We start from the raw sequence: 115,343 nt of genomic DNA on the forward strand, positions 1-115,343 counted from the left end.
ATGCGGCTCGCCCCAACCTCGGTCACCGGATGCTGGCGCAACTCGAACGGGCCGGTGTCGTGTCGGGCCTGATCACCCAGAATGTGGATCTGTTGCACACCAAGGCCGGGCATCGCGGTGTGATCGACCTGCACGGAACCTATGCCCGGGTGCGCTGTCTGTCCTGCCACGGGCTGATCTCGCGGATGACCCTCGCCGACCGGTTGGAGCAGGCGAACCCGGGATTCACCCAGTCGGCGACGGCGACCGGCATCGAGGTGGCGCCCGACGCCGATGCGGTGGTGCTCGACACCGACAGTTTCCGGATGGTCGACTGCGCACGCTGTGGCGGCATGCTCAAGCCGGATATCGTCTACTTCGGCGAGAATGTGCCGAAAGGCCGTGTGGACGAGTCCTTTTCGATGATCGACGCGGCCGACGCGGTGTTGGTGGCGGGGTCGTCACTGACGGTCATGTCGGGCCTGCGCTTCGTGCGCCGGGCCGCCAAATCGGGGAAGCCGGTGGTGATCGTCAATCGTGGTGCGACGCGCGCCGATGCACTGGCCTCGGTCCGCATCGATGCCGGATGCTCCCCCACCCTTGCCGCACTGGCGCCGGCCCTGGAGTCCTGACCTCCCGACAGCGAAACAGCCGGCGGAACCGTACCGCCGGCTGCTTCGCAACACCTGTTCAGTTCCAGCCGGGCTGGGCTTGGCGTTTGATCGGTGGAGAGGAGTTGGCGAGAATCTCGAGGTCCTCGAGGAACCGTTCGACACTCTCCGATTGCGCCGCAGGTGTGCTGACCTGATCGCGCACCTTCTCCTCGGTGATCGACAGCATGGCCGCCGCCAGATCCAGTTCCAGATCTCGTACCATCTGCCGCCGCAGTTGGGCGATCTGATCGCGCCCCTGCCGCCGCACCCGTTCCACCTCGGCCGCGGCCGCCTCGCGCATTTGCGCGACAATGTGCTCGGCATCGGCACGGGCATCGGCACGGATCTGGTCGAGTTCGGTCTGCGCCTCGGTCACCGCGGTCGTGTAGGAGCGTTTTGCTTCGTCCAGCCGCTGCGCGGCGTGGTCGCTCTCGTCGAGTTGCTTGGCGATCGCGTTCTGACTCTTCGCCATCAGTCTTTTGACCGGTGGCACAATCCATTTCACGAAAATGAAGACGATAACCACGAACCCGAACAGCTGGCTGAAGAACACCGGCCAGTCGAAGGTGATCTGGTAAGGGCCATCGGCGAAAACGCTGCCGCTGGTGTGAATCATTACGACTCCCGTCCCCTCCTGCGACCGGCAGTACCGGCGTGCCGATTGTCGCCGACCACTTGGTCGGCGAGCGACTGTGCCATCGGCTCGACTTCGAGCCGCAATTCGGCCTTGACGCGGTCGGCCTCGGCGCGCAGGTGGTCACCGGACTCGGCGAGAATGCCGTCGACCTCCTGCTGTGCCTCGGTGCGCAGGTCTTCCATGATGGACCGACCCTCCGCACGTGCCTCGTTGCGAATATCGGCCGCTTCGGTGCGCGCCTGTTCCAGCGCGCTCTGATACTTCGCCTCGGCTTCGGCGAACAGTTCCTTCGCCTCTTTGGTATTCGTGGCGGTGGCCTCGACCCGCTCCTCGCGTTCGGTCAGCACCTTGCGGATCGGCGGAACGACGAAGAACCAGATGACTCCGAGCACGATCAGGAAGATGATCAGCTCGACGAAGAAGGTGCCGTTGGGGATGAGGAAGTTCCCCTCGGCCACCACATCGGTTCGCGCGGACATCTCGCCGATTACTTACCGGGAGTCGCGAAGACGAACAATGCCATGAACGCCAGGTTGATGAAGTACGCGGCCTCGACCAAACCGACGGTCAGGAAGAAGTTACCGCGCAGGCGGCCCTCGGCTTCCGGCTGGCGGGTGACGCCGTTGATCAACGCCGAACCGGCGAGACCGTCACCGATACCCGCACCGATGGCGCCACCGGCCATGATGAGGCCACCGCCGATGAGGGCACCCTGGACGATTGCTGGATCTGCTGCCATTATCTCTTCCTGTTCTCCAACGTGGACCGGTCGGCGACCGGGACTGCCGTTCAGTGGTTTTCGTCCTCCAGCGCCATGGACTGGCTGAAGTAGAGGACGGTCAAGAGCGCGAAGATGAATGCCTGGATGGCGCCGACGAACATGTCGAACAGCTTCCAAATGGCATTGGGACCCCACGAGATCCAATACGGGAACAGTGCGATCACCGCTACCATGACGCCGCCGGCGAACATATTTCCGAACAACCGCAGCGACAGCGACAGCGGCTTGGCGACCTCTTCGATGACGTTGATCAACACCATCGGTCCCCAGCCGGTATGCCCCTTGAGGAGCAGTTTCGCATGCTTGCCCGCACCGCGACGCTTGACACCCGCCGCGTGATAGAAGACGAAGACGAACAGCGCCAGCGCGTAGACGAAATTGACGTCCGAGGCCGGTGGGAAGATGAATTCGCCCCGGCCGTACTGCATCGGTAGCACCGACAGCCAGTTCGACAGCAGGATGAAGGTGAAAAGCGTGACGGCCAGGGGCAATACGAACGGCGCGATGCGCATTCCGATCGCGGATTCGACCTGGCCACGCATTTGCGTGGTCACGGTCTCGAAGAACAACTGCACCCCGTTGGGCACCCCGGAGGTGACCTTCATCCGGAGGAATATCGCCAGGCCGATGACGATGACAGCGGCGACCACTGTCGAAAGGATGGTGTCGACATTGAACGTCAGACCCCACAGCTCGGTGGTCGCGTGGTGACCTACCTCGATCTTCGGCTCTTCCTCGGCCAGGATCATCGTCGCGAAACTACTGCTCATGATTGCTGACGAAGCCCTTTCCATTCGGGCACCACGGTGTGCAGTACGAGGACGACCTGGAACAAGGCGAGCCCGAAGAAGATACCGATCCCGTCGGGCCGGGTCAGGAACGCCACCACGACGGCCAGCACCGTGAGAACAACCAACCGGCCGGCGGTCGACAAAGCCAGCATTTGCCTACTCGGCGATTCCGAGCGGGCAACCCTGGTCACCGACCGCCAGGTGAGCTGGGCATTGGCCCACCCCAAACCCAGTCCTATACAAATGAACACGCCCAGCAGCAACCGATCCAAAGGCCCCGTCACCACCAAAGCCAGTACACCGAATGCGGTTGCTATATAACCCGCACGGCGCATTCGAAGCTTATCGATATTCACCGCGACACCACCATCGCCGCCATCCCACCTCGTAGTAGGTCGTGATCGAGGTCAGCTTACACATACCAACCTTCTTGCGTAACAACATTTTTGATCTTCATATACTTGATCTTGAATTTTGCGGAGGACACACCGGGCAAGTTGTCACAGCCATCATCGGGCAATCCGTACGCACTGCGCCCGACCTGCCGATAAGTCTGTCTTACCGCATTTTTCGGACATAAGGAACAACTGGGCAGCGGAGCAGCAAAAGTAAATACTCGGTCAAATATAACGCTAATATGAGTAAACTCGAGGCTCGACTCGGACATTTAGTCCGAAATGCCCGAAATGCCCGAATAATCCAGCGCCGGGATAATCCGATCCCGTTCCCGGGCGATACTCCCGCCCACTATCGCGGCGATGCTTCATATCCGAAGGCCTTATATATAGGCATGCATCGGGTGCCCGTACCGAACCGCCTGCACGGCATCCGGTCCCAGGCCCCACCATCCTGCCGTACTGGACGGTAATCCAGCACACCACCCCCGGGTAGTTGCACAAATTCCGTGTCCCACCAGGCATTCCCGGACATTTTCCGGTCGAGGGGTTACCGTGTCAGCTGCTGGGTACATCACCCACCGGGCCGATCCGGCCCGCCGATGAGGGGAACCGCGTTTCTGTCCCCATGCTTGGTTGCAGCTTCACACGTTGAGGAGGCAGTACCATGAGCAGTAAACCGTCAGGCTCGGATTCCTCGGGTGCTTTCGGGGGTTCTACCCGGCGTTCTTCCAGTTCCGACCCCAGCGAACACGACGACTCCTGCCCGGAGTCCGACTATCCGGCTCCGCTGGATGCGGAACTGAACGCCTCGGTGTTGAACTCGGAATCCCTGATCTACCAGCTCCACGAACCTGGTGTGCCGTTACACATCGTGATGGTCGCACCGCCGTACTTCGAAGTTCCGCCGGCTGGTTACGGCGGGGTCGAAGCCGTGGTAGCTCAACTGGCGGACGCCCTGGTCGCGCGCGGACACCGAGTCACCCTGCTGGGTGCCGGCCGCCCGGGAACCACGGCACGGTTCATCCCGGTCTGGGACGACATCCTCGCCGACCGGCTCGGCGACCCTTTCCCGGAGGTTCTCAACGCGCTCAAGGTCCGGCGCATCATCACCGAACTGGCGCAGACCGAACGGATCGATGTCGTCCACGATCACACCTTCGCGGGCCCGCTGAACGCCCCGATGTACTCCGCGCTGGGCATCCCGACGGTTGTCACGGTGCACGGCCCGGTGGACGGTGAGGCACAGGAGTACTACAGCTCCCTGACCGATACCGCACAGTTCGTCGCCATCAGTGACCGGCAGCGCTCGCTGGCCGAGAACCTGAACTGGGTGGGCCGGGTGTACAACACCGTGCGACCGGCCGAATGGCCGTTCCAGACCCGCAAGCAGGATTTCGGCCTCTTCCTGGGACGCTACGCCCCGTACAAGGGGCCGGACCTGGCCCTGCATGCCGCGCACGAGGTCGGTATGCCACTGGTCCTGGCGGCGAAGATGAACGAACCGCCGGAAAAGGCGTACTTCGAGTCCGCGGTCCGACCGCTGTTGCGCGACACCGACTTCGTCTTCGGCGAGGCCGACCAGATCGCGAAGCGGCTATTGCTCTCCTCGGCACGCTGCCTGCTGTTCCCGATCCGCTGGGAGGAGCCGTTCGGCATAGTCATGATCGAGGCCATGGCCTGTGGCACCCCGGTGGTAGCACTGCGCGGTGGCGCGGTCGACGAGGTGGTGGACCACGGTGTCACCGGCATCATCTGCGACGATCCCGCCGAATTGCCCGCGGCCATCGCCGCCGCCGACGAACTCGATCCGGTCGCCTGCCGGCGCCGGGTGGTGGAACGGTTCTCGGTGGATCAGCTGGGTGCCGGGTACGAAGCGGCCTACTACGCCGCCATCGAGAAGACGCCGGCCATGCCGATCGTGGTCGGGGCCGGCGATGCCGGCCTGGTCCGACCGCTGTCAGCCGTGGGCAACGCCTGATCCCGCGCTCGAAGCATCTGCCCCACACCCAGATACGCCCGCATCCGGTCTCCGCCGTGGCAACGACCGGATGCGGGCGTCATCGCGGAAGGCCGCCGAAGCGTCCCTCCCACCGCACCAGGACGTCGGCGAGGATCCGGGACAACTCCCGCTGATCCCGAACCGGGAGTCCGGACAGCAACCCGGCTTCGTAGTCGAGCTGCCGGGGCATCACCCGGTCGATCAGCGCACGGCCGGCGGTGCTGAGCGAAATATGTGACACCCTGCGGTCGCGGGTATCGGCCCGCCGTTCGATGAGCCCGCGCTGTTCCAGTCCCCGCAAGCGCTTGGTCACCGCGGCCGGGGACGCGAAGGTTTCGCGCGCCAACCGGCTCGGCGTCAATTCCCCGCCCACCCGACGCAGCGCCAGCAGCACATCGAATTCCGGGCGGGTCAATTCCTCGTCGCCCAGGGGTGCGTCGGTCACCTGCTGCAGCAGTGCCGCACACCGATTGATCCGGCCGATCACCGCGATCGGGCTCAGATCCAGATCCGGTGCGGTGCGCGCCCACTGACGCATCACCTCCGCGACCGCGTCGTCGGCCACGGCAGCGGTACCGGCGTCTACCGCGCCTGCGCTGGTGGCCGTCGCGGCCTCGTCGGCCGCCGCGCCCGGATCGCCGCCGCTCATGACACCGCCACCAGCGTCCGCCCGACCGGTAACCGGTCGAGCAGTTGATGTCCGGTCCGTTCCGCGGCCACGATGCGTTCGTCCGGCAGCGGTGCGCTCCACCATTCGCCCGCGGCGGTATCGGCACAGGTTCGGACGTCGATGAGCGCGGCCGCCAGCCGGGCCCGATCCGCACGGGCGGCGGTACCGGCCCGGATCACGGCGCGGGCGTGGTCGATCTCGGTCTCCAGTTCGGCCAGTGCCTCCCCTACGCGATCGGTGACCCGACGGTTGGGGATCACGAAGCAGATCACGACGGCGATCACGGCGCCCACACAGGTATCGAGCCAGCGGTCCAGCGCGAGTTCGGGCGCCGGGCTCGGATGCGCGAACTCGACCATCGCCAGCGCCATCGGCGTGATGAACACGGTCGCGACCCAATAGTTCCGGGAGATCGTGGCCTCCACGATCACCTGACAGGCCAGCGCGATGATCACCAGCGCGACCGGCCCGTGCGCCCAGAGCGCGACCGCGGTGAACAGCCCGACCCCCACCAGATTGCCCAGCACCCGCTGCACCGTACGCTGCCACGACAGTGCGGTATTGGCGACGATGAGCACGGCGGCGGTCATGACCGCCCAGTACGGACGATTCACCCCCAGCGCCATCGAGATGCCCCCCGCCAGCGCGGACCCGACCGCGACCCGGGCGGCCAGCGGCAGACCGAGGGCTCCCGGCCGGAAGGCTTGCGCCACCCGGCGCAGGCCTGCGCCGGGCACGGCACCGACGCGCCCGAGTTCGACGCCGCGCACTTCGGACCGTTCCTCGGCACCGGTGTGAATCAGCGGAACCCGGCCCCGGCGCAGCGCAACGGCGTACTCGTCGAGCGTCGCCGCGCCGTCTTCGTCGAAGGCTCCCGCACCGCTGCGGTCCGGCATTGCGGCGGCCCGGCCGATGGTGACCTGTGCCTCGGGTCTGGTTGTCGCGGCCAAGGTTTCGGCGCGAGCAAGCAGATTCGACAGCGCGTCCCGGCGCGGCGCGGCGGGGACACGGGCCAGCGCACCCCAGGCAGCTTGGACCGCGACCGCCGCATTGTGGCGGGCCCGAGTCAGGCCGGGGTCCGCGGCGGGAACTCGTAGCAGCCGGGCCGTCGACTCCAGGGCGCGAGCCACCGCCAGTCGCTGCGGGCCGTGCGGACGGATCAGGAACGGCGACATGCACACGCACCAGGCCAGTACGCCACCGGCCAGGATCAGGCCCATATGGAGGGGAAGTTGCTCCGGACGCTGCGGCACGAAGGCGGCGCTGGTCATGACGAAGGTGAAGATGATATTGCCGGGCGGGCCCATCCGCGAGGCATCACAGACCAGCTTGTACAGCCCGGCCAGCACCGCGATCACCAGCACCCGGATCGCTGTGGAATCGACGAAGGCCGAGGTGGCGAGCCCCGCCGAGGTCCCGGCGAACATGCCGAAGACCACCCACCCCAGCGTCCGGGCCCGGGCGGGATAGGGCAACCCGTGCCCGTAGAGGGCGCACAGACCTCCGGCGCTCGTGTAGAACGCCAGGTCCACCCGGCCCATGGTGAGCAACACGATCTCCGGGACACCGATGGCGACCACCGCGCACAACGCGGTGTGCCACCAGGTGTCGGCGACCGGGCGCATCTGGAATACACCGCGCAGCGACAGCATCCGCAGGGCGTTGCGGATGCTGGAGGACTCGACGGGAGAAGCAGGCGGCACCAGGAAAGGTTAGCAAGTATTTTACTAGAAAAATACCAAGGTGTTCGGATTCACGTGCCGATCACCACCCGCCCGGACCACAACCGCCCGAGCCGACAGGGGCCCACGGCACCACCCGCGCCGGACACGCGAGCACCGGCGACCGCGGAGATCACCCCGAAGGGCCGAGGCGTGGTGATTCCTCGCGATCGAGACCGGCAATGCGAGGAATGTACGAGTCTCCGCAATTCGCCGGCACGCTTTCGCCATATTGCGAATGTAAAAAGTGCAACCACGGCACAGCCATCTGAAACGCGTCGATTCATATTCCTGACGGCTCCGGAAAAGCCGAAACTTCACCGCGGTAATGTGCCGGGGCTAACGGTCGCGGGTCAGCGACTGTCGATAAGCACGCGGCGACATCCCCATCCACCGAGTGAAAGCATGGGTGAAATTCGCGGTCTCTGCATAGCCCAGCCGGCGGGCCACATCCTCCACCGTCGCCCCCGCGCGCAACAGTTCCGAGGCCGCGCCCTCGCGGGCAGTGTTGAGCAGCCCACGGAAGCTGGCCCCTTCGGCGGAGAGCTGACGACGCAGGGTACGGACATTGATGTGCAGCTCAGCGGCCACTTCGGCCATCGAAGGCACCGTGCCCGGTTCACGCAGCAGCCGCTCCCGCACCACCGTCGACAACTTCCAACCGCTCTCGAGCAGGACCTGCAACGCTTCCCGGCACTGTCGCTCGATCAGGCTCGCGGTATGCGCGTCGGCATGCGGCATGCGCAGTTCCAGGAACGATCGTGGCAGTACCAGCGCCGTGCGGTCACATCCACTGAGCACCGGTGTGCCCTGTGCGACCTCCCGCAACGCGGCCGCACGCTCGGCATCCAGATCGAGTTCCAGGCGCACCGCCGGAATCTCGACGTCCAGGGCGCGACCCGCGACGAAGATCAGCGCCACCTCCCGTTCGACGAAGTATCCACGCAGGTCGGAAGGGATCGCAGAACCGTCCGCGACCAGCGCGACCTCATCGTCACCGGATTCGTCGAGCGAGTAGTGCGCCGCCACCGAAACCAGTGCCTGATATCGGACGGCAATGTTGAGCACATCGCGCATGGTGGCGCTGGCCAGGGCTGCCAACCCGACGAGCCCGGCCTTGCCGAGGGAGGCCTCCGCCGCGGTTTCCACCCCGAGGCCTGGACGGTCACCGACCGCGCGGATCAGATTGCGCGCTACCGCAAATTCCTGCTCCGGCCAAATGCGAAGTTCTTCATCGGCCAGATCTGCGGGCTCGATTCCGGTCCCCGACAAAAGCAGGGTGTCGTCCAATCCGCGCGCCTGTCCGGCACCGACCATCATGCGCACACTGACACTGCCGCGAGGCAACACTCCGGAAGACGTACCGAATCCGATCACCGTCCGAAATTACCAATATTCGGTCCGTTCGGCACATTCCGGACTATGAATGCATCGGCATAACCTCGTTGCAAAGCCTTCGGTCCGCCGACGGCAGGGGCAGGCAGGGTTCGAGGAGGGCGCGGAGCACGTGGATATGTTCAGTACCTGTTGGATGGAACCGCTCGACCTCACTCCCGGGAAGGCTCACGAGATCATGCAGATGCATCGCGCCTGCCGTACCGACGAATGCCCGCGGCGGCGCGCGGCGTTACGCATCCTGGTCGAGGCCGGGCGGCTGATCCCGGACTCCTCCCGAGTGCACTGACACCGACGGAGTCAGTGCGGTCGGCGGCTGTCCGGATGTGTCCACCCAACGTTCGGTCCACTGCCGCGCGATCCGCAGGGCCCGGCCGGGCGGCATCCGTTCGGGTTCGGTCAGCACCGCGAGCGTGAGGCCGTCGGCCAACGCCAGCAATTCGGCTGCCGCATCGCCCGATTCGCCGGAACGAGCCGGATTTGCCGAGACCAGTGCGCGCGCGATCAGATTCTCGGTGCGCTGCCACTGCCCGCGGTGCAACGCCGCGATGTCGTCATCGTGTGCCGCGCGAGCAACCAGCGCCAGCCACACCCGCGCCAGCCGGTCGTCGCTCGTGGGAGCGACGAGCAGTTCGACCAGGCGGGCGAGCCGTTCGCGCGGTGGAAGCGTCGCGACGGCCCCGGCATCGAAGCGCTGCGTCGCCTCGTCCCGGACGTACTCCCACACCCGGTGCAGCAGTTCGTCTTTGGTGGAGAAGTAGTACTGCACGGTCCCGATCGAGACCTCGGCGCGGGTAGCGAGGGTGCGGATACTCACGCCCTCGATCCCACTCTCGGCGATGACATCGGCAAGCCGGTCGAGCAGCTGGTGCCGTCGATCCGCCGCGGCGGCCGCGGCCGTCTGCTCAGCGCCCACCGCGTCGACTCCTCTCCCACTCCTGGCGAACCCGATAGTAGTGCCAAGCCCGCTCCCCCAGGTGCCGTGCCACCGCCGTCGGCTCTCGCCGGCCGTCGCCCGCCGAGGAACGTTGCACCACCACGGCGAAGAACAACAGCACCACCGCGATGCCACCGACCCCGAAGTAGACCGCATCGCCCAGCAGGCCGACCAGCATGCGGGCCGATTCGTGCTCGGCTCCGGACAGCGCGGGCAGGATCGCTTCGAGCTGAAGCAGCCGCAGGACCTCGGCACACAGCCACAGCAATGCCGCGCCGATCAACGACCAGCCCACGATGCGGTACTCGCGGGCCAGCCGCAGGCCCGCGAGTACCGAGATCGCAGCCAGCACGAGTACCCCTGTCTCACCGGCAGCGAAGACCGCTCCCGCGCTCATCGGGCGAGGTCCCGGCGTGCGGGGCGACGCAACGCAGCGATCAGCAACAGCGCCCAGGCGGCGACCAGCAACAGATTGCGCACTCCCGCACCGAATTCCATGCGATGGGTGACGGCTTCCATCCCGCCCGGCCCGAACCACATCGCCTTGCCGGTGATCAGCCCGGTCAGCGAGCCCAGCACCGCCAGGACCGACGCGAAGGCGGCGGGCCCGAAGGCCCTACCCAGCCGGCGCCGGTAGTAGAGCACCATGGCCGCTCCCAGTAGTGGTGCGGCCAAGCCGAGCACTTCGATCACTCGAAACACGGCAACCCTCCTCATACGTTCGTATGAGATTGACAATACGACCGTATGAGGATGTCGTCAATACGACTGTATGAACGGGTTCAGCCCGTGAAACTCCATTCGTCACCGTCGGCGAAGATCACCTGGGAACCATCGCTCCGGCGCATGGTGCCGGTGGCATCGACCGTCCACTCCTCCGGTACGAGGGCGTGGTCGCCGCCCCCGGGATGCACCAGTGCGGTCCCGTCCGCACGCACGTAGGCGCCGTCCGCGCGCGGCGACCAGGCAGCCGGGTCGAACCGCCGCAGCGTCCCGTCGGCATCGATCACTCCCATCGCGCCGTAACGGTGCATCCGGGAACCGTCCGGGCGGGTCGTCCATCCGTCGTCGGTCACCGCTTCCGTCACGCCGGTTGCGGCCCAGACGATTTCCGATGCGTCCGACGCGATCAGGTCACCGTCCGGGCCGTGCCGCCAATAGCCGAGTTCGTGACGCAGGTGTGGTAAATCCTCCAGCAGGCCCGCGACGGCCTCGAGGTCCGCGGGCTCGCCGAACCGGGCGGTGTGGATGCCCCGGTGCGCCCGGCGCAGCATCGAGGTGAGGCGCGCACCGGGCCCCACTTCGATCACATACCGCACACCATGCGCAGCCAGCCCGTCCATCACCGCATCCCAGCGCACCGGCGCGCACACCTGGGCGGACAGTAGTTCCACCGGATCAGCCGCGCCTCCGTCCCACCGGCCGGACGTACCGTCCACTACCGGAATTCGCGGGGAATCGAAGGTGGTCCGCACGAGCTCGGCACGCAAGGACGCCGCCGCCGGCGCCATCAGGGCACAGTGAAACGGTGCGCTGACATCGAGTTCACGGGTGAGGGCTCCGGCCTCGGTGGCCAGCTGACGGGCCCGCGCGACGGCGCCGCCCTGGCCGGATACGACCAGCTGACCGGCACCGTTGTAGTTGGCAACCGCGACGATCTCGGATTGCGCTGCAGCGACGCAGATCTCGTCCACCTCGGCTGCCGACAGGCCCATCACGGCCACCATCGCGCCCTCGCCCGGCGCCACCGCCGCCTGCATCAGTTCGCCGCGCCGCCGCACCAGTCGCAGTGCGGCACCGAAATCCAGACTTCCGGCACATACGTGCGCGGTGATCTCACCGAGACTGTGGCCGGCGACCACCAGGGGTGCACACCCGGTCTGCTGCACCAGCACGCGGTAGGCCGCGACACTGGTAGCGAGTATGGCCGGTTGTGCGTTCTCGGTGCGGGACAGCTCCGTGGCGGCGCCGTCGAAACACAGTGCGCTCAGCCCGAAATCCAGTGCCGCATCGGCCGTGTCGAAGGTTTCGCGAGCGATCGCGTAGTCGCCTGCGAGCGCTGCGCCCATACCGGGGAACTGGGACCCCTGACCGGGGAATACGTATGCGAGCATGTCAGCCGATCCTCAACAGTGCGACACCCCAGGTTCCGAACCCGTGGCTGATGGTCATGACGATCTCCCCCGGCGCGACGCCGTCCTCCAGGTAGGTTTGCAGATTGATCAGGTTGTCGGCGGAATGCACGTGCGCATAATCGGCCAGGTTGTCCAGGTAGCACAGGTCGTGGTCGAGCCCCGCGCATTCGGCCATGAACCGCACCGCCTCGCCGTTGACGTTGTTGGCGATGATGCGCCGCACGTCCTCGCGCTGGACCCCGGCGCGATCGAGCATGTCGGCCACCGCACGCGACAACCCACGTTTGGTCAGCCCGGCCAGCCCGGGCCCCTTGGCGATGCGGATCAGCTGGTTGGTGCCCTGATTCGAACCCAGCACCTCGATTCGGGACGGTGCGGTGGAGGTGACCAGGCAGGCGGCGGCCCCGTCGCTCAGCACCGACAACGCATCGCGCAGAATGCGGGCGTAGGGATCGGGACAGGCGTCCGCGGTCACCACCAGCACGTTGCGGGCCGAACCGGCCGCTACCAGACTGTGCGCGATCCGCAACGCGCTACCGAAATTCGCGCACTCCGCGAGAGTCACTCCGATCGGTGTGGCTCCGGTGAGGCCGAATCGCTCGCAGAAGCGCAGGAATTCGCCGCCGGCGAGTGCTCCCGTCTCCGGACTCGAGGAGGCATACACCAGCAGATCGATCTCGGCCGCGCCGACCGGCACCTGCGCAAGGGTTTCGGCGACGACCTCGGCGGCCAGCTGCAGCGGCGTCCGCTCGGACCGGCAGTAGTGGTGCAGCCCGAGGCCGTACATGTCCCGGAGCACATCGGGTTCCTCGCGCAGCGGCGCCAGGGTATCGATCGGCTCACGCGCGCCGACGGCATAGGAGATGCCGTGCAGGTAGACCTTCATCGAGCCGAGTCGTCCTCTCGCAGACGGCCGGACAGATAGCGGTGCATCGCCCGCACCGTGGGATGTTCCCAGTGCACCGCGCCGGGCAGCTCGATTCCCAGGGCCGCCGCCAGTCCGTTCTTGAACTCCAGCAGCGCCAGCGAGCTCATCCCGAGTTCCAGAAACGGTGTGGCCGCGTCGATCTCCTCCGGATCGATCCGCAACACCGCCGCGGTCCGGGTCGTCAGCAACTCCAGCAGTGCGATGTCGCGTTGTTCGACTGGCATGAGACGCAGCTGGTCGGCGTAGGCCGCGGTCCCGCCGGAACCACCGGCACGCAGCGATTCGTAGAGCGGCACCGCCCTGGTGAACGGGTGCGCGGCCAGCCACGCGTCCGCGTCGAGGCCGATCACAGCAGCCCGGGGACGGCCGTCGTCGAGGATGTGCTCCAACGCCGAGAATCCGGCCGCCGGTGTCAGCGTATGGATTCCACGTCCCGCCAGATAGTCGTCGGTGGCAGCGCTGCGGGCGGCGAGGCCGGTGTCACGGAACGGACCCCAGGCCACCGCGGTCGCGGCCATCCCCTGGCTGCGCCGGTAGTGGGCGAGGCCGTCGAGGAACGCGTTGGCCGCGGCATAGTTCAGCTGACCGCCCGAGGGCAGGACCGTCGCGGTGGAGGAGTACAGCACGAAGAAGTCGACCGGATCAGAGGCCACCGCGCGATGAATGTTCCAGGCGCCCAGTGCTTTCGGCCGCAGGACAGTTTCGAACTTGGCCCAGTCCTGGTTCGTCAGCACCGCATCTCGCAGCACAGCGGCCAGATGGAAGACGCCCCGCACCGGCCCGACGCGGGACCGGGCCCGGCCCACCGCCTCCCGGACCTGTTCGGCGTCTGCGACATCGGCCCGCTCGACCGAGACCCGCGGCCCCGCATCGTTCAACTCGTCGATGACGGCCTGCTCGCCGGCATCGGGGTCGCGCCGAGCCAGCAATACGATATGCGTGCTCCCCCGGTCGATCAGGGTGCGCGCGAGCTCCAGGCCGAGTCCGCCCAGACCACCGCTGATCAGGTGACATCCGGGTTCACCCAGATCCTGTGCCGCGCCACGCACGATCTCGGTGGTCGCGGCGCCGTCGGTGACCAGCACCAGCTTGCCGATGTGCGCACCGGTGCTCATGGTGCGGAAGACCTCGGCGGCCGCGGCGATCGGGTAGGACCGGACCGGCAGCACCGGCAGCTCGCCCGAGACGACCCGACCCATGGTGTGGTGCAGCAGTTCCGCGAAAACCTCCGGTCGCTCGCGGTGGATGCCCGCCATATCGACCGCCGCATAGGTGATGCGGCGTTTGAAGTACTCCAGCGGCAGCCGTCCCGCCCCGTAGATGTCGCGTTTACCGAGTTCGAGGAAGACCCCGTCGGCGGCCACGGTGCGCAGACCGGCTTCCGCGGCGGCGCCGGTCAGCGAGTTGAGTACCACCTCGACCCCGTGACCGCCGGTGAGTTCCAGCACCTGCCGTTCGAAATCGGTACTGCGCGAATCGAAGACGTTGTCGATACCGAGCGTGCGCAGATATTCGCGTTTGTCCTCGGTGCCGGCGGTGGCGATGACCTCGAGTCCGTGCCGCCGGGCCACCGCGATCGCCGCCAGACCCGTACCGCCGGAAGCGGAATGGATCAGGATGCGCTGACCCGCACGGATTCGGGCGAGCTGTTCCAGCGCGTACACCGCGGTGGTGTAGGCAGTCGGCAAGGCAGCGGCGGTGACCGGCGCCATGGTGGCCGGCAACGGGAAGACCAGTGCGGCCTCGGCGAGCGCATGTGTGGCCAGACAGTTCAACGCCACCGCGAACACGGTGTCGCCGACTCGTACCGACTCCACCTCGGCCCCGACCGCGACGACCGTACCCGCGCACTCCGACCCCAGCGGCACGTCGGCCCGATCGGGATCGGTGAAAAAGCCCATGGCCCACATGACGTCGGCGAAGTTGAGGCCCGCCGCCGCCACCTCGAGCACGACCTGGCCCGGGCCCGGCTGCGGCCGGGGACGTCCACGCAAGGTGAGTGTCTGCAGCCGTCCGGGCTCCTCGATCTCCACCCCGAAGGCGCGATCCCCCGCGGTGACCACCGACGCGTGCGGGTCCAGGGACACCCGGTCGAGGCGGGGCACGAAACGACCGGTGGGACGCAGCGCCGTATGGCGTTCGGCACCGTCGGCCAGCTCGGCGATCAGATCGGCCGCGTCGTCGGCATCGGCACCGGCGTCGGCGGCCAGATCGATCAGCGTGGTGCGCAATTCCGGATGTTCGGCCGCCAGTGCGGTGCCGAAACCCCACAGGGCCGCATGCCAGGGATCCACGCATTCGTCCGCCACGGCCTGTCCACCTCGTGTGACGACCCACAGGCGCGGAGCGGGATCCGCGTCCACCAGGGCACGAGTCAGCTCGAGCAGGCCGGCGAGATCGGTGAATCCGGCCGGATCGGGTTCCGCACCGGCGAGGTAGACGACATGATCGGCGGGCTCACCGTGCACCGCGGCCGCGGTCCCGGACCAGCCGTCACCCGACGCGGCAGCGGCTCCCGCCGCCACGAGGTGTGCCGCCAGCTGTGTCGCCGAGTATGCGGACCCGTCACCGGGTTCGGACGCACCCACCACCAGCCAACGCCCCGCCAAGCGGGCCGTTTCGGAGCGCGATTGCCGCTGCCAGTCGATGGCGAGCACCGCGGCCGCGGAGCCGGGGTCCGCGTGGTCGACTCGGGTTGCGGTGAGGTCGCGGACCGTCGCTACGAGAGAACCGTCGTCGGCGTAGATGTCGAGGTCGGCGGTCTGCAACCGGCCGTCGCGGGCGTAGTTGTGCACATGCGCGTACACCTGAGCGGGTATCCGGTCGGTGATATCGAGCCGGCCGACGGCCGACGGCAGGAACAGTTCCTCACCGGCGAGAGCGCCGACGACCTGGAAGCAACCGTCCAGCACCGCCGCGATCACGACACCCTGTTCGTCGTCACGAGCACCGGGCGCGGCGCTCACCCGGCCCAGCGCCTGACCGGCGCCGCACCACAACTGCGTCACCGTGCGGAACGCCGGCCCGTACCGGGTGCCGTTGCGGGTATAGGCCGCATACAGCTCGCCGGGGTCACTCGGGTCGGCGCAGAGCCGCTGTGCCGTCGCGAGCCCCCCGTCGTCCGTGGCCCGCTCGGCCGGCGCCGACGCTGCGATCCGGCCCCGCACGTGTTCGGTCCACACGGTCGCCGCGCCGCCGGTCTCGCCGCTCGGCGCGCAGATCCGGAATTCGTCCTCGCGCAGCACAACTTGCACCGAGCGCACCCTGTCCGCGGACAGGGTCAGGACCCGCTCGAAGTGAATGTCGGTGAAGTGGCAGCCCGGACCGAAACCGTGCTGCCCGCGCGCGGCGGCGGCGAGATTCACCAACCAGGCACCGGCCGCGACCGGTGTATCGCCGACCGCGTGGTCGAGCAACCACGGCGAGCGGATCGGGTCCACCGTGCGTTGCAGGATGCGTTCACCACTGCTCGACGATTCCACGACCGCCTGGATACCGGTACCAGCCGCGCCCGTATCCCAGTCCGACCGGGCCCAGAAACGCTTGTGCTGCCACGGATACGACGGCAGGTCGGCGATGCGGCCCCGCACCCCCGCGGCCGCCCAGTCGACCGGCACCCCGTGCACATACAGCCGGGCGAGCAGTTCGAGGAGGTCCCGGCGGGCATAACCGTTGCGCTGCAGCGATCCGACGACCAGCCCGGGCGTATTCGAGGTCTCGATCCGGGCGCGAATCGCGTCGACCAACACCGGGTTGGGGCCGATTTCGACGAAGGTGGCCGGACCGTCCGCCAGCACCTGCGCCACCGTGGCGTCGAGCCGGACGGTACTGCGCAGATTGCGGACCCAGTACCCGGCGTCCAAGGCGCCGGTGGGCAGATACCCGGCCTCGACCGTGGACAGGAATGCCGCGCGGCCGTCCGGCAGTGCGCGCACTGCCTCGATACGCTCGGCGAAACCGGCCAGGTGCGGTTCGAGCTGCCGGCTGTGTGCCGCCGACTCGATCTTCACTCGTCGCGGGTCGTGTCCGGCCGTGGTGAGTGCCTTCTCCAGCCGATCCAGGTCGGTCACCGCGCCCGACACCACCACCTGCGCCGGCCCGTTCACCGCGGCCACATCGAAGTCACCCTCGACCCGGTCGAGCCACTCGTCCAGTTCGGTCACACCGATCGGCACCGAGAGCATGCCGCCGGTGCCTTCGATCGCGCGCAATGCGATGTTGCGGTGATAGATGATCGCGGCGGCATCGTCCGGGCTCAACGCGCCGGCCACCTGCGCGGCCGCGATCTCACCGACACTGTGTCCGATCACGGCATCCGGGCGCAGCCCTCGAGCGGCAAGCAGTTCCGTCAGGGCGACCTGCACGGCGAACGACATCGGCTGGGCGAGATCGATTCTGCCGCCGTCGGACTCACCGTCCGCGAGCAACTGCGCCGGATCGACGTCGAGATATGGCTCGAATGCCGCGGCAGACCGCCGCACCGCCGCAGCGAAGACCGGATGGTCGGCCATCAGTTGCGCGCCCATTCCGGCCCAGTGCCCGCCGAACCCGGCGAAGACGAAGACCAGCGGGCCCGTCTCGGCGCGGCGCCCGCGAATCACCCCGGACCGGTCGCGGCCCTCGGCGATCGCGGTGAGACCGCGTCGCAGCGCGGCCGGGGTTTCGCCGATCACCACGGCGCGGTGCTCGAGTGCGGCGCGACGCGACGCGGTGAAGCACAGGTCACGGCACTGCTGGGTGCTGGTGTCGGTCAGGTGCTGCCCCCAGCTGCGTGCGACGTCGCGCAGGGCCGGCTCCGTCGCGGCCGACAGCGGCAGCACCAGCAGCTCCCGGGCCGGCTCCGGTTCGGGTACCGGTTCCGCATCGGTGGCGGGGTCGGCGACCTGCGGCCCGGTGACGATGGCGTGTGCATTGGTGCCGCTGAACCCGAACGCGCTCACCCCGGCGTACACCGGTTCGGTCCCGGCCACGGTCTGCGTGTCGACCGGCACCACCACCGGCATCCGGTCCCAGTCCACCAGTGGATTCGGTGCGTCGAAATGCAGAGTGGGCGGGATGATCCGATCCCGGACCACGGTGATCGCCTTGAGCAGTCCCGCGATCCCCGAGGCGGGCTCGAGATGTCCCAGATTGCTCTTCGCGGAGCCGACCGGCAGGGGGCGGTCCCGGCCGGCACCGAACACCGCGGCCAGAGCGCGCAATTCGATCGGGTCACCGAGTGGTGTGCCGGTGCCGTGGGCTTCGATGTAGTCGATCCGGCCGGCGTCGAGTTTCGCGGCGCGCAGCGCATCCCGTAGCACCTGCTCCTGGGCGGCGCCGTTGGGCGCGGTCAGGCCGTTGCTGCGGCCGTCCTGGTCGACGGCTGTGCCCACGACGGTCGCCAGGATCCGGTCGCCGTCCGACCGGGCCACCGATTCGCGTTTCAGCACGACGACGCCGCACCCCTCACCGCGCACCAGCCCGTCCGCGGCGGCGGCGAACGGCGCGCACCGATTGCTCGGCGAGGGGGCACGCAGTTTGGACATCGAGATCATCGAGTGCGGTGACACGATGAGATTCACCCCCGCGACCAGCGCCAGATCGCACTCGCCCGCCCGCAGGCTCTGTACCGCCAGATGCAACGCGACCAGCGCGGACGAACAGGCGGTGTCGACCACCAGGGCCGGACCGCTCAGTCCCAGATGGTAGGAGATCCGCCCGGCTGCCACCGACGGTGCCAGTCCGGTCGCGGAGTAGATGTCGAGCACCCCCGGGTCGGTCGCCGCCGCGCCGTAATCGTTGGGGCACATGCCGACGAATACGCCGGTACGGCTGCCCCGCAGGCTTTCCGGAGGTATCGCCGCGTGTTCGAGCGCCTCCCAGGCGATCTCCAGCAGCAGGCGTTGCTGCGGGTCCATCGCCTCGGCCTCGCGCGGGGAGATCCCGAAGAATGCCGCGTCGAAATTGCCGATATCGCTGAGCGCACCCAGCTTCGCGATGTAGGAGCGCCCCGGCGTATCGGGCTCGGGGTCGAAGTACTGTTCGTGATCCCAGCGGTCGGAGGGGACGTCGACGACACCGTCACCGCCCGCGCGCAAGAATTCCGCGAAGCCGTCCAGGGAGTCGACGCCGCCGGGCAACCGGCATCCCGCGCCGATGACGGCCACCGGTTCGCTGCGCCGCTCGAGCGCACCACGGGCTGTGCGCAGGGCGGCGATGGCACTACGCAGGGCATCGCTACCGTCGCCGGCCGAATCGGCGGGGTGGGTTGTGGGCGGGGTCAACGCAGTACCTCTTCCAGGGCAGCCACTTCCGCGCGGGCAACAGCGATCAAATCCGCATCGCTCACACCGTCCAATCGGGTGCGCGTCATGGTGATGGTGGGGTCCGGGGCGGCTACCGCGGACGGAGCCACCGGCACGGGTTCCGGTGGTGCGGTCGCAGCAAACTCACCGGAAATGGTGGGGTCCGATTCACCCGGTGCGGCGGCCAGCCGTGCGGTCAGCTCGGCTGTCTGCGCGGTGGCGGTAGGGAATTCGAATGCGAATGCGGCCTCCACCGGGACTTGCAGAGCCCGGCCCAGGACGCTGCGCAGTTCGATCGCCATCAGCGAGTCGAATCCGAGTTCCTGCAGCGGTATGTGCGGGTCCAGCGGGTCCGTATCCGACATCTCGAAGACCTGACGAATACTCGCCGTCACCACGCTGCCGACCCGGCGGCGCAGCAGGAACAGCTCGGCGTCCGAGAGCTCACGGTCCACCGGCACCGTGGACGGCGCGCCCCCGTCCCCGTCGTCGGCGCCGTGAGCGGGTTCCGGGCCGGCGACCGCGGCACCGCCGGGAACTCCGACGGGCACGGCACCCTCACCGCCGGCGGCAAGATCCTCGGACACAACCTGTTTCGGCGCTGCGGTCGCGGCGATATCGTGCACAGCCGTCGGTGCGGCGAGCACATCCACCAGGCCGGCCGCAGCACCACCGATACTGGCCGCGGCATCGATCCAGAACCGTCGTCGCTGGAAGGGGTAGGTGGGCAGGGTGATTCGCCGGTAGTCGGCACCGTGCAGATCTCGCAGGTCGTCGACAGCGCCGACGGCGAACAGGCCCGCGACGGCCCGGACCAGTTCGGTACGGGTGGTGCCGGTGGTGACCCGGGAGAGGTTGCCGCCGAGCCTCGCCGCGGCGAGGTCGCTCAGTTCGGCACCGGCCACGTCGACCAGCGTGGTGCACCCCAGCTCGCCCAGACTGTCGAGGGCCTGCTCCAGTGCGGCCGGCCACAGCGGGCGCGCGGACCAGTACTCGGCGGTGGCAGCCTCCGTGCCGAGCCTCAGGCCGGTGTGCGGGGAGAGCACGGTGCATTCCGGCGCTGCGGAAACATCCAGGTCCGACAGTCCGGCACCCAGTCGATCCCGCAGGTCGGCATGGGTGGTGACCGGCACGCCGGCGGCGCGCAACCGCTCGAGCAGCGCCTCCCGACCGGCGACCGCGGTGCGCAGCAGATACCGGTCGCCGATCTGCCCGCAGACCTGCGCTCCGGTTTCGGTCAGCACCGCGTCGAGCACCTCGCGATCGGTGGTGCGAGCCACCGCGCCCTCGGGCACCAGCACCGCGGGCGACACCGATGCCCGCAGCGCCGCACCGGGTTCCAGCACCCCCGACACCGCGGCCGCGACATATTCGCCGACCCCGACGCCGAGGATCGCGGTCGGGCGCAGCCCGAGCGCCTCCAATTGTCGAACCGCCGCGTAACGATGCACGAACGACAGCGCATCGGCCAGGCCCGGAACACGCTGCGCCTGGTTGGGGGCGAGCCCGGTGAACAGCGCCGTCCGGAAGCCCTCCCGGGATACGGTGGCGGCCAGGCATTCGTCGACCGCCGCACGGAAGGCCGGGGATCCGGCATAGCTCGCCTGCTCGAGCGGTTCCACGCCGGGGCCGCGATGTCCGATCAACAGCGCGGGACGAACCACACCTCCGCGTGGCACATGCCCCGTCGTCACCGCCGGATGCGCTTGCCCGGCGGTATAGCAGTCCAAACCGTTCGCCAGCACGGCACCGCTTCCGGCAACCACGGTCACCCGGTACTCGAAGCCGTCGCGGCCGAGATTCGCGGTGGCGCACACCGATTCGAGGTCCTCTGGCTCCGTGGCTCGCGCGACGACCGAGAATCGGGCCGCATGCTCGCGCAGTGCCGCCTCGCTGCGTGCGGACAGTGTGAGCAGCCCCGACGGCTCCGCGACAACGGTGACAGGGGTAGAGGCCGGTGGCTGTTCCAGCACCACGTGGGCGTTGGTGCCGCTGAAGCCGAATGAGCTCACCCCCGCGATCCGGGTGTCGGCCGGCCACGGTGTGGTTTCGGTCGCCACCCGAGCGGCACCGGCGGCCCAATCGATCCGCGGATTCGGCTCCCGGACATGCAGAGTCGCGGGGATCGCGCCCCGCTGAACCGCCAGGGCGGCCTTGATCAGGCCGGCCACACCGGCCGCTGTCTCCGCATGCCCGAAGTTCGATTTGATCGATCCGACCCACAGCGGTGGGCGGTCGGCGCCGAATACCGTGTTGAGGGACCCGATTTCGATGGGATCACCGAGCGCGGTCCCGGTACCGTGCGCCTCGATGTAACCGACCTGCGCGGGTTCGACCTTCGCCGCACTCAACGCGGCCCGGACCACCGCCTGCTGGGCGCTCGCGTTGGGGACCGTCAGCCCACCGGTCCGGCCGTCGTGATTGACCGCGGAGCCGCGGATCACCGCGTAGATCCGGTCGCCGTCCCGCCGGGCCTGTGACAGTCGTTTGAGTACCACCAGCCCCGATCCCTCGGCGCGGCCGTAGCCGTCGGCAGTGGCATCGAAGGTCTTGCAGCGTCCGTCCGGCGACAGGGCGCGGATCCGGCAGCAGAACATGGTGGACAGCGGTGAGAGGATCAGGTTCACACCCCCGGCCAGGGCGGTGGTGCAATCACCGTTGCGCAGGCTCTGCACCGCCTGATGCACGGCCACCAGCGAGGACGAGCACGCGGTGTCGACCAGCGAGACGGGTCCGTGCAGATCCAGTGCGTACGCCACCCGGCCCACCGCGATACTCGGGGTATTCCCCAGGCCCGCATAGGCACTCATCGCTTCCGGAATGTTCGCGACGGCCACCCGGTCGTAGTCCCGCCAGCTGAATCCGACGAACAGTCCGGTATCGGATCCGCGCAGCCGCCGCGGCGCGATGCCGGCGTTCTCCAGGGCTTCCCAGGCGATCTCGAGCAGCAACCGCTGCTGGGGATCCATGGCATGCGCTTCCCGCGGCGAGATACCGAAGAACTCGGCGTCGAACGTGTCGACGGAGTCGAGGAATCCGCCGCGAGTCGTGTAGATCGTGCCGGGCTTATCCGGGTCCGGGTCGTAGTAACGGCGCACGTCCCAGCGATCCGCGGGCTGTTCGCCGGTGGCATCGACGCCCCCGGCGACCACATCCCACAGGCTCTCCGGCCCGGTGATGCCGCCCGGAAAACGGCACCCGATTCCGACGATGGCGATCGGTTCCGCGGGGCGCGGTTCGCTCAGCCGCTCGCGGGCGGCTCGCAGTGCCGCCGCAATGCGTTGCTCTTGTGATTCGGAACGTGCTGCGGTCATCTCGCTCACCACTGTGCGTCGTCGTGTAATGCCGCCTCGAGCAGAGCCAGTTCGGCGGCGATCGGATCCTCGGCAGTGATCGGATCCTCGGCCTCGGGCGGGCCGAACTCGGGTGGTCGGGCCGGCGCCTGGGGCACGGATCCGTTCGAGCCGGTTTCCGGGGCATTCTCGGATTCGAGAAGCGCCAGCAGATGCTCGGCCGCCTTGTCGATACTCGGGTAGTCGAAGCCGAAGGTCGCCGGTAGTGCGACACCGAAGCCGTCCTGCAGGCGCGACCGCAACTCGACCACCGCCAGCGAATCCATGCCGAGTTGGGTGAAACCCGCTTCGGGATCGACCAGATGCGCGGCATCGAGCCCCAGCACCGCTTTGACTTCGGCAGCCGCCAGTTCGCGCACGAGTTCGCCGCGCCCGGTGCGCGCACCGGCGAGCACTCGCTCCCGTAGCGCGGCCTTCGGTCCGGCGTCCACCGGTGCCGCCGCGGCCGACGTGCCGTACCACGGGTCCGCACCCGCTGCCGCGGCCAGTTTGGGCCAGTCCAGGTCGGCGGCGACCACCGTGGCACCGCCGGCGTGCAGATTTCCGAGCAGCAGCCGAAGCCCCTGGTCGGGTGACAGCGGGCGGTAGCCGCGCAACCGGGCGCGTTCGCGTTCGCCGGCATCGAGCCGGGCCGCCATTCCGATCTCCCCCCACGGCCCCCAGGCGATCGCGGTCGCAGTGACTCCGCGGGCGCGCAGCACGGAGGCGTATCCGTCGAGATAGGCGTTGGCGGCGGCATAGTTGGCCTGTCCACCGGCGCCGATGGTCGCGGTCAAGGAGGAGAAGCACACCACGAAATCGGTGTCGGGACCGATGATTTCGCTCAGCGCGCGCAGACCACCCACCTTGGGCGCCAGCACCCGCGCGAAACGACGCGCGTCCAGGCCACCGATGGTGGCGTCGTCCAGGACGCCGGCCGCATGCACGATGCCACCCAGCGGATGGGGTGCGGTGCCGACGACGTCGTGCAACGGCTGTGCACAGATATCGGCGGTGTGGACCGTCACCGAGGCGCCGAGGGCCCGGATATCCTCCAGCAGACGTTCGGTCTCGGGATCGGGGGCAGTGCGGCCGAGCAGAATCAGGTGCCGGGCCCCCTGTTCCGCCAGTGCCTGCGCCACTCGCGGGCCGATCCCCCGCAGTCCGCCGGTGACGAGATAACTGCGGTCGGCGCGAATGGTGACCTCGGGCCCCGGCTGCGCGCGCCGCAGCCGTGCCACATAGCGCTGTCCGCCCCGGTAGGCGACCCGCAGCTCCGGCGACCAGCACCGGAGCTCGGTGACGAACCGATCCAAGGCGTCGCCGTCGTCGTCCAGATCGACCATGCTGCAGAGTAGTTCCGGGAATTCGCGGCGCACCACAGTGGCGATGCCCCACCGCATCGTCGCTGCCGGATCGACGACATCGGCGTCGCCTAGCACCGCCTGGGCCCCGCGGGTCGGCCACCAGACCCGGACTCCCGCGGCAGCCAGTTCTGTCAGTGGCGCGACCGCGGCGGCACAGTATTCGGCAGCGGCATCCACATACGCCCCGGTTCCGGTCTCGGACACGAGCGGCGAGAGTCCGCGCAGATCGACGAACCCACGGTGACCGCGGGTGCCGAGATCTCGCAGCCACGCGGAGTAGGCCGGTGACGAGGAGACCGCATAGGTGATACCGGAACTCACCGGGGCGCTGTCGGTGCCGAGCAGCACGGTGACCGCCGGAATACGGTGGGCGCGCAGGCGGGCGGCGAAGCGGCTCAACCGGGCCGCGTCGTCGTCGACGACCAGTAGCGACAGGTCCGCCGCACCCTCCGGTGCATCGCCGGTGCGCTGCCAGTGCTGTTCATGAGTGACGTCGGCAGCCTTGTGCGCCAGCGCACGTTCGACCCGGGCCCGGCTGATCCGCCGCGATTCGAACCCGTCGACGGCCACCACCAATTCTCCGGTGGCGCTGTACATCCGGATCTGCGCCGTGAAGGCCTCGTCGCCCGCACCGTGCCCGCCGATCAGCCGCGCGTGAATCCACAGCGGCCCTTCGGTGCGGCGGCCGGCGAAATAGTAGCGGTCGATACTGAAGGGCACATAGATGTTCTGCTGTGCCCGCAGCGCGGCGTTGTCGTACTTCCAGCAGCTGTTGAGTACCTGGAAGGCGGCCTCCACCAACCCGGCATGCATCGGTTCCGGGCCGGGATCCACTCCGTCGGGCAGCACTGTCCGGCACAGGGCCTCGTTGTCACCGCGCCAGATGGTGTCGATCCAGTGGAAGGAGTTGCCGGTATCGAGCCCGGGGACCCACACGTCGCGGTAGAACTCGTCGCCGGACAACTCCTCGGCGCACCGGGTGCGAATCGCATCGATATTCGGTTCCGTGAGTGGCGAGTCCGGCTCGGGCGGTGTGCTTTCCAGCACGGTGCGGAACAGGGCGGGCCACGCGGAACCGGTGGCCGACGCCGCGGATTCCTCCGCTGCGACCAGGGTCACGTCCCAGTTCCCACCGGCGGGCCGCAGTATCAGCTGTGCGCGGCGGCGGCCGTGATCGGAGACGGCGAACGGATTCAGGAACAACGTGTCGCGCAACGCGTACGGGCCGTCGATATGGTTGGCACCCGCCGCCAGCACCATCGCGATATGTGACGCGCCGGGCACCACGGCGGTGCCGAACAGCCGGTGATCAGTCACATAACCGGGCGCATCGCAGGCGAAGTCGCGTTCGTATCGGATCTCGTCGGACAGCGGCAGTTCCACCGGCCGCCCGGGCAGTCCGACATCGTCGCCGCTCTGGCCTCGCGGGCGCGTCGCGCGTTCGGTGTCGACCCAGTACCGCGAGCGTTGGAAGGCGTAGGTGGGCAGCGGAATTCGTGCTCCGATGGCGAAGGGCCCGCACGGGTGCACGCAGATGTCGTGCCCCTGTACATAGAGTGTCGCCGCCGCGAGTGCCAGTGTGCGCCCGAAGTCCTGCGGGCCGTCGGCGGCGAGCACGGTGTGCGCGCCGTGACGATCGGCAGCCAGCCGCAGCCGGGCCCGGTCGTCACTCCTGCCGCCCAGCACCAGCAACCCGGCGCTACCCGCGGCCACCACGGCGGCAACGCAGGCCTCCGGCCCGCCGAGCATCGAGCCGAGACGAATCTCGTCGCGCGTCTCCGCACCGGTCAGGGCAGGAGCCCCGGACACTGCCCGCTGCAGCGCGGTGGCCAGGTCGATCGCACCCGACAGCGCCGCGGCGACGTATTCTCCCGTGCCGTAGCCGATGATCGACTCCCACCGCAATCCACCGGCCGACCACAACCGAGCCAGTACATACTGGTGCAACAGGGCCTCGGGTACCTCGGCGATGTCGGCAGCGGATGCCGCGGCCTGTGCCTGCTGCCAGGCCTCGGCGACAACGGGGTCGGAGGCGAAGGCGCCGAGGAACTCCGCGATGCCGTCGGTCGGCGCATCACCCAGTACCAGGCAGCAGCTGCCCGGGCCGATGTCGGGCCCGCCGGCGAGCAGCGTCGCGGCCGGCTCTGCCAGCAGATAGGCCGCCAGCGCCGCACGCAGTTCCGGTACCGAGGAGGCGACCACCGCCAGCCGCCGAACATGCTGGGCACGTCCGAATCCGGTGGTGTAGCAGATATCTTCGAGGGCGATATCCGGGTGACCGTCGAGATGGTCGAGATATCGCCGGGCCAGCTCCCGCAGTGCCTCATCGGTCCGTGCGGATAAGCGGAACAGTCCGGACCATTCCGCGGGCCGCTGCCCGGTGCTGCGGGCCGGAGGCGCTTCCAGGACCGCGTGCGCGTTGGTACCGCCGATGCCGAAGGCCGACACCGTAGCGATGCGTGCGCGTCCCTCCGGCCAGGGGCGCGTCTGCGCGGACACCCGGAAGGGGGTGTGCTCCCAGGGGATCCGGGTGCTGGGCTGCCGTAGATCGGCCAGCCCCGGCAGTGTCGCATTGTCGAGCGCCAGCACGGTTTTGATGAATCCGGCGATGCCCGCCGCGGTGTCGAGATGGCCGATGTTGGCCTTCACCGAGCCGACCTCGCAGCGGTCCGCCCGCGGACCACCGAAAGCCTCGGTCAGTGCGGCGATCTCCATCGGGTCACCGAGTGCGGTGGCGGTGCCGTGTGCCTCGACATAACCGATGTCCGCGGCGCGGATGCCCGCAGCCCGGTGCGCTCGGCGCACGACCTCGACCTGACCGTCGATGCTCGGTGCGGTGAAGCCGACCTTCGCCGCACCGTCGTTGTTGATGGCGCTGCCCCGGATCACCGCGAAGATCCGGTCGCGGTCACGCATCGCGTCGTCGAGCCGTTTCACCACGACCACCCCGGCGCCGTTGCCGAATACGGTGCCCGCCGCGTCGTCGTCGAATGCGCGGCAGTGCCCGTCCGGGGACGCGACCATCCCGTCCTGATGCAGATATCCGACCTGGTCGGGCACCCGGATCGCTACACCGCCGGCCAGCGCGATCTCACATTCGCCGCGCGCGATGGCCTGACAAGCCAGATGTACCGCGACCAGCGAGGTGGAGCACGCGCTCTGCACTGTGACCGCCGGTCCGTGCAGATCCAGACGGTAGGCGAGGGAGGTCGGCAGGAAGTCGGGTTCGTTGCCGACCTTGACCTGATAGTGCTGAGCGGACGGTAGCCGGGTGAAATCGTCGGCGAAGTACCGATGGAAATAGCTGCTGGGCAGGCCGCCGACGAACACACCGGTGCGGGGGCGTTGCGGAGCGCCGCCGTACCCGGCATGTTCGAGAGCCTGCACCGCGCATTCCAGCAGCAGGCGGTGCTGCGGATCGGTGACCTGGGCTTCACGGGCGGTGAAGCCGAAGTAGTCGGCGTCGAATCCGGCGATATCGTCCACTGTCGCGGCGATGCGCACATAGTTGGGTGCCGCGATCCGGTCGGCGGATTCACCGGCGGCGAGCAGTCGCTCCTCGTCCAGCTCGGTCATCGTGGTGCGCGCACCGGCGATGACCTCCCAGAACTCGTCCAGGTCGGCGGCGCCCGGTACCCGAGCGGCCATGCCGATCACCGCGAAGGGCCCACCGTGATACTCGTCGCCGCTGTCCGGCGGCTCGACCGCCTCCACCGCACCGGCCAGTGCCGCCGCCAGAGTGGCCACGGTCGGATATCGGAACAGATCGGTCCGCGCGATCGGAATCGCCAGTTCCTGTTCCAGGGCGAGATGGACCCTTGCGACCAGCAGCGAATTGCCGCCCAGATCGAAGAAATTCGCGTCGGCGGGCACCGTGTCGCAGTCGAGCACCTGCGCCCAGATGTCGGCGATGGTGACCGACAGCGCGTTCGCCTCCGCGGCGACCGTGGGAACGGTCCGGACCGCATCCACCGGCTCCGGCAGCCGTCCGCGATCGATCTTGCCCGCGGCGGTGCGCGGAAACTCCGACAGCACCACATATCTCGCCGGAACCATATAGGCCGGGAGCAGGTCACGCAGGTGATCGCGCACCTGCCCGGGATCGACCACGGCATCCGGCTCGGTACCGACATATCCGATCAGTTCGCGGCGCTCCGGATCGTCGCCGAACACTGTCACCACGGCCTCGCGCACCCCGGCGGCGGTCCGCAGCGCCGCCTCCACTTCCCCTGCCTCGATCCGCAGTCCACGCAGTGTGAGCTGGTGGTCGGTGCGGCCGAGGTATTCCAGCCGGCCGTCGGGCAGTCGGCGTACCCGGTCGCCGGTCGCGTACAGCCGTTCCCCGGTCCGTCGATCGGCCACGAACCGATCGGCCTCGGCCGCCGGGTCGACATATCCCCGAGCCAGGCAGACACCGGCGAGATGCAGCTGGCCGGCCACCCCCACCGGAACGATCTGTCGCGCGCTGTCGAGCACCACGGTGCGCACATTCTCGATCGGGCGGCCGAGGGTGACCGTGGCACCGGGCAGTACTTGTTCACAGCTGACATCGACGGCTGCTTCGGTAGGCCCGTAGTAGTTGTACAGCGCCGTATTCGGCAGCAGCCGATGGAATTCGGCGGCCACATCGTCGGGCAGCGCCTCACCGCTGGTGGTCACGTACCGCAGCGAATCGCACCGGGCGACGCCCGGCTCCGCGAGCCAGGTTCGCAGCATCGACGGTACGAAATGAACGACCGTGATCTGCTGTGCACGAATGGTTTCCACCAGATACCGGGAATCGCGATGTCCCTGCGGCGCAGCCGACACCGACCGGGCTCCGTGCACCAGCGGGTAGAACAGATCCCAGATCGACACATCGAAGGTGAGCGGCGTCTTCTGCAGCACCCGATCCTCGGGCCCGATCCGAATCGCGTCGTGTAGCAGTCGATTACAGATCGCCGCGTGTTCGACGAGCACGCCCTTCGGCGTGCCGGTGGATCCGGAGGTGTAGATGACGTAGGCCAGGTCGGTCGGCGCACCGGCACGGACGGGAGCGGGATCGGCCTGTTCGACCGCTGCCCATTCGGCGTCCAGGTCGATCGCGGTCACGCCGGGCTGCGATCCCAGTCGTTCGGCGATCTCGGCGTCGTCACACAGCACCACCGCGGCACCGGAGTCGGCGAGGATCGCCGCCAGCCGCGCCTCCGGGTCGGCCGGGTCGAGCGGCAGATAGGCCGCGCCCGCCTTCATGATCCCCAGTGCCAGCACCGGAATCCGGGCCGACCGTCGAGCACAGACGGCGACCGTCCCCCGGGGCCGCACCCCGAGGCCCGCCAGATAGCCGGCTGCGCGGGTGGCGCGGTCATCCAGCTCCGCGTAGCTCAGCACAACCGAATCCGTTTGTACGGCAAGATTATCCGGGTGCCGTGCCGCTTGTTCGGCGATCAGCGCGGGCAAGGTGGTGGCGGTGCGGGCTACCACCGGGCCGGCGGCCCAGTCGTCGAGTGTGTCGCGCTCGGATTCGGGCACCATGCTCAGCGCGCCGACGGCGGCCTGGGGTGTGCTGGTGAGCGAACCGATCAGCTCTGCCCACTGTGCCAGCAGCCGGATGACGGTCTCGGCCTCGAACAGTTCGGTGTCGTATTCACACCGCAGTTCGCCGGTGGCCCGGTCGGCGACGAACACCAGATCGCAGGACACCACCGACTCCAGGGCGTCCTCCGCACTGTCCGGGTCGATATCGGCGTCGAGCTCGACGTAGGCGATCTGGAACAGCGGATTCCGGTCGAATATCGGTGCCGCGCCGGCTTTCTCGACCAGCTCGTCCGGGTCGAATCCGGCGCTGCCGGCGGCCGCATCCGCGCGTGCCCGCTCGAGGCGGTCGATCAGTCCCGCCGCGGTGGTCTCGGGCTCGACCGGTACCCGCACGGGCACGGCCACCGGCGCATCACCCGGTGCGAGAACCATCCCGAACGTGATGTCGTGATGTTCGCAGTAGCGATGAATCAGGGCGGCCAGCGCCGCCGCGGTAGTCGAGGCACCGCCGTGCACCGCGGTGCGATGTTCCTCCCGGGCCCGCAGGAAGCGCTGCACCGGCCCCCGCGGGAAATCGGAAGCGATGGCGATGACGCCGGGAAGGTATTGCACTGTCACTCGATCCCACTTATCCGGCGTGAACCGGTTCGACCAGGTAATTGCCGATGGCCATGACATCGAGTCCGGCCGTCGCGAAGGTGTCGAAGGCCTCGGCCGGTGTACACACGATCGGCTGACCCTTCACGTTGAAGGAGGTATTGAGCAGGATCGGTGTCCCGGTCTGCTGCCGGAACGCCTCGATGACGGTCCAGAATCGTTCATTGCGCTGCCGCGACACGGTTTGCACCCGCGCCGACCCGTCCACATGGGTCACCGCCGGCAGGCCCTCCCGGTATTCGGGACGCACGGCGGTGATGAACAACATCCACGCGTAGGTATCGACCTGAGCGTCCTTGATGTCGAAATAGGTCGTCGCGTACTCGTCGAGTACCGCGGGAGCAAAGGGCCGAAAACCCTCGCGCTTCTTCACCTTCGCGTTGATGATGTCGCGCATCCGGGGGTGGCGGGGATCGCCGAGAATACTGCGATTGCCCAGGGCTCGGGGACCGTACTCCATGCGCCCCTGGAACAGGGCACCGATCTGCCCGGCCGCCAGCCGCCGCGACAGTTCCGCGGCCAGCGCCTCGAAATCGTCGTACCGGGTGGCGGTGCACTCGGTTCGGGTGGCGAGGGTGGCCGCGATCTGCTCGTCGTCGAACTCCGGGCCGTTCAACGGTGTCGACAGGCCCGCGATCGGGGCTGCGCCGTCGCGCCGATGATGCACGTACAAGGCGGAACCCAGCGCCGTGCCGTCGTCACCGGCAGCCGACTGGACGAACATGCGCTTGAACTGCCGGCTGCGCAGAATAACCCCGTTCGCCGTGCAGTTGAGCGCAACGCCACCGGCCAGGCACAGGTTGGTCTCCCCGCTCAGACGGCGAAAGTATCGCAGCGTGTGCAGCAGGGTCGCCTCCAGCACCGCCTGCAGCGCGGCCGCGATATCGCGGTGGTGATCGGTGACCTCGTCCTCGGGAGAGCGAGCCGGTCCGAAGATCTCTTCGATCGCTTTCAGTGTCCCGCGATAGGTTTCGCGATCGAGTTCGGTTTCGTTGCGGTAGAGGATGGGAATGGTAAAAGTACCGTCGTCGCGCAGGTGGATCAGATCCATCACTGCCGCAAAGTGTTTGCGGTAGTCACCGTACGGTGCCAGCCCCATGATCTTGTACTCGTCGAGACCGAAAGCGAAGCCGAGATAGTAGGTGAAGACACCGTAGAGAATGCCGAGCGAATTCAGCTCCGACACCGTCGCGATCGGTTCGATTCCCGCATCCGAGCCTACGGCCACGGTGGCACTGTGCTGTTCACCCATCCCGTCCGCGACCAGAATCAGTGCGGAGTCGAATCCGCTGGGGTAGAACGTGCTGGCCGCGTGCGCGAGATGATGCGGGACCTGCACCAGCCGGTCGTCCCAGTCTCCGCCGAAGGTCTCCGACAGTTTGTCCAGCAGGACCTGCCGGGCGAAAACCGTGCGGAAGCGATCACGTCCCAGTCGGCTGTGCTCGAATTCCGCGCGCAACGGCTCATAGGAGAATCCGTGGGTGAGGATGTCGAGGTCGTCCACGGAGATCCCGGCGCGCCCACAGCCGAAGCGGATCGCCTGTTCGGGAAACGCTCCGGTCGCCTTCTCCCCCGTGAATCGTTCCTCGGCGACCGCGCTCACCAGTTCGCCCCCGTGCAGCAGCGCCGCGGCCGAGTCGAATCCCTGCGTGATCCGGTAGTCCCGCCAGTCCAGTCCGGGGAACCGGGCCTGCTTGAAGGGCACACTGTTGTGCAGGCCGCTGATCCCCATGATCGTCGGTTGCACCGCTGGCGTTTTCACCATCGAGAAAGCTCACAATCTTCGAGCCCGCGGACGTTTGCGGGCGAAATACTGTCTGGTCGCATACAGCTCGACCGCGACATCGGTGTCCGGCACAACCCGTTCCAGATAGGCCCGGTGGGCGTCGATGTCGGCCTGAGCGGCACCGGCATGTTCGAGATAGGCCGGCACGCACTGCTCGAAACCCAAGGCGTGCAGCATCTTCGCTTCCGGCATCGCCGATACCGGCTGGAAGCTGTCGCTGCGGGCGACGATGAATCCGGCCTCGGCGATCAGGTCCGGCGTGCGGGCATAGATATCGTGCGCGGCGCCGCGTGCGCGCCCCAGAGCGAACCACCAGTCGCGCCACAGATTCGCGGCCGGATCATCCTCGGGGACGAAACGCAGCGCACCCACATCCGACATCTCCAACAGCAGCGCACCGTCCTCGGACAGCATGCGTTCCATCGCCGCGAGTGCCACCACCGCGTCCGCCACGTGCATCAGCAGGAAGCGGCTGTACACCCAGTCCACCGTGCCGGCGGCCAGTGGAGCGTCTTCGATTGCGGCGTGCACGTAGCGCACCTGCGGCAGCTCGCCCACTCGGCGGCGGGCGATCTCGAGTTGCTCGGCGGAGGAATCCACCGCGTACACCAGGCCGTCCGGCCCTACCCGTTCGGCCAGCCATGCCGTCATGGAGCCGTGACCGCAGCCGATGTCGGCCACTGTCGCACCCACCGGCAGCCCGACCGACTCGAGGAATGCGCGGGAACTGGGGTTGTAGTGCTGATCGAGCAGGGCCAGGCGCGCCGCATCGCGGTCACCGACGGCCATGCTGTAGGTCATCCCTGCAGCCATAACCACACTCTCCCTACGACAGCCGCGCCGGTTCGTGATCGAGTGTGGAGGTCCACTGCAGGCTGTTCGGCTGCTCCGGATCGGGAAGCAGATAGGCTCCGTCCTGACGCGGCCGGCGCCCCGGAGTCACCAGCGCTACCGGCGGTCCCGCACCGAAATCCAGCCAGGAAGCGGGGATTCGCGACACATTGCTCACCAGGAAACCCGAACGCGGTGGATATCCCCACACTCGGCGCAACCCGGCAACACCGTGCACCTGCAGGAATACTTCGAGTTCGGCAACGGACTCGTCGATACGGTCAGCGGCCGTGGCGATCTCGTCGTGAATCCATCCGGCGATCTCGGGTACCGTCGCCTGACGCACCCGTTCGGTCTCGACATCGAGTAGTACCTGGATGAAGCCGTTGCCGAAGTAGGTCGGCCCCAATTCCGGGACATAGCGGCGGATATCGACCGGGCAGGCGAGCGTTACCTGTTCGGTTTCCGCGCTGCGCGTCATCGCGTAGTCCCGAAACAGACCGGCAGCCACCAGATCAGCGGTGGCGACGTCCGAATCGGCTGCCTGCGCGTCGAACTCGGTCAGGTCGAGTCGGCCGCTGCGCACCTCGAGTTCGGGCAGTTCGTCTTCGGGTGCCACGGTCACGAAGCCCGCCCGGCGCAGGGCGAGCGGATCTACCCGGTCCCGCCCACGTGCCTCGGGCCGGGTGAGCACCGTACGGTCACAGCGCGGCGACAGAAACCGGGACCCGCGCGACCGAGCCGCCCACGCGGCCAGGAAGAAGAACATGCCGTAGCCGTCGGCCAGTCCGTGCGACATGGACAGCCCGATCGCGGTGCCCTCGCCCCGGGTCACCACGCGGCCACGAGCCATTACCTGCCCCGGCCCGATCTCCACCGGGTCCAGGCATTCGCTCAGCGGAGTGCCCGCATCCGCGACCGTGGCGCGTACCTCGGGTCGCGGGTTGTCCACATCCATTGCCAGCGTCTGGTCGTCGAGTGACACCAGAGCCGCGTCCGCACCGACGAATTCACGCGCGGTCTCGGCATAGGCGGCGGCAATTCGCTCGGAGTCGAGCACCTCGTCGAATTCCACCACGAACTGCAGCGGACCGGCCATATTGGCGGTCCACATGTGATCGACGGTCGACAGTGGTACCGGCGCCATCGTCAGCTCCTTTCCAGCGTGTCGAATTCACCCTCCAGCAACCGGTTCCACATCACCCGGCGGCGCGGCTTACCACTGGTGGTGCGCGCGATGAGGCCACGGTCGCCGATGAACAACCGCAGCGAGGTCTCGGTGCCGAGCTGCCCGGCGAGAACTTGCCGCAGCCGGACCGCCTCCACCGGCTTGTCCTCCACCAGGACGGCTACCCGTGCGGCACCGAAGGCGTTGCCCGCCAGGGCGACCACCCGGTTGGCCGAGACACCGAACGCCTCGACGACCGCGGCCTCGATGTCCTCGGCGTACACGGTGCGGCCACGGACCTTCACCGCGTCCCCGACCCGGCCGATCGGATACAGCTGCCCCTCGACCAACAGCCCGGCGTCACCGGTCGCCAGGTCGCCGTTCCCGGCCCGGGCGAGGTCGCGGGTGCCCGCTGCGGTTTGGTACTCCTGCGCGACGCTCGGGCCGCCCACGATCAATTCCGCCGGTGCGCCGGGGAATTCGTCGTTGTCCGCGAGCCGAGCGGTCACGCCGTCGAGTGGTGCGCCGCAGCCGACCAGCCAGCGCCGGCCGTCCTCGAGCGGTGCCGACAGCAGATCCGACGGACCCTGCACCGCACCCGATTCGGGTGTCACCGCGATCGTCCGCACGGTCTCGGCCGGACGTAACCCGGACACCGCCAGCGTGCCCTCGGCCAGTCCGTACGCCGGGCACGGTGTCCGCGGATCGAAGCCGTAGGGCGCCAGCCGTTTCGCGAAATCGCGCAGCACCAACGGGTCGATGCGTTCCGCACCGACGATCATTACTCGCCAGGTATCGAAATCCATTTCGGCCAGTGCCTCGTCGGTCATCTTGCGCAGCAGATATCCGAGCGCGAAGTTCGGGGTCGCGGTAATCGTCGCACCGTCGCGACCGAAACACGACAGCCACGACAGCGGATCGCGAATGAAATCGATCGGTGTCATCGCCTGAATGTCGAGGTTCAGGATGGTCGGAGTGATGATGCAGCCGATCAGGCCCATATCGTGATAGGGGGGCAACCAGGTGGCGATGCGATCGGTCGGCCGAAACTCCAGCCATCGATCGATGGCGGCGCAATTGGCCTCCAGATTGGCCACCGACACTCGCACCGCTTTCGGCGATCCGCTGCTGCCGGAGGTGAATTGGAGGAGCCCGACCCGATCCGGCGCACATCCGGGTAGTTCGGACACTGCCGGTGCCACGGTCGACTCACCGACAATCGTGATCCCACCCGAGGATTCGACCACCGGATGCACCACGGCGGCCAACTCGTCGGCGACGATGATCGCCGACGGCGAGGCCGCGGCGAGCAACGCCGACAGTTGCTGCCGGTATGCCCCCTCGGGCTGCAGCGGAAGCGGCGGAGCCAGCGGATTCGGGGTCGCACCGGCGGCCAGCACACCGAAGAAGTTCGCCATGAACCGTTCCGGTGCCGACTCCACGATGGATACGACCGCGCCCGGCCGGACCCCGGATTCGAGGCAGGCCGCGGCGACCCGCCGGACCTGCCGGGCGAGACTCGGATAGGGCACGTGGCGCCATGCACCGTTGTCGGCGATGGTCCAGCCACGCTCCGAACCGTCGTAGGCGAGCCAATCCAGCAGGCCGGTCACGGCTTGTTCGTCCGCAGCGCGTCGCACACCATCTGCTCGATATCACCGACGGTCACCACATTCGTGGCACCGGAGTCACCGCCCGCGTCGATGCCGAAACGCACCTGAATACCCAGCGCCAGTTCGATCAGGGCCAGCGAGTCGTACCCCAGCTTCTCAGCCAGCACGTCGTCGGCGGTGAGGTCCGCCTCCGGTTGCGGTGCATGCCTGCGAACCAGTTCACGCACCTGGTCGCGCACTTCATTTTCGTCCACGAAAGGCTCCCGATATCCTTTGCTCTATCGATCGATATATTCGACCGGATGCGATTCACCGTGTAGTCGTTCGTATTCCGAAGCGGCATCCGAACAAGATTTCCGCCACGTTTCCACAAGTTCCGCGCCGATGTCGTCCGGAATTCCGATCGAGTTCATTCTCCGACCCAGGGAACTCGCCGCGAATTCCCATTGTTCATGAAGCACTTCGGCCCGTTTGCGCAATACCGGGACCAGTCGCGGGAACGGATCTCGCGTCTCCGGATCCACCAATGTCCGGGCGGCCGCGGGCACATGCTTACGAATCATTTCGACGATGTGATCCCGATATTCGTCACGCACCCCGTTCCGCAACGCCAGGACACCGAACGAGATATGCCGTGATTCATCGCGAGCCACGTGGGTGATGCCGGTGCGCAGCGTGTCGAACTGCGGCAGTGCGCGCACGGTGCCGAGCACGGTGTGCAGCCCCGTCATCGCGACCGCCCCTTCGACCAGCAGGTGGTAGACCACCACCCCCTCGAACCAGGCATGGACGTCGGCCGGGTTCTCACGTACCCGCTCCACCGCGTCCCGCAGCGCCTTCTCGAACAGATCACCCACCCGATCGACGCCGCTGACCTGCGACAGTTCCTCGTTGCCGAGGGTTTCGGAGAGGAACGCCAGGTAGCGCCGGAAGAAGACGGTATGCCGCGCCTCATCGGCCAGCTGGGTCGCCAGGTACAGCGTGTAGTCGCGCTCGGGAGCGGCGTAGGCCAGCGGCGCCAGCGTCTCGGTGACGGTCGTCTCACCGACCAGGAAGCGGGCCAGCGTGGCCAGCAGGGGCAGGCGTGCGAAGGCCGGCAACTGCCGCCACCCCTCGCCGTCCCGGTCGTACTCCAGTTTCTCGGCCTGCCACTGCTGCGACTCCCAGCGCCGATACAGATCGAGTGCGCCGACCCGCCGGGTGAGATCCAGTTCGATCTCGTCGATGACTGTTGAATTATTCATCGCGAATTCTCGATCTGCTATGAATCTCGGCCCGTAGAAATCGATAGCAGAAAGCTTTCATTCACGTAGATCAACCCTTCCAACGCCCAGCTACCCACGCACAGCGTCCCACCTGCTGCAACGCGTCAAGACCCGTAACCACGCATCCGTACCGGAAGGGTTAAATCCTTCGATCTTGTGGACAGCGATTCCGCACGGTCACCGACCCTACTCCGTAAAAAGCTCGCGTTCCACTCCTAACAGAAAGATCACAAGGGCAGAATGTTGCCTATGAATTTGCCACCCACATGACCGTCTCACCGAGTGGACGGGCTCATTTCACATTTGTACCGGCGCCCCACGGCGACCACCACTCGATATCGGATGCCGGATGTTAACCAGCTATCGCCTTACGGCCGCGACTACCCGCTGTGTTCCCACCGGAGACGACATGGCCGCCGGGGTAGCGGTGCGCTCCCTACCGGCGGCCATCGTCCGAGTGCGGTTCTATTCTCCTGCAGCGCGACGGATTTCACCGCCGGCCGCCCGGTTCCTGGTCGTCCGGGCTGCCGCGGCGTCGAAGGGGTCCAGGTGGTCGAACAGCGGTTCCTCGTCGTCGACATCGAGAACCACCGCGCGGCGCCGGAGCGCGCGAGCGGCATCGCGATCCATGCCCTGCCGCCGACCGGCCCGCACCTCCTCTCGGACAACAGCTTCCGGACTGTCCTCTCCGGGTTTGCGCACGCCCTGGAGCCGGGAGGTACGGCGACGGCGGATGTCTTCCTCGTACCGGACCTGGCGTCGCAGATAGGCCAGATAGGCACCCAGGCCCACCACCGACAGTGCGCACGCCCACCACAGCATCGGGCTCATGACTATTGCGAATGCGGCGAAAAGTAGTGTGCTCAACACCAATCCGAGCGCGGTGCGCTGCCGGAACCGGTATCTGGTCGCCCGCGCGATGGCGTCGGCCTCCGGATCGTAACCACCACGGCCCCGGCGCGACGGCACGAAATCGCCGGTGCCGGACTCGTCTCCGGCCAGATCGGCGTCCGGACGGTCGTCGGCCGTGTCGTCGTCGAACCGGGGCTCACCAGCGGCATCGTCTTGCCGGGCCGGAACCCCGGCGGTGGGTGCAGGCGGGATACGGGCCATGGCGACGCGGGAGTGTTCCTCGGACTCGGGCTGTGCTGCGGACTCGGGGTGTGCTGCGGATTCGGGGTGTGCTGCGGATTCGGTGGCGGCGGTGGATTCCGAGGAGTCCGGATCGACGTCGCCGGCCTCGTCGACGAGATCATCGGCGTCTGCTTCGTCCTCCGGCCGGTCCGGGCCGTCGACGAGAGAGTCCGCAGTGTCCTCGTCCGATTCGGTCGCATCGGCTGCGGCAGGGCCGGATACGTCGTCCGGCAGGGCACGGCGCGAGGCGGCCGTGTCGGTGGCGTCGGAGTCGGCGGACCGGTCCGGGCCGTCGCCGGCGTCGTCGTCCGACCGGCGCCGAGTCTTCACTACCGCCGAGTCGGCGCGGTCGGGTGCGTTCGGGTCGTCCTCGGTGACGGGCTCATCGGCCTGGTTCGTCATCCGGTCCTCCGCATCATCGCCGTGGAAAAACCTTCTCTGCCGAGGGGTGGGCACCCAGTCCGGATCGGTCTCGTGTCCGGCGCCCGGCCCCTTCTTGGCGCGTCGTCTGGTACCACCTCGATGGAGCACCCGGGTTGCCAGCGCGGCATCCGTCGTGCGGCGAATGCGGGGATGTCGATCGGCGAGCATCGGAAACAGCACAAAGATCCAGAGTACGACGATTGCGATCCACAAGATCGAATTCGGCATCGCGCTCTCACCTCCGTCCCCGCCTTACGACCGCTCGGCACCCGTTTTCGCCTTGGCACCGGACGCACCACCGACGTCCGTAGGTTAATGCGGTGCCTCATGAATAGCCCGCAGGCGCGCCGTCCACACCTGTCCCACGCGTCACAACCCGGTCATCCCGCCCCAGCGCTCACGATCGGGTCGCGCGACCCGATCTGACCAACCGATCGACCACGGTGCCCGAGACCTCCTCGACGGTCATCGCCACCAGCAGGTGGTCCCGCCAGGCGCCGTCCACATCCAGGTAGCGACGCAGCACACCCTCGTCGCGAAAACCCGCCTTGCGCAGTACCGCCCGGCTGGCCAGGTTCTCCGGCCGCACGGTGGCCTCCACTCGATGCAGCCCCACGGTCTCGAAACAATGATCGAGCCCCAGCGCCAGTGCGGCGGTCGCCACACCCCGGCCCCCCAGATCCTCTGCGACCCAGTAGCCGATCCACGCCGACCGCAGCGCACCGCGCACGATATTGCCGATGGTGAGCTGACCGCCGAACGACCCGTCCACCTCGATCACCATCGGCACCATCGCGCCCCGCCGAGCCTCCGCCCGCAGGCTCGACCACAGCGACGGCCAGTTCGACGCGTGGTTACGCGCCTCCCAGCTGCCGCGGCCGGTCGGCTCCCAGGGCTCCAGATGCTTACGGTCACGCAACCGGGTACGCGACCAGGCGGGCGCATCCCGCAACCGGATGGGCCGCAGCGTGACTCGGCCACCTGCGGTATGCACCGGCCCGAGGTGGGCGGGCCAGCCGGGATGCTGGGTGGCCCGGAAGACGTTCATATCCACATTTCACCCGCGCTGCGCGAGGAATGCGACCTGAACCTCGTCGCCGGTCCGGATCTCGGTCACATCCGGGTCGATGACGATCAGACTGTTGGCCTCGGCCAAGGTCGACAGCAGATGCGACGACCCGTTCACCCCCAGCGGCTGCACCAGATATTCACCGGTCTGTTCGTCGCGCATCAGCTGCGCGCGCAGATAACCGCGCCGGCCCTCCATCGAGGTGATCGGCATGATGGTGCGGGCCCGGACGACGCGACGCATCGGATGCCTGCGTCCCAGCGCGATACGGATCAGCGGCCGGACCATGATCTCGAAAACCACCAGCGCGCCCACGGGATTGGAGGGCAGCAGGAAGGTCGGCACCTCGTCGCGACCCAACCGCCCGAATCCCTGCACCGAACCCGGATGCATCGCCACCCGATCGATACTCAGCTCCCCCATCCCGTCCAGCGCCTCGCGGATCTGCTCGGAGGCCCAGCCGCCCACCGCACCCGCGATCACCACCACTTCCGAGCGCACCAGCTGGCCCTCGACCACATCGCGCAACCGATTCGGGTCGGCGCTGACGATGCCGACCCGGTTCACATCCGCGCCGGCATCGCGGGCCGCGGCGGCCAGCGCATAGGAATTGACGTCGTAGACCTGGCCGGGTCCGGGGGTGCGGTCGATGTCGACCAGCTCGCCACCGATCGAGATCACCGACAATCGTGGCCGCGGATGCACGAGTACCTTGTCCCGACCGACCGCCGCGAGCAGGCCGACCTGCGCCGCGCCGATGATGGTGCCGGCCCGGACCGCGATATCACCGGGCTGGACGTCGTCACCGACCCGGCGCACGTAGTCACCCGAACGAATCGGCTCGTAGATCTTGATCCGCGCCCGGCCACCGTCGGTGAAATCCAGCGGCAACACCGCATCGGCGAGAGTCGGTAGCGGGGCACCGGTATCGATGCGCACCGACTGACGCGGCTGCAGCCGGATCGGCTGACGCGACCCGGCGGCGACCTCACCGACCACCGGAAGAGTCAGATCGATGGGATCGCCGTCCTCGGTGCGGATATCGGCGCCGGCACCTTGCACGTCGACGCTGCGCACCGCGTAACCGTCGATGGCCGCCTGATCGAATCCGGGCAGCGGACGTTCGGTGACGACGTCCTCGGCGCACAGCAGACCTTGGGCCTCGGAAATCGCGACCCGGACGGGCCGCGGGGCCACGGCCGCCGCGGTCACCTTGATCTGCTGGTCCTCAACCGAGCGCATGCCGCCCTTCCCCTTTACTTCGACCGACCACCCGAACCCCGCGCCGAACGAGGCCCGGCCGACCTCGTCACTGCGACGACGTCAGCTGCGGGTTCCAATCCGGAGCGAGCCGACGCTGCAGCCATTCGCGTAGCGCGGGGCCGTACTCGTCTCGCTCCAGAGCGAAATCGACCGCAGCACGAAGATAACCGCCAGGGTTGCCCAGGTCGTGGCGCGACCCACGGTGAACCACCACATGAACCGGATGTCCCTCCGCGATCAGCAGCGATATGGCATCGGTGAGTTGTAATTCACCGCCCGCGCCGGGCTCGATCCGCCGCAATGCGTCGAAGATCGCCCGATCGAGCAGATAGCGGCCGGCGGCGGCGAAGGTGGAGGGTGCCTCGGCCAGCGCGGGCTTCTCCACCATGCCGACCACGCGCAGCACGTCCGGATTCGTGGTGTCCGGGACGGTTTCCACGTCGAAGACGCCGTAGGCGCTGACTGCTTCCTTCGGCACGTCGATCGCGCACAACACCGAACCGCCGCGTTTGCGGCGCACCCGGCTCATCACATCGAGGACACCGCACGGCAGGACGAGATCGTCGGGCAGCAGCACCGCGAGGGCGTCCTCGTCGTCGTCTAGGACCTGTTCGCTCTGGGCCACCGCATGTCCGAGCCCGAGTGGCTCCTCCTGCACCACCGAGGTGACATCGAGCAGGCCGGGGGCCTTGCGTACCTTCTCGAGCAGCTGGAACTTGCCGCGTTCGGCCAGGGTGCCCTCGAGAACCAGGTCCTGCACGAAATGCGCGACCACCCCGTCCTTACCGGGTGAGGTGACGATGACCAGCCGCTGCGCGCCGGAACCGGCCGCCTCGTCGGCCACCAATTCGATGCCGGGTGTGTCCACCACGGGTAGCAGCTCTTTCGGCACCGTCTTGGTCACGGGCAGAAACCGCGTCCCGAGTCCCGCCGCGGGGACCACCGCGGTACGGAAACAGGACGTCGCGGAGCTCACGGCCTGCGTCGCGTCCGATCCGGCGTCAGCTGTCATAAGTCCACACCTTATCCATCGATCTCGTCACCGGACCCGCTCGACACCGGCCCGGTATTCACGAAGCCTAGGCTGCCCGGAAACACCACGCGCGAACCAGCCGGTGTGCCTCCCTAGGCTGAAGGCCGTGGAGGCGACCGGGGAACGGGACAAACAGTGGTGGCGTTCGCGCTTGCTGGCACGCCGGGCCGAGGTCGGCCCGCGGGTGCGAGGCAGCGAGGCGGCCGCACTGGCACGTGCGGTGGTCGACGTACTACCTGTGGCCACGGTTCCGGACGAATCGGAGTGCTGGATCGCTGCCTATATCCCGGTGGGCGACGAGCCCGGCTCGACGGCGATGCTGGATGCGCTGCGATCCGGTGGGGCACGTGTGCTGGTACCGGTCACGGGACCGCCCGGTCCGCTGAACTGGGCCGAATACACCGGGGAACAGGACTTGCGCCCGGGACGGTACGGACTGCGCGAACCCGGCGCACCGGCCCTCGGGGCCGCGGCCATAGGCCGGCCGCGGGTGCTGCTGGTACCGGCTCTCGCCGTGGACCGGCGCGGCGTGCGACTGGGGCGCGGCGCGGGCTACTACGACCGGAGCCTGCCGGCCGCACGCCCGGATGCCCGGCTGGTGGCGGTGGTGCGGGACGAGGAGTTGGTGGACGTACTACCGGAACAGCCGCACGATCGCCGGATGGGCTGGGCCCTGCTCCCCGAGGGCGGGCTGCGCGAGCTCGGCGGAATCTTCTAGGCGCGTCCTGGCGTTGCAGAGGACGGGCAGGTAAGAGTGGGAATGTGGGGCGGATTGGCACTGTTGGCACTGTCAGCTGTAGAGTGCTAAAAGACGAAAACCGTGGAGGTTCGCAGGTGCCAACTTACTCGTATCAATGCACGCAGTGTGGTGACAAGTTCGACATCGTGCAGTCGTTCTCCGACGACACCCTCACCACCTGCGAGAAGTGCAACGGCAAGCTGCGCAAGCTGTTCAACTCCGTCGGCATCGTCTTCAAGGGCAGCGGCTTCTACCGCACCGACAGCCGCAACGGTTCGTCGTCGGCCAGCGAGCCGGCCGCGAAGTCCGGCGATTCTAAATCCGGAGACTCCGCCGGCTCGTCGAGCAGCTCGAACTCCTCCTCGAATTCGTCGTCGAGCAGTTCCTCCACCGGCTCCTCGTCGACCGGCACTGCCGTCGCCTGAGGACTTCCTCGGCTATGGCGCCGGCGCGCCGCGGTAGCGATGTCGGCGCAATTCTCCACATCCCGGCGGTTGTCCACAGCTGAGTTCTGACCAGCAGTTTCACGACCCCGCCTGCTGAACTGCCGCATACGGTTCCGGTATGCGGCACTGGCGATTCGATCATCCGGACTCCGGCGGCGACAGCAACCTCGGCCGGGGACGAGGCGCGGAAATCCTGGCCGGGCTGCGTCCGGCCTGGTTCGACCTGACACTGCTACGTAGGCTGGCCGCGGTCACCCTCGCGGCGGTGGCCGCATTGATCGCACTGCGCGCCGACCCGGGCGGCGCGCAGACGAGCGTCGTGGTCGCCGCCCACACTCTCCGGCCGGGACAGGTGCTGGGCGCCGCAGATCTGCGCCGTGCAATGCTCCCGTCCGCGGCACTGCCCGAGGGCGTGGTCACCGACGCCGCACAACTCGTGGGCGCCATCTCCACCGGCGCGGTGCACACCGGTGAAATACTCACGGACCTGCGAACCGTCAGCCCCAGGCTGGCCGCCGCCGCGACGGGTGCACCCGATGCCCGGATCGTGCCGATGCGCCTGGCGGACAATGCGATCGCCGAAATTCTGCGGGCCGGGGATCGAGTGGATGTGGTCGCCGCCGACGAGGGACACGAGCGCTCCCCGACCGCGCGCACCCTGGCCACCGACGCGGCGGTGGTGCTGGTATCCGCCCCGGAGGACAGCAGTGCGCGGTCCCGCGAATCCACCGACCGCGTCGTGTTGTTGGCGCTGGATCCGGACCATGCCACTGCCGTCGCCGCAGCTTCGCTGCACACCGCCATGACGGTGGTGTTCCATTGACCCCAGCCGTATTCGCCAACTATTTGCCATGACTGATCTGCTGACCGAGGGAAGTAAGAGTGCCGGCGGGCGCCACGAATTCTGAGCCCTGGACGGTGCGAGGGCGGACCGGAACACCGGCCCGCCCTCGCACACAGCGATATCAGCCGAGGCTGAACGGCTTGCCCCACAACGTCACCCAGGTGACGACATGGTCGGTCTCGACCTCCACGTTCACGAAGGCGCGGGCCTGCGCGTACCCGCCACAACCGCTCAGCCCGATGGTTTCGTCGGACCAGGTCACCGAACCACTGGCCCCGTCGAAGCCATTGCTTGTCTTGTGCACGTTCTGGCCGAAGTCGTCGGCGTCCTCGATATCGAGAACATAGAACGATTTCGCCTCGCCGGGTCCGAGGGTCAGATTGCCGCCGACGTTGCCGCCCGCATTCGGAGTGACACTCTCCCCGTCGCTCCAGTCGGCCTCCGCGCTCGGACCGCCCTCGACGCCCCCGCCGGAGATATCTACCTGACATCCGACGGTGTAGCCGGGATAGATGCTGCCGCCCTCGGCGGTGGTGTCGCCGGACAGTTCGACGTGCGCACTGCCCGATACCCAGGCGTTGCGGTGCACCGGCGTGGCACCCATGGACGGATTGATATTCGCCGACTCACCGTCGAGCCGGACGTGTACCACGGTGCCGTCGGACAGGGTCTTGGTCAGCTCGCCGCCGGGCAGCGGGACGAAGGTGTCGGCATTGGCGGCGCCGGTGGAGAACAGGCCGAGCGCAGCGGTCGCCACCGCCGCGGCACCGGCCACGCGGACCACTGATTCGCGGAACTTCATATCAGGACTTCCTCTGGATGAATCGCATTACGCGAGAAAAGGTTCGACGGAAAGGTCGGCTCAGCCGATGGAGAACGGCTGTCCGTAGAGCGTGGTCTTGGAGTAGTCGTTGCCGACGACCTCGACCACCGTGTACGCCCGGGCCTGCGCATAGCCCGCGCAGCCCTGGATCTCGATTTCCGCGTCCTGATATTCCACGCTGTAGTGGCCCGGCTCGGTGATGTCCTTGTAGGCGATCTGCACGAATTTCACCTGGCCCGGGCCGACATTCAGCCCGATCGACCCACTCGCGTCCGCGCCGCTGAGGCTCAGCCCGCCCGACAGTCCTGCCGAGACGGCGTCACTGGCGATATCCACCTGGCAGCCGACGATGTAGCCGGTGTTGAGTTGCGAGGTGCCGTGGGTGGAAGAATTGTTGGTCCCGGGCCCTTCCGCGGGCCCGTTGCTGGGCCCCGGTTCGGCCTCGGGCGCATTCGGCACGTCGGCGGCGGCATTGCCCGACACCCAGACCACTCGACCGGCACCGTTGGCCGCCATGGACGGCGAGATCACCGCGTGCTCGCCGGTGTGTGCGAGCACCACTCCGCCCGGGCCGTGACGATGGCCGTCCGGCAACGGCACGAAGGTGTCGGCGTTCGCGGCACCGGTGGACAGTAAGCCGACGGCCACGGCCGCGGCGGCACCGAGGCCCGCGACGCGCGCGCCCCACCGTTTACCGTTCGCACGGTTCGTATTCATATGTCCCCTCATCAGGTTCTCGTTGCCGGACTCGACCTCCGAGTCCGGCACGCGGCTCTCCCGGCACTGTTACGTCATCGGCCAGCACACAACCGGCAGACTGTGTGCTGGTTCCGGCAATTTCGATGACACAACCGTCGGAACGGGGCCCTGCTCCGCGGGGACAACGCGCGTGCGCGTCGACCCGAAATCCGGAGAACCGCAGGTGAAACAGGCCCGAGGGGAGGATAAACGCCCGGCGACACGGGTGCCAACATCGAGCGATGAAATGCGTGATGATCTCGAACACAGATCACTTCCGCATATATCAGAATGAATGCATCAATAACGACGAGAAAGAGCCGCCGACATTTTCGGCGATACTCGGAGCAGCTAATTCTCGGCGCCGAAAGGAATGCGCGCTGCCGCTCGATCAGCCGTGATGTGGGGGAATCTGCGCCCGCAGCCACTCGTCGGACGAGCGGGGCAGTTCGCCGTCGGGAGTGCGCTCGTCACTGCTCGCCTGCGGCAGCGTCTCCCCGAAGACTCGTGCCAGCCGTGCGGCCTCGGCAGCCGAGCGGGTGCGGCGCCGGGCCGGACGATCCGCGGCATGCGTATCGTCCGGCTGCTGCTCTCCCGCCGGCCGTTCGGTCATCTATCTATTATTCCGCCAGACCGGACAGTTCGTCGACCACGCGACTCACCAAGGGGCCCAGCGTTGCCATTCCGTCCCGCACGGCGTCTCGGGTGCCGGGCAGGTTCACCACCAGGGTGCTACCGGACACGCCGGCCAGGCCGCGGGACAGACCTGCGTCGAGCGAACCGGCCGCGAGTCCGGAGGCACGCAGCGCCTCGCTGATCCCCGGGAGCTCGCGGTCGAGTACCTCGAGTGTCGCCTCCGGCGTCACATCGCGCGGCGACATCCCGGTACCACCGACCGAGATCACCAGATCGACACCACCGATGACCGCGGTGTTGAGCGCATTGCGAATCTCGATCTCGTCACCTGCCACCGAGACCGTGGCGTCCACCAGGAAGCCGAACTCGGTGAGCAACTCCGTCACCAGCGGTCCCAGCGAATCCACCCCGCCATGCGCGGTTCGATCGTCCACGACCACAACAAGCGCACGGCCCGACACGGGGGCATCGATTTCCATATCGCTCACCGTAGCGTCTACCGGTGACGCCCAATCCGGTCCCCCGGACTCGTCGTCACCGTTCGTGCGAAGCACTGTCACTGGACGTGGTTCACGGATCATCGGCCACCCTCCGCTGGTGCGGCGCCGAGAGTCACCTCGACGGTTTTCGGATTCTGTCCCTGTGGATCGGTATAGGTGACCTTGATCTTGTCACCCGGTTGGTGCGATCGCACCGCGGCGATCAGTGAATTCCCGGAGTCGATGATCTGATCGCCGACCTTGGTCACGATCGCACCGGGCGGGATACCCGCCGCTGCGGCCGGACCATCGCGGGTGACATCCAGTACCCGCGCACCATTGACATCGTCCACGGCGCGGACGGTGATACCGATCTGCGCGTAGGTGGCGTGCCCGGTCTTGATCAGCTCGTCGGCGACCCGGCGGGCCTGATCCACCGGAATCGCGAAGCCCAGCCCGATAGAACCGCTCTGACCGCCACCCATCTCGCCCGCGCCCATGGTGGCGATGGCCGTGTTGATGCCGACCAGTTTGCCGTTGGTATCCACCAGCGCGCCGCCGGAATTGCCCGGGTTGATGGCCGCGTCGGTCTGGATCGCCGAGATCACGGTGCCCTGCGATCCGGTCTCACCACTGGTGGATACGGGCCGGTCCAGCGCCGAGACGATGCCCGTGGTCACGGTCCCGGCCAGGCCTAGCGGGGAACCGATCGCCACCACCGACTGTCCGACCTTCAAGTGGTCCGAGGTGCCGAGTTCGACCGGGGTCAGTCCGTTCTTCCCTTCGGCCTTGATCACCGCCAGATCGGAGATCGGGTCGATACCCACGATCGAGGCGTCCGCGGTGCTGCCGTCCTGGAAGGCGACCTGCATCTTGGAGTTCGGCCCACCGCCGCTGGCGACGTGATTGTTGGTCAGGATGAGCCCGTCCGAGGACAGCACCACGCCCGAGCCGCTCTCACCGCCGCGCGCGCTCGCCACCCGGATCATCACCACACTGGGCAGCACCTTCTGCGCCACCGACGGCACCGACCCCGGCGGTGCGGTCGCCGAGGCCGGATCGGCCGGCGCCGGCGCGTTCAGGGCATTGGTGACCGGCGCGGTGTTGTCGTTGCGGGTAGCCAGAGTGCCGACCGCCCCGCCGATACCGCCGGCGACGAGCGCCAGCACCACAGCGCCGACGAGCAGTCCCGTCCGGCCGGAACGACGCCGGGTGGGAGCCCCCGGGTCACCGTGCGGTTGGCCCGGATCCGCGCCTGCTACCCCGTAGTGACCGCCCGGGTACTGCGCTGCGGGCCCGTATCCGCCCGGCTGCTGCCCGGCATACCCCGGTTGCTGCCCGTGCGACGCGTACGGGTTGTACGGCGGCATCGGTGCGGTGCCCCCCTGCCCGGGCACGGTGCCTCCCGACTCGGGCACAGGGTGACCGCCCGACTGCCCCGGAGGGGCCTGCTCGGGCCCGCTCGCGTACCCGGGATAGGCCTGCCCCGGAGGACGCTGCTGACCCGGATACCCCGGGGTCGCCCCGCTGTCCGAGGAGGACTGCCGGCTCCACTGCGTGTCCGAGCCGAAACCCGACCCCGGCTCCGATGCGGGCTGAGCCGACGACCCCGGGGTCGGCTGGGCCGATGTGCCCGGAGCGGGCCGGCCACCCGTACCCGGGGCGGGCTGAGGCGACGAACCGGGCGCGGGCTGCCCGGGCACGTCCGGCTCCGGCGAATGCGGAGTCGAACCGGCGGGCTCGTCGCCCCTGTCCTTCGAATCCTCGGTCATATCTCTCGTTTCTCCTCGAGTCTGTCGTCCAGCCTGATGACTACGACTGAGAGCGGACTGAGACGGTCCTTTCAGTTCTTCGTGGTTTCGGTACCCATCATCGCGTGCGTCACGACGCGATCGGCGGCTCACCCGGCAACACGATGCGTACCAGTGTGCCGCCCCGTGCGGAGGTGTCCACCGTGATGGTGCCCCCGTGCTTGGAGACGACCTGTTTCACGATGGCCAGCCCCAGTCCGGATCCCGGCATCGACCGGGAGGCCGTGGTGCGGTAGAAGCGTTCGAATACCAACTCCCGTTCCTCGGGTTCGATCCCCGGTCCCGCATCGTCGATGTCGATTTCCATCAGCCCCGGACCCACTTCGCGCATCGCGAGCACCACCTGCGCATCGGGAGGACTCCACTTCGCCGCGTTGTCCAGCACATTCAGGATCGCGCGTTCGAGTCCGGCGTCATGGCCGTAGACGAACCACGACCGCGTCTGCGCCGCGAATTCCACATCGCCGCGCCGGCGCCGGACGCGTTCCAGCGCCCGCTCGGCGACCTCGCCGAGATCGACACGCTCGTAGACCGTTTCGGGTGCATCCTCGCGGGCCAGGTCGACCAGATCGCCCACCAGCGTCGACAGCTCCTCGATCTGGGCGATCACATCGGAGCGCAGTCCAGCCATGTCCTCCTCCGGGATCGGGGGCGCGTCCGGTCGGGACGAGGCGATCAGCAGTTCCATATTGGTGCGCAGCGAGGTGAGCGGGGTGCGCAATTCGTGGCCGGCGTCGGCCACCAGCCGCCGCTGCCGGTCGCGGGATTCCGCCAGCGCCCGCAGCATCAGATTGAAACTTTCGGTCAGCCGGGCCAATTCGTCGTCGCCGGTCACCGGTATGGGCGCCAGATCGTCGGTCCGGGCCACGCGCTCGGTGGCCGCCGTCAACCGCGCGATGGGGCGCAGGCCGGTACGGCCGACGGTTGCGCCGGCGGCACCGGCCACCAGCACACCGCAACCACCGATCGTGAACAGCAGCCAGGCGAGCCGGTCGAGCACTTCGCGGGTCGGTTCCAGGGAACGTGAGATCACCAGGGTTGCGCCCGATTTGGTGCGGCGGGCCAGCACGCGCTGGTTGTTGGCGGTGCGCAGTGAGGCCTCGGCATGTCCGTGGGCCACCGCCATCTCGGCCGGCCCCACCGGCGGGTCCATCGGTTGCGGTGGCGCATAGGGGACATCGGTGTCGGGGTAGATCAACGCGATACCGATGTCGTTGGAGTACAGGCTGCCGAACATGACGATCGCCTGGAACCCCTGCAGATCGATGTTGTTCTCGACCATGACGTCCGAGCGGCTGCGCAACTGGCTGTCCACCTCGGCATAGAGGGCACGCGCCACCAGCGCGTACGCGGCGATCGAGGTGACCGCGACGGCGATGGCCACGACCGAGGCGGCCAGCAGCGTCACCCGCCAGCGCAAGGAGACCGAGCTGGTCAGCGGCATGGGCGGGCGCATCTCGTGTGGATCGGGGCGGGCCCGCAACCGGGCCACCCGATCGGGACGCCCACCGTGTCCCTGATGAGTTCGTGCCACGACGACCGGCCTACGGAGGGGTCTCGCGCAGCACGTAACCCACCCCGCGCACGGTGTGGATCAACCTGGGCTCCCCCTCGGCCTCGGTTTTGCGCCGCAGATAGCCGATATATACCTCCAGCGCATTGCCGGAGGTCGGGAAGTCGTATCCCCAGACTTCTTCCAGAATGCGCCCGCGGGTCAGCACTCGGCGTGGGTTGGCCATCAACATTTCCAGCAGCGAGAATTCGGTACGGGTCAGGCTGATGGCCCGCTCACCGCGGGACACCTCACGGGTCACCGGATCCAATGACAGGTCCGCGAAACGCATCGTCTCGGAGAAATCCCCCGCCGGGTCGCCGGCCGTCCGGCGCAGCAGTGCGCGCAAACGCGCCAGCAATTCCTCGAGAGCGAACGGCTTCGGCAGATAGTCGTCGGCACCGGCGTCGAGCCCGGCCACTCGCTCGGAGACCGAATCACGGGCGGTGAGTACGAGAATCGGCAGGTCGTCACCGGTGCTACGCAACTGGCGGCATACTTCCAGACCGTCCAGCCGGGGCATCATCACATCGAGCACCAGAGCATCGGGCCGCGCCGCTCGCACCTTCTCCAGGGCATCGACCCCGTCGACTGCCAGTTCGACGGAATATCCGTTGAAGGTGAGCGACCGGCGCAGCGACTCGCGCACCGCGCGATCGTCGTCGACTACCAGAATCCGCATGGCCTCCAGTTTGACCGGATCGACTGAGAGGCGACTGAGAACGGGGCAATCGACACGCCGCACATCTACAACTGGTGACCTGCGTATTCATCGAAAATACTTCCGGAAAGTATGGATAGCTTCCGAAAGTTGTTGCGCCGAGCGGAATTAGCCACCGTGTGTGGAAGCCCTCCAAATTGCCGCGAACGTGTTCTCACGGTATGTTGCCAGCGGTAAAAGTAGACCTCTAGTTGGTTCTCAAACCCGTTTGACCCCACGGCCAGATGCGGGCGGCGGCCGGAACCCGGGGCACGTGCGCGAGCGGAGGCGACGGAAGCGGGATGGGCAGTGCACCGCGGCCATGGCAGAAGAGTTTGTCCAACCTGTCCGTAACCAGCAAAGTCGGCATCGTCCTGCTGTTGCCGGTCGTGCTGGCGTCGGCATTCGCCGTGCTGCGGATCAAGGACGAACTCGGCACCATCTCACAGCTGGACACAGCCGGTGAGCAGGCCCAGATCATTCGACCGACCCTCGATTTCGGTTCGGCGGCCAACAATCTCGCCGTCACGATGGGCAACGGCGACGGAATTGTGCAATCGGCGGTCGATCAAGCCGCCGGACGCTTCGATCAGGCCGCGGCCGACCTCCAGACGGCGTTGCAGAATTCCCCGACCGACAAACGGGTGGAGACCGAACTCACTCAGTCCCTGGCTGCCGGACGCACGCTACGCAACAGCCTGCAGGGCGGCGCGCCGCAGGAGGTCGTGAAACAGGCGAGTGAGGTCAACAGCCACATCAGCAATGCCGTGTCCTCGCTGGCGACCCCCAAGGAAACCAGCATCGAGCGGCTCTACGTCCAGATGGGCGTCGTCGCCATCGCCCGCCAGATGTTCACCCAGCAGCAGCTGGCGTTGGAGAGCGGAGCGATCAGCGACAACCCGGCCGTGCTGGCCCAGGTGCTGATCGCTACCGGCGCCGAACTCACCATGATCAATCAGTATGCGGTGGTGCAGCCGGATTCGGCGCTGAAGCCGGACGTACTGCTGGGCGCGGCCCAGGCACGGATCGCGGCGCTGAGCCAGAATTCGGTCGAGCCGATCGATGTCCCCGGCGTGGTGCAATCCCTGCAGACCAGTACCGCCACCTACGACGAGGCGACCAATCACCTCGTCGATCTCATCGACACCGGACTGAAAGACCGCTCGATCGATGCCCGCAGCACGGTGCTGCGCGATGTGGCGTTGGTGGTCGTGACCCTGCTGGCCGGCCTGGCCCTGGCGCTGGGCGTGGCCCGGTCGCTGGTCGTCCCGATCCGCCGGCTGCGCCGCGATTCCCTGCAGGTGGCCCACACCGACCTGCCCGCCGAACTCGCGGTCGTGCGCGGCGGCGGCGCGACTCCGGAGATCGTCCCGGTCGGCGTGCAGACCACCGAGGAGATCGGCCAGCTCGCGCGCGCCGTCGACGATATGCACCATCAGGCGCTCTACCTCGCCGCCGAACAGGCGCGCCTACGGTTGCAGATCAGCAATATGTTCGAAACGCTCTCGCGCCGAAGCCAGTCGCTGGTCGAGCAGCAGCTGGCACTGATCGAGGACCTCGAACGTGACGAGGACGACTCGGGCCGCCTGCAGAGCCTGTTCCGCCTGGACCATCTCGCGACCCGCATGCGCCGCAACGGCGACAACCTGCTGGTGCTCGCCGGCACCGCACTGCGCCGCGGCCATCTGCCGCCGGTGCCGCTGTCGGACATGCTGTGGAGTGCGGTGTCGCAGGTCGAGGACTATCAGCGCGTGGAAATCGGTTCGGTGCCCGACGGCATCGTCGCCGGTGAGCCGGCCGTCGACATCGAACACCTGCTGGCCGAGCTGATCGACAACTCACTGCGTTATTCACCGCCGAACACGCCGGTGGCGGTGTCGGTGTCGCGTGCGGTCGACGGCGGGTACCTGATCGAGATCACCGACCGCGGGCTCGGAATGTCCGCGGACGATATGGATGCGACGAACGAGCGACTGGCCTCCGGCGGTGAGGTCACCATCGAGACCGCACGGCGGATGGGCCTTTTCGTCGTCGGCAGACTGGCCAGCCGGCACACCATCACGGTGGGCCTGCGCCGGACCTCGTCGATGGCACAGCAGCCCGGGATCACCGCGAGCGTGCATCTGCCGGGCGCGCTGGTATCGCCCGCCGAAGCGGCCGCACCGCCGCCGATCACCTCGTTCACGACTCCCGTCCCGGAATTCCCGGCGCCGGTCGCAGACTTTCCGGGGCTGCCCCAGCGCCCCCTGGCCGCCGTGCCGAACCCACCGAGCATGTTCGGCGAAACCGCGGAGCCGCCGGCCGAATTCGTGCCCTCCTCGGGGCTGCCCCAGCGCCGCTCTGCCGGAGCGCCGGACGCCGAGGCGACCCCGGTCACCCGGCTCACTCCGATTCCCGATATCTCCGAAAGTCAGCGCCACGCTCCGGCCGGCGACGGTGTCCTGCGCGGCGCCGACGAACAGCACCCGGCGTACCGGGACGACACGGCCACCGGACAGCAGCAACGGGTCGACACCACCACCGGACAGCAGCGCCGGGTCGACACCCCCGTCGACGACACCGAGGCCGCGCGAACCCGCACGCCGGCCGCCGACCGGGACAGCGAATTCGCTCCGCTGCCGTCACGGCGGCCGGCCCCGGCGGACCCGCGGCCCCGGCCGCAGTCGGAGTCGATCGACATCTGGGCCGAAACGGCGGTGATGCCGCCGGCGCAGCGGGCTCCCGATCACGAACACGCCACCCTGTCGAGCCACGGTGCGACCCTCGCGCCGCCGCGGCCGGATGCGGACGCACCGGCCAAGCCCGGCGGCCCCACCCCGATATATCAGCGCATGGTGTCGGAATGGCTGGTCGAGCCGTCCTCGGAGGCCCCTGCCGCACCGAGCGGCGCCTGGTCCTCCCCCGCCGACGCGGGCTGGGCGGCAGCCGCCGATGCCAGCGCACCGACCGCGAACTCCCGCACCACGGGGGGCCTGCCCATCCGGCGGCCCGGTGCGCAGCTGGTGCCCGGCGGCCTGACTCAGGACGATCCCGCCGAGGCTCGCGATCCGGAGGAGATTCGCAACAACTTGTCCAGGCATCTGAGCGGCGTCCGCAGTGGACGTGTCAGTGCGCAGAACGACCCGGTGCAGCACGACGCTGCCCAGCGAAACGACGCTCAGCAGAACGACGGAGGCTTTGCATGACCGACACTGCGCAGAACAGCACCGACGAGAACCTGAACTGGCTCGTCACCCGCTTCACCAGAGAGGTGCCTGGAGTTTCGCACGCGGTTCTCGTTTCGGCCGACGGCCTGCTCCAGGCGACCAGCCCGCACCTGCCCGGCGATCGTGCCGAACAGCTCTCCGCGGTGACCGCCGGACTGGCGAGTCTGTCCATGGGCGCTGCGCAACTGTTCAACGGCGGCAAGGTGATGCAGTCGATTGTCGACATGCAGCGCGGTTATCTCCTGGTGATGAGCGTCGGCAACGGCTCGCATCTGGCGGTTCTGGCCAACAAGCAGCACGATATCGGCCGCATCGGCTACGAGATGGCGCTGCTTGTCGATCGAGTCGGATCGGTCGTGCAAGCCACGGCCCGTTCGGCGGTCTGACGATCACGATGACCAGCTCCTTCGGAGCCGGGTCCGGCCGGCCAACCACACGCGTCCGTCCCTACGCCTTGACCGCGGGGCGCACCGAGCCCGCGGTCGAACTGCCCCTCGAGGCAGTCGTGGAGACCCTGCCCTACGCCAATCAATTCGATTGGCCCGCGGGCGATATTCGAACCGACATTCTGCGCTTGGGCGCCGGACGACTGTCCGTCGCCGAAATCGCAGCCCATCTGCAACGGCCGCTGGGCATGATCCGGGTCGTCATCGGCGACCTGGTGGTCGCCGGCACCCTGCGCGTACACACCACGCTCACCGAGGACGCAAGTTTCGACGAGCGGCGATCTTTGATGGAGAGGACTCTGCGTGGACTTCGTGCCCTCTGACGCAGGCACACCCGACAACCGCACCGCGTCGACCAAGATCGTGGTGGCCGGAGGCTTCGGCGCCGGCAAAACCACCTTCGTCGGCGCTGTGTCGGAGATCGTGCCGCTGCGGACCGAGGCCATGGTCACCGGCATGTCCGACGGAGTCGACGACCTGTCGGCCACGCCGGGCAAGCAAACCACCACCGTGGCGATGGACTTCGGTCGCATCATCCTGCCCGGCAATCTGACCCTGTATCTGTTCGGCACCCCCGGGCAACGCCGGTTCTGGTTCATGTGGGACGACCTGATCCGCGGCGCGATCGGCGCCGTCGTGCTGGTCGACACCCGTCGCATCGAGGACAGTTTCGCCGCGGTGGACTTCTTCGAGGCGCGCGGGCTGCCGTTCCTGGTGGCGGTCAACAAGTTTCCGAACGCACCGCGCTTCCCCGTTTCCGAGTTGCGCGAAGCACTCTCGATCCGGGACGGCGTTCCGGTCGTCGAGCTCGATGCCCGCGACGCCAACGAAGTGCGCGGAACGCTCGCGGCGGTCACGGAGTACGCGATCCAGCGCCTGACCGCCACCCACGCGACGGTGTGACGACTCCGCCCGGCCCGAACTAAGGGATTGCGATGAACTACTTCACCATGGGCTACTGGGTGCTGATCCTGGCGCTCGGCGTGTCCGCGGCCGGCGCTGTCGTCGGCCTGGCCTGTATCCGGCAGTCGACACTGTCGGTCACCGCACGGTTCCGGATGGTGTGGCTCACCGCGGCGGCGGTGTCCATCGGCGGGGTCGGTACCTGGCTCGCCGTCTATGTCTCGATGCTCGGTCTCGGGGTGTCCAGCGGCGAAATTCGCTACGGCGTGACGGCCATGGTCGCGGCGGTGATCCTGTCGGCGTTGTCGGTGCTGGCGGGCCTGGTGATCGCCGGTCGGGACGCCGTGCTCTCGCGGATCGCCGGTGGCGGCGCGGTCATGGGGATCGGCCTCGGTATCGCCCATCGGCTCGCCATGGGTGCCGTGGGGGTGCAGGGCTCGGTGTCGGTGAACATCTGGCTGTCGGTGGCTGCGGCCGCCGTGGCGATCGTCGCGTCGATCGGATTGCTCTGGGCCACTACGCGTTACCGCTCGATGATCGCGCTGGCCGGAGTCGCGGTCGTCTACGCGGTGGCGGTCACCGCGCTGCACTACATCGGCCAGGCCGGCGTGGACGTGCAGCTCGATCCCACGGACGGACCGCCCGCGGGCGACGATCTGTTCACCCTGTTCGTGCCGGTATTCGTCATGGGCACACTGTCGCTGGCGATTCCGATCACCGCGGTCCTGGTGGCCCCCGACCGTTCCGGGACCGCACAGTCGCGCCGGGGCGCCGGGGCGTCCCGCGCGGATCAGGGCGGCACCGGTCGGCGCGGCACGGCACGTCCCGCCGACCGCACCCCACAGCCGGCGAGCTGAATCGCACGCACCGACGGGACCGGACGAGGTAGCCGGACAGCAACGACATCGGGTCGGACCGCATCAGCGGCCCGACCCGATGTCGTTGCTACTACCGGAATTACGGAGCGGGCGGAGTGTTCACGCGCTGGAAGTACTCGATCGCGACGAGCACACCGGACACGCCACCGACGGTGACCAGACCGGCCGCGGCCCCCAGCGGAGCGCCGAGCGCCGCTCCGGTCAGGCAACCACCGATCCAGCCGGGCAGCACCAGGAACGGAGTGCCGACGGCAGCACCGAGGACACAACCACCGGCCAGCCCGATCGCGGTGCCGATCAGGGTGCCTACGCTGGTGGCCATCGTCATTTCGTTGATCGCGCTCTGCATGGCCGAGTCCAGGTCGTCGCGGCTGGCCACATCGTGCAGCATCGGGGCGGGATGGGCCGCTGCCCGATCCGTGCTCGGGGTCAGGGTGGCCTGGTTGCCGGCGATCTGTGCGGCAATCGGGAACTCCAGGCCGTCGTGCTGGTAGCTCAGCGGAAAGCCGCCGACAACCTTGCCCGAAACATCACGCACCTGGAATTGGCCCCCTTCGGTGGTCAGGGAGCCCCCGTCGGTTTTCACGACGACAGAGCGGTCCACCACGTTTGCCGTGTAGTGGATATCGGCGCTCGCGGGCGCTGCGGGAGCCGCGGAACCGGTGCCGGTGGAGATACCGAGCGCGGCGATGACCAGTGCCGACGTGGCGGCGAACTTCCTGAGCTTCATACCCTCATACACTTTCTCGAGCAGTTTGTCGGTGCTGGATTCCAGCTCCTGAGCCTCGAAAACGAAACCCTCGATCAGGCTGCGCCGCTGCTATTACGGTCACGTAACAAACGCCGTTAACAAGCCGTATGGAAAATGCCAGGAAAGTTAATAACGTGAAAACTCGGACATCGCGGCGCTCGGCGGCACGCGAGATACCGGGCCCGAGAGCCGAATCAGCAGCGGGCCGGATCCGGTTGCGGCACATCTGCGGCCGCGGGCGAATTACAGTGTGAAGCACGCCCTTCGGCCGGTCCGACCCACCGGCCGCGCGGGGCACTCACCGCACCGAACGGTCGCGAGCGGACGGATGAAAGAAGGCGATGTGACTCCGGAGCAGGAAGCGGTACTGCGCGATATGCAGATTCAGTTGCGCGAGCTGCGCACGGAAATCGGAGATCTGGAGACCACGGTGGCGGAGTTGGCCGCTCGACAGCCCTCCCCGGCCGGTCTGCCGTGGCCGCTGTCGGCCCTGGCCGCACTCCTGCACGATCCCGCAGCGGTGATCGGCGACCAGATCGGACGCTGGGAGGCCCTGCTGGAGGAATTCCGAAACAAGCCCGGCGAGATGCCACAATTTACTGCACGAGCCCTGGAAGCGAAATCATCTGATGCAGAGAGTAAGTGAGCGGGCCGAAAAATGGCGATGAGCGGGTTCTCCTGGTTACCAGGAGAACCCGCCCTCGCGACCCAGAATACCGATACCGCCTCGGAACGACAGCGAAACGACCGGATTTCTATACTCAAAAATCCGACGTCCGTGCATATTTCACCATTCAGCTAATTTGTCGCTAGCTTAGTTTCGGCGATAAACCTGGTCATTGCCCCTCATGCGATAACCAGGCAATCGCCAGATGATGTCGTGCCGTGCCGTCGTTCCGTGTCGTGCCCTGCCGTGCCGTGTCGTTCAAAGTGGCACTAGAGCCGGGCCGGGTCGATCAGGCCCCGCTGCACCGCGGTGACCAGGCGCCGCGGAACCTTGTGCACCACGCCGCCGACACGGACCGGCACCAGGTCGGGAGGGGTCGCCTTCCAGTTCGCCCGCCGACTGTGGGTGTTGGCACGCGACATTCGGCGCTTCGGCACTGCCATCTCAGCTCTCCTCTCGTCCGGAGCCGGTGCGCGGCGTGCGCTTGCCGTATTTGCGTTCGAATTTCTCCACCCGCCCCTGGGTGTCCAGCACGCGATGGGCACCGGTCCAGAACGGATGGGAGTCCGCGGTGACATCGACGGTGATCAGCGGATAGGTGTTGCCGTCGGCCCATTCGACGGTGCGCGTGGCGGTTGCCGTCGAACGGGTGAGAATGCGCTTTCCGGTACTCACATCCTCGAAGACCACCGGATGGTAGTCCGGATGAATTCCTGATTTCATTGTCTGCCTTTACCTTTCGCTAGTACGAGAGTCGATGCCGTGACCGGTGTCTTCGGATTCGACACTCGCGCACGGGTCCTCGTGGAACTCACCGAACGGGTCCTCCCATTGCGCAACGAGGTCCGGCGCACTGCGGAGCAGCACCATCTCCGCCTCGTCGAGCAATGCCCCGTGCAACGCCGCGCGGATCTCGTCCGGATCGGCTCCGCAGGTGAGAATCACCATCGAGATGTGGCGATCACCGAATTCGTCGTCCCAGCGCAACGCGGCGAGTGCCCGCCGTTCCGGATCGGCCGCCTCGCGCCCGGCGGGACTCGTCGCCGCCAGCCAGGTTCCGGCGTCACCGACCCGCAGTCCACCGCCTGCCGACTCCAGCCACACCACGCGATCGGGCTGGGTGGCCAGCCAGATCCGACCCCGTGCGGTAACCACACCGTCGAACAGCACATCGAGTGCGTCGTGCAGCCGAGCAGGATGGAACGGCCGATCCGTGGCGAACTCGATCAGGCTCACACCGTGCTCGTCGACCAGCGGAGGCTCGCCACGCAGCAGCGGCGCATGCGCGTCGAAGATCCGACCCCGCCGCGAATCGGCTGGAATACGGTCGAGCAGCATATCGATGCGCACACCGTCGATCTCGTTCGCCGCCTCGACCCACATCGACGGCACCCGCGGCACCAGCCGGTCCAGCACGGCCCGCAACACGTCGCATCCGCCGCCCGAGCGGTCGGCACCGAACGCGACGATCGCGTCCGCGAATTCGACCTGGCCGAGCGCCATCTGGGCGACGGTGCGGTCGTCATCCCCGGCACTGCCGGCACCACCGGATCGCTCACCGACGGTCTCGTCGCTCAGCACATCGGCCGGCCAGGTATGCACGTCCAGTCCGGTGACCACCGCAGCGATCCGCACATCGCGCCCGGCGGGGCCGTCCACCCGGCCGACGACGCCGGCCACCGGCACGTGATCGACGGCATGACAGACGGCCTCGGCCTCGAATTCCGGATCGAGCGCGACCACGATGCGATGCACCGAATCCCGTGCGGCCAGCCGGCACAGCAGCGGCAGCAGATCCGCACGCAGCGTGCAGGAGACACAGCCGTGCGCCAGTTCGTGCACACTGACCGTTTCGCTCCCGTCGACGCGCACTCCGCGCCGCAGGACGCCTTCATGCAGTGAGCTCAGGTCGTGACGCACGATCACGGTTCCGGGTACCTCACCCAGCACCCGTGCGATGTGCTCCATACCGTCCGCGACCGGACCCGCGAAGCCCGCCAGCAACACGACGGGCGTGCGGCGGTCGGGAAGTGACACCACCGAAACCCCTTTCGACAACGATTTTCATTTCCTGTTGGCTCACGGTACAGTCTGCGACGCCCGTTGTCGAAAATCATTTTCAAGAAAGGAGCCCCATGTCGGCCCACTGCCAGGTCACCGGCCGTACGCCGGGCTTCGGTAAGTCCGTCTCGCACTCACACGTCCGGACCAACCGGCGCTGGGACCCCAACATCCAGCGCAAGACCTACTACCTGCCCAGCGAAGGACGTCGCATCACGCTGCGCGTCTCGGCCAAGGGCATCAAAATCATCGACCGCGACGGTATCGAGGCCGTGGTGGCGCGGATCCGCGCCCGCGACGGCAGCGGCGGGCCCGGCGGCGGCAGCGCGCGTCACCACCGCAGGGCCCGCGGACGTCGCAACACACACCGCGGACGGGTCTGATGGCACGCAGCAACGAACTCCGACCCATCGTGAAACTACGGTCGACCGCTGGTACCGGGTACACCTACGTCACCCGCAAGAATCGGCGCAACGATCCCGATCGCCTGGTGCTGCGCAAATACGATCCGGTACTGCGCCGGCACGTCGACTTCCGGGAGGACCGCTGATGGCGAAGAAGTCCAAGATCGCCCGCAACGAGCAGCGCCGCGTGATCGTGGCCCGCTACGCCGAACGCCGCGCGGAGCTCAAGGAGCTGATCCGCGATCCCGCGACTCCGGACGAGCAGCGGACCGTGGCCCAACTGGCGCTGCAGCGGCTGCCGCGCGACGCCAGTCCGGTACGATTGCGCAATCGGGACGCCACCGATGGCCGCCCTCGCGGTCATCTCCGAAAGTTCGGACTATCCCGGGTGCGCATGCGCGAGCTGGCCCACCGGGGGGAGCTGCCCGGCATACACAAGTCGAGTTGGTAACCATCGCAGATCTCGTGAGAAGGAATCCCGGCAGGAGCAGTCAGGACCCGGAGGCGGAAGCTCGCGTAGCCACATAGGGACCGGACCTCGTGCCGAGAAAGGACACGAATATGGCAGTGAAGCGAGGCTCGTCGAAACGGATTCGCGCCGAGCAGGCACGACGGCCGAAGAAGAATCCGCTGATCGCCGCCGGCATCGAAATCGTCGACTACAAGGACGTGAACCTGCTGCGCACGTTCATCTCCGACCGCGGCAAGATCCGCAGCCGCCGCGTCACCGGACTCACTCCGCAGCAGCAGCGGCAGGTGGCTGTCGCGGTGAAGAATGCGCGCGAGATGGCGTTATTGCCGTTCACCAGCCGCTGATCGTGCGGTGGTATCGAGGGCCCCGGTAGCCGCCGGGGCCCTCGTCGTATCCGGGGGCGGGCACGAGCGCCGATTCTGCGCCAGCGCACGGCTGCACACTAGGGTGAGGCCCATGGATTGGATCCCGGCACGACGCCGCGTCACCGCGGCGGCCGTCGCGTTTCTGGCACTGCCCGCCCTGCTGGTCACCGCGTGCGGGAACTCCGATGACGACGCCGCGCAGACCACCGCGAGCTCCACACCGTCCGTCAGCCCGCCGACCGAACAGAATCCACCGGAACCGGGGCGGTTGTTCACCGCCGATCCGACGATCACCAACACCCATCCCCTGCATTTCGACAGCTGGAGCCGAGTCGCCGACGACCGCATCGCGGTCAACTTCCAGACCGGCTCACCGGAGTGCTACGGCGTCGACGCCACCGCCACCGAAACCGACACCACCGTCACGGTCGACCTGAAGTCGGGCACGCTGCCGAGCGCGGTCGGGCGGATGTGCACCATGATCGCGGTGTTCGGCACCCTGGAAATTCCGTTGAAGCAACCGCTCGGCGACCGGGAAGTGCTCAGCGCCAACTGATTCCATACGACAACGCCGCTTGCCGAGGCGCACCTCGGCAAGCGGCGTGCACGGCTGCGGAACTGCGCTCAGTGCGCGAAGTGGCGTGCTCCGGTGAGGTACATGGTCACCCCGGCCTCCCGGCAGGCATCGATGGTCAATTGGTCGCGAACCGAACCACCCGGCTGCACAATTGCTTTCACACCCGCGGCGATCAACTGCTGCGGACCGTCGGGGAACGGGAAGTAAGCGTCGGAGGCGGCCACCGAGCCCTCGGCACGGTCGCCGGCGCGCAGCACCGCGAGATGAACGGCATCCACCCGGTTGACCTGTCCCATCCCGACACCCACCGAGGCCCCGTCGTGGGCCAGCAGAATCGCATTCGACTTCACCGCACGGCAAGCACGCCAGGCGAATTCGAGATCGGTCAGGGTCTGCGCGTCGGCCGGCTCACCGGTGGCGAGAGTCCAGTTGGCAGGATCGTCACCGGGCGCGTCGACGATATCGGTCTGCTGCAGCAGTGCGCCGCCGCTGATCGGCCGCAGTTCCACGCCGCCACGACGCGGTGCGTCGGCGATCAGGATGCGCACATTCTTCTTGCGCTGCAACACTTCCACCGCACCGTCGGCATAACTCGGAGCCACGATCACCTCGGTGAAGATCTCGGCGACCTGTTCGGCCATCGTCACGGTGATCTCGCGGTTGGCCGCGATCACGCCGCCGAACGCGCTGACCGGATCACAGGCGTGTGCCTTGCGATGCGCTTCGGCGATATCCGCGCCGATCGCGATGCCGCAGGGGTTGGCATGCTTGACCACGGCCACGGCGGGCGCGACATGGTCCCACGCGGCACGCCAGGCGGCATCGGCGTCGGTGTAGTTGTTGTACGACATCTCCTTGCCGTGCAGCTGCTTCGCCTGTGCCAGACCGGCCGGACCGGATTCGTTGCGATACAACGCGGCCGCCTGATGCGGGTTCTCGCCGTAGCGCAGCACCGCCTCACGTGTCCAGACACCACCGGTCCACTCCGGGAAACGCTGTGCCTGTTCCGCATCGCCCGCATCGGCCGGCGCGGCGGTCAGCACATCGGTCATCCAGCTCGCGACGGCCACGTCGTAGCTCGCGGTGTGCTGAAAAGCCTTCGCGGCCAGCGCGGTGCGCTCGGTCAACGTGAATCCGCCGGACTGCACCGACGCCAGCACCTCGGTGTAGTCACCGGTGTCGACCACGACGGCCACCGAGGGATGGTTCTTGGCAGCGGCGCGCACCATCGACGGACCACCGATATCGATCTGCTCGACACATTCGTCGGGCGCGGCACCCGAGGCCACCGTCTGCGTGAACGGGTACAGATTCACCACCACCAGCTGGAAAGCATCCACTCCCAGCTCCACCAGCTGATCGAGATGTTCCTGCTTACGGGTGTCGGCGAGGATGCCGGCATGCACGCGCGGGTGCAGTGTCTTCACCCGGCCGTCGAGAGTTTCCGGAAAACCGGTGAGGTCCTCGACCTTGGTCACCGCGATGCCGGCATCGGCGATGCGGGCAGCGGTCGAGCCGGTCGACACCAGCTCCACTCCTGCGGCGGCGAGTCCGGTGGCCAGTTCGATGAGACCGGTCTTGTCGTAGACGCTCACCAGCGCCCGGCGAACGGGTCGCCGCTCCCCCGTCTCGGCGGGACGGTCGCTGCGCTCACTCACGCGGGCCTCACTCATCGGGGATTACTGCCTTTCGTCCGTCGCAGACAATGCCTCGGGTAGCCACGGCGGCGACGGTCTCCGCCAGCAGCCGACGTTCCACAATCTTGATCCGCTCGTGCAGGGTCGCCTCGTCGTCGCCGGGCAGCACCGTCACCGGCTCCTGCGCGAGGATCGGTCCGGTGTCGACTCCGGCGTCGACCAGATGCACGGTGGAACCGGTCACCCGCACGCCGTAGGCCAGCGCGTCGCGTACCCCATGGGCACCCGGGAACGCCGGCAGCAGCGCGGGATGGGTATTGATGATCCGGCCGTCGAAACGCTCCAGGAAGCGCGGGCCGAACAGCCGCATGAAGCCGGCCGACACCACCAGGTCCGGATCGTGTGCCGCCACTGCCTCGGTCAACGCCACGTCCCACGCGGCCCGATCGGAATGATCGGCCGGAGCGATCCGGAAATCGGTGATGCCCGCGCGCACCGCGTGCTCGGTCGCCGCGCACGTCCGGTCCACGCCGACGGCGGCGATGCGAGCCGGGTAGTCCGGCTGCTCGGTGGCCGCGATCAGTGATCGCAGCAATGATCCCGTCCCCGAGGCGAGGACGACGAGGGTCGCCGGCGCGGTCGGAGGCACCTGCTGGGCGGGCGGGGTGGTCAGCGCTCTACTCCCTGGACGTCGGGGCTGCCGGGGCGGCGGTCGCGTACGCCGCCGGGTAGAGCCTAACGACCACCCTTGCCGGGCCTGTCCGGCAGGTCTCCCTCTACCACTTCGGCGTCGAGAATGTCGGCACTTTCGGAGTCGAATCCGAACTCGGGATCGGTCGGCATCGGGTCGTCGTCCTCGTCGACCAACTCCCCGTCGACCTCGACGACCGGATCGGCGGCGCGCCGATAGGCCGGACGCGGATAGCGCTCGGGCCCCTCGCCGTCGTCCTCGAATTCGTATTCCACATAACGCGGATTGTCGAAGAGCTGGTCGAAATACGGAGGGTCGACGGTGCGATCGTCTTCGTCGTCTTCCTCCGCGTCCATGTCATAGGGGTCGTCATAGGAGGCATCGTCATAGAGGTCGTCCGCCTCGTCGAACGGTTCGTCGGCCTCGCCATGGTAGGCGGGGGCCGACAATGCGCGCGAATTCCCCCGCCCATACGCGTCCTGGGCATAGCCTGCGGCCTCGAATTCCCCGAATGCGTACTCGTCGGAATCGGCACCGGCGGCGGCCGGCTGCACTCCGGCACCGCTGCTCCGGCCGGTCTCGGCCGGCGGGATACCGAGGAAGCGGCGGCCCCACACCAGGCCCGCATAGCCGCCCACGGTCAGCCAGGCGAAACTCAATGCCAGGGTGAGCAACACGCCCGGACCGATCTCGCCGAACGATCCGACCCGCCCCGACGCACAGACCCCCAGCACTGCCAGCACCACCGCCGCCACCGCCGCGGCGAACACCGTCGACCACGGCCGGCTCGGTGCATCGGTGGATTCGCGCGCGGACTCCAGACCGCCACGCACCCCGATCACAGCGGGCACCAGCAACAGCACCGGCCACCAGCCGGCTGCCGGTCCGGTCGGCACAGAGGCGAGCACCGGCAGTGCCGGCACCGGCGCGCCGGATACCGAGAACACACTCAGTGATCCCACCCCGATATGCACGTCCGCACCGACCAGTACACTCGTCGCGGCGATCGCCACATTCGGGACATAGGCCAGCGACAGCACCGTCAGCCCGAGCACCCCGGCGAGATTCCCGGCCGCGGCATAGGTGTCGCCGATCGCCGACCAGTGCACGACGAACGACACCACGGTGAGTACCGCGCCGCACAACACCAGCCGCCACAGCGCCCGCGCCGCGACCCGGGCACCGGAGAAGACCCACTCGGGCAGCATCGAGGCGATATGGTCACGCAGCGCGTGGGGCCGGGACGCGATGCCGACCACCGCCGCGAGCAGATGCAGACCGCCCACGCACCCGAACGCGGTGAGGGTATGCGGCGACTGCAACGGCACCGCCGCCGCGGCATCCTCGGCGACAGCGAGGAATACCGCGGTGACCAGCAGGGGGCCCGCCAATGCCGCACCCACGATCCAGCCCAGGTCGGCACGCGAGGAACGCGGCGAGACCGCATGCGCGCAATCGCGCATCGTCAGCCACAACACCAGGCCCGTCGGGACCAGCGGCAGCAACCCGAGTTCGGTCCGGCCCACCACCACCGGCACCTGATGGATGGCGAGCCAGCCCGAGGCGATCGCACCGGAGGCTCCGGTGAGCCCGCTCCCCGCCGCGGTCAGCGTCAGGAGAACGAGGGCGACCACCGCCACCACGGTGAAACTCGACGCCCGTGCCGCGATGACCAGCAGCACCTTGGCCCGCTCGGGGCTCAGGGACAGGAAGACCGGATCCTCGGTCGCGCCGAAACCGGCTGCGGGAGGATCGGAATCCGGACGAGGCCGCGCCGGTCTCGCACCGGCACGCTGTTCGCGAAGGTCGGCCCATCGGACCAGTGCGGATTTCATAGAACTACCTCGCGGATCCTATGCCTCGTCGATGAACGACCAACGACATCTCAGGGTGGCAGCCGGAAACGAATCGGCGAGTCAGGCGCGCCGTGAACTGCGCCTGACTCGCCGACCGGTCTTCGGGGTCCGAAACTACTTCTTGTCGTCCTCGGGACGGAACGCCTTGGTGGCGTCGGCAGCCGGATTGCCCGTCTGCTCACCACCGAACGGCTGCTGGGCACCGCTTTGCCCCGGCTGAGCCTGGCCCGGCTGGCCGAAGTTCAGCGAACCGTACTGCTGCCCCGGCTGCTGGCCCGCGGCACCGAAATGCTGCGTGGCGGCCTCGTCGCCCCCGGGGGTTTGCGGGCGCTGCGCGTACGGCGACTGTGCGGCCTGCGCACCGGCGGCACCGTAGGGCTGCTGACCGGGCTGGCCGTACCCCGGCTGGCCCGGCTGGCCGTAACCGGCGGGCGGCTGGCCCGGCTGCTGACCGTACTGTCCTTGGCCGTACTGCTGACCGTACTGGCCGTAAGCCTGCTGCTGCGGCTGACCGGGCTGCTGCGGCTGCGCGGACGGCTGCTGTTGCTGGGCCTGCTGCGCCTGGCCGTACTGCTGGCCGTACTGGCCGAAGGAAGCCGGCTGGCCCTGCTGCGCCTGCTGCCCCTGGCCGTAACCGGGCTGCTGGCCCTGCTGGGCGGCCTGCTGACCGTATGCGGTCGAGCCACCGAATCCGGCGGCGCCGGCCGCTCCGGATGCCGCGGACGCACCGGCAGGTTTGGCCTCGGGTGCCTTCAGGATGCCGATCTCGAACAGCAGCGCGACCACCGCGGCCGCGGCCTGCACGAGGCTCAGGAACAGCAGCACCCACGCGGTGCCGGCGGTCTTGTACAGCTGCGAAGTCATGAACGCCTGGAACAGGACGCCGAGGAAGCCGGTCACCGAGGCGGCGGCGACCACGGCATTGCGGGCCTGCTGCTTCGGCAGCAGGGCGACACCCGCCAAGACACCGGCGAACAACAGCAGCAGCAGCGGAGCCGTACCACCCTGCTGGAACAACGTCACACCCTTGTCGGGCTCGACGTCACTGTTCAGCGCGCCCTCGTCGACGGTCACGAAGTTGAGGAAGCCCAGCAGGAAGTTGATTACGCCGAGTGCGGCGACACCAACGGTCAGGTAGAACGTCAGCCCCTTGGCACTCAACGCCGAAAGCCCCGAACCACCACCGGATTTACCTGCCGGCTGCTGGCCGAATCCGGGCGCGGACGAGGGGGTGGGCGAGGGCGTCGGCGTGGGCGCGTTGTACCCGGAGCCCCCGGTCGGGTAGGACATGTGGTCGTCTCCTATCGAGTCCTGCATCGGCTTTCAGGCTGAATACCCACGACGCTACTGCACTCGGCCGTGCCGGTCACGGCCACGACTCCAGCGCCGGGGACCTGCGGGAGTTGCCGGACAACACGAAGTTCCCGGCATCCGGTCCACACCGGCGGACGCGGATGCCGACCGCCGTGGTCCGGACAACGGACCCGAGGATAGCAACAGCGAAGGCCGCCTTGCCGATTCGGCAAAGCGGCCTTCGAAAAGTCGACCGGGACCTTCGTGGTGACGCTGCGCTACCGCCTTCGGTCCCTGACCGGATCAGGCGGTGACAGCCGCCTTCTCCAGGATCTCGCGCGCCAGGGCGGCGGTCTCGGACGGGGTCTTGCCGACCTTCACGCCTGCGGCCTCGAGGGCCTCCTTCTTGGCGGCGGCGGTGCCCGAGGAACCGGAGACGATGGCACCGGCGTGGCCCATGGTCTTACCTTCCGGCGCGGTGAAGCCCGCGACGTAGCCGACGACCGGCTTGGTCACGTTCTCCTTGATGTAGGCAGCCGCGCGCTCTTCCGCGTCGCCGCCGATCTCGCCGATCATGACGATGAGCTTGGTCTCGGGGTCCTTCTCGAACGCCTCGATGGCGTCGATGTGGGTGGTGCCGATGACCGGGTCGCCGCCGATACCGATGGAGGTCGAGAAGCCGAAGTCACGCAGCTCGTACATCATCTGGTAGGTCAGGGTGCCGGACTTGGAGACCAGGCCGATCGGGCCCTTGCCCGAGATGTTGGCCGGGGTGATGCCGACCAGCGCCTCGCCCGGGGTGATGATGCCGGGGCAGTTGGGGCCGATGATCCGGGTCTTGCTGCCCTTCTCCACGTTGTAGGCCCACGCGTAGGCGGTGTCCTGCACCGGGATGCCCTCGGTGATGACCACCAGCAGCGGGATCTCCGCGTCGATGGCCTCGATGATGGCGTCCTTGGCGAACTTCGGCGGCACGAAGGCGATCGACACGTCGGCGCCGGTCTCCTTCATGGCCTCGGCGACGCCGCCGAACACCGGCAGCTCCACGGCCGAGCCGTCCTTGGCGGTGTGCGAGACGGTGGTGCCGGCCTTGCGGGCGTTGACGCCGCCGACGACCTGGGTGCCGGCCTTCAGCATCAGCGCGGTGTGCTTGGTGCCCTCACCGCCGGTGATGCCCTGGACGATGACCTTGGAGTCCTTGTTCAGGAAGATAGACATTCTCGTTCGTCCTTACTTGGCCGCAGCCAGTTCAGCGGCCTTGTCGGCGCCTTCGTCCATGGTCTGAGCGAGGGTCACCAGCGGATGGTTGGCGTCGGCGAGGATCTGGCGGCCCTCCTCGACACGGTTGCCGTCGAGACGGACGACCAGCGGCTTGTTCGCCTCCGAGCCCAGGATCTCCAGGGCCTTCACGATGCCGTTCGCCACGGCGTCACATGCGGTGATACCGCCGAACACGTTCACGAATACGCTCTTGACCTGCGCGTCGCCCAGGATGACATCGAGGCCGTTGGCCATGACCTCGGCCGAGGCGCCGCCACCGATGTCGAGGAAGTTGGCGGGCTTCACGCCGCTGTGGTTCTCACCGGCGTACGCGACGACGTCCAGGGTCGACATGACCAGACCGGCGCCGTTACCGATGATGCCGACCTCGCCGTCGAGCTTGACGTAGTTGAGGTCGTTCTCCTTGGCCTTGAGCTCCAGCGGATCGGTAGCGTCACGATCGGCGAACTCGGCGTGATCGGGGTGCCGGAAATCGGCGTTCTCGTCGAGGGTGACCTTGCCGTCCAGCGCGAGGATCTCGCCCTCGGGGGTGCGAACCAGCGGGTTCACCTCGACCAGGGTGGCGTCCTCGTTGACGAAGACCTCCCACAGCTTCTGGATGGTGACCGCGGCGGCGTCCAGCACGTCGGCGGGCAGGTGGCCCTGCTCGGCGATGGAGCGCGCGAAGGCCAGATCCACACCCTTGACGGCGTCGACCGGAACCTTGGCCAGCCGGTCTGGCTTGGTGGCGGCCACTTCTTCGATCTCCATACCGCCCTCGACCGAGCACATGGCCAGGTAGGTGCGGTTGGCGCGATCGAGCAGGAAGGAGATGTAGTACTCCTCGGCGATGTCCTTCGCCTCGGCGACCAGGATCTTCTTGGTGACGTGACCCTTGATGTCCAGGCCCAGGATGTTGTTCGCGTGTGTGAGGGCGTCCTCCGGGGTCGCCGCGTACTTCACACCGCCGGCCTTACCGCGGCCGCCGACCTTGACCTGCGACTTGATCATCACAGGCTTGCCGATCTCGGTCGCGATGGTGCGGGCGTCCTCGGCCGAGTCCGTGACCCGGCCCTCGGACGAAGGCACTCCGTGCTTCACGAAGAGTTCCTTCGCCTGATATTCGAAGAGATCCATGTACTCACCGTCTCGTCTGCGTTGTTGTGACAACGACTTTGTTGGCTGCCCGTCGTCGCCAGGCGGGTCGAGTCGGACTCTAATCAGTTCGATGCAGCCGAAATCAGCCGCATACAGCCTAAGTGGCACAGGTCACGGGACCACATCCGGCCGGGCAAAACCCCTGGCCAAAGCTACTGACGAGTAGCTTTGCGGCACGCCGCCAGGTAGGACAAACGATGGCCGCGATTACCCAAACGGCTACTACATAGCGTAGTTCGCTGGGGCCGCCCACGCAGCCGCAGCAGAACGACGCACTCCGTCATCAAACGTGATCAATGTCACAACTGCGCGAGGATCACCCCGAGCGCTTGCCCGGCCGCAATCGTTTCGTTACCGTCGATGCGGTTGATGTCACAGTCGGATCACAACCCGGGACGGGAATATTTGCCGACGAAGCGGTATACGATATCGGCCCAGTACCCGGATAAGGCCGCGTAACCGCACCCGATCAGGAGGACGGCAGGCTTGTTGCAGCACAGTGCTCCGCCCGCGTCACGGCCGACCGGCCTAGGAGTAACCCGATGAGCCACGGTCGTCTCCAAGCGGGACATCGTCCACTGTCCGCTCGGCGTTATCACTCCGGCGACGAGTCACTCGAGCAGCATCCGTACTTCGGTGCCGACCAATCCTTCGGTGGCGATCCCGGCACGCTCGGCCCCGACACCTGGTCCGCGACACCGCAATGGCCGCGAACCGACGAGTGGGAAGTGGCCCGCGAGGGTGGGGACTATCCGCACAACGGCTACGACTACGACGAATACGCCTCCGACGAATACGACGTCGAATCCGGCGACTATGCCGACGACGGCGACGAATACGACGCCTCCGGCGACAAGAAACCCTTCACCATCGTCGGGCTGCGCTCGTCCTGGAAGCGCGATTCCCCCGCAGAAGCCGGCACCGGCGACACTCCCCTCCGATTCAGTGGCGCGCACCGGCTGCCGGCTCCGCCCGCGGCCGTCAAGGGCCGCGCTGCCGTCGTAGCCGTCGCCGCCGGCGCATGTGTGGCGGCCGGACAAGCCGGTATGCAGACGTCCGGACATCAGCACTCGACCAGTACGGACTACGACGCCGCCGGACAGGTACACGAGATCGCCGCACAAGCGGTCAGCACCGAAGCCGAGCCCGCCGCTGCGGCAGCGGCGCCGCAATCACCGCAGGTTCTCAATGTCGCCCCGGTGGCCGACGTCAGCCAGTTCCAGGACATTCTGCAGCACGGTCAGGAATTCGCCGCAGGTCTGGCAGCCAAGGAACAGGAAAAGCTGCGCCCGCTGTTCACCAAGTTCGCGAACGGCACGTTCACCTCCGGTTTCGGTAGCCGATGGGGCGTGCAGCACCTGGGAGTCGATGTGGCCGCCCCGATCGGCACCCCGATCTATGCGGTCGAGGACGGCGAGGTCATCAGCGCCGGACCGGCCTCCGGATTCGGAATGTGGGTTCGGCTCCAGCACGCCGACGGCACCATCACCGTGTACGGCCACATCGATACCGCCACCGTTTCCGAGGGCGACCACGTCATGGCGGGAGACCAGATCGCCACCGTCGGCAACCGCGGCTTCTCCACCGGCCCGCACTGCCATTTCGAGGTGTGGCTGAACGGCAACAACAAGATCGACCCGCTCCCCTGGCTCGCCTCCCGCGGCATCTCCCTCGGCCCCGAACGGGACTGAGCCCCGAGCAGGCTCTCCCTCCGGTACCCCCACCGGGGCCCCTCCTACTCGCTGCGGAATTCCCCGTCAGAGCTTCTGCAGGGTGCGGCTGTACTGGGGGATCAAGCGGATCGTTCCCGCGGTGCCGAAATCGATGGTGACCGTAGCCAAGGAACCGAATCCTTCCGCGGCCACGACCCGGCCCAGACCGTATTTGTCGTCGCTCACCCGATCGCCCACGGCCAGCACGAGTCCGGAGTTGTTGCGTTTGGGGGCGGGCCGGGCCGGGCCACGGTCACGCAGGCCGGGACGCTGCTCGGCCCAGCCGTCACCCCGGGTCCAGTCACGTTCCCGATCATCGTCGTCGCGGCGACGGAAACCGCGACCGCCACCTACGGACCGCGCCGGCTCCAGCCGTTGCCAATCCAGCAGATGTCCCGGAATCTCTTGCAGGAAGCGGGATTCCGGATTCGATACCGCCTGCCCCCAGCCGGAACGGACCACTGCCCGGGTCAGGTACAACCGCTTGCGGGCACGAGTGATGCCCACATACGCCAGGCGGCGTTCCTCGGCCAGCTCGGCCGGATCTCCGAGGGCGCGCATATGCGGAAACTGCCCGTCCTCCCAGCCGGTTACGAAGACCACCGGGAACTCCAGGCCCTTGGCGGTATGCAGGGTCATCAGGGTGACCACACCCGAACCCTCGTCGGGGATCTGATCGGTGTCGGCGACCAGCGACACGCGCTCCAGGAAGGCCGCCAGTGATCCCGGTTCCGGCTCACCGTCCGCGGCTTCGGGCACCAGGCCTTCCTCGCGCGCGGCCTCCAGGTTGTTTCGCGCCTCGGAACTGAATTCCCGTGCCACGCTGACCAATTCGTTCAAGTTGTCCAGCCTGGCGCCGTCCTGCGGATCGTCGGAAGCCTCCAGCTCGCCGCGGTATCCGGTCTTGTCCAGCACCGCGTCCACCACATTGCCCACATCGGGGAAATCCGCGTCCGGGGTGGCACCGGCGGCACGGATCTCGTCCAGCAGATCCAGGAAGCCGGAGATCGCGCGCTGGGCCCGGGTGTTGAGCAGCGCGACCTTCCCGTCGGCCGCATCCCGCAATGCGGCGGCGAAGCCGATATCTCGCTGTTCGGCATGGACGGCCACGCACGCCTCGGCTCGGTCACCGATACCGCGACGCGGGGTGTTCAGGATGCGGCGCAGGCTCACCGCGTCGTCCGGGTTCTCCAGTACGCGCAGATAGGCCACCACATCGCGGACCTCTTTGCGCTCGTAGAAGCGCACCCCGCCGACCACTTTGTAGGGCAGGCCCATCCGGATGAAGATTTCCTCCAGCGCGCGGGAACTGTTGTTGGTGCGGTAGAACACCGCGACATCGCCGTAGTTGTAATCGCCCTGATCGACCATCCGGTCGATCTCACGGGCGACGAACGAGGCTTCGTCGTGCTCGTTGTCGGCGACATAGCCGACGATCAGATCACCGTCTCCGGAATCGGTCCACAATTTCTTGTCGCGCCGATTCTCGTTACGCGAGATGAGCGAGTTGGCGGCCGACAGGATGCGCTGGGTGGAGCGATAGTTCTGCTCGAGCAGAATTGTCTCCGCATCCGGGAAATCGCGTTCGAATTCCTCGATATTGCGGATGGTGGCGCCGCGGAACGCATAGATGGACTGGTCGGCGTCGCCCACGACACACAATTCGCTGGGCTCCACGGAATCCCGCTGTAGTGGCGTGAAGTCGGGGTCCGCTGCCCCGGCGCCCGCCTCGGCGTCGGCGAGGGAGTCCTGCAGGCGCGCATGGTGCCCGACCAGTTCACGGATCAGGACGTACTGGGCGTGATTGGTGTCCTGGTATTCGTCGACCAGGACGTGCCGGAAGCGGCGGCGGTAGTACTCGGCGACCTGCGGGTGATGCTGCAGCAGCGCGACCGTCTCACCGATCAGATCGTCGAAGTCGAAGGCGTTGGCGGCGCGCAGGCGACGCTGATATTCGGTGTAGACCCGCGCGACGACAGTGGGCAGCTCGGTCTCGTCGGATTCTGCATCGGCGGTGGCCGTGGGCGGATCGATCAGTTCGTTCTTGAGGTTGGAAATGGCGGTCGCCAGCAGGCGCGGCGAATACTTCTTCGGGTCCAGGCCCTGATCACGAATGATCATCGCGAGCAGGCGGCGGGAGTCGTCCGCGTCGTAGATGGAGAAATTCGAGTTCAGCGCACCCGGGAGCAGATTGGCCTGCATCCGCAGAATTCGTACGCACGAAGCGTGGAAGGTCGACACCCACATGGCGGCAGCGCGCGGGCCGACCAGCTCGACCACTCGCTCACGCATTTCGGCGGCGGCCTTGTTGGTGAACGTGATGGCCAATATCTCCCCGGGCATCACCCCGCGCTCGGCCAGCAGATATGCGATGCGGCGGGTGAGCACAGCGGTCTTACCGGAACCGGCGCCCGCGACGATCAGCAAGGGCGCACCGGCATGGGTCACCGCGGCCCGCTGCGGCGGGTTGAGCCCGGCCAGCAGCTGCTGGACCCGCTCGGCAGGTGCGGTCGTATCCCGGGACGCCCGGCGAGTAACCGTGTCCCGCGGTGCCCGGCCGGCTGCCGTTTCGGTTCCACCCGCCACCGTCTCTGCCGTCACTTCCGCTCCCCCCGCTGTCGCGCCGCCACTGTCGTCTCCATCGTTCATCCACGCTACCGGCGGGCACCGACATGTCGTAGCCCGGCGTGATCCTCCGTGATCCTCAGCGTCTTCTCATCCGGGAGAACTTTGCCTCATCTGCACCACGTGGCAGACTGGCCACATGACCAGCACACTCACCACCTCTGCTGTTCAGGCGAAGAACGGGAATTCCGGGCGCCGATTTCACAGGTGAGCGCATAATCGACGGGGGACAATACCAAGGCCGGAACGGTCTGATTCATGGTGGAGGAACTCGGTCGGTAACGGGGCAGGGCCGCATGCCGATCAGAAGTTCTGACACGAGGAGAGAAAGTATGAGCACCTCAACAGAGCCGATTGATCAACCCGCGGCCGGTTCGGACACCTCGCTGCCGAGCAGCGAAGCGGAGATCGAGAAGCTCCGCAAGGAGATCGATCGCCTCGACGCCGAGATCCTCGCGGCCATCAAACGCCGGACCGAAGTGTCACGCATCATCGGCCGCACCCGGATGGCCAACGGCGGGCCGCGACTGGTGCACTCCCGCGAAATGAAGGTACTGGAGCGCTTCAGCGAACTGGGCCAGGAGGGCCATACCCTCGCCATGCTGTTGCTGCGGCTGGGCCGCGGCCGGCTCGGTCACTGAGTCGACCGACCGATATCGCGCGTCGCCGCCCGCGGCGCAGCCCGCTGATCCACGGCCGTCCCGGCATCGAATCCGGGGCGGCCGCTCTCGTGTCGTCGATCAGGTCAGGGCGATGTACTTGGTGGACAGATATTCCTCGATCCCCTCGAAGCCACCTTCGCGGCCGAACCCGGAGGCCTTCACGCCACCGAAGGGCGCCGCGGGGTCGGAGATGACACCGCGATTGACCCCGACCATGCCGCTCTCCAGCCCCTCCGCAATGCGCAGGGCGCGATCTAGATCGCGGGTGTAGATGTAGGCGACCAAACCGTATTCGGTGTCGTTGGCGGCCGTCAGGCCCTGCTCCTCGGTATCGAATCCGACGATCGGGGCCACCGGGCCGAAAACCTCCTCGCTGAGGATCCGGGCCTGCTCGGGTACGTCGCACAGCAGCGTGGCCGGGTAGTAGTAGCCCGGGCCTCCGGGCGCCTTGCCACCGAGCCGTACCTGCGCTCCCTGCGCGACCGCGTCGTCGACCAATTCACCGACGGTATCGAGCTGATCCTGGTTGATCAGCGGGCCGAGCGTGGTGGACGGATCATCGCCGGGGCCCAGTTTCACCTCGTTCATCGCCGCGACGAGCTTGTCGGTGAATTCCGCGCGGACCGAATTGTGTACGTGGAAACGGTTGGCGGCCGTGCAGGCCTCACCCCCGTTACGCAGCTTCGCCAGCATCGCGCCCTGGACGGCGGCGTCGATATCAGCATCGTCGAAGACCACGAACGGCGCATTGCCGCCCAGTTCCATCGAGGTTCGCAGCAAGCCGTGCGCGGACTTCTCGACCAGTTGCCGGCCGACGCCGGTCGACCCGGTGAAGGTGAGTTTGCGCAGCCGCGGGTCGGTCAGCAGCGGCTCGGTGACGGCGCTGGACCGGCTGGAGGTGATCACCGAGAGGACGCCTGCGGGGACACCGGCCTCACCACACAACTTCGCCAGCAGCAGCATAGTCAGCGGTGTGGCCGACGCCGGCTTGACGATCATGGTGCAGCCGGCGGCCAGGGCCGGGGCGATCTTGCGGGTGCCCATCGCGAGCGGGAAGTTCCACGGGGTGATGGCCAGGCAGGGCCCGACCGGCTGCTTGTGCACGACGATCCGGCCGGTCCCGGTGGGCGCGGACTGATAACGGCCGTGCACCCGCACCGCTTCCTCACTGAACCAGCGGAAGAACTCGGCACCGTAACGCACTTCGTTACGGCTCTCCGGCAGCGCCTTGCCCATTTCCAAGGTCATCAGCAGTGCGAAGTCCTCGGCGTGGGCAATGATCCGCTCGTAGATCGCGCGCAGGATCTCGCCGCGCTCGCGGGCGGGGGTCGCGGCCCAGTCGTGCTGCGCCGCGACCGCGGCGTCCAGGGCACGGACCGCGTCCTCCGGGGTGGCGTCCGCGACCTGCGTGAGGGACTTCCCGGTGGCCGGATTCTCCACCGCGAAGGTGGCGCCGCCGGTGGCATCCACCGGCCCGCCGATCCAAAGCTGTGTGGGGACGGATTCCAGTAATTCGGTTTGCGACACCATATGCCCAGGGTAGGCCGGACTACCTGCGCCGGTGCGGCGCAATCGGTAATCTCGCGAGCGTGAGCAGCGACATCACCGCGACGGCGGCCTGGCGGAAACTGCACGATCATCACGGTGCGATCGCGGATCGGCAGCTACGCGAGATGTTCGCCGAGGATCCCGAGCGGGGCCGCAGACTCGTGGTCGAGGCCGGGGACCTGCGTATCGACTACAGCAAGCACCGCATCACCGACGAAACCCTGGCGTTACTGCTCGAGCTGGCCGATACCGCGGGTGTCGCCGCGCGCCGCGACGCGATGTTCGCCGGCGAGCACATCAACACCTCCGAGGACCGGGCCGTGGGCCATGTCGCGCTGCGCCTGCCGGCCGGTGTCTCGATGCCGATCGACGGTGCGGACGCAGGCGCCGTGGTGCACGAAGTATTGCGCCGGATGGGCAATTTCACCGATGCGGTCCGATCCGGCCGATGGCGCGGCGCCAGTGGTGAACCCATCACCACGGTGGTGAACATCGGTATCGGTGGCTCGGATCTGGGCCCGGCGATGCTCTACCGGGCACTGCGTCACTATGCCGACGCCGGCATCTCGGCGCGATTCGTCTCCAATATCGATCCGGCGGATCTGACCGCCGCCCTGGCAGGGCTGGATCCGGCGCGCACCCTGTTCGTCGTTGCCTCCAAGACGTTTTCGACTCTGGAGACTCTCACCAACGCCACCGCCGCGCGCCGTTGGCTGGTCGCTGCGCTGGGTGAGGACGCGGTGGCGAAGCATTTCGTGGCGGTCTCGACCCATGCGCAACGGGTGGCCGAATTCGGTATCGATACCGCGAACATGTTCGAGTTCTGGGATTGGGTCGGCGGGCGCTACTCGGTGGATTCGGCGATCGGCCTGTCGATCATGACCGTGATCGGTAGGCAACGTTTCGCCGAGTTCCTGGCCGGAATGCACAGTGTGGACGAGCATTTCGTCTCGGCTCCGCCGGAGCGCAACGCCCCGATCCTGCTGGGTCTGCTCGGGGTGTGGTACTCGAACTTCTTCGGCGCCCAGTCCCGCGTCGTACTGCCGTATTCCGACGATCTGGCACGTTTCCCGGCCTACCTGCAGCAGCTGACCATGGAGTCCAACGGCAAATCGGTGCGGCTGGACGGTACCCCGGTGACGACCTCGACCGGCGAGATCTTCTGGGGTGAACCGGGAACCAACGGTCAGCACGCCTTCTATCAGCTGCTCCATCAGGGAACCCGGCTGATCCCCGCCGATTTCATCGGATTCGCCCATCCCACCGACGATCTCGCCACCCGGGACGGGTCCGGCAGTATGCACGACATCCTGATGAGCAATCTGTTCGCTCAGACCAAGGTGCTGGCTTTCGGGCGGACCGCGGCCGAGATCGAGGCCGAGGACGGCGACGCCCCCGGGTTCGATCCGGCGTTGGTTCCACACCGGGTGATGCCCGGTAACCGTCCGTCCACCACTATCCTCGCTCCGCAGCTGACCCCGTCGGTGGTCGGGCAGCTGATCGCCTTGTACGAGCATCAGGTGTTCGTGGAGGGTGTCGTCTGGGGTATCGACAGCTTCGATCAGTGGGGCGTGGAACTGGGTAAGCAGCAGGCCCTGGCGCTGGAGCCGCTGCTCACCTCCGCCGCGGACCCGGCTCCGCAATCGGATTCCTCGACCGATGCACTGATCCGCTGGTATCGAGCCGCGCGCGGAACGGGAAAACGGCAGGTCGAAAATACGTAGGTCACCGGCGTAATTGATCTCATGCCGCGCAGGTGAGGATCACTCTGCCGCCGGGCCGTACCCCGTTGTAACGTCCGGATCATGACCTCGCTCGCACAACATCTGCTGTGGTTTCTTCCGATGCTGTGGCTCGGCATGGTGTTGGCGATCTCGTTTTTGGAGACCCCGCTGAAGTTCCGTGCGCCCGGCGTGACGCTGGCGCTCGGACTGGGCATCGGCCGGTTGGTCTTCAAGGCACTCAACATCGTCGAGTGCGTCCTGGCGGTGCTGTTGCTGATCTCGGCGGCGATCGTGGGGGCGAGCGGCGCCACCTGGGGCTGGCTGCTCGGCGCGGCCGTGGTGCTGGTGATCCAGGTCGCGGCGGTGCGCCCCCCGCTGACCCGCCGGTCGAACCGGGTCCTGGCCGGCGCGGAGGGGCCGCGGTCGACGGCGCACTACTGGTATATCGGATTCGAGCTGCTCAAGATCGTGGCGCTGATCGGCCTGGCCATCGCCGCAGCCCCCTGAGCTGGACCTATTGACTTACGCAGGCTTTTGCCTGCATAATTTTCCGGTGGCACCCGAACCGGACGACATCGCGTTCGATACCGACGCGATTTTCAAGGCACTGGCCGATTCGACCAGGCGACTGCTGCTGGATCGACTTCGCGAGCACAACGGGCAGACCCTGCGCGAGTTGTGCGAACGGGTGGCGATGGCGCGGCAGTCGGTCACGCAACATCTCGACATCCTCGAGCGTGCGGGACTGGTCACCGTGCTGCGGCGCGGCCGGGAACGGGTGCACTACATCAACCCGGCGCCGATCCACGACATCGAACACCGGTGGATTTCCGGCTTCGACAAGCCACGACTGGATGCGATCCGCGCCATCCGGAATCAGGCAGAGGAGTATGCAATGAGCACGACTGTGCCCACCTACGTCTACGTCACCTACATCCGCGCCGATGCCGAGCAGGTCTGGCGGGCGTTGACCGATGCCGACCTCACCGCCCGCTATTGGGGGCACGCGAATATCTCGGACTGGCAACCGGGTTCGAGCTGGGAACATCGGCGAACCGACGGCTCGGGTATCGCCGATGTGGTCGGCAAGGTGATCGAATCCGATCCGCCCCGTCGATTGGTGATCACCTTCGAGGACACTCCGGCCGAAGACCGCGAGCCGTCCCGGGTCACATTCCTGGTCGAACCCCATCAGGAGATCGTCCGGCTCACCGTGACCCACGAGATGCTGCCGAACGAGGAAATGCGGCAGGGTATTTCACAGGGGTGGCCTGCGGTGCTGGCCAATCTCAAGTCACTGCTCGAGACGGGCGAGGTGCTACCGCAGGCCCCGTGGGAGATGACGCACGAGCCGGTGTGACCGCGCGGGTCACACCGCGGCGCGGGCCAGGATCGCCTCGGTGTCCACACCGACGGGGAGGGTGCCGAATGCGATACCCCAGTCACCACCGAATCGGCTGCTGCAGAACGCGTCTGCGATCGCGGCATGACCGTGGCGCACCAGCTGTGCCCCCTGGAGAACCAGGGCCATCAGCTCGATCACCCGGCGTGCGCGGTACTCGATATCGGTCAGATCGGTCAGCTCCTTCCCGATCCGATCGATCGCGTCGTCGAGATGACGGTTGGCGCCGCGCGCGAGGGAGACTTCGTTGAAGTAGGCCTCCACCGTCTCGGGTTGACGTCCCATGGCACGCAGGGCATCCAGCGCCGCCACATTGCCCGAGCCCTCCCAGATCGACATCAGCGGCGCCTCCCGATACAGCCGCGGCATGCCGGATTCCTCCACGTACCCGTTGCCGCCGAAGCATTCCAACGCCTCGGCGGCATGGGCCGGTGCACGCTTGCAGACCCAATACTTGGTGACCGCCAAGGCGATCCGGCGCAGCGCCGCCTCGGCCGGGTCGGTGCCGGCGCGCTCGGTGGCACCGGCCAGCCGCATCATCACGGTGGTGGCGGCATCGGATTCGATGATCAGGTCCGCCAGCACATTGCGCATCGCGGGCTGATCGATCAGCTTGGCGCCGAACACTTCCCGATGCGCGGCGTGGTGCGCGGCATAGACGACTCCGGTGCGCATACCGGTCGCCGAGCCGACCACACAGTCCAGGCGGGTCATATTCACCATTTCGATGATGGTCTTCACGCCCGCGCCCTCGGCACCGACGAGCCACCCCGCCGCGTTCTCGTACTCGATCTCGGAGGAGGCGTTGGACTTGTTGCCCAGCTTGTCCTTCAACCGCTGCAACCGCAGCGCGTTGCGGGTGCCGTCGGGCAGCACGCGCGGCACCAGGAAACAGGACAGGCCGCCCGGAGCCTGCGCGAGCGTGAGGAACAGGTCCGACATCGGCGCGGAGGTGAACCATTTGTGGCCGACGAGGCGGTAGGAACCGTCGGGCTGCGGAGTGGCGGTGGTGGTGTTGGCCCGCACATCCGAACCGCCCTGCTTCTCGGTCATCGACATGCCCGCGATCAGGCCCGCCTTGGCGGACGGCTCCCGCAGCCCGAAGTCGTAGCTGCGTGAACCCAGTAGCGGTTCGTAGCGGGCGGCGAGCTCGGGATTGTGCCGCAGCGCCGGCACCGCGGCGTAGGTCATCGAGATCGGGCACATATGCCCCGCATCGGCGACGCCCCAGGTGAAGAATTTCGCGGCGCGAGCCACATGACTCCCCGCGCGCTCGTCCAACCAGGGGCTGCCGTGCAGACCATGCCGCACGGCCACGTCCATCAGGTTGTGCCAGTACGGATGGAACTCCACCTCGTCGATGCGATGTCCGTAGCGATCGTGGGTGTGCAGGACCGGCGGATACTCGTTGGCCAGCCGGCCCCATTCCTGCACCTGCACACTGCCTGCGAGCGCACCCAGTTCGCGCACCTCGGCCTCGGCCCAGCCTGCACCCTCGCGATGCAGGCCCTCGATCAGGGCTGGGTTGCGGGAGAAGTCGAACGGGGTGATCGGCGGAACCTGATTGAACACGTCGTGTGTGGGCATCTGAGTTCTCCTATCCGGATGCGCCGGGGTCGGGGGCGCGGAGGTCGTTTCGGGAGGTGCCGGCGGGCCGGACACCGAGCGCGCGCAGGGCGAAGGCAACGAGTTCGGGGACCACCGATTCACCCTGCAACCCCTCGGCCAACGGTCCGACCAGCACCTCACCGATGGCACCGACCAGCGCGGCGGCGGCGGTACTCGGGTCCTGGGGCGGCAGCCGTCCGTCCTCGACGCCCTGGGCGATGGCTGATCGGAAGGTTTCGGCGAAGGCACGGCGGAAACGCAGCCGCTCGGCATCTACGGTGGTGTCCACCGGCTCGGCGAGCAGCACATAGGCGAGCTTCGGATTCTTCAGCGCCCGGCCGGCGAAGGTCTCCACCGCGGCGGTGACCCGATCGAGGGCACCACCGTCGGCGCCGGCCTGCGCGACCGCGGCGACCTCGCGCGTCACCACCTCGCGGAAGACCGCGGTGATCAGTTCCGCCTTACCGCTGAAGCTCTTGTACACGGTGCCGGTCGCGACTCCCGCCGCCGCAGCGACCGCGGCCATCGACAGCCCGCCGAAGCCGACTTCGGACAGCACTCGGGTCGCCGCATGCACGATCGCACGCGACTGCGCGTCGAGCCGAGCCTGCACGGCCGGGGTTCTGCGGTACGCCACCCAAGAAGTGAATCATGGATTCATTTCTTCTCGCAAGGGGTCGGCGGCCCGTATGGTCGGAAATTGTGAGCGTAAGAATCGAACGCAACGGCCCCGTGTTCACCGTCGTGTTGGATCGCCCTGAAGCCCGCAACGCCGTCGACGGCCCGACCGCACAGGCACTGGCCGACGCCTTCCGGGAGTTCGATGCCGACCCGGACGCCGCGGTCGCCGTGCTCTGGGGCGACGGTGGGACCTTCTGCGCCGGCGCGGACCTGAAATCGCTGGGCACCGAGACCTCGAACCGGGCCGAAACCGACGGCGACGGCCCGATGGGCCCGACCCGGATGACATTGTCCAAACCCGTGATCGCCGCGATCTCCGGTTATGCCGTGGCCGGTGGGCTCGAACTGGCGCTGTGGTGTGATCTGCGAGTGGCCGAGCAGGACAGCACCTTCGGGGTGTTCTGCCGCCGCTGGGGCGTGCCGTTGATCGACGGCGGGACGGTACGGCTGCCGCGCATCGTCGGCGCCGGTCGCGCGATGGACATGATCCTCACCGGCCGGGCGGTGGCCGCCACCGAAGCGCTGCAGATGGGCCTGGTGAATCGCGTCGTGCCCACCGGCGAATCCCGCGCGGCGGCCGAACAACTCGCGGCCGAACTGGCGGCATTGCCGCAGTCGTGCCTGCGCTCGGATCGGCTGTCCGCACTCGAGCAGTGGGGACTGGACGAACACACCGCGATGGCAGCCGAATTCGGCCACGGGGTGCGCAGCCTGGCCGACGGCGCACTCGAAGGTGCCCAGCGCTTCGCCGGTGGTGCGGGCCGCCACGGCGCCGACGGCTGACCGGCGAGATGGCCCGCCTCACGGTGGTCGACGAGATCTTCCTGCGCGGCCACCGCGGACTGGGCACCCCGAGCGCGTTGCAGGGAATATGGCGCACCGCGGACCCGGTGGATCGGCCGCTGCTCGAACGGATCCATGCCGCGCTGCGGCTCGGGCCACTGGGCCGGCGGGTGGTCCGTTCCCGGGTCCCGGGCGCACGACCGTCGTGGCGCCGCAACGATTCGGCTCATCCGCTGCGGATCGCGGACGAGCCCCTCGCCGGCCCGGAGCTGCTGCGCTGGGCCGAGGCACAGGGTGATGATCTCGACCCGGAATTCGGACCGGGCTGGCGACTGTCGGCGGCAGCGTTGCATGCGGGCGGCTCGCTGGTGGTGCTGACCTGCTCACATGTGCTCACCGACGGGCGCGGCCTGGCCCTGGCCGTCGATCACGCCCTGTCGGGCGCACCGGTCACCGAATACCCGCCCCCGCAAACAGACTGGGCCGATGCGCGCCGACAATGGGCGACCGTGCTGGCGGGCACCGCGCGCGCCTTGCGCCGCGGGCTACCCGAGCCGCCGGACAACCCACCGGGCCGGGGCCCCGCCACAGCACCGAGTAGCGGTGCGATACTGCAGTTTCCGGCCGCACAGTGGGATTGTGCGGCCGTCGACCGCGGCGGCACACCGAACAGCCTGTTCCTGTCGATGGTGTCGCAGTTGCTGTGGAACAGCGGGTTTCCCAGCGGCCGGATCTGCGCTTCGGTTCCGGTGGACACCCGTGCCGAACGGCGGGTCGACAACGACATGGCGATGACGCAGGTGTGGATCGACCCCACCGACACCCCTGCGACGCTGCGCGAGAAATGCCGGGCCGCATATGAATACCGAATATCGGCACCGGACGGGATGCCTCCTGAGCTACTACAGGTACTCCCCGACCGGCTCGCGCACCGGCTGTCCCGCGGTGCCGGCGAGCGGGACATCCTGTGCTCCAATATCGGAGCCCTGCCCGCAGCACTCACACAGTTGGGCCCGCACAGCTGCTCCGGGGTCGCCGCCCGTGCCATCCATCCCGGGCTGCACACCCTTCCGCGCACTCGCCTGTCGGCGTACCTGACCCGCATCGGCGACAGCTACACTCTCGCCCTGGTCAGCCCGGGAGCCGCACCCGCGAGCTCCCTCCCCTCGGCTTCGGGGCCGGCACAAGCCTGGTTGTCCGGCAACGGTATCGACTGCACCGTCTGGTGAGCATGGGCGTGCCGGGACCGATCTCCCGCCCCCGGTTCACCGAGCCGGTTCGGTCCAGGTCACCGGCAGTTCGTGCACGCCGTAGATGTTCATATCCGTCCGGAGCTTCACCTCGCCGGCGGGAACCGCCAACGCCAGGGTCGGGAATCGACGCAACAGGCTCTCGAAGCCGACCCGCATTTCGATCCGGGCCAGCTGCGCACCGAGGCACAGATGGACGCCGTGCCCGAAGGACACGTGCCCGCGCGCCTGTCGACCGATGTCGAGGGTGTCGGGGTCGTCGAAGCGAGCCGGGTCGCGGTTGGCGGCCAGCAACGAGATGACGACCGTCGATCCCGCCGGGATGGTTTCCCCGCCGAGTTCGATGTCCTCGGTGGCGTATCGGAAGAAGATGTCGGCCACCGACAGGTAACGCAGCAGTTCTTCGACGGCACCGGGCATCAGCTCGGGATTCGCCCGCAGTTCGGCCAGGTGCGCCGGATGTTCGAGGAGTGCGAAGGTACCCAGGCCCAGCATGTTGACGGTGGTCTCGTGCCCGGCCAACAACAGCAGGAATGCGATACCGGTCAACTCGTCAACTCCCAGGTCGTCCTGACGGGCCAGATCGGACAGGATGTCGTCCCCGGGCTCGGCACGTTTGCGCGTCACCAGTTCGGCCAAGTATGTCGTCATCGCCCCGTAGGCACTCATCTTCTCCTCGAGTTCCTGCTCCCGGACCATGAACCGGGCGGTGTTCGCCTGGAACGTCTCCCGATCGGCATAGGGCACCCCGAGCAGTTCACAGATCACCAGCGACGGCACCGGCAGCGCGAATTCGGCGACCAGGTCGACCGGCGGGGTCAGCTGCGCCATCCGATCCAATTGCGCCCCTATGACATCGGTGATGTGTCCCTCCAGCTGCTGCATCCGCCGCGCCGTGAAGGCGCCGGTGAGCTTGCGCCGCAACCGGGTGTGATCGGACGGATCCATGGCGACGAACATGCCGGGGATCGGCGGGGACGGTTCGGTCGGGGCCGGCATCCCCGGGGTCTCGTACGGGACGTGCACGACGCCGAGGTCCAAGCGCGAACTGAACCGAGTGTCGGCAAGCAGCGCCCGCATCGCGTCGTAGCCGGTGACGAGCCAGCCGTCGTGGCCGTCGGGAAAAACCATCGGACTGACCGGACGCACCTCCCGCAACCGGGTGATCTCGCTGGGCGGATCGAAGGGGCCCGCATCGCGCTGCATGGGCAGGCCGTGCGGAACGGAAACGGATCGGTTCATCGGTAATCCAATCTCGGTAGTTGTCGGATGGTGCTCAGGCGGCGACGCCGTGCCGGACGAGCACGTTGCCGTAGGAGTTACGGGCGTATACCTGCACGGTGTTCTCGTCGTCGGCCCGCTCGACCGGACTCATCAGGTTGCGGGTACCACCGTGCGGTGCGTCGATCTCCACATACGCCGCATGCCCCGCGCGGACACCGACTTCCAGTTCTCCGTGCGAGGTCTCGAGCCGAAACACACCGCGTGCGGCGTCGTCGATCCGGATATCACCCTGGGCGGTCTTCGCCGTCACCACCGCCCCCGGCCGTTCGATGGCAATGTCGCCGGCGGCGATCTGCACCTCGCATCGGCTGAGTTCACCGGCACTCAGCAGCCGGCCCGCACCGACGGTGGCGTGCAGTCGGGAGCCGACGGGTACCTCGACGATCACCTCCACCGACGGGTTACCGCCGAACGGGGTGTAGGTGCGCCAATCCTTCGCCGCGATCACGCTCAGCGCCCCTTCGGCGCATTCGACCCGGGTCAGTTCGGCAGCGCGCACATCCGCCTTCCTGGTCGCATCGACCGGACGCACCTCGACCACGACATCGTCACGCTCGGAGGCGATTACGGTGACAACACCGGACAGGATGTCGACGGTCGCGGCAATCGGTCCGGACAACGGGAATGTAGCCATGAGCTGGGCTCCTTCGGTACGGAATCGGTTGTTGTGACTACCTTCGCCGCCGCCGCTGACAGCGCCCTGACACCGTTCTGACACCTCCGCTGACGCGGGACTCCCGGGGCAGACGGCAGAATGGCGGGGTGCAGATCGGAATGCTTGGGGCGCTCGAGATCCGAGTAGACGGAGGTGAGTTGCTCGAGGTACCGGGTGCCCGGCTGCGGGCGTTGCTGATCGGCCTCGCGGTGGAGCCCGGCAGGGTGGTTCCGAAGGCGGAGCTGGTCGATTGGATCTGGGGGGAACGACCACCGGCTGATGCCGCGAATGCGCTGCAGGCCCTGGTTTCCCGGCTGCGCCGGGCCCTTCCGTCCGGTGTGCTCGAGGCGCAGCCGGGCGGATACCGGCTCACCGTGGCGCCGCACGCTGTCGACGCCCTCCGATTCGAGCGGCTGCTCGACCAGGCCCGCGGTGCCGATGCGGCCGGGCGAGCCCGGCTGCTGGGCGAAGCATTGGACCTGTGGCGCGGTGCGGCGCTGCAGGACGTACGAGGTGACGACAGCGCGGCCATCGAGGCCGTGGTCACCCGGTTCGAGGGCCTCCGGCTCACTGCCCTGGAGGACCGCTACGAGGCGGAGCTAGCGCTCGGACACGGCGCGGAGCTGGTCACCGAGCTGACCGACCTGGTGGCCCGCCATCCGATACGGGAACGGCTCGTCGCCGCGCTGATGCGCGCGCTGGCCGCGGCGGGCCGGGCCACCGAGGCCCTGACGGTGTACCAGCGCGCTCGCGAAACCCTCGCCGACACCCTCGGGGTAGATCCCGCACCCGAACTCGCCGATCTGCACGTCGCACTACTGCGTGGCGATGTGACTGCGCGCGAGGGCGACCGCCGCACGAATCTGCGGGTGGAGCTGACCCGATTCGTCGGCAAGCACACCGATATCGCCGCCGTACGTGATCTGGTCGGCCGGCATCGGCTCACCACGCTCACCGGGCCGGGCGGGTCGGGGAAGACCAGATTGGCCACCGAAACCGCGCGCACCCTGGTCGATGATCTGCCCGACGGGGCCTGGCTGGTCGAGTTGGCTCCGCTCGACGGCGCCGGCGAACCGGCGCGGTCGGCGCTGGCCGCCCTCGGACTGCGGGACGCACTGCTGGGCGGTGCCCCGGACGCGGAACCGATCGACCGGCTCGTCGCGGCGATCGGTGAGCGTGAACTACTGATGATCCTGGACAACTGCGAGCATGTCATCGAATCCGCGGCGGCATCGGCGCACCGGCTGCTCGGGGAATGTCCACGGTTACGCATCCTGGCCACCAGCCGCGAACCGCTGGGCATCACCGGTGAGGCACTCTGGCAGGTCGAGCCGCTTGCGTTGCCCAGCGACGACAGCGACCCCACCGCGATCGAGCACTCCCCCGCGGTGCAATTACTGCGGGACCGGGCGAGCGCCGTCCGCAAGGATGTCGCGGTCGATGCCGGTGCTCTGGCCACCATGGCACGGGTGTGCCGGGCACTCGACGGGATACCACTGGCGATCGAACTCGCCGCGGCCCGGTTGCGCACCATGACCCTCGAGCAGCTCGCCGACCGTCTCGACGATCGGTTCCGCCTGCTGACCGGTGGTAGTCGTACGGCGATGCCGCAGCACCGGACGCTGCGGGCAGTGGTCGACTGGAGCTGGGAGCTGCTCAGCGACACCGAGCGGTCGGTGCTGCGCCGGCTCGCGGTGTTCTCCGGGGGTGCGAGTCTGGAAGCCGCCGAACAGGTCTGCGCGGGCGAGGGCGCGGACGCGGTCGAGCGCTGGGAGGTGCTCGAGGTACTCACCGCGCTGACCGAGAAGTCGCTGCTGCTCAGTGCCGCCGGCAGCGAGCCCCGCTACCGGATGCTGGAGACGATCAAGCAGTACGCACAGGACCGGCTGGCCGAAGCCAGGGAAGCAGAACATATTCGCCGCCGCCATCTTTCGTATTTCACCCGGGTCGCCGACACCGCGGAACCGCATCTGCGGCGCGCCGAGCAGTTGCAGTGGCTCGCCGTCCTGGATGCCGAACACGGCAACATCGCGGCCGCCATGCGCGGCGCGCTCGCCGCCCGCGACGAACCCGGCGCCCTGCGACTCGCCGCGGCCGCCGGTTGGTACTGGTGGCTCGGCGGGCACAAGGCCGAGGGCATGGAGTTCATCATCGCCACCTCGCGTATCGGAGGAGACGGCTGCGACGTGTCACCACCCGGTCCCCTCGACGAATACCGGGCCAGGGTGTTCGGACTGGTCGTGCACTTCATCAGTTCCGGCCCGAACGATGAACACCAGGTCGCCGAGTGGATTCACCGAGCCCGTCGCTACAGCCCGGACGACGGTGGCGACTATCCGCTGTTGGCGTTCATCGGCGCGCTGGAACGGATGTTACAAGGGGGCGACGCCGTGCTGACCGCCTTCGAACCGCTGCTCACGCACCATGATCCATGGGTGCGGGCACTGGCGCGCTTGCAGATGGGAAAGGCGCGTATCGCGCTCGGCCTCCCCGGCCGCGGAGCGGACGAGCAGCTCGAGGCCGCCCTCGCCGAATTCCGCACGGTGGGCGAGCGCTGGGGCATCTCCTTCGCACTGACCGAGCTGGCCTACCGGATCGCCATGCGCGGTGAATTCGCCTCGGCCTGCGCTCATCTCGACGAGGCGATCGATGTGGTCACCGAAGTCGGTGCGATCGAGGACATTCTCCTGATGCGGGCCCGGCAGGCGCAGTTCCATTGGCTGCTCGGTGACCCGGAGGCATCCGCTGCCGCGATGCGCGAGGCGCGGCGGTATGCCGACCGGTCCTCGTGGCCCAGCGCGCTGGCGGAACTCGCCTTCGTCGAGGCCGAGCTGGCCTGGTGGCAGGGCGATCGGGAACGGGCTCGCCAACAGGTCGAGATCGCGACCTCGCTGCAGAGCAATACCGTGCAACAAGGCTATGTCGAGGCCGTCGCGAGCAACCTGCTCGGCGCGCTCACCGTGGATGTCGATGCGGCCCGCGCACACCATGTCCTCGCGCTGCGGGCCGCGAGCGACACCGGATATATGCCGCTGATCGCGCCGATACTGGTCGGGATCGCGGCTTTCGCACTGCGGATCGACCGGCCCGAACGGGCGGCCCGGCTGCTGGCGGCGAGCGCGGCCCTGCGCGGGCTCACCGACAACTCCCACCCCGACGTGGCGCGTGTCGAACACGAGGCACGACAGCGCCTCGGCGACACCGGGTTCACCGAGGCGATGCGGGCGGGAGCGGAAGCGAGCTGGCAGGAACTGGCGCAGACTACGCTCGCTTGTTGAACGTGGCGCGCGACCAGAAGTGTCCGAGGACGGCGAATCCGGCCCGCGCACCGCGTGCTCGAACATCCGGCGAGACCGCCGCACTGCCGCAGCGGTCGCTGTTCGAGCTACAGGTCACCCGGACCTCGACCGGTCACGGCTCGACGGCGCGTTCCGAGTCCGACGGCGAAGTGACGTCCGTGGCACGCGCACGGATATGTCCCGGCACCTCACGAGCGGGTGCGAGATCGGCCGACGGAACAGCGCTGTCGAATCCCCGGCGGACCGGCAGCAGGCCGGCCCACGAGTCACTGCCGAGGTCGGCAGGGTCGTCGGCGGGGTCGCCGCGGCGGGTTTTCACCGACGCCTCGATGAGATCGAGCGCCAGCACCGCGGTCGCCGCCAGTTCCTTCTTGTCCGGCGGGCGGACGGTGTCCCATGCTCCGGGCGCGGAATGTTCGACGACGGCACGCAGGGCCGCGAGACGCTGCTCGTGATCGGTGATCTCGACCGGGCGACCGTGAATCACCGCGGACCGGTAGTTCATCGAGAAGTGCATCGCCGCCCGCGCGTAGACGATGTGGTCGACCAGTGTCACAGTGACCGAGACATCCCCGGTGCAGGCCGCGCGCAGATTGCCGGCACCGGTGGAGCCATGCAGGTACAAGGTGTCGCCGATGCGGCCGTAGGCAGTCGGTAGCACCACCGGGGAGCCGTGCAGCAGTACACCGAGGTGACAGATCAACCCCTCGTCGAGGACCTCGTACAGGGCCGCGCGATCGGTCGCGAACCGCTCGCGATAGCGCGTCGGCGTACTCCGCGCTGTCGAGGACAGCGGCGTTCGGGTGGACGTCGTATCGGTCATTCTGCCAGCATCTATCCTGAAGTGGCATTCTCGAATATCCAATACTGCTCACTTTCCAGAGTCCACTTTCGAAGTAGATGCTGCGGGAGGCCCGGTGCAGGAACTGCCGTTGACGATCGACCGCACCGCACAGCGACCCCTGTCGGTGCAACTCGCCGATGCGCTGCGCGCCGCAGCCCTGGACGGGCGGTTGCGCGCCGGCGACCGGTTACCCTCCACCCGCGCGCTGGCCGGACAACTGCGGACGAGCCGCACCGTCGTCACCTCCGCCTACGACCAACTGCATGCGGAAGGCTGGATCTCCGGCCGGCACGGATCCGGCACCTACCTCACGGCCGCCCCGACGGCGATACCGGACAATGTCGGCCGCGCTGCGGTGGCCCGCGACGAACCGCAGTTGTCGGACCTGTTCTCCGGCTATCCGTGCGTGGCGGCGCTGGACCGGGCGGCGTGGCGCAGGGCCTGGCGCGGGGCGGGCGACCGGATGCCGTCCGAACACAAACACCGGGCCGGGGAGCCGGATTACCTCGCCGCCGTCACCGAACATCTGCTGCGGCATCGCGGACTCGGCCCCGGCGCCGATTCGACGGTACTGGCCACCGCCGGAACCGGTTCGGCGGTCGGCGAACTGGCGCGCTCCGTGCTACGCCGCGGTGACGCGGTGGCCATCGAGGATCCGGGATATCTCCGGGCGGCCGGGGCCCTGCGCGACGCGGACATCCGAGTAGTCCCCGTCCCGGTGGATGCCGGCGGCATCCGTATCGACCGCATCCCCACCGACGTACGGGCGGTGTATTGCACTCCGGCACACCAGTTTCCACTCGGCGCGCGGATGCCTGCCGGCCGCCGGATCGAGCTCGTCGCATTTGCCCGGCGTACGGGTGCCTGGATCATCGAGGACGACTACGACGGCGAATTACGGTACGACAGCGCGCCGTTGCCGTTGCTCGCCACGCTGGCGCCGGATCGGGTGATCCATCTCGGCACCACATCGAAGATTCTGTCCACCACGCTGGGCGCCGGATGGCTGGTCGCCGGGCAGGAGGTGACGACAGCACTGCTGGCCCACCGGGAAATGGTCGGCACCTCCCCCGCTCCGGCGGGCCAGCTGGTCGTCGCCGAGCTCGCCCGGCACGGCGACCTGGCCCGCCATCTGCGCCGGCTGCGCCGGGAGATGCCACCGCGCCGGGCCCTGGTGGTCGAGGAGTTGCGCGCACACGGGCTCGACGTCACCGGTGATCACGCCGGCTCACACGTACTGGTTCCGCTGGGTTCGGCCGCCGCCGAGCAGGCCGCGGTCACCGCGGCCCGGCAGCGCGGCGTCCTGCTCGACGGACTGCGACGCCACCACCTGGGCCGCCGATCGACATTCGGTGTCGTCCTCGGCTATGCCGCATTGCCACGCACCGAGCTCCGGGCGGCGGTCACCATCGCCGCCGAGTGCCTCGCCGCCGCCCGGTGAACAGACAGCTTCGCCGGACTGCCGGGCTCGCGCACCGGCGACGTCGGGTTCCGCCCACGATCACGACCGGCAACAACCGAACGCGCCGGCAGCGCGGTCGTACGATGGGCAGCATGACCGAACAGGACATCCTCGCGCGTATCCAGGGCCTGGTTCAGCAGGAGCACCAGCTGCGGTCCAAGGCCACCAGCGGCGACCTCGATCCCGAAACCGAGCGAGCGAAACTGGCCGATCTCGAGGTGATGCTCGACCAGTGCTGGGACCTGCTGCGACAGCGGCGGGCCCGCATCGACCAGGGCGCCGACCCGGACGAGGCGCAGGCGAACCCCACGAAGCAGGTCGAGGGGTACCTGCAGTAACAGATACCATCGGGTCATGCTTGACATCACGACCGCTGACGGCGTGGTCCGCGGTATCGGACGGCGGCGCATTCTGCAGTGGCGCTCCATTCCGTATGCCGCCCCACCGGTCGGTGAGCTGCGGTTCCGCGCTCCACAACCGGTCGCCCCCTGGTCCGGCGTGCGTGCGGCCACCGAATACGGTTTCGCCGCGATGCAGTCCCGCGACGGCGCCCGCATCGGCCCGGGTAAACCCCAACCCACCAGCGAGGACTGCCTGACCCTGAATGTCACCGCACCGGCCGAACCCGCAACCGTGCCACGGCCGGTCATGGTGTTCGTCCACGGCGGCGGGTATGTCCTGGGCACCTCGGCCTTGCGGTTGTACTCCGGCGGCCGGCTGGCCCTGCGCGGCGACGTGGTCGTCGTATCGCTGAATTACCGCCTCGGCGCCTTCGGCTATGTCGATTTCAGTGAATTCTCCACCTCGGCACGCCCTTTCGACTCGAATCTGGGCTTGCGCGACCAGGTGGCGGCTCTGCAGTGGGTACAACGCAATATCGCGGCGTTCGGCGGCGACCCGAACAATGTGACGGTCTTCGGCGAATCGGCGGGTGCCAATGCGGTGGTGAGCCTGCTCGCCACGCCGGCCGCAGCTGGACTGTTCCACCGCGCCATCGCCCAAAGCGCACCGGCGGACTGGGCGATGAGCGCGACGGCCGGACGGGTGTTCGCCCGTCGCTGCCTGGAGAAGCTCGGGGCAGCACCGGCCGATGCGGCCGAGGCGCTGAATACTGCTCCTGCCAACGAGATTCGTAAGGCGGTCGACCGCGCGATCGGTGCGGTGCTGTGGCAGCAGCCCGGGAGCTTCCCGGCGGCGCCCGTCGTGGACGGTGACTTCCTGCCGATGAATCCGATCGAGGCGATCGCCACCGGAAACGCGCATGCGGTGCCACTGATCATCGGCACCAACCGCAACGAGGCGACCCTGTTCAAACGCTTCGATCGCAGCCTGCCGACCACTCCGGGACAGCTCCATGTCGCCCTGTCGCGATGTGGTGACCCGGAGCTCGAAAAGCGGGTCGTGGCAGCGTATCCCGGTTACCCGGCGCGCGCGGCCGCGGTGCGGATGGGTGGGGACTTCGTCTTCTGGCGACCCACCATCGAGGTCCTGGAAGGACACAGCCGCCATGCCCCCACCTATGCCTACCGGCTCGACTATGCCCCACGCGCCCTGCGGCTCGCGGGCTTCGGGGCCACACACGCCCTGGATCTGGTTCCGGTGTTCGGTGGGGTGGACAGCGCGATCGGGCGCGGCATGACCGCCGCGGGCGGCTATCGCGACTTCCTGGCGGTGCAGCGGGAATTCCAGGACAACTGGTTGTCGTTCGCCTGGAAGGGGCAACCACTGGCGTCCTGGCCGCAATACACCGAGCAGCGCCGCAGCACCCGGATCATCGACAGTCCCGCGCGGGTGGAGGTTGATCCGGATCGCGCGAAACGTCTTGCCTGGCAGGGAGTCCGAGTCCCCGACCTGGTGTGATCGGACCGCCGGCTATTTCAGCAGCCGGGACATGCGGCGGTCGGCGAGGATCTTGCCACCGGTCTGGCAGGTCGGGCAGTACTGGAAGGACTTGTCCACGTAAGCGACCTCGCGCACGGTGTCCCCACAGACCGGGCACGGCAGCCCGGTCCGCGCGTGCACCCGCAGCCCGGCCCGCTTCTCCCCCTTGAGCCGCGCCGCGTCCTGCCCGGTGGAACGGGTGATGGCGTCGGTGAGTATCTCCCGCATGGCGCGGTACAGCTCGCCGGCCTTGTCCGGGCTCAGTGTCGAGGCGGTGGCGAACGGCGACAGCCGCGCCGCATGCAGAATCTCGTCGGAGTAGGCGTTGCCGATGCCGGCGAGCACGGTTTGATCGGCCAGCGCGGTCTTCAATCGTTTCGAGGATCCCGCCAGCAGTTCGGCGAACCGGTCCTCGGAGATCTCGAGGGCATCGGGGCCCAAGCGAGCAATACCGGGAATCGACTGCGGATCCGCGGTGACCCATACCGCGAGCCGCTTCTTGGTGCCGGCCTCGGTGAGGTCGAAGGCGGGTGTGGCCCCCTCGGGAGTGAAGAAATGGACCCGCAGCGCGAGCGGACCCTTGCCGGGCTTCGGTGGCGCCACGCTCGGCTCATCGATCCAGCGCAACCAGCCGCCGCGCGACAGATGCGTGATCAACCACAAGCCGGCACAGTTCAGTCCGAGGTGTTTGCCCCAGTGACCGGCGCCGGTCACATCGCGGCCGGACAGCGCGGTCACCGGCGGGTCGAATGTCTTCAGCACACTCAATGCCGCGACATCCACACGTCCGACGACCGCGCCGACGGCATGCTCGATCAGAAACTGTTCGAGGGCCACGATCTCCGGCAACTCGGGCACCCCAGCAGACTACCGGCAGACACCGACAACCTGCGGGTTTCGCCCCCGACCGTCTCGGCAGGCGCGCCGCTACTACATCTGGGCAGGAGCATCGGGAGCAGCCGGTGCGGCAGGCGCGGGTACACCGGGCGCCACCGCACCCTCGATCGCACCGACTCCGGCGCCCACCGCGGCCCCCGCAGCCGCCGCCGGAGCCGCGATCACCGCATAACCGATGGCGGCGCCGACGACCGGCATCACCACCAGGCCCGCCGGCAGGAACGGAATACCGGCGACCAGGCCGGCGACCCCGCCGACCAGCGCACTGGTGCTCGCGATCGGGCTGCTCACGATATTGCCGACGCTGGCCCCGACGACGGCGCCGCCGAGGGTGTCCGCGGCGATCCGGTCCGAGCGCGACGGCTCGAAGCCGGCGGAATCCAGCCCGCGCGCCAGATCCGCCTCGGCCTGCGCGGCCGAATCGTTGATCTGCGCGGTCGTCTGCGGATCGATGAACCCGGGCGCCTGCGTCTGCACCGAACCGATCCGGATCATGCCTTCCGGCGCCTGGATCGGGGCCACCTCGGGCGCGAGATGTGCTGGATCGGGCAGGTGCAGCGCACCCGGATCGACCAGTGCGGGAGCGGCCAGATCCGGTACGGCGCGCATACCTTCGGCCGCATTACGGGCCACCGCGGCGGGCGCACTCACCTCGGGGCCGGCGGCCGGGGCCGGGTCTGCGATGGCGCGAGCACCGTCGACCACGGTGCGAGCCACCTCGGTGGGGCCGGGCACCGCAGGGGTGTTGTCCGGGGCGGTCGCGGTGTCCATGATCGGCGCGACCGCCGCATCGGTCGCCGCCGACGGCACGAACTGCCAGGGGCCGGGGGCCGCCTGCGTCAGCGCGTGGTCCACGGCGCCGGCGGCACCGGCGAATCCGGGGTCGGAGGTCACCGCGGTCGGCAGCACCCGGCCGGCGATATCGGTGACCGGGCCCGCGAGCGGTGTCGCACCGGAATCGGTGGCCGGGGCCGCCGCTTCGGTGGGCGCCGCACCGGCCGGAGCCATCTGCCACAGCGCGACGCTCAGTGGTAGCGCCCCCACCAGCAGTAGGGATCCACCACGCTTGGCCCGCTGTTTCGATGCCGCCGAATGCCGCGCTGCCATGAACAACCTCCCAGTCGGATACCAATTCGATGACAGTGATTCGAGCCTGGTGGTGGTACGGATCACATCGGCAGCGATATTTCCCGGAACATCGTTATTGTCCGGACTCCGGTGGCATCGTGGCGGCACGCGACCGTGGCATCGTGGCCGCGCACGGCCTGGGGCCCTCAGCTCCGCCGCAGCAGATAGATATCCATGATCCATCCCTTCGCTGCGCGAAGCTCGTCGCGGCGCCGAACGATCGAATCACGCACCGCCAGCAGCGGACCCTCGATCAGCGTTTCGTCCGGCATGCCCAGATAGGCGCCCCACCAGATATGCAGATCGGCACCGGTCAGCTGGGTGAACGAACATTCCCCGTCGAGCATCACCAGCGTCGACTCACCGGCGGCGACCCCCTCCTCGCGGAGGCGTCGACCAGTGGTGATGTGTACCGGCTCGCCGATCTCGTGCAACACGATGCGATGCGCGGCAGCCAGCGACTGGGCACTGGTCACACCCGGAATCACCGTGTAGTCGAATCGAGTGCCGGCCTCGAGCACCCGCTCGACCATGCGCAGGGTGCTGTCGTAGAGCGACGGGTCACCCCAGACCAGGATCGCGCCGACACCGTCGGTGTCGTCGAAGGCCCGGCCGAGCAGCTCGGCACGGCGCCGATGCCAGTCGGCGACCACATCGCGATAACCACCGGCGGAGTCGACGGTGCGTTCGCGCGGCGGGTCGGCGATCTCGACCACGCGGTGACCCGGATCGGCGTACTCGGCGAGCAGCGCCGCCCGCACCTCGGTCAGTTCGCGCTTGACTTCCCCCTTCCCGATCACGAAGAAGGTATCGACCCGACCGATCGCCTCGATCGCCTGCACCGTCACCTGGCGGGGATCACCGGCACCGATCCCGATCACATAGAGCCTTCGCACGATCACCCAGCTTTCCAGCACCCCCGGTGCCGGGCCGGGTGCGGCCCCGGGAACAGCACCGGCCGGGTCGCCCGCGGCACCGGCGGCCGGGTGAAACGGGGTGCACGGTGGCTGCACGTTACCGGCGGGGTAGCCCTCGCTAGGCTGGCCTGCATGGACAGCGCACCCACCTCACCCACTGCTCCCGGTGCGCATACCGCCGGTGGCAGCTCCGGGGCGATCGATACCCAGTACGAGGACCTGTTGCGTCTCGTACTCGAACACGGCACACCGAAAGCCGACCGGACCGGTACCGGAACGCGCTCGGTCTTCGGCCATCAGCTCCGTTACGACCTGTCGGCGGGTTTCCCGCTGATCACCACCAAAAAGGTGCATCTGAAATCCATCGTCTACGAATTGCTGTGGTTCCTGCGCGGCGATTCCAATGTCGGCTGGCTGCACGAGCACGGCGTCACGATCTGGGACGAATGGGCCGACGAACACGGCGAACTCGGCCCGGTCTACGGCGTGCAGTGGCGGAGCTGGCCGACCCCGGACGGCGAGCAGATCGATCAGATCGCCCAGGTGCTGCACACCCTGCGCACCAATCCGGACTCGCGCCGCATCATCGTGTCCGCCTGGAATGTGGCGCAGCTCGACGAGATGGCGCTGGCGCCCTGTCATGCGCTGTTCCAGTTCCACGTCGCCGACGGCAAACTGTCCTGCCAGCTGTATCAGCGCAGTGCCGATCTGTTCCTCGGGGTGCCCTTCAATATCGCCAGCTATGCCCTGCTGACTTTGATGGTGGCCCAGCAGTGCGAACTCGAACCGGGTGACTTCATCTGGACCGGCGGCGACTGCCACATCTACGACAACCACGTCGAGCAGGTGAGAGAGCAGCTGACCCGGGCGCCGTACCCGTTCCCCCGCCTCCACCTGCGCCCCGCGCCGACCCTGTTCGATTACGAGTTCGAACATGTGGAGCTGCACGATTACCGGCACCATCCGGCGATCAAGGCTCCGGTGGCGGTATGACCCGGGTCGGGATGATCTGGGCACAGACACCCGCCGGTGTGATCGGCGCCGACAATGCCATTCCGTGGCGGGTGCCGGAGGACATGGCACATTTCAAGGCGGTCACCGCGGGCCATCCGGTACTGATGGGCCGGCGCACCTGGGATTCACTGTCACCGCGGTTCCGGCCGCTGCCGGGGCGCCGCAATATCGTCATCACCCGGCAGCCGGACTGGGCGGCACCGGGAGCCGAGCGCGCCGGCTCGATTCGCCAGGCCCTCGAACTGACCGGCACCGACCCCGTGTGGATTATGGGCGGTGGTGAGATTTATCGCGCCGCAATGGATTACGCAACCGAGCTGATGGTCACCGAGGTCGACGCCGATATTCCCGGTGATGCCTACGCCCCCGAGATCGCGGCCGACTGGCAGGCCGAGGACACCCCGTGGTCGCAGTCGCGCTCGGGTCTGCGCTACCGGATCCGGCACTTCACCCGCGCAAGCGCACCGGCTGCCGCCCGCTGACGGCCGAGCTCTGCTCCGGCCGCGTACACATCGGTATCGAACCCGAATCGCATCCGCGAAACGCCCGAGCGCCCGCGGCCGGTCCGGCATACTCACCGATATCCAGCCTGTGACCACAGCCCGATCCCGGCTGAACCGCGCGAGAGGCAGATGATGGACAAGAAATCGCTGACAGCCGTAGCTCGCCAACAGTTGAAACTGGCTGCGTCCGCCAGCAGCGGACGCAGCTCGCAGACCATCTACGGCGGCCACACCCACAGCCTGCGCCAGACCGTCATCGCCCTCACCGCGGGCCAGAGCCTGGCCGAGCACGAAACCCAGAGCGAGGCCACGCTGCAGGTGCTCACCGGCGTCCTCACACTGATCAGCGGAACCAAGGAATGGAAGGGGTCGCCGGGCGATCTGCTGGTGATTCCGGCGGCGCGCCACAGTGTGAAGGCCATCGACGATGCGGCGTTCCTGCTGACCGTCGCGAAGTGACCGGCTCATCCGAGGACGACCGGACATGTGAGTCGGCATACATGCCTCGCTCCGGTTGCGCGCCGTAGGCTGTTGATCATGGGTGAGCCGCAGCCGATTCTCGATCCGCTCTCGCGGGCCGCGATCTTCCTCGTCGCCACCATCGACGAGGGAGGTGAGCCTGCCGTGCGCGACTTCCTGGCGGATCTGGCCGGGTTGCGGCGTTCCGTCGGTTTCCGGGTGCCGGATTCGCATCTGTCGTGTGTCACGAGTATCGGCTCGGCAGCCTGGGATCGACTGTTCGCCGGCCCGAAACCCGCGCAGCTGCACGAATTCCCGGGCTACACCGGAGCGGTCCATCAGGCCCCGGCCACGGCCGGTGATCTGCTGTTCCACCTCAAGTCCGATACGCCCGACGCCTGCTTCGAACTGGCCATGCTGATCGATTCCACGCTGCGCGGCGCGGCGACCATCGTGGACGAGACCGTCGGCTTCCGCTATTTCGAGCAGCGAGACCTGCTCGGATTCGTCGACGGCACCGAGAATCCCGAAGGCACCGACGCCGTGGCCGCCGCGCTGATCGGCGCCGACGACCCCGAATTCGCCGGTGGCAGTTATGTGGTCGTGCAGAAGTACCTGCACGACCTGGACGCGTGGAATGCGCTCACGGTGGAGGAGCAGCAGCTCGTCATCGGCCGCACCAAACTCGAGGACCGGGAACTGTCCGACGAGCAGAAACCCGCGGATTCCCATGTGGCGGTGAACACTCTCATCGATCCGGACGGCACCGAGCGCAAGATCCTGCGCGCCAACATGCCGTTCGGCAGTGTGCGCAAAGGCGAGTTCGGCACCTACTACGTCGCGTACGCCGCCACCCCGGAAGTCACCGACCGGATGCTGGTGCGCATGTTCCTCGGCAGCGACGAGGCCGCCTACGACCGCATCCTCGATTTCTCCACCGCCGTCACCGGCACCCAGTTCTTCACCCCGTCCAACGAGTTCTTCGACGACCTGCCGGATGCTCCCGTGCAGGAGGAGGAACTCTCGGCAGCCGGTATCACCGAGCTGCCCGCGGCCGCGTCTTCCGGCGACGGCTCTCTCGGTATCGGCACGTTGAAAAGGATTCCTTCATGAACAATCTGCATCGTGAGCTCGCGCCGATCACCTCCGAAGCGTGGTCGGCTATCGAGGAAGAGGCGACCCGCACCTTCCGGCGCCATATCGCCGGACGCCGGGTGGTCGATCTATCGGGTCCACACGGAACCGACTACTCCGCGGTCGGATTGGGACGTACTACCAGCATCGACTCTCCCGATCAGGGCGTGCAGGCACGGCAGCGCCAGGTCGCGCCGCTGGTGGAGCTGCGGGTTCCGTTCACCCTGTCCCGTGACGAGCTCGACAATGTCGAGCGCGGCGCACAGGATGCCGATCTGGACCCTGTCAAGGACGCCGCCAAGAAGATCGCCTTCGCCGAGGATCGCGCCGTATTCGAGGGGTATCCCGCGGCCGGTATCAGCGGTATCCGTGCCTCGGCGTCCAATGCGCCGGTCACGGCACCGAGCGATCCGACGTTGATCCCGGAGGCCATCGCCCAGTCCCTCAGCGAGCTGCGGCTGGCCGGTGTGGACGGCCCCTATTCGGTGCTGCTGAGTGCCGATCTCTACACCGGGGTCAGCGAGACCTCCGATCACGGTCATCCGATTCGCACCCATATCGAACGCCTGATCCCCGGCGGCGAGATCATCTGGGCACCCGCCATCGACGGTGCCTTCGTCCTGACCACCCGCGGTGGCGACTTCGATCTGCAGCTGGGCCAGGATCTTTCGATCGGCTACCTGTCACACGACGCGGATACCGTGCAGCTGTACTTCCAGGAGAGCCTGACCTTCCTGGTGTACACCGCCGAGGCCGCGGTGGCGCTGCACAGCTGACCGACAGCGGGTCGGGGCGGGCCGCCGGTGGGGTGGACAACAGCACGCCGATCGGTACCGTGTACGCGAGATATCGGCGGGTGCTCACGCACCGCGGAACCTGGGAGGCGGCGTGGACGCGCACATGTGGTCCACCGTGACCGGTCGGACCGACCCGATCGGATCGGTGCCGGAATGAGCGACGAGCTGCCTCCCGTTCCCGGCGAACGGCCCGACACCGCGCCCCGCCTCGGTGATCCACCGAAAGCAGTCCGGGCCGGTGTCGTCACCATGCGGCGCATCGCGGCCTATTCCGCCGGTGCCGCCCTGTCGGTTCTGGTCGTGACGGCTGTGGTGGTCGCGTGCTTCGGGCTGAACCGGATCTTCACCGGATTGTTGCTGGGTGCGATCGTGGCCGTTGCCGTGCTGGTGACATTGTTCGGCCGGGATACCGTCGTCCTCACCGACCGCGCCATCTACCGGCGCACCCCGTGGGCCGAGTCCCGGCTGGACTGGAGCCGGGTGGTCGCGGGCCGCTTCGCGCTCGACGAACGGTCCCGCTGGTCACTGGCACTGGACCTGAGCGGTGACGAACCACATGACGAGCTGGTGCTGCTGAGCATTCCGCCGGTGGAGCACCCGGTGTCCAATGCCTACGAACATCGCAAACGCGAGCAGGTCGCACAGGTGCGCCGGCTACTGCGGGACAAGCGAGTACCGGTCACCCTGCTGCCGGAGATAGCGTCGGCCCTGCACGAGCATTGGAAACTGGCCCCCGCCGCCAGGTGATCACAGCAAAGGCTTTCCTGTCATGATCCGCACCGCCGCACTCGCCCATATCCGCGACCGCCGTCTGCTGCAGGCGCGTTCGACCGGTAAGGATGTGTTCTACATGGCGGGCGGCAAGATCGACCCCGGGGAATCAGCGGTCCAGGCGCTGTACCGCGAGGTGCGCGAGGAACTCGGGGTCGGCGTGCGCACCCACGACGAGCTCGGTGTCTTCGAATGCGAGGCCTACGGGCATGCCCCGGGCACCGCCCTGCACATGACGTGCTACACCGCCGATCTCACCGGCGACCCCACTCCGACCAGCGAAATCGCCGAACTGCGCTATTTCACGGTCGGCGAGTACGCGGCGATGCCACAGGTGGCACCCGGCTCGATGCTGGTATTCCGCCGACTGCACGAGCTGGACCTGATCGACTGGTGAGGGCGGGATCCGGTCGTGCGGATCAGCCGGCGTCCGGGGTCTCCTCGGTACGCGCAGACTTATCGGTACTCGTGGGCTTACCGGTATCCGCAGGCTTACCGGTATCCGCGACCTTCTCAGCGTCTGCGTCCGCCGCGGAATCCCCGGCATCTCCGGCCTTTCCGGTCGCAGCATCCGCCGCGTCCGAACCCTCCGCACCGGTGTCGGCTCCGGCGCCCGGGCCCGGAATCTGTTCGACGGGTAGCGGCAATCGGGATGCGGCCAGCAAGGCCAGCAGCAGGACGACGGCCGTACCGAGCAGGGTGATCCTGGTGGCATCGGCCAGGCCGGCGGCCAGCGCGTCGGTGACCGCGCCCGGTGCCTGATGGACGCGCAGGCCGCTGATCGCATCGCCGGCCGAGTCCCGGGTCGCGGCGGCCACCGCGGCTGCGGTCGAGGATTCCAGGCCCGCTACCGAATCGAGCCGGGAATGCAGGAAATGCCCGAGACCGATCGACAAGACACCGCCCAGCACCGCCACGCCGAGCACCGCGCCCGCATGCCGGGCCGTCGCGGCGGTCAGCGATCCCGGTTCCGATGCCATCGCGGCGCTGCGGTGGATGGTTCGGCCGGTCAGCGGCGCCGCAGCCAGCCCGAGGCCGACGCCGTAGCAGGCGAGGAGCACCGTCGGCACCCAGGCCGAGACGGTCGATCCGAGCACCAGGGCCGCGACCGCCGCCGCGACCAGCTCGATCACCAGGCCGGCTCGCACCAGCCATATCGACGGCAGTGCCCGGGTCCGGGCCGGCCAGCTGGTCGCGATACTCGCCAGCAGCGCCCCGCCGGCCAGTGCCACCAGCACGAGACCGCTGCGCAGCGTGGACAGGCCGAGGCAGTTCACCAGATACAGCGGCAGCGCGAACAGGATCCCGAACAGCGCGGTCACCACGAAGAAGGCCGTGAGGTCGCCCCAGCGCCGGGGATCACGCAGCTGCGAGAAGTCCAGCAGAGCCGGATGCTCCACCTTGGCGCGATGTCTCTCCCAGAGCACGAACAGCAGCAACAGCAGCAGGCCCACGATCAACACCAGGGGAATCACCGAACTCGCCGACTGCGGCGACCAGGTCAGGCCCAGCAACGTGAATTCCCGCCGCGGCCGCCCCCAGCCGTACCGCTGCCCCTCCACCAGCGCGAAGATCACCAGCGCGAAACCGGCGGTGCCGAGCAGCCAGCCGTCCACATCGAGCGCGAGGTGCGCCCGGGCGCCACGTATCCGCGTTTCGGGAACCGCGAGCACGATCCCGATCACTACCACCAGGCCGATCAGCGCCTCGAGCAGGAAGATCCACGGCCAGGTGAACGATGAGGTGAACCAGCCGGCGAGCAGTGCGCCCAGGACTCCGGCCGCGGCGATCGCCGGAATCCCGAATACATAGACGAAGCGTCGATCCTGTCCGCGAAAGATCGCCGTGACGGTGGCGAGCGCCCCGGCGAGCGCGGCCGCCGCACCGATCCCCTGCACGATCCGTCCCCAGATCAGCGGCCCGGCGGTGTCGGCGGAGGCGGCGAGCAGGGCACCGGCGATGAAGACGACCGCCCCGAGGGTGAGGATGGTGCGGCGGCCGATGCGATCGCCGATCCGGCCGGCGGCGATCAGGGCCACGACGAGCACCACCGAATACACGCAGAAGATCCACTGGGCCTGGGTGAAGTCCAGATGCAGGTCGCCGACGATCGCCGGAATCGAGACGGCTACCAGGGTGCCGTCCAGCATGACCATCGCGACCGTGGCAGTCAGGGCCGCAAGCATGTACCAGCGTCTGTTACCGACCGGCGACTCGTCGAGTTCCGCGCCTGTTCGACCTTGGTCAGCCATCCGCCGCTCCCGTCGTCGACCGGTGTCGCTGGGAAGTAACTGGTATCGGACGAGTCTACGGGTCGAAACGGGCGAATCCGGGCGTTCGAGTCCCGGTGATACCGGACCGTGCAACGATCGCGAGCGTTCGGCAACCGGCCCTCCGCCCGCCTCGGAATCATTCCGACACGCGGCTCGCTTCCGGAAAGGTGGCGTCGCGGATGATCCGCAGCCCCTCGAGCAGGCGGTCGCGTTGCTGTGCGGTGAGACGACCGTAGAACCAGGTGTCGAGCATCTCCAGATACTCGGGCAGCACCTTTGCCAAGCGGTCGGCCCCGGCGTCGGTCAGTGCGGCGTAGGACGTGCGGCGGTCTTTCTCGTCCGGTTCGCGGCGCGCCAGTCCATTTCGTTCGAGCCGATCCACCAGGCGCGTGACCCCGCTGGTCGACAGCTGAGTCTGATCGGCCAGATCGGTCATCCGCAGCCGCCGCGCCGGCGATCTGCTCAATCGCATCAGAGCGGCGGCGTCCAGCGCGGACAGACCGTGTGCCGCCCAGGTCGGTTCCAGTTTGCGCTGGATCCCGCTGGTCGCCTCGAACAGCAGACCCACGTCACCCAGACGTGGGTCTTCGAAGGTGTCGTGCGTGTGCTCCACGGTTACCGACCCTACTCGCACCATTGCTACAGGGATAGTTGACATGAGGAATACTTTTCGTATTATTGCGTCGTGGATATTCCCCACAACAACTATTTGGAGTAGATTATGACCAGCACCTGGCTCGCCGGATTCCGCTCCGCGATCATCAGCCCCTACGAGCAGTTCCAGCTGACCGAACCACGCGGCTTCGCCGACCAGACCGTGCGGCAGATCCTGCACATGGCCGGCGGCGGCCGCCGCGTGCGAGTGCGCCTGAGCAACAGATTCGGTCGCGACACCGTGACGATCGGCGCGGCGCGCATCGCCGCGCGTAAGACCGGGTCCGCCGTGATCACCGAGACCGACACCGTGCTGCGTTTCGACGGAGCACAGCGCGCACATATCGACGCCGGCGCCGAATTGATCAGCGACCCGGTGGATCTCGCGGTGCAGGCGGGCGACGATCTGCTGCTGAGCCTCTATCTGCCCGGGACTACCGGCCCGGCCACCTTCTCCCACCAGCCCATGGAGATCAGCTACGTGACGGCGGGCGACCGTACCGCCGACCCGGAACTCCGCGCCGCGGCAGAGGTGCCCTCGCGCTTCTACGTCACCGGTGTCGATGTGCTGGCCGAGTCCGAATCCCCGGTGGTGGTGGCATTCGGCGATTCCTGGTTCGAGGGTGCGGGCACCACCATGAGCACCAATCACCGCTCGGTGGACGCGCTGAACTCGCTACTGACGCGCGGGTGGGCGGTCAATCAGGGCATCGGCGGCAATCAACTGCTCACCGACGAGATCGGTGAACACGCCCTGGCACGCTTCGACCGCGATGTCCTGGAGGTTCCCGGCGTCTCCCATGTGGTGATCAACCTGGGAATCAACGACCTGGGACTCGGTGCGACGGCACGGGCCGAGGACCTGATCGCCGGGCATATCGAACTCGCCCGCCGGGCACATGCCGCGGGGCTTCGGATCTACGCCGACACGATCGGACCTTTCGCGGGCGCGATCTATCCGGAGGTGAACACCGACGCCGCCAGGCCGGTCCGCGCCCGGGTGAACGAATGGTTGCGCACCACCACCGTTTTCGACGGCGTATTCGATATCGCCACCGCCGTGGCGGACCCGGCCCGGCCCGATTACATCCGCCCGGATCTCGACAGCGGCGACGGGCTCCACCTCAACGACGCGGGCGCCCGCATCATGGCGGAGGCGATGCGCATCCCCGGACTCCGGTGACGTCAGCGCGGTTTCACCGCGGCCAGCAGCTCCGGACCGTGTGACTCCACGCGCCGAGTGACGAGGTGGGCGCCGAGCAGGGCGGCACCGATGCCCAGCGCGATGCCCAGCGGCAGGGCGGCCCACTGGATGAGGGCGTGGTGCGTCACCGCCCCCAGCACCAGGACGGCCAGCACCGGGAGCCCGACCACCAGCTGGCCGAATCCGATCACCAGCTGCACCAGCGCCCGGGCGCACCCGGGATTTCCGGAATTGCCCGCGAAGGGGTTACCGCGCTGCTGCGGCAGCGGGTATGCCGCATGGACCGACAGGAACATCGCGGTCGCTACCCCGACGCCCAGCAGTACCGGCAGCAGCGACACCGCCCACGGATACATCTGCTGCTGTCCGGCGACACCGGGCAGCAGCAGGGTCAGCACCACCGGCAGTGGACCGACAACCAGTAGCCAGGCGATCATCCGGCCGCGGACATCGGCGGGCACAGCACCCGGAATCACCAGCGTGTGCCACAGTGCAGTGCCGTCGAAGGCGTACATGTTGGCACTGGCCATCGCTGCCATCCACACCACGAACACGCCCGCGAACGGCACACTCGCGCCACCGTTCTGCAGGCCGAGAAACAGGGGTAGCACTACACCGATCAGCATCAGCGGCAGCAGTGCCGCGCGCCGGCGGCCGTCGCGCCACCAGGTGCGTAGTTCCTTCAATATCACCGCACCCACCGGAGTCGGGGGAATCATGCGCTCGAGCCGGCCCGAACCGGACCGCGAGCCGGCCGCTCGTGCCGGTCCCGCGGCCGCCGCCGTGGTGGTGAGGCGCCGCCGCAGCAGTACGGCCCACGCCTGCCACAGCGCCGCGGCCAGTACCGCGAGTCCGATCAGTGCCGCCAGGCCATACCACCAGCGCCCTTCGGCTGCTGCCTGCACCGCGTACGGAGCCCAGCCCGAGGGCAGCACCCGCAGCGTGAGTTCCACACCGGGAGAGGCATGTTCCAGGCGCGGACCGAGATAGGTGAGCAGTAGTTGCAAGGGGTAATAGGCCAGACCGGTGAGCCCCGCCAGCACCACACCCAGATCGCGGCCACGCCGAGAACGCATCGCCGCACCGATCCAGGCCAGTACCACCCGCGACAGCAACACCACGAAAACGAGCTGCAGGCACATACCGGCGACCGCGAACAGCGCCGGCAGCACTCCCCACTGCACCCCGGCGGCCACCAGCCCGGCGAACGCGAGCAGGTTCACCGCCCCCGCGGGTCCGGTGAACGCCACCGCGAGCAGGCCGATCGACAACTGCCGATAGCTCATCGGCAACAGCCGGAAGTGTTCCGGCTGCAGGGTTTCGTCACTGCTGCCGGTGAGGATCGGGCCACACAACCACCCCAGGGTCCACACCGCATACAGCGTGGCGGCCACATTGACGGCCGCCCGGGTGTCCCAGCCGTGCGCGGCCACCGCCGTCAACGCGGCCGTGGCCAGTGCCGCGAGGACACCGACGATCAGTGCGATCCAGAATCCGGCCGCGGCTCTGCCACTGCTCATCGCGCGGGCGGTGAGCCGCCAGCGCATCCGGATCAGGACGCCAACCACGACAGGCCCTCGTCTCCCCCGATCCGTCCGCCCACCAGCCGGACGAACGCCTGCTCCAGGCTCCCCTCGCCGCGCACCTCGGCGACCGATCCCGCGGCCACCACCGTGCCCTTGGCGATCACCGCGAGGTGATCGCAGAGGTTCTCCACCAGTGCCATCACATGACTGGACAGCACCACCGATCCGCCACCGTCGACGAACCGCTGCAGAATGGTGCGAATCGTGCTGGCCGACACCGGATCCACCGCTTCGAACGGCTCGTCCAGTACCAGCAGCTTCGGACCGTGCAACAGCGCCGTGGCGAGACCGATCTTCTTACGCATGCCGGCCGAATAGTCGACCACCAGGGTGTGCTCGGCATCGAGCAACTCCAGGACCGCCAGCAGTTCCTGCGCTCGCTCGGCGACCGTGCCGGGCGCCATCCCACGCAGCAGCCCGGTGTAGGTGAGTAGTTCACGGCCGGTGAGGCGTTCGGGCAACGCCAACCCGTCCGGCAGCACCCCGACGATCGTTTTGGCGCGCACCGGGTCCGCCCACACGTCCGCACCGAAGATGTGCGCCTGTCCGGCATCGGGCCGCAGCAGACCCACGGCCATCGACAATGTGGTGGTCTTACCGGCACCGTTGGGGCCGACCAGCCCGAAGAACGATCCGGGCGGGACCGACAGGCTCACACCGTCGACCACCCAGGGCCCGCCGAACCGCTTGTACAACCCGCTCAGCTGCAGAGCGGGTGTGTCGTCTGCGTGCATTTTTCCCCTCCTGTGCCGGGAATCGTCTTCGCACGGTACCCACGGCCGGCGGCCCGGGTGATCACTCCACCCGGATCACCCGGACCTCACCGTCGGCGCCGTCGGTCGACTCATCCGCAGTGGCGAACCAGTGACTGACCTCGCCCTCGGCCACGTCGTCGGCGGGCGCGCCGGTCGGCAGCACCGACAGGGCACCGGCGGTGGCCGCGGCCAGGAATTCGGCCAGTGCCGCCGAACCCCCCGCCGCAGTGGCGTACGTGGTCGACTCGTAGTCGATCCCGTGCTCCGCGCGCAGGGCGTCGGCCTGCTCGAGCGCCTGTTCCTGGGTCAGGGTGCGCAGTTCACCGTCCGCACCCCGTGCGACGAAGGCCGGATGGTCGTCCTGCAGCGGGCGGACGCGGTCGGCGTAGGACACCGGATGGGCTGCGGCGGCATCGATTTCCGCGCGCATCGCCGGATCGGTCGGGACCAGCCAGCGCACCGACTTCGCCGCCGGTTCCAGTGCGATACCGAAACCCGCTCCCGCGGCGATGATCTCGCCGAAGGACAGTCCGTCAGCGAACAGCGCGGCGGCACCCGCCTTCTGGATCGCCCACAGTGCGATGACGCTGTCCACCGAACGCGGCAACGCCACCGCGACGATGTCGCCGGGGCCCACACCCCGCTCGATGAGCACCCGCGCCAGCTTCGACGACCGCGAATCCACCTGGTGGTAGGCGATTTCGTCCGCACCGGACAGCAGCGCCGGAGCCTGCGGGTCCTCCTCGACCACATCGGTGAGCACCTTCGCCACCGTGCGAGTACCGACCCGGCCCGGTTCGGCCGCCGGCTCGGCGGTCACCGCCGCACCCGCCAGAATCCGGGCCCGCTCCCCCGCGTCGAGGATGTCGATATCACCGACGGCCGCGGCCGCATCGCCGACCAGTGCGTCCAGCACCCGGTCCATCCGCTCGGCGAGGGTGTGCACCTCGTCGGCGGTGAAGCGGCTGGTCAGGTACTTCCAGGTGAACTCGATCGTCGCATCCGCGGTCACCAGCAGAGTCAGCGGATAGTGCGTCGCATCGTTGGTGCCGACACCGGTCACCGACATGCCGTCGATAGAGCTGGCGGCCGCGATCGCGTCGGTGTCCATCGGGTAGGACTCGAATACCAGGAGCGTGTCGAATTGTGCTCCGGCACCGGCGATCCGCTGGATATCGGTGAGACCGATGTAGTGGTGGTCGAGCAGATCGGCCTGATCGCGCTGCAGTCGCTGCAGCAGCTCGCCGACCGGCAGTCGGTCGTCCACCCCGACCCGTACCGGCAGCGTATTGATGAACAGCCCGACCATGGATTCGACCCCGGACAACTCCGGCGGGCGCCCCGACACGGTGGCACCGAAGACCACGTCGTCGCGACCGGTGAGCCGCCCGAGCAGGATGCCCCAGGCCGCCTGCACCAGCGTATTCACCGTGACACCGAGCTCCGCCGCGTACTTGGTGAGGCGGCGGGTGCGCTCGGCGTCGATCTCGGCGACGAACTTATCGATGTCGTAGTGCTCGGGTCCCCGCGCGGGTGGCGCCAGCTGAGTCGGCTCGTCCGCACCTGCCAGGGCTCGTTCCCAGGTCCGCAACGACTCGTCCCGGTCGCGGCCGTCCAGCCAGCTCAGGAAGTTCCGGTACGAGGACACCCGCGGCAGGGCGGCGGTATCACCGCGGACCGCGTACAGCACCAGCAGATCCCGCATCAGCAACGGCATCGACCAGCCGTCCACCAGAATGTGGTGGGTGGTGATCGCCAGATGCCACTGCTCGGCATCGGTCCGGTACAGGGTGAACCGCAGCAGCGGACCCGCCGACATGTCGAAGTGGGTATGCCGGTCCTGCTCGAGCAGGCGCTTCAGCTCCGCAATCCGTTGGTCCTGTGGCAGCTCGGTGAGATCGACACGCTGCCACGGCACCTCGACCCGGTCCCGGATCAGCTGCACCGCACGGCCGCCGGCGTCGGTCACGAACGAGGCCCGCAGGTTCGGATAACGATCCAGGATGGCCCGGCCCGCCGAACGCAACCGCTCCTCGTCGACCATGCCGCCCAGGTCCACCACGGCCTGCATGGTGTAGACGTCGACGGTCTGCTGGGTCAGCATCGCGTGGAACAGCAGACCCGACTGGAGCGGCGACAGCGGCCACACATCGGCCAGACCCGGGTAGTGCTGTTCCCATTCGTCGATCTCGGGCTGCCCGACCTGGACCAGCGGCAGATCCGACGGGGTCAGACCGCCGGCCTCCGGACGCCGGACATGCTCGGCGAGTGCGGTCAGTGCCGCCACCCACAGATCGGCGAAGTCCTGAACCCGTTGCTTGCCGAACAGTCCGGTCGGGAAGGCGAAGGAGGCCGACAGCTGGGCACCCTCGGGACCGTCGGTGACGATCGCGTTGATATCGATCGCCGCGTTGGCGGGCATATCGCGATCCATATCGGCATCGAGCTGCCCCAGATCGGCCACCGGCGCCCAGTCGAAGCCTTCGGTGCCGGAGGCAGTGCCGGTCGCCGAGGCCTGTTCGGCCGGCACGGCAGCGTCCGCACCGTTGCCACCGGCACTCGCACCGGTGTCCGCACGGCCCAGGTAGTTGAAGCTGATCTGCGGTGCGGCCCCGGAAGCAGCCAGTTGCGCACCGCTGTCCGGATCGAGATAACGCAGCAGGCCGTAACCGATGCCCTTGTCCGGCACCGCGAGCAGTTGTTCCTTCACCGATTTCACGATGTCGCTCAGGGCGGTGCCGCCCGCGAGCCCGTCGTTCACATCGGCGTCGCCCAGATCCAGTCGTACCGGGTAGGCGCTGGTGAACCAGCCGACCGTGCGCGACAGGTCCGCACCCGGCACCACGCTCTCCTCGCGGCCGTGGCCTTCGAGTTTCACCAGTGCCGCACCGCCGGTGGTGTCGCCGCGCCACGCGGCCACCGCCAGCGCGAGCGCCGACAGCAGGCCGTCGTTGACGCCGGCGCGGTACCGGTCGGGCACGCCGCTCAGCACCGCATCGGTCACCTCGGCGGGCAGCAGCACTTCGACTCGGTCGACGGTGGCGAAGGTATCGATCGCGGGATCGAAGGCGCGTTCGCCCAGCAATGGATCCGCGGTGTCGCAGATCTGCTGCCAGAACGGCAGTTCCGCGGTCCGTTCCCGGGTGGCGTCGACGAGGGCGTGCGCCCATCGCCGCATGGAGGTGCCGTTGGCCGGGAGCGTCACCGGCTGTGCCGCCTTCAACTGCGACCATGCGACCGCGAGATCCGGGATCAGGATGCGCCACGACACACCGTCGACAACGAAGTGGTGGGCGACGATCACGAGCACGTCCCGGCGCCGTGGAGTGGCAGCGTCTCCGGTCGCGGCGTCGGTGAAGGCGAACCACAGGAACTGCGCCATCACTGCCGCTGCCGGATCGAGGCGGCCGAGCGCGGCGTCGTATTCGGCGCTCGCGCGGCGCGACAATTCCGCATCGCTGATGTCCGCGGGCAGTTCGACCCGATGCACCAGGGCATCGACGTCGACCGCACCCGGCTCCAGGGCCTCGAACTGCCACCCGTCCCCGGTGTCCGCCGCGGCCGCATCGTTGCGCCGCAATCGGGTCCGTAGCACGTCGTGATGGTCGAAGACGGCGGCGACGGTCGCGACCAGGGTTTCCCGATCGGTGTCGTCGGGCAACCGCAGCGCCATGGCCTGCGAGAACCGCTGATACGACGAACCGGTCCCCAGAATCGAGGCCATGATCGGCGTCAGCGGGATCTCACCCACGCCGCCACCCGGCAGCTCGGCGAGCACCTGCTGTTCGGATTCGCCCGCACGAGTGGCGATTTCGGCGAGACCGGCCACGCTGCGACGTTCGAAGACCTCACGCGGGGTGAACAGCACTCCGCGTGCCTTCGCCCGCGACACCAGCTGGATCGACAGGATCGAGTCACCGCCGAGTGCGAAGAAGGAGTCGTCGAGACCGACCTGCTCCACACCCAGCACCTCGGCGAAGACCTCGGCGATGGTCGCTTCCAAGGCACTGCTCGGTGCCCGGAACTCACGCGGCGCGAGCTGCGGTTCGGGCAGCGCCCGCCGATCCAGCTTGCCGACCGGGGTCAGCGGGATCTCGTCCAGCACCACGATCGCGGAGGGCACCATATGCGGTGGCAGTACCTCGGCCACATGCTCGGTGACCCGGGCGGGATCGACCGCGCGGCCGGGAACGCCGAGCACGTAGGACACCAGAATGGTGGCGCCGGCGGCGGTTTCGCGGCCCATGGTGATCGCGAATTCCACATCCGGATGCCGGCCCAGCACCGCATCGATCTCACCGAGCTCGATCCGGAAACCACGAATCTTCACCTGGAAATCGGTACGGCCCACATAATCCAGCTCCCACCGCACCTCCGCCCGAGCGACATTGCCCGCACGCTGCTCCGCCTCGGCCCACCAGCGCACCACATCACCCGTGCGGTACATCCGCGCTCCCGGCGCACCCCACGGGTTGGGCACGAAACGCTCCGCGGTGAGACCCGGCCGCTGCTGATAGCCACGCGCCACCGCACCACCGGAAAGGAACAGTTCACCGGCAACGCCGGGGGGCACCGGATTCATCCGCGCGTCGAGGATCAGCGCCGAGATACCGTGCACCGGAGTACCGATGGTGACGTGCTGCCCCGGCGACAGCCGCGCGTAGGTGGAGATGATCGTCGTCTCGGTCGGCCCGTAGGCATTGAAGTACTTGCGGCCCGGTTCCCACTTGGCGAGCAGCTCCGGCGTGGTCACATCACCACCCACCGACGCCACCAGCAACTGCTCCTGATCGGCCGGATCCATCGTGCCCAGCACCGCCGGCGTGATGATCGTGTGCGTCACCCCCTCGCTCCGCAGCAACTCCGCCAGATCCGGGCCACCGATGAGTTGCGGCGGTGTGACCACCAGGGTGGCACCGACATAGAAGGCGCAGACCCATTCCAGCACCGACGGGTCGAAGCTCGGCGAGCAGATATGCAGGAACCGATGCTGCGGCTCCAGCTCGTACAGGCTGGTCGCCACATCCGCCAAGCCGCCGATACCCGCGTGGGTCACGGTGACGCCCTTGGGCTTACCGGTCGACCCCGAGGTGTAGATGACGTAAGCCGGATGTGCCATCCGCAACGGCACGATGCGGTCCGCGTCGGTGACCGGCGCGGGCGAATGCTGCGCGCACAGTTCGTCGGTCGCGGGATCGTCGAGCACCAGCCAGTCGACGTCGGCGGGCAGTGCACCCACATGTTCCGAGCCGGTGATGCCCAGTACCGCACCGGAATCGGTGAGCATGTGCCGCACCCGATCCTCGGGATAGTTCGGATCCACCGGCACGTGCGCGCCGCCGGCCTTGGTGACCGCGAGGACCGCCAGGACCATCTCGTAGGACCGCGGGAACGACACCGCGACCAGCTTCTCGGGTCCGACGCCGCGCTCGATCAGCACCCGGGCCAGACGCGACGACCGGTCTTCGAGTTCGCCGTAGGTGATGGATTCGCCGTTGTAGCGCACCGCGATCCGGTCCCGGCCCAGCCGTGCACCGTGGCTCATCAGATCCGGCAGCAGCCCGGTCGCCATCACCTCGTCACCGTGGACATGGGTGAGCAGCTCGTATTCGGCGGTGCTCAGCAGCGACAGGTCACCGACCGCGGTGTGCGGCTGCGCGACCAGGGCCTCGAGCAGCCGGGTGAACCGCTGTGCGAACACCTCGACCGTGGCGTCGTCGAACAGGTCACGGGCATAGGAGAATTCGGCGTACATGCCGTTGCGTCCGTCGTCGGACTCCCGGACGGTCAGCGACAGGTCGAACTTCGCGGTGTCGACGTCGAAGTCCAGCGCCGAGACGCTCAGCCCGGGCAGTTCGAAGGTGCTCTCGGGCAGATTCTCGAACGACAACGCCACCTGGAACAGCGGATGGCGTGCGGTGGAGCGTTCCGGATTCAGCAGCTCCACCAGCCGCTCGAACGGGATGTCGGCGTGTGCGAACGCCTGCAGATCCGCATCCTTGGCGTGGGCGAGCAACTGTCCGAAGGTCAGTTCTCCGCGCACGTGGGTACGCAACACCAGGGTGTTGACGAACATACCGACCAGATCATCGAGTTCGGCCTCACCGCGGCCCGCGATCGGGGTGCCGATCGCGATGTCGTCGGTGCCCGACATCCGGGCCAGGAACAGCGCAAGCGCGGTATGCACCACCATGAACAGGGTGGCGTTCTCCTCGCGGGCGGTGCGCTGCAGCCCGGCGTAGAGCTCGTTGCCGATCGGGAACAGCACCCTGCCGCCCTCGAAGGACTGCACCGTCGGGCGCGGACGATCCGCGGGCAGGTTCAGCTCGTCCGGGATGCCGGCCAGCGCGTGCCGCCAGTAGTCGGCCTGTGCGTGCAGCAGGCTCTGTTCGTCGTCCTCGGCGCCCAGCAGATCGCGCTGCCAGATGCTGAAATCGGCGTACTGCACCGGCAGTGGCGCCCAAGCCGGCGCCGCGCCCTCGGCCCGAGCGGCATAGGCGACCATCAGATCTCGGGTCAGCGGTCCCATCGACCAGCCGTCGGACGCGATGTGATGCGCCACGAACACCAGCACGAATTCCGCGTCCGCCACCTGGAACAGGCGCACCTGGAACGGAACCTGGGTGGTCACGTCGAAACCGGTCGTCACCGCCGCGGTGACCGCCGCCGCGACCTCGGATTCCGCGATCCGCACCGGTGCGAGATCCACCGGGACCTCCGCGGGAGACAGCACCCGCTGCACCGGACCGGACTCGGTCTCCGGGTAGACGGTGCGCAGAATCTCGTGCCGGGTGATCAGATCGGCGACCGCCTCGCGCAGTGCCGAGACCTCGAGCCCACCCGAGAGCCGGATCGCGACCGGAATGTTGTTCACCGACGAGGTGGTGTCGAACTGGTTCAGGAACCACATGCGGTTCTGCGCCAGCGACAGCGGCACCAGCTCGGGGCGCGCGCCCGCGGTCAGCGGCGGACGGCCACCGGCACCGGCCTGCTGTTCGACCTTCGCCGCCAGCCCGGCCACGGTCGACGCCTCGAACAACGCCCGCACCGGTACCCGGGTGTCGAGCCGGGCACCCAGCCGCGCCGCGACCTGGGTGGCCAGCAGCGAGTTACCGCCGAGAGCGAAGAAGTCGTCGTCGGCACCGACCCGGTCCGCGCCGAGCACATCGGTGTACACCGCGGCGACTGCCTCTTCGATCGGGGTCGAGGGGGCACGGAATGCGGTGGTCTCGAATTCGGGTTCGGGCAGCGCGCGCCGATCCAGCTTGCCGTTGACGTTGCGCGGCAACGCCTCGAGTTCCACGAAGGCCGCGGGCACCATGTAGGACGGCAGGGCCTCGTTCAGGGCCACCTTCAACTGCTCGAGGTCGATGCTGCCGTGCGCGGGTACCAGGTAGGCCACCAGCCGGTCACCGATCCGCGGATCGGACTTCGCGAGCACCGCCACCTGTGCGATCTCGTCGAGCGACAGCAGCGCCGACTCGATCTCACCGAGTTCGATACGGAAACCACGGATCTTGACCTGGAAGTCGGTGCGGCCCCGGTACTCCAGCTCACCCGCGGCGTTCCAGCTCACCAGGTCACCGGTGCGGTACATCCGGGTGCCGGGGTCGAACGGATTCGCCACGAAACGATCGGCGGTCAGGTCCGGGCGCGCGAAGTAGCCGCGCGCCAGCTGCACACCCGCGAGGTACAGCTCACCCGAAACACCGTCCGGCACCGGATGCAGCCGCGAATCCAGCACGTACACCTGGCTGTTCCATTCCGGCGCACCGATCGGCACCGAATGCTCGTCGGCCTCGGTGACGCGGTGGCTGGTGATCGAGACCGCGGCCTCGGTCGGACCGTAGAGGTTGAACAGCTCGGCGGCGTTGCCGCGCCGCAGCCGCTGCGCGGTCGCCGCGGGCAGCGCCTCACCGATGGCCAGTACGCGACGCAGTGAATTCGCCAGTGCGCCATCTGATTCGGTGAGCAGCGCATCCAGCATCGACGGCACCGCATGCAACGTGGTGACCGACTCGCGGGCCATCAATTCGTTCAAGTAGCCCGGATCGCGATGACCGTCGGCCGTCGCGATCACCAGTCGGCCACCACAGACGGCCGCGGACCAGAACTCCCAGACCGAGAGGTCGAAGGTAGCGGCGGTCTTCAACAGCACCGCGTCGTCGGGGCCGAGACCGAATTCTGCGGTCTTCCACAGCATCTGGTTGGCCACGGCCGCGTGCGGGACCGCCACCCCCTTCGGGCGACCGGTCGAACCGGAGGTGAAGATGACGTACGCGGTGTGCTCCGGGCGCAGGGGCGCCACCCGTTCGGCATCCTCCACCGGCGAGCCGTCTCCCTCGAGGGCGAGCTCGTCGAGGCGGACCACCGGCGCGAGCTCGGTCCCGAACGTCGCGGCGGTGTCGGTCAATACGCACACCACATCCGCGGTGTCGAGAATGTAGCCGGTGCGTTCGGCCGCCTGGTCCGGATCCACCGGCACATAGGCGCCACCGGCGACCGTCACGGCGTACATGCCGATCACCAGATCGACGGAGCGGCGCATGGCCAGCGCCACCCGGGACTCCGGGCCCACGCCGCGCGCGATCAGATGCCGGGCCAGCACATTCACCCGCTGATCGAGTTCGGCGTAGGTGAGGCGGGTGCCGTCGGCGGCAACCAGGGCGGCA

92 protein-coding genes and 1 pseudogene (2 of these 93 running past the window's edge) are annotated in these 115,343 nt (G+C 67.9%); 35 read left to right on the top strand and 58 right to left on the bottom strand.

Annotated features, from left to right (window positions below; translation table 11 throughout):
* Positions 1–611, top strand: partial view of an NAD-dependent protein deacetylase gene (locus NV2_RS05280; protein ID WP_067870073.1) — the 3' portion only. 238 nt of this gene lie to the left of the window's left edge; only the last 611 of its 849 coding nucleotides appear in the window; its start codon lies beyond the left edge, outside the window; it ends in the stop codon at positions 609–611.
* Between the two features lie 58 nt (positions 612–669).
* Here NV2_RS05280 and NV2_RS05285 read toward each other — a convergent pair whose 3' ends face one another.
* Genes NV2_RS05285 through NV2_RS05305 form a run of 5 tightly spaced genes read right to left on the bottom strand, consistent with a single transcriptional unit; the run spans position 670 to position 3,197 of the window.
* A complete protein-coding gene (locus NV2_RS05285; RefSeq protein WP_067870074.1) occupies positions 670–1,248 on the bottom strand; it encodes a F0F1 ATP synthase subunit B family protein in 579 nt (192 codons plus the stop codon).
* A complete protein-coding gene (locus tag NV2_RS05290; protein WP_067870076.1) occupies positions 1,248–1,748 on the bottom strand; it encodes a F0F1 ATP synthase subunit B in 501 nt (166 codons plus the stop codon). The genes NV2_RS05285 and NV2_RS05290 overlap by 1 nt, the downstream gene beginning before the upstream one ends.
* 8 nt (positions 1,749–1,756) lie before the next feature.
* A complete protein-coding gene (locus tag NV2_RS05295) occupies positions 1,757–2,008 on the bottom strand; it encodes a F0F1 ATP synthase subunit C (RefSeq protein ID WP_025352811.1) in 252 nt (83 codons plus the stop codon).
* Positions 2,009–2,058: 50 nt separating this feature from the next.
* Positions 2,059–2,820, bottom strand: coding sequence for a F0F1 ATP synthase subunit A (gene atpB, locus NV2_RS05300; protein WP_084473901.1), 762 nt, complete (start codon positions 2,818–2,820; stop codon positions 2,059–2,061).
* The gene (locus NV2_RS05305) at positions 2,817–3,197 is read right to left on the bottom strand and encodes a hypothetical protein (protein WP_084473903.1); all 381 of its coding nucleotides are present in this window, start codon (positions 3,195–3,197) and stop codon (positions 2,817–2,819) included. The genes atpB and NV2_RS05305 overlap by 4 nt, the downstream gene beginning before the upstream one ends.
* A gap of 916 nt (positions 3,198–4,113) precedes the next feature.
* Between NV2_RS05305 and NV2_RS05310 the strand changes: the two genes are divergently transcribed.
* Positions 4,114–5,217, top strand: coding sequence for a glycosyltransferase family 4 protein (locus NV2_RS05310; RefSeq protein ID WP_084473981.1), 1,104 nt, complete (start codon positions 4,114–4,116; stop codon positions 5,215–5,217).
* Between the two features lie 79 nt (positions 5,218–5,296).
* Here NV2_RS05310 and NV2_RS05315 read toward each other — a convergent pair whose 3' ends face one another.
* The 21 genes from NV2_RS05315 to NV2_RS05415 form a co-directional block, all read right to left on the bottom strand.
* Positions 5,297–5,887: a MarR family winged helix-turn-helix transcriptional regulator gene (locus NV2_RS05315; protein WP_067870080.1), complete on the bottom strand. Its 591-nt coding sequence runs from the start codon at positions 5,885–5,887 to the stop codon at positions 5,297–5,299.
* Complete coding sequence (locus tag NV2_RS05320) at positions 5,884–7,611, bottom strand: FUSC family protein (protein ID WP_157102750.1); 1,728 nt, start codon at positions 7,609–7,611, stop codon at positions 5,884–5,886. Before NV2_RS05320 ends, NV2_RS05315 begins: the two co-directional genes overlap by 4 nt.
* A gap of 357 nt (positions 7,612–7,968) precedes the next feature.
* On the bottom strand, positions 7,969–9,006 hold the full coding sequence (locus NV2_RS05325) for an AraC family transcriptional regulator (RefSeq protein ID WP_067870084.1): 1,038 nt from the start codon (positions 9,004–9,006) through the stop codon (positions 7,969–7,971).
* A 250-nt stretch (positions 9,007–9,256) separates the two neighbouring features.
* A complete protein-coding gene (locus tag NV2_RS05330) occupies positions 9,257–9,940 on the bottom strand; it encodes a TetR/AcrR family transcriptional regulator (protein WP_067870086.1) in 684 nt (227 codons plus the stop codon).
* On the bottom strand, positions 9,930–10,358 hold the full coding sequence (locus NV2_RS31690) for a hypothetical protein (protein WP_067870088.1): 429 nt from the start codon (positions 10,356–10,358) through the stop codon (positions 9,930–9,932). Before NV2_RS31690 ends, NV2_RS05330 begins: the two co-directional genes overlap by 11 nt.
* Positions 10,355–10,663, bottom strand: a complete 309-nt coding sequence (locus NV2_RS05340) for a hypothetical protein (protein WP_157102751.1) — start codon at positions 10,661–10,663, stop codon at positions 10,355–10,357. Before NV2_RS05340 ends, NV2_RS31690 begins: the two co-directional genes overlap by 4 nt.
* 80 nt (positions 10,664–10,743) lie before the next feature.
* The gene (fabD, locus tag NV2_RS05345) at positions 10,744–12,075 is read right to left on the bottom strand and encodes an ACP S-malonyltransferase (protein WP_067870091.1); all 1,332 of its coding nucleotides are present in this window, start codon (positions 12,073–12,075) and stop codon (positions 10,744–10,746) included.
* A 1-nt stretch (position 12,076) separates the two neighbouring features.
* The gene (locus tag NV2_RS05350) at positions 12,077–12,982 is read right to left on the bottom strand and encodes a 3-oxoacyl-[acyl-carrier-protein] synthase III C-terminal domain-containing protein (protein ID WP_067870093.1); all 906 of its coding nucleotides are present in this window, start codon (positions 12,980–12,982) and stop codon (positions 12,077–12,079) included.
* Positions 12,979–19,287, bottom strand: coding sequence for a type I polyketide synthase (locus NV2_RS05355; protein ID WP_067870095.1), 6,309 nt, complete (start codon positions 19,285–19,287; stop codon positions 12,979–12,981). Before NV2_RS05355 ends, NV2_RS05350 begins: the two co-directional genes overlap by 4 nt.
* Positions 19,284–22,622 carry a type I polyketide synthase gene (locus tag NV2_RS05360; RefSeq protein ID WP_157102752.1) on the bottom strand — a complete coding sequence of 1,113 codons (3,339 nt, stop codon included), beginning with the start codon at positions 22,620–22,622 and terminating at the stop codon, positions 19,284–19,286. The genes NV2_RS05355 and NV2_RS05360 overlap by 4 nt, the downstream gene beginning before the upstream one ends.
* Before the next feature lie 5 nt (positions 22,623–22,627).
* Entirely contained in the window at positions 22,628–30,142 is a 7,515-nt protein-coding gene (locus tag NV2_RS05365; RefSeq protein ID WP_168436049.1) for an amino acid adenylation domain-containing protein, read from the bottom strand.
* Positions 30,143–30,152: 10 nt separating this feature from the next.
* Positions 30,153–31,946 carry a carbamoyltransferase family protein gene (locus tag NV2_RS05370; RefSeq protein WP_067870102.1) on the bottom strand — a complete coding sequence of 598 codons (1,794 nt, stop codon included), beginning with the start codon at positions 31,944–31,946 and terminating at the stop codon, positions 30,153–30,155.
* A gap of 9 nt (positions 31,947–31,955) precedes the next feature.
* Positions 31,956–32,780, bottom strand: a complete 825-nt coding sequence (locus NV2_RS05375; protein WP_084473908.1) for a class I SAM-dependent methyltransferase — start codon at positions 32,778–32,780, stop codon at positions 31,956–31,958.
* Between the two features lie 13 nt (positions 32,781–32,793).
* Entirely contained in the window at positions 32,794–33,945 is a 1,152-nt protein-coding gene (locus tag NV2_RS05380; protein WP_067870106.1) for an acyltransferase, read from the bottom strand.
* Between the two features lie 2 nt (positions 33,946–33,947).
* Positions 33,948–35,606: an AMP-binding protein gene (locus NV2_RS05385; protein WP_084473909.1), complete on the bottom strand. Its 1,659-nt coding sequence runs from the start codon at positions 35,604–35,606 to the stop codon at positions 33,948–33,950.
* On the bottom strand, positions 35,576–35,833 hold the full coding sequence (locus NV2_RS05390) for an acyl carrier protein (protein ID WP_067870110.1): 258 nt from the start codon (positions 35,831–35,833) through the stop codon (positions 35,576–35,578). Before NV2_RS05390 ends, NV2_RS05385 begins: the two co-directional genes overlap by 31 nt.
* A 24-nt stretch (positions 35,834–35,857) precedes the next feature.
* On the bottom strand, positions 35,858–36,823 hold the full coding sequence (locus NV2_RS05395; protein WP_067870111.1) for a ribonucleotide-diphosphate reductase subunit beta: 966 nt from the start codon (positions 36,821–36,823) through the stop codon (positions 35,858–35,860).
* 486 nt (positions 36,824–37,309) lie between these two features.
* Entirely contained in the window at positions 37,310–38,629 is a 1,320-nt protein-coding gene (sepX, locus tag NV2_RS05400; protein ID WP_067870113.1) for a divisome protein SepX/GlpR, read from the bottom strand.
* Positions 38,630–38,798: 169 nt separating this feature from the next.
* Positions 38,799–39,449: a GNAT family N-acetyltransferase gene (locus tag NV2_RS05405; RefSeq protein WP_067870115.1), complete on the bottom strand. Its 651-nt coding sequence runs from the start codon at positions 39,447–39,449 to the stop codon at positions 38,799–38,801.
* Positions 39,450–39,458: 9 nt separating this feature from the next.
* Positions 39,459–40,712: a molybdotransferase-like divisome protein Glp gene (glp, locus tag NV2_RS05410; RefSeq protein ID WP_067870117.1), complete on the bottom strand. Its 1,254-nt coding sequence runs from the start codon at positions 40,710–40,712 to the stop codon at positions 39,459–39,461.
* A 67-nt stretch (positions 40,713–40,779) separates the two neighbouring features.
* Positions 40,780–41,745: a UTP--glucose-1-phosphate uridylyltransferase gene (locus tag NV2_RS05415; RefSeq protein ID WP_067870119.1), complete on the bottom strand. Its 966-nt coding sequence runs from the start codon at positions 41,743–41,745 to the stop codon at positions 40,780–40,782.
* Positions 41,746–41,872: 127 nt separating this feature from the next.
* Here NV2_RS05415 and NV2_RS05420 point away from each other — a divergent pair, with 127 nt between their 5' ends.
* From NV2_RS05420 to NV2_RS05425, 3 genes are all read left to right on the top strand, one after another.
* A complete protein-coding gene (locus NV2_RS05420; RefSeq protein WP_067870121.1) occupies positions 41,873–42,484 on the top strand; it encodes a 5-formyltetrahydrofolate cyclo-ligase in 612 nt (203 codons plus the stop codon).
* 116 nt (positions 42,485–42,600) lie between these two features.
* Positions 42,601–42,930, top strand: coding sequence for an FmdB family zinc ribbon protein (locus tag NV2_RS30665; protein ID WP_084473910.1), 330 nt, complete (start codon positions 42,601–42,603; stop codon positions 42,928–42,930).
* Positions 42,931–43,069: 139 nt separating this feature from the next.
* The gene (locus NV2_RS05425) at positions 43,070–43,774 is read left to right on the top strand and encodes an RcpC/CpaB family pilus assembly protein (RefSeq protein WP_067870123.1); all 705 of its coding nucleotides are present in this window, start codon (positions 43,070–43,072) and stop codon (positions 43,772–43,774) included.
* A gap of 142 nt (positions 43,775–43,916) precedes the next feature.
* Here NV2_RS05425 and NV2_RS05430 read toward each other — a convergent pair whose 3' ends face one another.
* From NV2_RS05430 to NV2_RS05460, 7 genes are all read right to left on the bottom strand, one after another.
* Positions 43,917–44,597, bottom strand: coding sequence for an MspA family porin (locus NV2_RS05430; RefSeq protein ID WP_067870124.1), 681 nt, complete (start codon positions 44,595–44,597; stop codon positions 43,917–43,919).
* Between the two features lie 60 nt (positions 44,598–44,657).
* Positions 44,658–45,335, bottom strand: coding sequence for an MspA family porin (locus NV2_RS05435; RefSeq protein WP_067870390.1), 678 nt, complete (start codon positions 45,333–45,335; stop codon positions 44,658–44,660).
* A 412-nt stretch (positions 45,336–45,747) separates the two neighbouring features.
* Positions 45,748–45,969, bottom strand: coding sequence for a hypothetical protein (locus NV2_RS05440; protein ID WP_067870127.1), 222 nt, complete (start codon positions 45,967–45,969; stop codon positions 45,748–45,750).
* Positions 45,970–45,976: 7 nt separating this feature from the next.
* Positions 45,977–46,471: a MogA/MoaB family molybdenum cofactor biosynthesis protein gene (locus NV2_RS05445; RefSeq protein ID WP_174550550.1), complete on the bottom strand. Its 495-nt coding sequence runs from the start codon at positions 46,469–46,471 to the stop codon at positions 45,977–45,979.
* 98 nt (positions 46,472–46,569) lie between these two features.
* The gene (locus NV2_RS05450; protein ID WP_245662468.1) at positions 46,570–47,841 is read right to left on the bottom strand and encodes a S1C family serine protease; all 1,272 of its coding nucleotides are present in this window, start codon (positions 47,839–47,841) and stop codon (positions 46,570–46,572) included.
* Positions 47,842–48,352: 511 nt separating this feature from the next.
* On the bottom strand, positions 48,353–49,738 hold the full coding sequence (locus tag NV2_RS05455; RefSeq protein WP_067870394.1) for a HAMP domain-containing sensor histidine kinase: 1,386 nt from the start codon (positions 49,736–49,738) through the stop codon (positions 48,353–48,355).
* An 88-nt stretch (positions 49,739–49,826) separates the two neighbouring features.
* Positions 49,827–50,516 carry a response regulator transcription factor gene (locus NV2_RS05460; RefSeq protein ID WP_067870396.1) on the bottom strand — a complete coding sequence of 230 codons (690 nt, stop codon included), beginning with the start codon at positions 50,514–50,516 and terminating at the stop codon, positions 49,827–49,829.
* Positions 50,517–50,836: 320 nt separating this feature from the next.
* Between NV2_RS05460 and NV2_RS05465 the strand changes: the two genes are divergently transcribed.
* The 5 genes from NV2_RS05465 to NV2_RS05485 are packed head-to-tail and all read left to right on the top strand — an operon-like array spanning position 50,837 to position 55,946.
* Positions 50,837–53,719, top strand: coding sequence for an ATP-binding protein (locus NV2_RS05465; protein ID WP_084473914.1), 2,883 nt, complete (start codon positions 50,837–50,839; stop codon positions 53,717–53,719).
* Positions 53,716–54,126 carry a roadblock/LC7 domain-containing protein gene (locus NV2_RS05470; RefSeq protein WP_067870130.1) on the top strand — a complete coding sequence of 137 codons (411 nt, stop codon included), beginning with the start codon at positions 53,716–53,718 and terminating at the stop codon, positions 54,124–54,126. The genes NV2_RS05465 and NV2_RS05470 overlap by 4 nt, the downstream gene beginning before the upstream one ends.
* Positions 54,127–54,134: 8 nt before the next feature.
* The gene (locus tag NV2_RS05475) at positions 54,135–54,509 is read left to right on the top strand and encodes a DUF742 domain-containing protein (protein ID WP_067870132.1); all 375 of its coding nucleotides are present in this window, start codon (positions 54,135–54,137) and stop codon (positions 54,507–54,509) included.
* Positions 54,490–55,089: a GTP-binding protein gene (locus NV2_RS05480; RefSeq protein ID WP_067870134.1), complete on the top strand. Its 600-nt coding sequence runs from the start codon at positions 54,490–54,492 to the stop codon at positions 55,087–55,089. Before NV2_RS05475 ends, NV2_RS05480 begins: the two co-directional genes overlap by 20 nt.
* A gap of 32 nt (positions 55,090–55,121) precedes the next feature.
* The gene (locus NV2_RS05485) at positions 55,122–55,946 is read left to right on the top strand and encodes an MHYT domain-containing protein (RefSeq protein ID WP_067870136.1); all 825 of its coding nucleotides are present in this window, start codon (positions 55,122–55,124) and stop codon (positions 55,944–55,946) included.
* A gap of 100 nt (positions 55,947–56,046) precedes the next feature.
* Here NV2_RS05485 and NV2_RS05490 read toward each other — a convergent pair whose 3' ends face one another.
* Positions 56,047–56,697 (bottom strand): DUF8020 domain-containing protein, encoded by a 651-nt coding sequence (locus NV2_RS05490; RefSeq protein WP_067870138.1) that lies wholly within the window; start codon positions 56,695–56,697, stop codon positions 56,047–56,049.
* Between the two features lie 364 nt (positions 56,698–57,061).
* Between NV2_RS05490 and NV2_RS05495 the strand changes: the two genes are divergently transcribed.
* Complete coding sequence (locus NV2_RS05495; RefSeq protein WP_157102753.1) at positions 57,062–57,364, top strand: hypothetical protein; 303 nt, start codon at positions 57,062–57,064, stop codon at positions 57,362–57,364.
* Between the two features lie 290 nt (positions 57,365–57,654).
* On the opposite strand, the gene rpmF is transcribed toward NV2_RS05495, so the two are convergent.
* The 3 genes from rpmF to mrf are packed head-to-tail and all read right to left on the bottom strand — an operon-like array spanning position 57,655 to position 59,425.
* Complete coding sequence (gene rpmF, locus NV2_RS05500; protein WP_067870142.1) at positions 57,655–57,828, bottom strand: 50S ribosomal protein L32; 174 nt, start codon at positions 57,826–57,828, stop codon at positions 57,655–57,657.
* A gap of 1 nt (position 57,829) precedes the next feature.
* Positions 57,830–58,108 (bottom strand): type B 50S ribosomal protein L31, encoded by a 279-nt coding sequence (locus tag NV2_RS05505; protein ID WP_067870144.1) that lies wholly within the window; start codon positions 58,106–58,108, stop codon positions 57,830–57,832.
* 9 nt (positions 58,109–58,117) lie between these two features.
* Complete coding sequence (gene mrf, locus NV2_RS05510; RefSeq protein ID WP_067870146.1) at positions 58,118–59,425, bottom strand: ribosome hibernation factor-recruiting GTPase MRF; 1,308 nt, start codon at positions 59,423–59,425, stop codon at positions 58,118–58,120.
* A 95-nt stretch (positions 59,426–59,520) separates the two neighbouring features.
* On the opposite strand from mrf, the pseudogene rpmB reads away from it, so the two are divergent.
* From rpmB to NV2_RS05535, 5 genes and pseudogenes are all read left to right on the top strand, one after another.
* A pseudogene (rpmB, locus tag NV2_RS05515) lies at positions 59,521–59,742 on the top strand (50S ribosomal protein L28); the annotation flags it as partial.
* Between the two features lie 86 nt (positions 59,743–59,828).
* A complete protein-coding gene (gene rpmG / locus NV2_RS05520; protein ID WP_067870148.1) occupies positions 59,829–59,996 on the top strand; it encodes a 50S ribosomal protein L33 in 168 nt (55 codons plus the stop codon).
* Positions 59,996–60,301 (top strand): 30S ribosomal protein S14, encoded by a 306-nt coding sequence (gene rpsN, locus NV2_RS05525; protein WP_067870150.1) that lies wholly within the window; start codon positions 59,996–59,998, stop codon positions 60,299–60,301. Before rpmG ends, rpsN begins: the two co-directional genes overlap by 1 nt.
* Positions 60,302–60,411: 110 nt before the next feature.
* Entirely contained in the window at positions 60,412–60,666 is a 255-nt protein-coding gene (gene rpsR, locus NV2_RS05530) for a 30S ribosomal protein S18 (RefSeq protein ID WP_067870152.1), read from the top strand.
* Positions 60,667–60,778: 112 nt separating this feature from the next.
* A complete protein-coding gene (locus NV2_RS05535; protein WP_067870154.1) occupies positions 60,779–61,243 on the top strand; it encodes a hypothetical protein in 465 nt (154 codons plus the stop codon).
* A 68-nt stretch (positions 61,244–61,311) separates the two neighbouring features.
* Here the strand turns inward: NV2_RS05535 and purH are convergent, their stop codons facing one another.
* The 6 genes from purH to sucC form a co-directional block, all read right to left on the bottom strand.
* Positions 61,312–62,937: a bifunctional phosphoribosylaminoimidazolecarboxamide formyltransferase/IMP cyclohydrolase gene (gene purH, locus NV2_RS05540; RefSeq protein WP_067870157.1), complete on the bottom strand. Its 1,626-nt coding sequence runs from the start codon at positions 62,935–62,937 to the stop codon at positions 61,312–61,314.
* Positions 62,930–63,550, bottom strand: a complete 621-nt coding sequence (purN, locus tag NV2_RS05545) for a phosphoribosylglycinamide formyltransferase (RefSeq protein WP_067870159.1) — start codon at positions 63,548–63,550, stop codon at positions 62,930–62,932. Before purN ends, purH begins: the two co-directional genes overlap by 8 nt.
* An 86-nt stretch (positions 63,551–63,636) precedes the next feature.
* Positions 63,637–65,427, bottom strand: coding sequence for a cell division protein PerM (locus NV2_RS05550; RefSeq protein ID WP_067870161.1), 1,791 nt, complete (start codon positions 65,425–65,427; stop codon positions 63,637–63,639).
* Between the two features lie 135 nt (positions 65,428–65,562).
* A complete protein-coding gene (locus tag NV2_RS05555; protein WP_067870163.1) occupies positions 65,563–66,738 on the bottom strand; it encodes a DUF5336 domain-containing protein in 1,176 nt (391 codons plus the stop codon).
* Positions 66,739–67,044: 306 nt separating this feature from the next.
* Complete coding sequence (gene sucD / locus NV2_RS05560) at positions 67,045–67,959, bottom strand: succinate--CoA ligase subunit alpha (RefSeq protein WP_067870165.1); 915 nt, start codon at positions 67,957–67,959, stop codon at positions 67,045–67,047.
* Between the two features lie 12 nt (positions 67,960–67,971).
* Positions 67,972–69,138: an ADP-forming succinate--CoA ligase subunit beta gene (gene sucC / locus NV2_RS05565; RefSeq protein WP_067870167.1), complete on the bottom strand. Its 1,167-nt coding sequence runs from the start codon at positions 69,136–69,138 to the stop codon at positions 67,972–67,974.
* Positions 69,139–69,701: 563 nt separating this feature from the next.
* Between sucC and NV2_RS05570 the strand changes: the two genes are divergently transcribed.
* Positions 69,702–70,850, top strand: coding sequence for a M23 family metallopeptidase (locus NV2_RS05570; RefSeq protein ID WP_067870170.1), 1,149 nt, complete (start codon positions 69,702–69,704; stop codon positions 70,848–70,850).
* A gap of 66 nt (positions 70,851–70,916) precedes the next feature.
* Here NV2_RS05570 and pcrA read toward each other — a convergent pair whose 3' ends face one another.
* Positions 70,917–73,355 (bottom strand): DNA helicase PcrA, encoded by a 2,439-nt coding sequence (pcrA, locus tag NV2_RS05575; protein ID WP_067870398.1) that lies wholly within the window; start codon positions 73,353–73,355, stop codon positions 70,917–70,919.
* Positions 73,356–73,828: 473 nt separating this feature from the next.
* Here pcrA and NV2_RS05580 point away from each other — a divergent pair, with 473 nt between their 5' ends.
* Positions 73,829–74,137 carry a chorismate mutase gene (locus tag NV2_RS05580; protein ID WP_067870172.1) on the top strand — a complete coding sequence of 103 codons (309 nt, stop codon included), beginning with the start codon at positions 73,829–73,831 and terminating at the stop codon, positions 74,135–74,137.
* 99 nt (positions 74,138–74,236) lie between these two features.
* Here the strand turns inward: NV2_RS05580 and NV2_RS05585 are convergent, their stop codons facing one another.
* Positions 74,237–75,688: an NAD-dependent succinate-semialdehyde dehydrogenase gene (locus NV2_RS05585; protein ID WP_067870174.1), complete on the bottom strand. Its 1,452-nt coding sequence runs from the start codon at positions 75,686–75,688 to the stop codon at positions 74,237–74,239.
* Between the two features lie 59 nt (positions 75,689–75,747).
* On the opposite strand from NV2_RS05585, the gene pgi reads away from it, so the two are divergent.
* From pgi to NV2_RS05600, 3 genes are all read left to right on the top strand, one after another.
* Positions 75,748–77,430 carry a glucose-6-phosphate isomerase gene (gene pgi, locus NV2_RS05590; protein WP_067870176.1) on the top strand — a complete coding sequence of 561 codons (1,683 nt, stop codon included), beginning with the start codon at positions 75,748–75,750 and terminating at the stop codon, positions 77,428–77,430.
* 81 nt (positions 77,431–77,511) lie between these two features.
* Positions 77,512–77,937, top strand: coding sequence for a hypothetical protein (locus NV2_RS05595; RefSeq protein WP_067870178.1), 426 nt, complete (start codon positions 77,512–77,514; stop codon positions 77,935–77,937).
* A 46-nt stretch (positions 77,938–77,983) separates the two neighbouring features.
* The gene (locus NV2_RS05600; RefSeq protein WP_245662454.1) at positions 77,984–78,790 is read left to right on the top strand and encodes an ArsR/SmtB family transcription factor; all 807 of its coding nucleotides are present in this window, start codon (positions 77,984–77,986) and stop codon (positions 78,788–78,790) included.
* A 9-nt stretch (positions 78,791–78,799) separates the two neighbouring features.
* On the opposite strand, the gene NV2_RS05605 is transcribed toward NV2_RS05600, so the two are convergent.
* Both NV2_RS05605 and NV2_RS05610 read right to left on the bottom strand, forming a co-directional pair.
* A complete protein-coding gene (locus tag NV2_RS05605) occupies positions 78,800–80,419 on the bottom strand; it encodes an acyl-CoA dehydrogenase family protein (RefSeq protein WP_067870180.1) in 1,620 nt (539 codons plus the stop codon).
* A 10-nt stretch (positions 80,420–80,429) separates the two neighbouring features.
* On the bottom strand, positions 80,430–81,077 hold the full coding sequence (locus NV2_RS05610) for a TetR/AcrR family transcriptional regulator (RefSeq protein ID WP_067870182.1): 648 nt from the start codon (positions 81,075–81,077) through the stop codon (positions 80,430–80,432).
* Between the two features lie 65 nt (positions 81,078–81,142).
* On the opposite strand from NV2_RS05610, the gene NV2_RS05615 reads away from it, so the two are divergent.
* Together NV2_RS05615 and NV2_RS05620 are read left to right on the top strand one after the other, a co-directional pair.
* Positions 81,143–81,904: a crotonase/enoyl-CoA hydratase family protein gene (locus NV2_RS05615; RefSeq protein WP_067870184.1), complete on the top strand. Its 762-nt coding sequence runs from the start codon at positions 81,143–81,145 to the stop codon at positions 81,902–81,904.
* A gap of 8 nt (positions 81,905–81,912) precedes the next feature.
* Positions 81,913–83,133 carry a hypothetical protein gene (locus tag NV2_RS05620; RefSeq protein ID WP_157102754.1) on the top strand — a complete coding sequence of 407 codons (1,221 nt, stop codon included), beginning with the start codon at positions 81,913–81,915 and terminating at the stop codon, positions 83,131–83,133.
* 36 nt (positions 83,134–83,169) lie between these two features.
* On the opposite strand, the gene NV2_RS05625 is transcribed toward NV2_RS05620, so the two are convergent.
* Positions 83,170–84,396, bottom strand: a complete 1,227-nt coding sequence (locus tag NV2_RS05625) for a cytochrome P450 (protein WP_067870186.1) — start codon at positions 84,394–84,396, stop codon at positions 83,170–83,172.
* 34 nt (positions 84,397–84,430) lie between these two features.
* Positions 84,431–85,072, bottom strand: coding sequence for a DUF4097 family beta strand repeat-containing protein (locus NV2_RS05630; RefSeq protein ID WP_067870188.1), 642 nt, complete (start codon positions 85,070–85,072; stop codon positions 84,431–84,433).
* 128 nt (positions 85,073–85,200) lie between these two features.
* On the opposite strand from NV2_RS05630, the gene NV2_RS05635 reads away from it, so the two are divergent.
* Complete coding sequence (locus NV2_RS05635) at positions 85,201–88,371, top strand: ATP-binding protein (protein ID WP_067870190.1); 3,171 nt, start codon at positions 85,201–85,203, stop codon at positions 88,369–88,371.
* A 133-nt stretch (positions 88,372–88,504) separates the two neighbouring features.
* On the opposite strand, the gene NV2_RS05640 is transcribed toward NV2_RS05635, so the two are convergent.
* Entirely contained in the window at positions 88,505–89,215 is a 711-nt protein-coding gene (locus tag NV2_RS05640; protein ID WP_067870192.1) for a pyridoxamine 5'-phosphate oxidase family protein, read from the bottom strand.
* 94 nt (positions 89,216–89,309) lie between these two features.
* On the opposite strand from NV2_RS05640, the gene pdxR reads away from it, so the two are divergent.
* From pdxR to NV2_RS05655, 3 genes are all read left to right on the top strand, one after another.
* Positions 89,310–90,677 (top strand): MocR-like pyridoxine biosynthesis transcription factor PdxR, encoded by a 1,368-nt coding sequence (gene pdxR, locus NV2_RS05645; RefSeq protein ID WP_067870194.1) that lies wholly within the window; start codon positions 89,310–89,312, stop codon positions 90,675–90,677.
* 113 nt (positions 90,678–90,790) lie between these two features.
* On the top strand, positions 90,791–91,036 hold the full coding sequence (locus tag NV2_RS05650; RefSeq protein ID WP_067870404.1) for a DUF2630 family protein: 246 nt from the start codon (positions 90,791–90,793) through the stop codon (positions 91,034–91,036).
* A 16-nt stretch (positions 91,037–91,052) separates the two neighbouring features.
* Positions 91,053–92,558 carry a carboxylesterase/lipase family protein gene (locus NV2_RS05655; protein ID WP_067870196.1) on the top strand — a complete coding sequence of 502 codons (1,506 nt, stop codon included), beginning with the start codon at positions 91,053–91,055 and terminating at the stop codon, positions 92,556–92,558.
* A 12-nt stretch (positions 92,559–92,570) separates the two neighbouring features.
* Here NV2_RS05655 and NV2_RS05660 read toward each other — a convergent pair whose 3' ends face one another.
* The 3 genes from NV2_RS05660 to cobF all read right to left on the bottom strand — a co-directional run bounded on the left by NV2_RS05660 (position 92,571) and on the right by cobF (position 95,500).
* Positions 92,571–93,437 (bottom strand): Fpg/Nei family DNA glycosylase, encoded by an 867-nt coding sequence (locus NV2_RS05660; RefSeq protein ID WP_067870198.1) that lies wholly within the window; start codon positions 93,435–93,437, stop codon positions 92,571–92,573.
* A 72-nt stretch (positions 93,438–93,509) separates the two neighbouring features.
* Positions 93,510–94,583 (bottom strand): hypothetical protein, encoded by a 1,074-nt coding sequence (locus NV2_RS31320; protein WP_067870200.1) that lies wholly within the window; start codon positions 94,581–94,583, stop codon positions 93,510–93,512.
* A gap of 167 nt (positions 94,584–94,750) precedes the next feature.
* Positions 94,751–95,500, bottom strand: coding sequence for a precorrin-6A synthase (deacetylating) (cobF, locus tag NV2_RS05670; protein WP_067870406.1), 750 nt, complete (start codon positions 95,498–95,500; stop codon positions 94,751–94,753).
* 219 nt (positions 95,501–95,719) lie between these two features.
* Here cobF and NV2_RS05675 point away from each other — a divergent pair, with 219 nt between their 5' ends.
* The 7 genes from NV2_RS05675 (at position 95,720) to NV2_RS05705 (ending at position 100,596) form a co-directional block, all read left to right on the top strand.
* Positions 95,720–96,514 carry a thymidylate synthase gene (locus tag NV2_RS05675; protein WP_067870408.1) on the top strand — a complete coding sequence of 265 codons (795 nt, stop codon included), beginning with the start codon at positions 95,720–95,722 and terminating at the stop codon, positions 96,512–96,514.
* Entirely contained in the window at positions 96,511–97,017 is a 507-nt protein-coding gene (locus NV2_RS05680; RefSeq protein ID WP_067870202.1) for a dihydrofolate reductase, read from the top strand. The genes NV2_RS05675 and NV2_RS05680 overlap by 4 nt, the downstream gene beginning before the upstream one ends.
* A gap of 153 nt (positions 97,018–97,170) precedes the next feature.
* Entirely contained in the window at positions 97,171–97,497 is a 327-nt protein-coding gene (locus NV2_RS05685) for a cupin domain-containing protein (RefSeq protein WP_067870410.1), read from the top strand.
* A 78-nt stretch (positions 97,498–97,575) separates the two neighbouring features.
* Positions 97,576–98,610: a Dyp-type peroxidase gene (locus NV2_RS05690; protein ID WP_067870204.1), complete on the top strand. Its 1,035-nt coding sequence runs from the start codon at positions 97,576–97,578 to the stop codon at positions 98,608–98,610.
* Positions 98,607–99,407 (top strand): family 1 encapsulin nanocompartment shell protein, encoded by an 801-nt coding sequence (locus NV2_RS05695; RefSeq protein WP_067870206.1) that lies wholly within the window; start codon positions 98,607–98,609, stop codon positions 99,405–99,407. Before NV2_RS05690 ends, NV2_RS05695 begins: the two co-directional genes overlap by 4 nt.
* Before the next feature lie 174 nt (positions 99,408–99,581).
* On the top strand, positions 99,582–100,175 hold the full coding sequence (locus NV2_RS05700; protein ID WP_245662455.1) for a hypothetical protein: 594 nt from the start codon (positions 99,582–99,584) through the stop codon (positions 100,173–100,175).
* A 22-nt stretch (positions 100,176–100,197) separates the two neighbouring features.
* Positions 100,198–100,596 carry an NUDIX hydrolase gene (locus NV2_RS05705; protein WP_067870208.1) on the top strand — a complete coding sequence of 133 codons (399 nt, stop codon included), beginning with the start codon at positions 100,198–100,200 and terminating at the stop codon, positions 100,594–100,596.
* A gap of 22 nt (positions 100,597–100,618) precedes the next feature.
* Here the strand turns inward: NV2_RS05705 and NV2_RS05710 are convergent, their stop codons facing one another.
* Together NV2_RS05710 and NV2_RS05715 are read right to left on the bottom strand one after the other, a co-directional pair.
* The gene (locus NV2_RS05710) at positions 100,619–102,451 is read right to left on the bottom strand and encodes an MFS transporter (protein ID WP_084473922.1); all 1,833 of its coding nucleotides are present in this window, start codon (positions 102,449–102,451) and stop codon (positions 100,619–100,621) included.
* Between the two features lie 157 nt (positions 102,452–102,608).
* Positions 102,609–103,085, bottom strand: a complete 477-nt coding sequence (locus NV2_RS05715) for a MarR family winged helix-turn-helix transcriptional regulator (RefSeq protein WP_245662456.1) — start codon at positions 103,083–103,085, stop codon at positions 102,609–102,611.
* 108 nt (positions 103,086–103,193) lie between these two features.
* Here NV2_RS05715 and NV2_RS05720 point away from each other — a divergent pair, with 108 nt between their 5' ends.
* Positions 103,194–104,309, top strand: a complete 1,116-nt coding sequence (locus tag NV2_RS05720; RefSeq protein WP_067870214.1) for a GDSL-type esterase/lipase family protein — start codon at positions 103,194–103,196, stop codon at positions 104,307–104,309.
* A gap of 2 nt (positions 104,310–104,311) precedes the next feature.
* Here NV2_RS05720 and NV2_RS05725 read toward each other — a convergent pair whose 3' ends face one another.
* The 3 genes from NV2_RS05725 to NV2_RS05735 all read right to left on the bottom strand — a co-directional run.
* Positions 104,312–105,898 (bottom strand): hypothetical protein, encoded by a 1,587-nt coding sequence (locus tag NV2_RS05725; protein WP_067870216.1) that lies wholly within the window; start codon positions 105,896–105,898, stop codon positions 104,312–104,314.
* Entirely contained in the window at positions 105,883–106,650 is a 768-nt protein-coding gene (locus NV2_RS05730) for an ABC transporter ATP-binding protein (protein WP_067870218.1), read from the bottom strand. Before NV2_RS05730 ends, NV2_RS05725 begins: the two co-directional genes overlap by 16 nt.
* A gap of 61 nt (positions 106,651–106,711) precedes the next feature.
* Positions 106,712–115,343 carry the final stretch of a non-ribosomal peptide synthase/polyketide synthase gene (locus tag NV2_RS05735; RefSeq protein WP_245662457.1) on the bottom strand. 35,228 nt of this gene lie beyond the right edge of the window, so only the last 8,632 of its 43,860 coding nucleotides appear in the window; the start codon falls outside the window, past its right edge — the gene reads right to left on this strand; its stop codon occupies positions 106,712–106,714.

Origin of the sequence: Nocardia vermiculata NBRC 100427 (assembly GCF_001613265.1) — a bacterium.
Lineage (GTDB): Bacteria > Actinomycetota > Actinomycetes > Mycobacteriales > Mycobacteriaceae > Nocardia > Nocardia vermiculata.

Excerpts from the sequence above, each read along its gene's own strand:
- NV2_RS05285 (WP_067870074.1), bottom strand. The coding sequence starts at position 1,248 with ATGATTCACACCAGCGGCAGCGTTTTCGCCGATGGCCCTTACCAGATC.
- NV2_RS05290 (WP_067870076.1), bottom strand. The coding sequence starts at position 1,748 with ATGTCCGCGCGAACCGATGTGGTGGCCGAGGGGAACTTCCTCATCCCC.
- NV2_RS05295 (WP_025352811.1), bottom strand. The coding sequence starts at position 2,008 with ATGGCAGCAGATCCAGCAATCGTCCAGGGTGCCCTCATCGGCGGTGGC.
- atpB (WP_084473901.1), bottom strand. The coding sequence starts at position 2,820 with ATGAGCAGTAGTTTCGCGACGATGATCCTGGCCGAGGAAGAGCCGAAG.
- NV2_RS05310 (WP_084473981.1), top strand. The coding sequence starts at position 4,114 with ATGGTCGCACCGCCGTACTTCGAAGTTCCGCCGGCTGGTTACGGCGGG.
- NV2_RS05315 (WP_067870080.1), bottom strand. The coding sequence starts at position 5,887 with ATGAGCGGCGGCGATCCGGGCGCGGCGGCCGACGAGGCCGCGACGGCC.
- NV2_RS31690 (WP_067870088.1), bottom strand. The coding sequence starts at position 10,358 with ATGAGCGCGGGAGCGGTCTTCGCTGCCGGTGAGACAGGGGTACTCGTG.
- fabD (WP_067870091.1), bottom strand. The coding sequence starts at position 12,075 with ATGCTCGCATACGTATTCCCCGGTCAGGGGTCCCAGTTCCCCGGTATG.
- NV2_RS05350 (WP_067870093.1), bottom strand. The coding sequence starts at position 12,982 with ATGAAGGTCTACCTGCACGGCATCTCCTATGCCGTCGGCGCGCGTGAG.
- NV2_RS05360 (WP_157102752.1), bottom strand. The coding sequence starts at position 22,622 with ATGACCGCAGCACGTTCCGAATCACAAGAGCAACGCATTGCGGCGGCA.
- NV2_RS05370 (WP_067870102.1), bottom strand. The coding sequence starts at position 31,946 with ATGGTGAAAACGCCAGCGGTGCAACCGACGATCATGGGGATCAGCGGC.
- NV2_RS05375 (WP_084473908.1), bottom strand. The coding sequence starts at position 32,780 with ATGGCTGCAGGGATGACCTACAGCATGGCCGTCGGTGACCGCGATGCG.
- NV2_RS05380 (WP_067870106.1), bottom strand. The coding sequence starts at position 33,945 with ATGGCGCCGGTACCACTGTCGACCGTCGATCACATGTGGACCGCCAAT.
- NV2_RS05395 (WP_067870111.1), bottom strand. The coding sequence starts at position 36,823 with ATGAATAATTCAACAGTCATCGACGAGATCGAACTGGATCTCACCCGG.
- sepX (WP_067870113.1), bottom strand. The coding sequence starts at position 38,629 with ATGCCGAATTCGATCTTGTGGATCGCAATCGTCGTACTCTGGATCTTT.
- NV2_RS05405 (WP_067870115.1), bottom strand. The coding sequence starts at position 39,449 with ATGAACGTCTTCCGGGCCACCCAGCATCCCGGCTGGCCCGCCCACCTC.
- glp (WP_067870117.1), bottom strand. The coding sequence starts at position 40,712 with ATGCGCTCGGTTGAGGACCAGCAGATCAAGGTGACCGCGGCGGCCGTG.
- NV2_RS05415 (WP_067870119.1), bottom strand. The coding sequence starts at position 41,745 with ATGACAGCTGACGCCGGATCGGACGCGACGCAGGCCGTGAGCTCCGCG.
- NV2_RS05425 (WP_067870123.1), top strand. The coding sequence starts at position 43,070 with ATGCGGCACTGGCGATTCGATCATCCGGACTCCGGCGGCGACAGCAAC.
- NV2_RS05430 (WP_067870124.1), bottom strand. The coding sequence starts at position 44,597 with ATGAAGTTCCGCGAATCAGTGGTCCGCGTGGCCGGTGCCGCGGCGGTG.
- NV2_RS05435 (WP_067870390.1), bottom strand. The coding sequence starts at position 45,335 with ATGAATACGAACCGTGCGAACGGTAAACGGTGGGGCGCGCGCGTCGCG.
- NV2_RS05440 (WP_067870127.1), bottom strand. The coding sequence starts at position 45,969 with ATGACCGAACGGCCGGCGGGAGAGCAGCAGCCGGACGATACGCATGCC.
- NV2_RS05445 (WP_174550550.1), bottom strand. The coding sequence starts at position 46,471 with ATGGAAATCGATGCCCCCGTGTCGGGCCGTGCGCTTGTTGTGGTCGTG.
- NV2_RS05450 (WP_245662468.1), bottom strand. The coding sequence starts at position 47,841 with ATGCCGCCGTACAACCCGTACGCGTCGCACGGGCAGCAACCGGGGTAT.
- NV2_RS05455 (WP_067870394.1), bottom strand. The coding sequence starts at position 49,738 with ATGCGCCCGCCCATGCCGCTGACCAGCTCGGTCTCCTTGCGCTGGCGG.
- NV2_RS05460 (WP_067870396.1), bottom strand. The coding sequence starts at position 50,516 with ATGCGGATTCTGGTAGTCGACGACGATCGCGCGGTGCGCGAGTCGCTG.
- NV2_RS05465 (WP_084473914.1), top strand. The coding sequence starts at position 50,837 with ATGGGCAGTGCACCGCGGCCATGGCAGAAGAGTTTGTCCAACCTGTCC.
- NV2_RS05470 (WP_067870130.1), top strand. The coding sequence starts at position 53,716 with ATGACCGACACTGCGCAGAACAGCACCGACGAGAACCTGAACTGGCTC.
- NV2_RS05475 (WP_067870132.1), top strand. The coding sequence starts at position 54,135 with ATGACCAGCTCCTTCGGAGCCGGGTCCGGCCGGCCAACCACACGCGTC.
- NV2_RS05485 (WP_067870136.1), top strand. The coding sequence starts at position 55,122 with ATGAACTACTTCACCATGGGCTACTGGGTGCTGATCCTGGCGCTCGGC.
- NV2_RS05490 (WP_067870138.1), bottom strand. The coding sequence starts at position 56,697 with ATGAAGCTCAGGAAGTTCGCCGCCACGTCGGCACTGGTCATCGCCGCG.
- rpmF (WP_067870142.1), bottom strand. The coding sequence starts at position 57,828 with ATGGCAGTGCCGAAGCGCCGAATGTCGCGTGCCAACACCCACAGTCGG.
- NV2_RS05505 (WP_067870144.1), bottom strand. The coding sequence starts at position 58,108 with ATGAAATCAGGAATTCATCCGGACTACCATCCGGTGGTCTTCGAGGAT.
- rpmG (WP_067870148.1), top strand. The coding sequence starts at position 59,829 with ATGGCACGCAGCAACGAACTCCGACCCATCGTGAAACTACGGTCGACC.
- rpsN (WP_067870150.1), top strand. The coding sequence starts at position 59,996 with ATGGCGAAGAAGTCCAAGATCGCCCGCAACGAGCAGCGCCGCGTGATC.
- rpsR (WP_067870152.1), top strand. The coding sequence starts at position 60,412 with ATGGCAGTGAAGCGAGGCTCGTCGAAACGGATTCGCGCCGAGCAGGCA.
- NV2_RS05535 (WP_067870154.1), top strand. The coding sequence starts at position 60,779 with ATGGATTGGATCCCGGCACGACGCCGCGTCACCGCGGCGGCCGTCGCG.
- purH (WP_067870157.1), bottom strand. The coding sequence starts at position 62,937 with ATGAGTGAGGCCCGCGTGAGTGAGCGCAGCGACCGTCCCGCCGAGACG.
- NV2_RS05550 (WP_067870161.1), bottom strand. The coding sequence starts at position 65,427 with ATGAAATCCGCACTGGTCCGATGGGCCGACCTTCGCGAACAGCGTGCC.
- NV2_RS05555 (WP_067870163.1), bottom strand. The coding sequence starts at position 66,738 with ATGTCCTACCCGACCGGGGGCTCCGGGTACAACGCGCCCACGCCGACG.
- sucD (WP_067870165.1), bottom strand. The coding sequence starts at position 67,959 with ATGTCTATCTTCCTGAACAAGGACTCCAAGGTCATCGTCCAGGGCATC.
- sucC (WP_067870167.1), bottom strand. The coding sequence starts at position 69,138 with ATGGATCTCTTCGAATATCAGGCGAAGGAACTCTTCGTGAAGCACGGA.
- NV2_RS05570 (WP_067870170.1), top strand. The coding sequence starts at position 69,702 with ATGAGCCACGGTCGTCTCCAAGCGGGACATCGTCCACTGTCCGCTCGG.
- NV2_RS05580 (WP_067870172.1), top strand. The coding sequence starts at position 73,829 with ATGAGCACCTCAACAGAGCCGATTGATCAACCCGCGGCCGGTTCGGAC.
- NV2_RS05585 (WP_067870174.1), bottom strand. The coding sequence starts at position 75,688 with ATGGTGTCGCAAACCGAATTACTGGAATCCGTCCCCACACAGCTTTGG.
- NV2_RS05595 (WP_067870178.1), top strand. The coding sequence starts at position 77,512 with ATGACCTCGCTCGCACAACATCTGCTGTGGTTTCTTCCGATGCTGTGG.
- NV2_RS05605 (WP_067870180.1), bottom strand. The coding sequence starts at position 80,419 with ATGCCCACACACGACGTGTTCAATCAGGTTCCGCCGATCACCCCGTTC.
- NV2_RS05620 (WP_157102754.1), top strand. The coding sequence starts at position 81,913 with ATGGCCCGCCTCACGGTGGTCGACGAGATCTTCCTGCGCGGCCACCGC.
- NV2_RS05625 (WP_067870186.1), bottom strand. The coding sequence starts at position 84,396 with ATGAACCGATCCGTTTCCGTTCCGCACGGCCTGCCCATGCAGCGCGAT.
- NV2_RS05630 (WP_067870188.1), bottom strand. The coding sequence starts at position 85,072 with ATGGCTACATTCCCGTTGTCCGGACCGATTGCCGCGACCGTCGACATC.
- NV2_RS05640 (WP_067870192.1), bottom strand. The coding sequence starts at position 89,215 with ATGACCGATACGACGTCCACCCGAACGCCGCTGTCCTCGACAGCGCGG.
- NV2_RS05650 (WP_067870404.1), top strand. The coding sequence starts at position 90,791 with ATGACCGAACAGGACATCCTCGCGCGTATCCAGGGCCTGGTTCAGCAG.
- NV2_RS05655 (WP_067870196.1), top strand. The coding sequence starts at position 91,053 with ATGCTTGACATCACGACCGCTGACGGCGTGGTCCGCGGTATCGGACGG.
- NV2_RS31320 (WP_067870200.1), bottom strand. The coding sequence starts at position 94,583 with ATGGCAGCGCGGCATTCGGCGGCATCGAAACAGCGGGCCAAGCGTGGT.
- NV2_RS05680 (WP_067870202.1), top strand. The coding sequence starts at position 96,511 with ATGACCCGGGTCGGGATGATCTGGGCACAGACACCCGCCGGTGTGATC.
- NV2_RS05685 (WP_067870410.1), top strand. The coding sequence starts at position 97,171 with ATGGACAAGAAATCGCTGACAGCCGTAGCTCGCCAACAGTTGAAACTG.
- NV2_RS05690 (WP_067870204.1), top strand. The coding sequence starts at position 97,576 with ATGGGTGAGCCGCAGCCGATTCTCGATCCGCTCTCGCGGGCCGCGATC.
- NV2_RS05695 (WP_067870206.1), top strand. The coding sequence starts at position 98,607 with ATGAACAATCTGCATCGTGAGCTCGCGCCGATCACCTCCGAAGCGTGG.
- NV2_RS05700 (WP_245662455.1), top strand. The coding sequence starts at position 99,582 with ATGAGCGACGAGCTGCCTCCCGTTCCCGGCGAACGGCCCGACACCGCG.
- NV2_RS05705 (WP_067870208.1), top strand. The coding sequence starts at position 100,198 with ATGATCCGCACCGCCGCACTCGCCCATATCCGCGACCGCCGTCTGCTG.
- NV2_RS05710 (WP_084473922.1), bottom strand. The coding sequence starts at position 102,451 with ATGGCTGACCAAGGTCGAACAGGCGCGGAACTCGACGAGTCGCCGGTC.
- NV2_RS05720 (WP_067870214.1), top strand. The coding sequence starts at position 103,194 with ATGACCAGCACCTGGCTCGCCGGATTCCGCTCCGCGATCATCAGCCCC.
- NV2_RS05730 (WP_067870218.1), bottom strand. The coding sequence starts at position 106,650 with ATGCACGCAGACGACACACCCGCTCTGCAGCTGAGCGGGTTGTACAAG.